This is a genomic window from Streptomyces sp. NPDC058620, from assembly GCF_042717135.1.
Taxonomy (GTDB): domain Bacteria; phylum Actinomycetota; class Actinomycetes; order Streptomycetales; family Streptomycetaceae; genus Streptomyces.
Genome location: NZ_JBHXQO010000001.1, coordinates 237,557 through 350,237, shown reverse-complemented (window position 1 = coordinate 350,237; position 112,681 = coordinate 237,557). Strand labels below are relative to the sequence as shown.

General features: G+C 70.7%; 101 protein-coding genes and 2 pseudogenes (2 of these 103 cut by a window edge). 56 read left to right on the top strand and 47 right to left on the bottom strand.

Annotation, left to right across the window (positions count from 1 at the left end; genetic code table 11):
- Positions 1 to 751, bottom strand: the 5' portion of a protein-coding gene (locus ACFWSK_RS01500) for a TcmI family type II polyketide cyclase (protein ID WP_383780400.1). Its footprint begins 374 nt before the window's first position; 751 of the gene's 1,125 nt are visible here — the first part of the coding sequence; it begins with the start codon at positions 749 to 751; its stop codon lies off the left edge, out of view.
- A gap of 262 nt (positions 752 to 1,013) precedes the next feature.
- On the opposite strand from ACFWSK_RS01500, the gene ACFWSK_RS01495 reads away from it, so the two are divergent.
- Positions 1,014 to 2,654: an FAD-dependent oxidoreductase gene (locus tag ACFWSK_RS01495; protein ID WP_383780398.1), complete on the top strand. Its 1,641-nt coding sequence runs from the start codon at positions 1,014 to 1,016 to the stop codon at positions 2,652 to 2,654.
- A gap of 12 nt (positions 2,655 to 2,666) precedes the next feature.
- Here the strand turns inward: ACFWSK_RS01495 and ACFWSK_RS01490 are convergent, their stop codons facing one another.
- Positions 2,667 to 4,049: an alpha/beta fold hydrolase gene (locus ACFWSK_RS01490; protein ID WP_383780396.1), complete on the bottom strand. Its 1,383-nt coding sequence runs from the start codon at positions 4,047 to 4,049 to the stop codon at positions 2,667 to 2,669.
- Positions 4,050 to 4,316: 267 nt separating this feature from the next.
- Between ACFWSK_RS01490 and paaK the strand changes: the two genes are divergently transcribed.
- The gene (gene paaK, locus ACFWSK_RS01485; protein ID WP_383780791.1) at positions 4,317 to 5,606 is read left to right on the top strand and encodes a phenylacetate--CoA ligase PaaK; all 1,290 of its coding nucleotides are present in this window, start codon (positions 4,317 to 4,319) and stop codon (positions 5,604 to 5,606) included.
- Positions 5,607 to 5,689: 83 nt separating this feature from the next.
- On the opposite strand, the gene ACFWSK_RS01480 is transcribed toward paaK, so the two are convergent.
- From ACFWSK_RS01480 to ACFWSK_RS01470, 3 genes are all read right to left on the bottom strand, one after another.
- Complete coding sequence (locus ACFWSK_RS01480) at positions 5,690 to 6,463, bottom strand: class F sortase (protein WP_383780393.1); 774 nt, start codon at positions 6,461 to 6,463, stop codon at positions 5,690 to 5,692.
- A 166-nt stretch (positions 6,464 to 6,629) separates the two neighbouring features.
- Entirely contained in the window at positions 6,630 to 7,136 is a 507-nt protein-coding gene (locus ACFWSK_RS01475) for a sortase (protein WP_383780389.1), read from the bottom strand.
- A gap of 313 nt (positions 7,137 to 7,449) precedes the next feature.
- The gene (locus tag ACFWSK_RS01470; protein ID WP_383780387.1) at positions 7,450 to 8,949 is read right to left on the bottom strand and encodes an acyl-CoA synthetase; all 1,500 of its coding nucleotides are present in this window, start codon (positions 8,947 to 8,949) and stop codon (positions 7,450 to 7,452) included.
- Between the two features lie 151 nt (positions 8,950 to 9,100).
- On the opposite strand from ACFWSK_RS01470, the gene ACFWSK_RS01465 reads away from it, so the two are divergent.
- On the top strand, positions 9,101 to 11,512 hold the full coding sequence (locus ACFWSK_RS01465; protein ID WP_383780384.1) for a penicillin acylase family protein: 2,412 nt from the start codon (positions 9,101 to 9,103) through the stop codon (positions 11,510 to 11,512).
- 122 nt (positions 11,513 to 11,634) lie between these two features.
- Positions 11,635 to 12,873 (top strand): GDSL-type esterase/lipase family protein, encoded by a 1,239-nt coding sequence (locus tag ACFWSK_RS01460; RefSeq protein WP_383780381.1) that lies wholly within the window; start codon positions 11,635 to 11,637, stop codon positions 12,871 to 12,873.
- Positions 12,874 to 12,879: 6 nt separating this feature from the next.
- Here ACFWSK_RS01460 and ACFWSK_RS01455 read toward each other — a convergent pair whose 3' ends face one another.
- On the bottom strand, positions 12,880 to 14,430 hold the full coding sequence (locus ACFWSK_RS01455) for an acyl-CoA synthetase (protein ID WP_383780378.1): 1,551 nt from the start codon (positions 14,428 to 14,430) through the stop codon (positions 12,880 to 12,882).
- Complete coding sequence (locus ACFWSK_RS01450) at positions 14,427 to 15,536, bottom strand: nitronate monooxygenase (protein ID WP_383780376.1); 1,110 nt, start codon at positions 15,534 to 15,536, stop codon at positions 14,427 to 14,429. The genes ACFWSK_RS01455 and ACFWSK_RS01450 overlap by 4 nt, the downstream gene beginning before the upstream one ends.
- A gap of 197 nt (positions 15,537 to 15,733) precedes the next feature.
- On the opposite strand from ACFWSK_RS01450, the gene ACFWSK_RS01445 reads away from it, so the two are divergent.
- Positions 15,734 to 17,626, top strand: coding sequence for a serine hydrolase (locus tag ACFWSK_RS01445; protein ID WP_383780373.1), 1,893 nt, complete (start codon positions 15,734 to 15,736; stop codon positions 17,624 to 17,626).
- A gap of 104 nt (positions 17,627 to 17,730) precedes the next feature.
- Here the strand turns inward: ACFWSK_RS01445 and ACFWSK_RS01440 are convergent, their stop codons facing one another.
- Positions 17,731 to 18,804 carry a LacI family DNA-binding transcriptional regulator gene (locus tag ACFWSK_RS01440; RefSeq protein ID WP_383780370.1) on the bottom strand — a complete coding sequence of 358 codons (1,074 nt, stop codon included), beginning with the start codon at positions 18,802 to 18,804 and terminating at the stop codon, positions 17,731 to 17,733.
- A 225-nt stretch (positions 18,805 to 19,029) separates the two neighbouring features.
- Here ACFWSK_RS01440 and ACFWSK_RS01435 point away from each other — a divergent pair, with 225 nt between their 5' ends.
- The 11 genes from ACFWSK_RS01435 to ACFWSK_RS01385 all read left to right on the top strand — a co-directional run bounded on the left by ACFWSK_RS01435 (position 19,030) and on the right by ACFWSK_RS01385 (position 33,030).
- The gene (locus tag ACFWSK_RS01435; RefSeq protein WP_383780367.1) at positions 19,030 to 20,295 is read left to right on the top strand and encodes an ABC transporter substrate-binding protein; all 1,266 of its coding nucleotides are present in this window, start codon (positions 19,030 to 19,032) and stop codon (positions 20,293 to 20,295) included.
- Between the two features lie 141 nt (positions 20,296 to 20,436).
- Positions 20,437 to 21,273 carry a carbohydrate ABC transporter permease gene (locus ACFWSK_RS01430; RefSeq protein WP_383780365.1) on the top strand — a complete coding sequence of 279 codons (837 nt, stop codon included), beginning with the start codon at positions 20,437 to 20,439 and terminating at the stop codon, positions 21,271 to 21,273.
- The gene (locus tag ACFWSK_RS01425) at positions 21,260 to 22,177 is read left to right on the top strand and encodes a carbohydrate ABC transporter permease (RefSeq protein WP_383780362.1); all 918 of its coding nucleotides are present in this window, start codon (positions 21,260 to 21,262) and stop codon (positions 22,175 to 22,177) included. The genes ACFWSK_RS01430 and ACFWSK_RS01425 overlap by 14 nt, the downstream gene beginning before the upstream one ends.
- Positions 22,178 to 22,230: 53 nt before the next feature.
- Entirely contained in the window at positions 22,231 to 22,995 is a 765-nt protein-coding gene (locus ACFWSK_RS01420; protein ID WP_383780360.1) for an SDR family NAD(P)-dependent oxidoreductase, read from the top strand.
- Positions 22,983 to 24,818 (top strand): heparinase II/III family protein, encoded by a 1,836-nt coding sequence (locus ACFWSK_RS01415; RefSeq protein WP_383780357.1) that lies wholly within the window; start codon positions 22,983 to 22,985, stop codon positions 24,816 to 24,818. Before ACFWSK_RS01420 ends, ACFWSK_RS01415 begins: the two co-directional genes overlap by 13 nt.
- A 3-nt stretch (positions 24,819 to 24,821) precedes the next feature.
- On the top strand, positions 24,822 to 26,807 hold the full coding sequence (locus ACFWSK_RS01410) for a hypothetical protein (protein WP_383780354.1): 1,986 nt from the start codon (positions 24,822 to 24,824) through the stop codon (positions 26,805 to 26,807).
- 4 nt (positions 26,808 to 26,811) lie between these two features.
- Positions 26,812 to 27,414, top strand: a complete 603-nt coding sequence (locus tag ACFWSK_RS01405; RefSeq protein ID WP_383780352.1) for a DUF624 domain-containing protein — start codon at positions 26,812 to 26,814, stop codon at positions 27,412 to 27,414.
- A complete protein-coding gene (locus ACFWSK_RS01400) occupies positions 27,411 to 28,493 on the top strand; it encodes a DUF1565 domain-containing protein (protein WP_383780349.1) in 1,083 nt (360 codons plus the stop codon). The genes ACFWSK_RS01405 and ACFWSK_RS01400 overlap by 4 nt, the downstream gene beginning before the upstream one ends.
- A 47-nt stretch (positions 28,494 to 28,540) precedes the next feature.
- Complete coding sequence (locus ACFWSK_RS01395) at positions 28,541 to 29,644, top strand: SGNH/GDSL hydrolase family protein (RefSeq protein WP_383780346.1); 1,104 nt, start codon at positions 28,541 to 28,543, stop codon at positions 29,642 to 29,644.
- Between the two features lie 10 nt (positions 29,645 to 29,654).
- Positions 29,655 to 32,051 carry a polysaccharide lyase 8 family protein gene (locus ACFWSK_RS01390; protein ID WP_383780344.1) on the top strand — a complete coding sequence of 799 codons (2,397 nt, stop codon included), beginning with the start codon at positions 29,655 to 29,657 and terminating at the stop codon, positions 32,049 to 32,051.
- Positions 32,052 to 32,055: 4 nt separating this feature from the next.
- A complete protein-coding gene (locus tag ACFWSK_RS01385; protein WP_383780341.1) occupies positions 32,056 to 33,030 on the top strand; it encodes an acetylxylan esterase in 975 nt (324 codons plus the stop codon).
- 10 nt (positions 33,031 to 33,040) lie between these two features.
- Here ACFWSK_RS01385 and ACFWSK_RS01380 read toward each other — a convergent pair whose 3' ends face one another.
- The 3 genes from ACFWSK_RS01380 to ACFWSK_RS01370 are packed head-to-tail and all read right to left on the bottom strand — an operon-like array spanning position 33,041 to position 37,817.
- A complete protein-coding gene (locus tag ACFWSK_RS01380; RefSeq protein WP_383780338.1) occupies positions 33,041 to 34,600 on the bottom strand; it encodes a phytoene desaturase family protein in 1,560 nt (519 codons plus the stop codon).
- A 50-nt stretch (positions 34,601 to 34,650) separates the two neighbouring features.
- A complete protein-coding gene (locus ACFWSK_RS01375; protein ID WP_383780335.1) occupies positions 34,651 to 36,903 on the bottom strand; it encodes a tetratricopeptide repeat protein in 2,253 nt (750 codons plus the stop codon).
- A complete protein-coding gene (locus ACFWSK_RS01370) occupies positions 36,885 to 37,817 on the bottom strand; it encodes an oxygenase MpaB family protein (protein ID WP_383780332.1) in 933 nt (310 codons plus the stop codon). Before ACFWSK_RS01370 ends, ACFWSK_RS01375 begins: the two co-directional genes overlap by 19 nt.
- A 158-nt stretch (positions 37,818 to 37,975) precedes the next feature.
- Between ACFWSK_RS01370 and ACFWSK_RS01365 the strand changes: the two genes are divergently transcribed.
- Positions 37,976 to 38,176 (top strand): hypothetical protein, encoded by a 201-nt coding sequence (locus ACFWSK_RS01365; protein WP_383780329.1) that lies wholly within the window; start codon positions 37,976 to 37,978, stop codon positions 38,174 to 38,176.
- Here the strand turns inward: ACFWSK_RS01365 and ACFWSK_RS01360 are convergent.
- Positions 38,164 to 38,430 carry a hypothetical protein gene (locus tag ACFWSK_RS01360; protein WP_383780326.1) on the bottom strand — a complete coding sequence of 89 codons (267 nt, stop codon included), beginning with the start codon at positions 38,428 to 38,430 and terminating at the stop codon, positions 38,164 to 38,166. The genes ACFWSK_RS01365 and ACFWSK_RS01360 overlap by 13 nt on opposite strands.
- 419 nt (positions 38,431 to 38,849) lie before the next feature.
- Between ACFWSK_RS01360 and ACFWSK_RS01355 the strand changes: the two genes are divergently transcribed.
- The 3 genes from ACFWSK_RS01355 to ACFWSK_RS01345 all read left to right on the top strand — a co-directional run bounded on the left by ACFWSK_RS01355 (position 38,850) and on the right by ACFWSK_RS01345 (position 41,241).
- On the top strand, positions 38,850 to 39,386 hold the full coding sequence (locus tag ACFWSK_RS01355; protein ID WP_383780323.1) for an MmpS family transport accessory protein: 537 nt from the start codon (positions 38,850 to 38,852) through the stop codon (positions 39,384 to 39,386).
- A gap of 331 nt (positions 39,387 to 39,717) precedes the next feature.
- Positions 39,718 to 40,239: a hypothetical protein gene (locus tag ACFWSK_RS01350; RefSeq protein WP_383780319.1), complete on the top strand. Its 522-nt coding sequence runs from the start codon at positions 39,718 to 39,720 to the stop codon at positions 40,237 to 40,239.
- Between the two features lie 27 nt (positions 40,240 to 40,266).
- Positions 40,267 to 41,241, top strand: coding sequence for a hypothetical protein (locus ACFWSK_RS01345; protein ID WP_383780317.1), 975 nt, complete (start codon positions 40,267 to 40,269; stop codon positions 41,239 to 41,241).
- A gap of 96 nt (positions 41,242 to 41,337) precedes the next feature.
- On the opposite strand, the gene ACFWSK_RS01340 is transcribed toward ACFWSK_RS01345, so the two are convergent.
- Positions 41,338 to 42,519, bottom strand: coding sequence for a 4-hydroxybenzoate 3-monooxygenase (locus ACFWSK_RS01340; RefSeq protein WP_383780314.1), 1,182 nt, complete (start codon positions 42,517 to 42,519; stop codon positions 41,338 to 41,340).
- Between the two features lie 227 nt (positions 42,520 to 42,746).
- Here ACFWSK_RS01340 and ACFWSK_RS01335 point away from each other — a divergent pair, with 227 nt between their 5' ends.
- Positions 42,747 to 44,423, top strand: coding sequence for an IclR family transcriptional regulator C-terminal domain-containing protein (locus tag ACFWSK_RS01335; protein WP_383780311.1), 1,677 nt, complete (start codon positions 42,747 to 42,749; stop codon positions 44,421 to 44,423).
- 139 nt (positions 44,424 to 44,562) lie between these two features.
- Here the strand turns inward: ACFWSK_RS01335 and ACFWSK_RS01330 are convergent, their stop codons facing one another.
- The 3 genes from ACFWSK_RS01330 to ACFWSK_RS01320 form a co-directional block, all read right to left on the bottom strand.
- Positions 44,563 to 45,741 (bottom strand): acyl-CoA dehydrogenase family protein, encoded by a 1,179-nt coding sequence (locus ACFWSK_RS01330; RefSeq protein WP_383780308.1) that lies wholly within the window; start codon positions 45,739 to 45,741, stop codon positions 44,563 to 44,565.
- A gap of 100 nt (positions 45,742 to 45,841) precedes the next feature.
- Complete coding sequence (locus tag ACFWSK_RS01325; RefSeq protein ID WP_383780306.1) at positions 45,842 to 46,999, bottom strand: methyltransferase; 1,158 nt, start codon at positions 46,997 to 46,999, stop codon at positions 45,842 to 45,844.
- 116 nt (positions 47,000 to 47,115) lie between these two features.
- Positions 47,116 to 47,328, bottom strand: a complete 213-nt coding sequence (locus ACFWSK_RS01320) for a hypothetical protein (RefSeq protein WP_383780304.1) — start codon at positions 47,326 to 47,328, stop codon at positions 47,116 to 47,118.
- A gap of 294 nt (positions 47,329 to 47,622) precedes the next feature.
- Between ACFWSK_RS01320 and ACFWSK_RS01315 the strand changes: the two genes are divergently transcribed.
- Complete coding sequence (locus tag ACFWSK_RS01315) at positions 47,623 to 48,435, top strand: endonuclease I family protein (protein WP_383780301.1); 813 nt, start codon at positions 47,623 to 47,625, stop codon at positions 48,433 to 48,435.
- Positions 48,436 to 48,486: 51 nt separating this feature from the next.
- Here the strand turns inward: ACFWSK_RS01315 and glsA are convergent, their stop codons facing one another.
- Genes glsA through ACFWSK_RS01300 form a run of 3 tightly spaced genes read right to left on the bottom strand, consistent with a single transcriptional unit; the run spans position 48,487 to position 50,930 of the window.
- Entirely contained in the window at positions 48,487 to 49,839 is a 1,353-nt protein-coding gene (gene glsA / locus ACFWSK_RS01310) for a glutaminase A (protein WP_383780298.1), read from the bottom strand.
- A 12-nt stretch (positions 49,840 to 49,851) separates the two neighbouring features.
- Entirely contained in the window at positions 49,852 to 50,394 is a 543-nt protein-coding gene (locus tag ACFWSK_RS01305) for a hypothetical protein (RefSeq protein ID WP_383780295.1), read from the bottom strand.
- A gap of 41 nt (positions 50,395 to 50,435) precedes the next feature.
- Positions 50,436 to 50,930, bottom strand: a complete 495-nt coding sequence (locus ACFWSK_RS01300) for a DUF1269 domain-containing protein (RefSeq protein ID WP_383780292.1) — start codon at positions 50,928 to 50,930, stop codon at positions 50,436 to 50,438.
- A gap of 133 nt (positions 50,931 to 51,063) precedes the next feature.
- Here ACFWSK_RS01300 and ACFWSK_RS01295 point away from each other — a divergent pair, with 133 nt between their 5' ends.
- On the top strand, positions 51,064 to 52,179 hold the full coding sequence (locus ACFWSK_RS01295; protein WP_383780789.1) for a chemotaxis protein: 1,116 nt from the start codon (positions 51,064 to 51,066) through the stop codon (positions 52,177 to 52,179).
- Positions 52,180 to 52,317: 138 nt separating this feature from the next.
- Positions 52,318 to 52,722, top strand: a complete 405-nt coding sequence (locus ACFWSK_RS01290) for a hypothetical protein (protein WP_383780290.1) — start codon at positions 52,318 to 52,320, stop codon at positions 52,720 to 52,722.
- Between the two features lie 49 nt (positions 52,723 to 52,771).
- Here the strand turns inward: ACFWSK_RS01290 and ACFWSK_RS01285 are convergent, their stop codons facing one another.
- From ACFWSK_RS01285 to ACFWSK_RS01255, 7 genes are all read right to left on the bottom strand, one after another.
- The gene (locus tag ACFWSK_RS01285; RefSeq protein ID WP_383780288.1) at positions 52,772 to 55,138 is read right to left on the bottom strand and encodes a phosphoketolase; all 2,367 of its coding nucleotides are present in this window, start codon (positions 55,136 to 55,138) and stop codon (positions 52,772 to 52,774) included.
- Positions 55,139 to 55,183: 45 nt separating this feature from the next.
- Positions 55,184 to 56,587 carry an NADP-dependent succinic semialdehyde dehydrogenase gene (locus ACFWSK_RS01280; RefSeq protein ID WP_383780285.1) on the bottom strand — a complete coding sequence of 468 codons (1,404 nt, stop codon included), beginning with the start codon at positions 56,585 to 56,587 and terminating at the stop codon, positions 55,184 to 55,186.
- 152 nt (positions 56,588 to 56,739) lie between these two features.
- Positions 56,740 to 57,201, bottom strand: coding sequence for an ATP-binding protein (locus ACFWSK_RS01275; protein ID WP_383780283.1), 462 nt, complete (start codon positions 57,199 to 57,201; stop codon positions 56,740 to 56,742).
- A gap of 173 nt (positions 57,202 to 57,374) precedes the next feature.
- Positions 57,375 to 59,471, bottom strand: a complete 2,097-nt coding sequence (locus ACFWSK_RS01270) for a xanthine dehydrogenase family protein molybdopterin-binding subunit (protein ID WP_383780281.1) — start codon at positions 59,469 to 59,471, stop codon at positions 57,375 to 57,377.
- Between the two features lie 18 nt (positions 59,472 to 59,489).
- Positions 59,490 to 60,500 carry an FAD binding domain-containing protein gene (locus ACFWSK_RS01265; protein ID WP_383780278.1) on the bottom strand — a complete coding sequence of 337 codons (1,011 nt, stop codon included), beginning with the start codon at positions 60,498 to 60,500 and terminating at the stop codon, positions 59,490 to 59,492.
- On the bottom strand, positions 60,497 to 61,129 hold the full coding sequence (locus ACFWSK_RS01260) for a (2Fe-2S)-binding protein (RefSeq protein WP_383780275.1): 633 nt from the start codon (positions 61,127 to 61,129) through the stop codon (positions 60,497 to 60,499). The genes ACFWSK_RS01265 and ACFWSK_RS01260 overlap by 4 nt, the downstream gene beginning before the upstream one ends.
- 105 nt (positions 61,130 to 61,234) lie before the next feature.
- Positions 61,235 to 61,621, bottom strand: coding sequence for a hypothetical protein (locus tag ACFWSK_RS01255; protein ID WP_383780273.1), 387 nt, complete (start codon positions 61,619 to 61,621; stop codon positions 61,235 to 61,237).
- Positions 61,622 to 61,795: 174 nt separating this feature from the next.
- Between ACFWSK_RS01255 and ACFWSK_RS01250 the strand changes: the two genes are divergently transcribed.
- Positions 61,796 to 62,140 (top strand): DUF6479 family protein, encoded by a 345-nt coding sequence (locus tag ACFWSK_RS01250; protein WP_383780271.1) that lies wholly within the window; start codon positions 61,796 to 61,798, stop codon positions 62,138 to 62,140.
- A gap of 152 nt (positions 62,141 to 62,292) precedes the next feature.
- Entirely contained in the window at positions 62,293 to 63,117 is an 825-nt protein-coding gene (locus ACFWSK_RS01245; RefSeq protein ID WP_383780269.1) for a VOC family protein, read from the top strand.
- A 2-nt stretch (positions 63,118 to 63,119) separates the two neighbouring features.
- Here the strand turns inward: ACFWSK_RS01245 and ACFWSK_RS01240 are convergent, their stop codons facing one another.
- Positions 63,120 to 63,683 carry a DUF6328 family protein gene (locus tag ACFWSK_RS01240; protein WP_383780787.1) on the bottom strand — a complete coding sequence of 188 codons (564 nt, stop codon included), beginning with the start codon at positions 63,681 to 63,683 and terminating at the stop codon, positions 63,120 to 63,122.
- Between the two features lie 203 nt (positions 63,684 to 63,886).
- On the opposite strand from ACFWSK_RS01240, the gene ACFWSK_RS01235 reads away from it, so the two are divergent.
- Positions 63,887 to 64,273 (top strand): VOC family protein, encoded by a 387-nt coding sequence (locus ACFWSK_RS01235; RefSeq protein WP_383780266.1) that lies wholly within the window; start codon positions 63,887 to 63,889, stop codon positions 64,271 to 64,273.
- 71 nt (positions 64,274 to 64,344) lie between these two features.
- On the opposite strand, the gene ACFWSK_RS01230 is transcribed toward ACFWSK_RS01235, so the two are convergent.
- The 4 genes from ACFWSK_RS01230 to ACFWSK_RS01215 all read right to left on the bottom strand — a co-directional run bounded on the left by ACFWSK_RS01230 (position 64,345) and on the right by ACFWSK_RS01215 (position 67,242).
- Positions 64,345 to 64,821 (bottom strand): GNAT family N-acetyltransferase, encoded by a 477-nt coding sequence (locus ACFWSK_RS01230; protein ID WP_383780264.1) that lies wholly within the window; start codon positions 64,819 to 64,821, stop codon positions 64,345 to 64,347.
- Between the two features lie 31 nt (positions 64,822 to 64,852).
- Positions 64,853 to 65,263, bottom strand: a complete 411-nt coding sequence (locus ACFWSK_RS01225; RefSeq protein WP_383780262.1) for a DUF1992 domain-containing protein — start codon at positions 65,261 to 65,263, stop codon at positions 64,853 to 64,855.
- 86 nt (positions 65,264 to 65,349) lie between these two features.
- Complete coding sequence (locus tag ACFWSK_RS01220; protein WP_383780260.1) at positions 65,350 to 66,300, bottom strand: hypothetical protein; 951 nt, start codon at positions 66,298 to 66,300, stop codon at positions 65,350 to 65,352.
- 144 nt (positions 66,301 to 66,444) lie between these two features.
- The gene (locus ACFWSK_RS01215) at positions 66,445 to 67,242 is read right to left on the bottom strand and encodes a tyrosine-protein phosphatase (protein WP_383780784.1); all 798 of its coding nucleotides are present in this window, start codon (positions 67,240 to 67,242) and stop codon (positions 66,445 to 66,447) included.
- 309 nt (positions 67,243 to 67,551) lie between these two features.
- Between ACFWSK_RS01215 and ACFWSK_RS01210 the strand changes: the two genes are divergently transcribed.
- The 5 genes from ACFWSK_RS01210 to rho all read left to right on the top strand — a co-directional run bounded on the left by ACFWSK_RS01210 (position 67,552) and on the right by rho (position 76,437).
- Positions 67,552 to 69,408 (top strand): methylmalonyl-CoA mutase family protein, encoded by a 1,857-nt coding sequence (locus ACFWSK_RS01210; RefSeq protein ID WP_383780257.1) that lies wholly within the window; start codon positions 67,552 to 67,554, stop codon positions 69,406 to 69,408.
- Positions 69,408 to 71,648 (top strand): methylmalonyl-CoA mutase, encoded by a 2,241-nt coding sequence (gene scpA, locus ACFWSK_RS01205; protein ID WP_383780255.1) that lies wholly within the window; start codon positions 69,408 to 69,410, stop codon positions 71,646 to 71,648. The genes ACFWSK_RS01210 and scpA overlap by 1 nt, the downstream gene beginning before the upstream one ends.
- 12 nt (positions 71,649 to 71,660) lie before the next feature.
- Positions 71,661 to 72,683 carry a methylmalonyl Co-A mutase-associated GTPase MeaB gene (gene meaB, locus ACFWSK_RS01200; RefSeq protein WP_383780251.1) on the top strand — a complete coding sequence of 341 codons (1,023 nt, stop codon included), beginning with the start codon at positions 71,661 to 71,663 and terminating at the stop codon, positions 72,681 to 72,683.
- Positions 72,684 to 73,056: 373 nt separating this feature from the next.
- Positions 73,057 to 74,718, top strand: a complete 1,662-nt coding sequence (locus tag ACFWSK_RS01195; RefSeq protein ID WP_383780249.1) for an ABC-F family ATP-binding cassette domain-containing protein — start codon at positions 73,057 to 73,059, stop codon at positions 74,716 to 74,718.
- Positions 74,719 to 75,297: 579 nt separating this feature from the next.
- The gene (rho, locus tag ACFWSK_RS01190) at positions 75,298 to 76,437 is read left to right on the top strand and encodes a transcription termination factor Rho (RefSeq protein WP_383780247.1); all 1,140 of its coding nucleotides are present in this window, start codon (positions 75,298 to 75,300) and stop codon (positions 76,435 to 76,437) included.
- Between the two features lie 49 nt (positions 76,438 to 76,486).
- Here rho and pgm read toward each other — a convergent pair whose 3' ends face one another.
- Positions 76,487 to 78,133 carry a phosphoglucomutase (alpha-D-glucose-1,6-bisphosphate-dependent) gene (gene pgm / locus ACFWSK_RS01185; RefSeq protein WP_383780245.1) on the bottom strand — a complete coding sequence of 549 codons (1,647 nt, stop codon included), beginning with the start codon at positions 78,131 to 78,133 and terminating at the stop codon, positions 76,487 to 76,489.
- Positions 78,134 to 78,349: 216 nt separating this feature from the next.
- On the opposite strand from pgm, the gene ACFWSK_RS01180 reads away from it, so the two are divergent.
- A complete protein-coding gene (locus ACFWSK_RS01180) occupies positions 78,350 to 79,054 on the top strand; it encodes a hypothetical protein (RefSeq protein ID WP_383780242.1) in 705 nt (234 codons plus the stop codon).
- A gap of 313 nt (positions 79,055 to 79,367) precedes the next feature.
- Positions 79,368 to 79,694, top strand: coding sequence for a plasmid stabilization protein (locus ACFWSK_RS01175; protein ID WP_383780239.1), 327 nt, complete (start codon positions 79,368 to 79,370; stop codon positions 79,692 to 79,694).
- A 120-nt stretch (positions 79,695 to 79,814) separates the two neighbouring features.
- On the opposite strand, the gene ACFWSK_RS01170 is transcribed toward ACFWSK_RS01175, so the two are convergent.
- Both ACFWSK_RS01170 and ACFWSK_RS01165 read right to left on the bottom strand, forming a co-directional pair.
- A complete protein-coding gene (locus ACFWSK_RS01170) occupies positions 79,815 to 79,994 on the bottom strand; it encodes a hypothetical protein (RefSeq protein WP_383780237.1) in 180 nt (59 codons plus the stop codon).
- Positions 79,995 to 80,056: 62 nt separating this feature from the next.
- Positions 80,057 to 81,021, bottom strand: a pseudogene (locus ACFWSK_RS01165) (LLM class F420-dependent oxidoreductase).
- Between the two features lie 175 nt (positions 81,022 to 81,196).
- Between ACFWSK_RS01165 and ACFWSK_RS01160 the strand changes: the two are divergent.
- Positions 81,197 to 81,355: a CsbD family protein gene (locus tag ACFWSK_RS01160; RefSeq protein WP_383780234.1), complete on the top strand. Its 159-nt coding sequence runs from the start codon at positions 81,197 to 81,199 to the stop codon at positions 81,353 to 81,355.
- Between the two features lie 162 nt (positions 81,356 to 81,517).
- Positions 81,518 to 81,673, top strand: coding sequence for a DUF6131 family protein (locus tag ACFWSK_RS01155; RefSeq protein ID WP_383780232.1), 156 nt, complete (start codon positions 81,518 to 81,520; stop codon positions 81,671 to 81,673).
- A 187-nt stretch (positions 81,674 to 81,860) separates the two neighbouring features.
- On the opposite strand, the pseudogene ACFWSK_RS01150 reads toward ACFWSK_RS01155, so the two are convergent.
- A pseudogene (locus tag ACFWSK_RS01150) lies at positions 81,861 to 82,001 on the bottom strand (DUF2795 domain-containing protein); the annotation flags it as partial.
- A gap of 121 nt (positions 82,002 to 82,122) precedes the next feature.
- Complete coding sequence (locus ACFWSK_RS01145) at positions 82,123 to 82,539, bottom strand: CBS domain-containing protein (protein WP_383780229.1); 417 nt, start codon at positions 82,537 to 82,539, stop codon at positions 82,123 to 82,125.
- 897 nt (positions 82,540 to 83,436) lie between these two features.
- Here ACFWSK_RS01145 and ACFWSK_RS01140 point away from each other — a divergent pair.
- On the top strand, positions 83,437 to 84,264 hold the full coding sequence (locus tag ACFWSK_RS01140; RefSeq protein ID WP_383780225.1) for an alpha/beta fold hydrolase: 828 nt from the start codon (positions 83,437 to 83,439) through the stop codon (positions 84,262 to 84,264).
- Positions 84,265 to 84,300: 36 nt separating this feature from the next.
- Here ACFWSK_RS01140 and ACFWSK_RS01135 read toward each other — a convergent pair whose 3' ends face one another.
- Positions 84,301 to 84,558 carry an oxygenase MpaB family protein gene (locus ACFWSK_RS01135; RefSeq protein ID WP_383780222.1) on the bottom strand — a complete coding sequence of 86 codons (258 nt, stop codon included), beginning with the start codon at positions 84,556 to 84,558 and terminating at the stop codon, positions 84,301 to 84,303.
- Between the two features lie 296 nt (positions 84,559 to 84,854).
- Positions 84,855 to 85,067 carry a DUF4287 domain-containing protein gene (locus ACFWSK_RS01130; protein WP_383780219.1) on the bottom strand — a complete coding sequence of 71 codons (213 nt, stop codon included), beginning with the start codon at positions 85,065 to 85,067 and terminating at the stop codon, positions 84,855 to 84,857.
- 158 nt (positions 85,068 to 85,225) lie between these two features.
- Between ACFWSK_RS01130 and ACFWSK_RS01125 the strand changes: the two genes are divergently transcribed.
- Positions 85,226 to 85,846 carry a TetR/AcrR family transcriptional regulator gene (locus ACFWSK_RS01125; RefSeq protein ID WP_383780217.1) on the top strand — a complete coding sequence of 207 codons (621 nt, stop codon included), beginning with the start codon at positions 85,226 to 85,228 and terminating at the stop codon, positions 85,844 to 85,846.
- A 136-nt stretch (positions 85,847 to 85,982) separates the two neighbouring features.
- Here the strand turns inward: ACFWSK_RS01125 and ACFWSK_RS01120 are convergent, their stop codons facing one another.
- Together ACFWSK_RS01120 and ACFWSK_RS01115 are read right to left on the bottom strand one after the other, a co-directional pair.
- Complete coding sequence (locus ACFWSK_RS01120; RefSeq protein WP_383780215.1) at positions 85,983 to 86,609, bottom strand: peptidase inhibitor family I36 protein; 627 nt, start codon at positions 86,607 to 86,609, stop codon at positions 85,983 to 85,985.
- A 70-nt stretch (positions 86,610 to 86,679) separates the two neighbouring features.
- The gene (locus ACFWSK_RS01115; RefSeq protein ID WP_383780213.1) at positions 86,680 to 87,681 is read right to left on the bottom strand and encodes a helix-turn-helix domain-containing protein; all 1,002 of its coding nucleotides are present in this window, start codon (positions 87,679 to 87,681) and stop codon (positions 86,680 to 86,682) included.
- A gap of 278 nt (positions 87,682 to 87,959) precedes the next feature.
- Here ACFWSK_RS01115 and ACFWSK_RS01110 point away from each other — a divergent pair, with 278 nt between their 5' ends.
- From ACFWSK_RS01110 to ACFWSK_RS01095, 4 genes are read left to right on the top strand one after another with little or no spacing between them, the layout of a single operon-like run.
- A complete protein-coding gene (locus tag ACFWSK_RS01110) occupies positions 87,960 to 89,135 on the top strand; it encodes a polyprenyl synthetase family protein (RefSeq protein ID WP_383780211.1) in 1,176 nt (391 codons plus the stop codon).
- Positions 89,123 to 90,676, top strand: a complete 1,554-nt coding sequence (gene crtI, locus ACFWSK_RS01105) for a phytoene desaturase family protein (RefSeq protein WP_383780207.1) — start codon at positions 89,123 to 89,125, stop codon at positions 90,674 to 90,676. The genes ACFWSK_RS01110 and crtI overlap by 13 nt, the downstream gene beginning before the upstream one ends.
- Positions 90,673 to 91,668 (top strand): phytoene/squalene synthase family protein, encoded by a 996-nt coding sequence (locus ACFWSK_RS01100; RefSeq protein ID WP_383780205.1) that lies wholly within the window; start codon positions 90,673 to 90,675, stop codon positions 91,666 to 91,668. The genes crtI and ACFWSK_RS01100 overlap by 4 nt, the downstream gene beginning before the upstream one ends.
- Entirely contained in the window at positions 91,665 to 92,669 is a 1,005-nt protein-coding gene (locus tag ACFWSK_RS01095; RefSeq protein ID WP_383780202.1) for a DUF5914 domain-containing protein, read from the top strand. The genes ACFWSK_RS01100 and ACFWSK_RS01095 overlap by 4 nt, the downstream gene beginning before the upstream one ends.
- A 124-nt stretch (positions 92,670 to 92,793) precedes the next feature.
- Here ACFWSK_RS01095 and ACFWSK_RS01090 read toward each other — a convergent pair whose 3' ends face one another.
- From ACFWSK_RS01090 to ACFWSK_RS01080, 3 genes are read right to left on the bottom strand one after another with little or no spacing between them, the layout of a single operon-like run.
- Entirely contained in the window at positions 92,794 to 94,353 is a 1,560-nt protein-coding gene (locus tag ACFWSK_RS01090; RefSeq protein ID WP_383780199.1) for an FAD-dependent oxidoreductase, read from the bottom strand.
- Positions 94,350 to 95,084 (bottom strand): class I SAM-dependent methyltransferase, encoded by a 735-nt coding sequence (locus ACFWSK_RS01085; protein WP_383780196.1) that lies wholly within the window; start codon positions 95,082 to 95,084, stop codon positions 94,350 to 94,352. The genes ACFWSK_RS01090 and ACFWSK_RS01085 overlap by 4 nt, the downstream gene beginning before the upstream one ends.
- Positions 95,084 to 96,298, bottom strand: a complete 1,215-nt coding sequence (locus ACFWSK_RS01080; protein WP_383780193.1) for a lycopene cyclase family protein — start codon at positions 96,296 to 96,298, stop codon at positions 95,084 to 95,086. Before ACFWSK_RS01080 ends, ACFWSK_RS01085 begins: the two co-directional genes overlap by 1 nt.
- A 390-nt stretch (positions 96,299 to 96,688) precedes the next feature.
- On the opposite strand from ACFWSK_RS01080, the gene ACFWSK_RS01075 reads away from it, so the two are divergent.
- The 7 genes from ACFWSK_RS01075 (at position 96,689) to ACFWSK_RS01045 (ending at position 104,725) form a co-directional block, all read left to right on the top strand.
- Positions 96,689 to 97,198, top strand: coding sequence for a MarR family winged helix-turn-helix transcriptional regulator (locus ACFWSK_RS01075; protein WP_383780191.1), 510 nt, complete (start codon positions 96,689 to 96,691; stop codon positions 97,196 to 97,198).
- A gap of 149 nt (positions 97,199 to 97,347) precedes the next feature.
- Positions 97,348 to 99,480: an MMPL family transporter gene (locus ACFWSK_RS01070; protein WP_383780188.1), complete on the top strand. Its 2,133-nt coding sequence runs from the start codon at positions 97,348 to 97,350 to the stop codon at positions 99,478 to 99,480.
- A 92-nt stretch (positions 99,481 to 99,572) separates the two neighbouring features.
- Positions 99,573 to 100,061: an MSMEG_6728 family protein gene (locus ACFWSK_RS01065; protein ID WP_383780186.1), complete on the top strand. Its 489-nt coding sequence runs from the start codon at positions 99,573 to 99,575 to the stop codon at positions 100,059 to 100,061.
- A gap of 149 nt (positions 100,062 to 100,210) precedes the next feature.
- Positions 100,211 to 101,719 (top strand): right-handed parallel beta-helix repeat-containing protein, encoded by a 1,509-nt coding sequence (locus ACFWSK_RS01060; RefSeq protein WP_383780184.1) that lies wholly within the window; start codon positions 100,211 to 100,213, stop codon positions 101,717 to 101,719.
- Positions 101,720 to 101,998: 279 nt separating this feature from the next.
- Entirely contained in the window at positions 101,999 to 102,226 is a 228-nt protein-coding gene (locus ACFWSK_RS01055) for a hypothetical protein (protein WP_383780182.1), read from the top strand.
- A gap of 242 nt (positions 102,227 to 102,468) precedes the next feature.
- Positions 102,469 to 104,223: an ABC transporter ATP-binding protein gene (locus ACFWSK_RS01050; RefSeq protein WP_383780780.1), complete on the top strand. Its 1,755-nt coding sequence runs from the start codon at positions 102,469 to 102,471 to the stop codon at positions 104,221 to 104,223.
- 322 nt (positions 104,224 to 104,545) lie between these two features.
- The gene (locus tag ACFWSK_RS01045) at positions 104,546 to 104,725 is read left to right on the top strand and encodes a hypothetical protein (protein WP_383780180.1); all 180 of its coding nucleotides are present in this window, start codon (positions 104,546 to 104,548) and stop codon (positions 104,723 to 104,725) included.
- 139 nt (positions 104,726 to 104,864) lie between these two features.
- Here the strand turns inward: ACFWSK_RS01045 and ACFWSK_RS01040 are convergent, their stop codons facing one another.
- Both ACFWSK_RS01040 and ACFWSK_RS01035 read right to left on the bottom strand, forming a co-directional pair.
- Positions 104,865 to 105,305 carry a VOC family protein gene (locus ACFWSK_RS01040; RefSeq protein WP_383780178.1) on the bottom strand — a complete coding sequence of 147 codons (441 nt, stop codon included), beginning with the start codon at positions 105,303 to 105,305 and terminating at the stop codon, positions 104,865 to 104,867.
- 135 nt (positions 105,306 to 105,440) lie between these two features.
- A complete protein-coding gene (locus tag ACFWSK_RS01035) occupies positions 105,441 to 105,899 on the bottom strand; it encodes a hypothetical protein (RefSeq protein ID WP_383780175.1) in 459 nt (152 codons plus the stop codon).
- A 229-nt stretch (positions 105,900 to 106,128) separates the two neighbouring features.
- Between ACFWSK_RS01035 and ACFWSK_RS01030 the strand changes: the two genes are divergently transcribed.
- Complete coding sequence (locus ACFWSK_RS01030) at positions 106,129 to 106,452, top strand: hypothetical protein (RefSeq protein ID WP_383780172.1); 324 nt, start codon at positions 106,129 to 106,131, stop codon at positions 106,450 to 106,452.
- A gap of 201 nt (positions 106,453 to 106,653) precedes the next feature.
- On the top strand, positions 106,654 to 107,028 hold the full coding sequence (locus ACFWSK_RS01025) for a hypothetical protein (protein WP_383780169.1): 375 nt from the start codon (positions 106,654 to 106,656) through the stop codon (positions 107,026 to 107,028).
- 23 nt (positions 107,029 to 107,051) lie between these two features.
- Here the strand turns inward: ACFWSK_RS01025 and ACFWSK_RS01020 are convergent, their stop codons facing one another.
- Complete coding sequence (locus ACFWSK_RS01020; protein ID WP_383780166.1) at positions 107,052 to 107,966, bottom strand: adenosine kinase; 915 nt, start codon at positions 107,964 to 107,966, stop codon at positions 107,052 to 107,054.
- A gap of 343 nt (positions 107,967 to 108,309) precedes the next feature.
- Positions 108,310 to 108,825 carry a GNAT family N-acetyltransferase gene (locus tag ACFWSK_RS01015; RefSeq protein WP_383780163.1) on the bottom strand — a complete coding sequence of 172 codons (516 nt, stop codon included), beginning with the start codon at positions 108,823 to 108,825 and terminating at the stop codon, positions 108,310 to 108,312.
- Between the two features lie 675 nt (positions 108,826 to 109,500).
- Here ACFWSK_RS01015 and ACFWSK_RS01010 point away from each other — a divergent pair.
- The 5 genes from ACFWSK_RS01010 to ACFWSK_RS00990 form a co-directional block, all read left to right on the top strand.
- Positions 109,501 to 109,995 carry a hemerythrin domain-containing protein gene (locus tag ACFWSK_RS01010; protein ID WP_383780160.1) on the top strand — a complete coding sequence of 165 codons (495 nt, stop codon included), beginning with the start codon at positions 109,501 to 109,503 and terminating at the stop codon, positions 109,993 to 109,995.
- A gap of 394 nt (positions 109,996 to 110,389) precedes the next feature.
- A complete protein-coding gene (locus tag ACFWSK_RS01005) occupies positions 110,390 to 110,830 on the top strand; it encodes an STAS domain-containing protein (RefSeq protein ID WP_383780157.1) in 441 nt (146 codons plus the stop codon).
- Positions 110,831 to 110,862: 32 nt separating this feature from the next.
- Positions 110,863 to 111,519 carry a response regulator gene (locus ACFWSK_RS01000; protein ID WP_383780154.1) on the top strand — a complete coding sequence of 219 codons (657 nt, stop codon included), beginning with the start codon at positions 110,863 to 110,865 and terminating at the stop codon, positions 111,517 to 111,519.
- Entirely contained in the window at positions 111,516 to 112,637 is a 1,122-nt protein-coding gene (locus ACFWSK_RS00995) for a PAS domain S-box protein (protein WP_383780151.1), read from the top strand. Before ACFWSK_RS01000 ends, ACFWSK_RS00995 begins: the two co-directional genes overlap by 4 nt.
- Positions 112,634 to 112,681 carry the 5' end (the start) of a response regulator transcription factor gene (locus ACFWSK_RS00990; protein WP_383780148.1) on the top strand. Its footprint extends 354 nt past the window's final position, so 48 of the gene's 402 nt are visible here — the first part of the coding sequence; the start codon lies at positions 112,634 to 112,636; the stop codon falls past the right edge of the window. The genes ACFWSK_RS00995 and ACFWSK_RS00990 overlap by 4 nt, the downstream gene beginning before the upstream one ends.

Genomic DNA, 112,681 nt, shown 5'->3' with positions numbered 1-112,681 from the left:
CGGCCGCCACGTGGTGCACGGTCGGGAGCGCGGCCCGGGTGAAGAACATCCGGGCGGAGTCGGGATCGGAGAGGTCCCGGTCCTGTTCCAGGTACGGGTTGATGGCTTCCTCTACGGCCCTGACCTCGGGCTGCCGGGAGACGTGCCGCAGTGCTGCCAGGAGGTCGCCCTCGACCTCCACGGCCCGCACGACACGGTTGCCGTGCATGAAGAGAGAAGTGCGGCGCAGTCGGGTGTTCTCGTCGACCCGCGCCTTCGGGGGGTCGTAGTCGGCGAGGATCTTCGCGACGGCCTCCTCGCTGCCCGGCTTGACGGTGAAGGTGAGGGCGTGGCGCACCACACCGTCACCCAGTCGGGGGGCGGACTGGAGGCCGCCCTTGGCCGGCCCGGGCGCTTCCTCGGTGGTGGGACCGGTCTCCCGCAGGACGCTGAAGCGAAGGGACCGCGTGTCCCGTACGCACCCGTGCAGCGGCTGGACGGTCTGGACGTGCTCCTCGCTGTTCACCCAGGCGAGGAAGGGCGGCGCGCTCTCCCATTCGCTGGTGATGAGCCACTGCGAGGGGTTCTCGATGGACTGGCACAGCTGGTCGCTGATGTGCCCGGGGACGGACGCCACCTGGTTGCGCAGGTGCTCGTACGCCTCCAGGAACTGCTTCTGGGCGCCGTCGTAGAGATCCAGCAGCAGAACGACCCGGAGCCTGGAGCCGTCGAAGGCGGACTGCGAGATCCGTTCCGAGAGGGTTGATGTCATTTTTCGCTCTCCTTCGAGACGGTGCTGTGGCCACGTCCGGTGGCACTTCGTCAACCGTCGTTTCCAGTGGAGCCGGAGAGGGACTCCGGCCGATGCGTACTGCCCGCCTCGCACATCACGGGCAACGCTCCCTATATGTGATCGTGGGGCGCTGGTACGGGTGGCGCCAGAAATATGTACCGTTCAGGTGAGTCGACGTCCGAAACGCTCGCACAAGGGCATGGACACTGCATCCGCAGAGCGTCCGAGCTGGAGCAACTGAATGAACGAAAACGAGAACGTCGACCTCCGGGTACCGGTCCTCATCGTGGGCGGCTCCCTGGTGGGCCTGTCCGCCTCACTCTTCCTGGGCAGGCTCGGCATCGAGCACCTGCTCGTCGAGAAGCACGCGGCCACCTCGACCCACCCGAGGGGGCGGGGCAACAACGTGCGCACCATGGAGCTGTTCCGTACCGCCGGTGCGGAGCCTCGGATCCGGGGCGCCGCTTCGGTCCTCGCGGCCAACCACGGCATCCTGCAGGCCGGGTCGCTCACCGGCGACGACCAGGAGTGGCTGTTCAAGGAAATCGACCCCGGCGGCGCACTCGCGCGCTTCAGCCCCACCGGCTGGTGCCTGTGCAGCCAGAACGATCTGGAACCGGTGCTGGTGACCCACGCCCGTGAGCAGGGGGGCGACCTGCGGTTCTCCACCGAGCTGCTCTCCTTCGACGCGGACGGGACAGGAGTCACCGCGCTGGTGAAGAACCGGGAGTCCGGGGTACACACCACCGTGCGCGCGGACTACCTCATCGCGGCCGACGGGCCTCGCAGCCCGGTACGGGAGCAGCTGCGCATCGGCCGGTCGGGGCCCGGCGACCTCTTCCACAACGTGAGCATCACCTTCCGGTCCCGGCAGCTCGCCGCGGTGGTGGGCGACCGGCGCTTCATCGTGTGCTACCTGACCAACCCGGAGGCGGAGGGTGCGCTGCTGCCGGTGGACAACGAGGAGCAGTGGGTGTTTCACGCACCCTGGCAGCCCGACCGGGGCGAGACGCTGGAGGACTTCACCGACGAGCGGTGCGCGGAGCACATCCGCACGGCGACCGGCGCACCCGGTCTCGACGTCGAGATCACCGGAAAGGCCCCGTGGCACGCTGCGGAACGAGTCGCGGACCGATACGCGTCAGGCAGGGTCTTCCTCGCCGGGGACTCGGCCCACGAGATGTCCCCGACCGGCGCGTTCGGCTCCAACACCGGCATTCAGGACGCACACAACCTGACCTGGAAGCTCGCCGCCGTGCTCAACGGTGCGGCAGGCCCCGGGCTGCTCGAGACGTACGAGGCGGAGCGCCTGCCGGTGGCGAGGGCGACGAGCGCACGCGCCTCGGCCCGGTCCGGAGAGCACAGCCACCCGGGCTACGCGCCCGCACCGGGCGCGGGCGGCGGGAGGAAGGGCGGAATGCTCACGGTGGCGCTGGGATACCGCTACGTCCGGGGCGCCGTGGTGGGCGTCGACCCCGCACTGCCCGTCGTACCCGAGGGAATGGAGCTGACGGGCGAACCGGGTACCCGGGCACCGCACCTGTGGGTCCTTCAGTCCGGCGAGCGGAAGTCCACCCTGGATCTCTACGAACAGTCCTTCGTCCTGCTCTGCGACGCGAAGGATGCGGCGTGGCGCCCGGCGGCGGCACGCGTCGCCGACCGGCTGTCGGTGCGCCTCGACGCCTTCGGTGTCGGTACCGGACCGGGCTTCGACCTTGAGCCCGAGAACGGGGCCGACTGGGCCGAGGCGCACGGCACGACGGCGGACGGAGCCGTACTGGTACGTCCCGACGGCTTCGTGGCCTGGCGGGCGACGGGGTCCGTGGCGGACCCGGAGGCGACGCTGCACGAGGTCATGACCTCCGTGCTGAGCCGGGCCTGACCTGATGAAGTCTCACGCCATGCCGAACGACCTCAGCGCCGCGAGGAATTCGTCCGGCCGGGCGGTGTGGACGAGATGTCCCGCGTCGATGGTGACGAACCGGCCGCCGGGTATCTGCTCGGCCATCCTGGCAAGGTGGTCCTGGACGATGTGACTGCGGGGACCACCGCCGATGACGAGCGTCGGGGCGGTGATCTCGCCGAGGCGTTCGCGCCCCACCGGATCGGGGGCGTTCAGCTGGGCATCGATGGCCGGCACGACCGGCCAGTCGAAGTCGATTTCCCCGTCGGGCCGTTCGACGAGCGGGCGGGGCGGGTCCAGTGGATGGAGTGGCGGTGCGTCCTCGACGACGAGCCTGCCGATCAGTCCCGGTTCCTGCTCCGCGAGCAGATAGGCGGCGACACCGCCCATCGAATGGCCGACGACCGTGGCACCGGACAGATTGCGGGCTTCCAGGAACGCGTGCAGGTCGTCGCGGAACAGCTCGAAGGAGTAGCGGCCGGTCCATTCGCTGAGGCCGTGTCCGCGGAAGTCGAAGGCGTACACCCGGTGGTCGGCGGCGAGCCGCTCGGCGATGACCGTCCAGTCCCGGCTGCTGCCGCAGCGCCCGTGAGCGAGAACGACGGGCGGTGCCGTCGGCTCGCCCCAGGCGCGGTACGCGATCCGTATCCCGCCGGCCTGCACGTTGTCGACCCGGGGGTCGAGGAAGGCGCGGACTGTCCGGGCGAAGGCACCGGGGTCGTCGAGCCACGGGAAGTGCCCCGCACCCCGCTGCACGACGAACTCACCGTGCGGGAAGAGGGCCGCGAGCTCCGCGGCGCGGTCCGGGGTCGGGCTCCCGTCGTACTCCCCCGCGAGGACCAGTACCGGCGCTTGCAGCCTGCGCAGAGCGTCGACTGTGGCTGCGGGACCGAAGGAGCCTTCCTGGTGAGGGAGCGACCGCGCCTCGGCGTCCCGGGGCTCATGGCTGCGCAGCCCGGAGGCATCGAGCCGGTCCTCGTCGGTGACTGCGATGCCGACGGCGCGGGTGCCGGGTGTGACGAGGGTGAGCGTGAGCAGCCGATGCGGGTAGCGGGCGGCATAGAGCGCCGCCAGGTCCGCGGACGCTGAGTGGCCCAGCAGATCGATCCGTTCCAGGCCGAGGTGTTCGCGCAGCGCCTCGACGTCCTCGACGAGCCGGTCGCAGCGGTACGTCGCCGGGTCGTCCGGGGCCGCGGAGTCGCCGGAGCCGCGCAGATCGGGCAGCACCAGCCGACGCGCTGCGGAGAGTCCGCCGAGGTCCCCGGGACAGCTGCCGGTCCGCATCGGACCGTCGGGCAGGCAGATCAGCGGCTCGCCCTCCCCCACGAGCCGGTAGGCGAGTTCGGTCCCGTCGTACGCGTGGAAGATCGGCATGCGTGCCATCCAAACAGGGCGGGCGGCCGGTCGCGGCTGTCCGGTGGGCCTCTGCGGACGGAATCCGCGGCTTCGGCACGCCTGTACAGGCACGTCTGCTCTTAGCGAATCAGGTGGGGGAGAGCGAGCCGGGGGGGCGTGGCCGTGGTGACCACTCCGGTCCCCGAACCGCTTCTCCCCCTTGCCAGGCACCCGGCATCCTGCATTACTGCTCCCAGAAAGATCGACCGAATGATCGGTCGCCTGTTCGAGGAGAGGAACATCCGCATGACGGCTCTGCTGGACGCGGCGGAACGACTCGGCCGCGAGGAGCTGGAGACGCTGCAGCTGGAGCGGCTGCGGGCCACGCTCCGCCATGCGTACGAGAACGTCGCGTTCTACCGTGCTGCCTTCGACAAGGCCGGTCTGCGGCCCGAGGACTGCCGCACGCTCGCCGATCTCGCCCGGTTCCCGTTCACGGCCAAGGCCGATCTGCGCGACAACTACCCCTTCGGCATGTTCGCCGTGCCGGAGGACCAGGTGCGACGGATCCACGCGTCCAGCGGGACCACGGGCCGGCCCACCGTTGTCGGGTACACCGCCCGGGATCTGGACACCTGGGCCGACGTGGTCGCCCGGTCCATCCGGGCCGCCGGAGGCCGTCCCGGCCAGAAGGTGCACGTGGCATACGGGTACGGGCTGTTCACCGGCGGTCTCGGGGCGCACTACGGGGCGGAGCGGCTCGGCTGCACGGTCATCCCCGCATCCGGCGGCCTGACGGCACGCCAGGTGCAGCTGATCCAGGACTTCCGGCCCGAGATCATCATGATCACGCCGTCGTACATGCTGACGCTCCTCGACGAGTTCGAGCGCCAGGGAGTCGATCCGCGTTCGACGTCGCTGAAGGTCGGCATCTTCGGCGCCGAGCCGTGGACCGAGGCGATGCGCCGGGAGATCGAGGAGCGGTTCGCGATCGACGCGGTCGACATATACGGACTGTCCGAGGTGATGGGCCCGGGTGTCGCACAGGAGTGCGTGGAGACCAAGGACGGACTGCACGTCTGGGAGGACCACTTCTACCCGGAGGTGGTTGATCCGTTCACCGGCGAGGTCCTGCCCGACGGGGAAGAGGGCGAGCTCGTCTTCACCTCCCTCACCAAGGAGGCCATGCCGGTGATCCGGTACCGGACCCGGGATCTGACGCGGCTGCTGCCGGGTACGGCCCGGGTCTTCCGCAGGATGGAGAAGGTCACCGGGCGCAGCGACGACATGCTGATCCTCCGCGGGGTGAACCTCTTCCCGACCCAGATCGAGGAGATCGTGCTGCGTACGCCTGGAGTGGCCCCCCACTTCCAGCTGCGGCTGACGCGTCAGGGGCGGCTGGACGCACTGACGGTACGCGCGGAGGCCCGGGCCGATGCCACGCCGCAGGAGCGGGCTGCCGCCGCGCAGTCCATCGCGGCGGCCGTGAAGGACGGGATCGGAGTGTCGGTCGGGGTCGAGATCCTGGATCCGGAATCGCTGGAGAGGTCGGTCGGCAAGATCAGGCGGATCGCCGACCTGAGAGATGCCTCCTGACCCCTCGCGTGAACCCTGGCTCCGGGCCCGGTGCGCCATCTGGCCGGCGCGGTGATCCGGGAGAAGCGCCGCCCCGGCAGGGCCTAGGACGCCGGCCGCTTCACCGCGGTCAGCGTCGCGTAGACCACGACGTTGCTCTCGTAACCGGTCTTCTTGGTGTAACCGCCGCCGCAGGTGATCACCCGCAGTTCCGGCCGGGGGGAAGGGCCGTAGACCTTCTTGTCCGGGAAATCCTTCTTGGCGTAGACCTCCACGGCGTAGACCGTGAACACTGCGGTGCTCAGGTCTGCTCGGACGAGGTCGATGGTGGCGCCCTTGGTGAGGGACCCGAGGGCGTGGAAGACGCCTGGGCCGACGCGCGTGTCCACATGCCCTGCGACGAGGGCCGTCCCTACCGCGCCGGGAGCAGTGCCCGCGCCGTACCAGCCGGCAAGAACGGGGTTGTCGGCCGGTGGGGGCTGCAGCGCCCCTGCCGCGTCGAGCTCCAGCTCGGTCAAGAGGGCATCCACGCGGATGGCGGGGATCCGGATCCGCACCGGATCCGACGCGGGCAGCGGCTGGACGGCGGGGGGCGCGGCCAGGACGGTGCGGGGCGGAGCGGGAACCGCGGGAGCGGTGAACAACTGGGCGACCGAAGACCGCGCCGGCTGGATGGCAGGGGGCGCGACCGAGGCGCTACGGCCCGGAGCGGGTTCCGCGGGAGCGGTGAATGCCTGGGCCGCCGAAGGCTGCGGTGGCTTGTCGTCGCGTGTCCCACTGACCACCAGCGCGGTACCCGCCAGCAGTGCCACGGCCAGATGCTTGGCCGAAGGGGTGAACGAGTGGGGGGACGTGCTGGTCGTGCGCCCTTTTTCCATCGCGTGTGAGCCTCTGCTTCGCAGCGGGTGGGGTGGCGGGGGCCTGGGGTACGTCGATTGGTTCGGGCCCAGGCTCGCGGGTCCGGGCACGAACCGGGCGCCGGACCCTCGCGGCCCCCGGACGGATACGGCGTCCGGGGGCCGGTGCGGAGGGAAGCGGCGCCCGTCAGGTCCGGATGCCGCTCATGCGACGGCGCACCCTGATCACGCCCCCGGCGGCGGCTCCGACGATCAGTACACCGCCCACGGCCAGCTGGGTGCCCTTGTCCGAGGCGGCCCCGAAACCGGCAGCGACCGCACCGGTCGGGACCCGGTCGGTGATCTTGTAGGTATACGTCATCTTGATCCGCGGCGGGCACTTGACGATGACGGTGTCGACGCCCGGCTCGGCCCCTTCCGGGATCTCGAACGTGCCGACGAGCTCACCCTTGCGGTCGCCCGCGAAGAGGTGGAATGCGCCTGCCACCTCCGACGTGCCCTTGCCGTAGGTCTCGGAGCCACAGGCCCTGGTTGAGACGGTGACCGTGGACCCCGGGGAGCCATTCCCCGAGCGGATGTGAATGCCTGAGTCACTGGCGGGGCTGCCGACGGCGACAGCCGCCGGGGCCGACAGACCGAGGGCACCGATGACCAGGCCGATGCCGATACCCGCACCAACTCGTGTGTTGCGCATGAGGTTCCTCCAACGGGTGCAGGGGCCGGCCTGTCTGCGCGGCGCCTCTGCTGCTCTCCGCTTCCGAGGCAACCGACAGCCCGTCACATCCGCAACATGACATGACGCCGCACATGTCACTCCGTCAGGCGCAGCGGCTCCTTGTTTACGCAGGTCACCGGGGCGCGGACCGCCGCAGGGCAGGACTCACCGGAGGAGCGGCGAACGGGCTAGCCGCGCGGGTGCCGACGGCTCGGAGGACGGCCCGGAGGACGGCCTGGAGGACGGCCCGGTCTCTCGCCGGAACGAGCGTCCGGACCGACGCGCGACTGGGCTACGCGAACCGGTCGCGCAGTTCACGTTTGAGAATCTTCCCGCTGGCGTTGCGCGGGAGTTCGTCCACGAACAAGACCCTCTTCGGGGCCTTGAAGTGGGCGAGCTTCTCGCGGGCGTGCGCGATCAGTTCGCTCTCGGTGGCTTCGCCGCGCAGAACGACGACGGCGGTGACGGCCTCGATCCAGCGGTCGTCCGGCAGTCCGACGACCGCTGCCTCGGCCACGGCGGGATGGGTGTAGAGCGCGTCCTCGACCTGCCGGGAGGCGACCAGCACCCCGCCGGAGTTGATGACGTCCTTCACCCGGTCGACGACCGTGTAGAAGCCCTCCGCATCGCGCACCGCCAGGTCCCCGGAGTGGAACCAGCCGTCGCGGAACGCCTCCGCGGTCTCCTCCGGTTTGTCCCAGTAGCCCTGGCACAGCTGCGGGGAGCGGTAGACGACCTCCCCGGCCGTCCCGTCCGGTACCTCCTTGCCGTCCTCGTCGACCACACGCGCCTCGACGAAGAGCACCGGGCGGCCGCAGGAGTCCATCCGTCCATCGTGCTCGTCGGGGCCGAGGACGGTGGCGAGCGGGCCGATCTCGCTCTGACCGAAGCAGTTGTAGAAGGCGAGGTCCGGCAGCCGTTCCCTGAGCCGTTCCAGGACGGGCACCGGCATGACCGAGGCGCCGTAGTACGCCTTGCGGAGCGCGCCGAGGTCGCGGGTGGCGAAGTCCGGACGGTTGGCGAGGCCGATCCAGACGGTGGGCGGGGCGAAGAGGCTGTCCGCCTGTCCGGCCTCGACCAGGTCGAAGATCCGGCCCGCGTCCGGGGCGTCGAGGATGGTGTTCTCGGCGCCGACCGCGAGGTACGGCAGCAGGAACACGTGCATCTGGGCCGAGTGATAGAGCGGCAGCGAGTGCACCGGCCGGTCCGTCGCGGCGAATTGGAGGGCGGTGACGGCGCTGACGTACTCGTGGACGAGCGCGCCGTGCGTCATCATCGCGCCCTTGGGCAGCGCGGTGGTGCCGGAGGTGTACAGCAGTTGGACCAGGTCGTCGGCGGCGGGCTCGCGCTCCGGGGTGAACGGGCGGGGATCGCTCAGACGGTCCAGGAGCGAGTCCGGTGCGTCGCGGAGCGCGCGTACGGGACGGGCCGCCGGGAGCCGCTCGGCGAGGGCGGGGTCGGTCAGGACCAGCGAGCTGCCGGACTGGTCGAGGATGTACGCCAGGTCGTCACCGGTGAGGTTCTGGTTGACGGGGACGTGCACGAGCCCGGCCCGCGCACAGGCGAGGTAACCGATCAGATAGACGTCGGAGTTGTGCGCGTAGGCGGCGACCCGGTCGCCGGGGCGCAGCCCGTGTTCACCGGTCAGGACGGCGGCGGCGGTGCTGATCGCCGCGTCCAGTGCCGCGTAGGTCCAGCTCCGGTCCGCGTACCGCACCGCGGTCCGTTCGGGGGTGCGCCGTGCGCTGCGGGTCACGACGCCGTCGACTGTGCTGCTGCGTACACCTGTCATGGCGTGATCCTGAGCGGCCCCGTGCCCGTGGTCAAGTACCCGGGATACCGACCAGACGGTTGACAGGTACATGGGTGTGCTGGCTGAGTGGCGCGTGGCCGCCCGACCACCCGGGCCGTCGCCTTTCTCACCCGCACAGTTGGGAGGACCCTTGCACCTCCGTAATCGTCTGAGACTCCTCGCGGTCTCCGGTCTCGCCCTGTTGACCGTCTCGGCGTCGCTGCCACCGGCCGCCGCCGGCACCTCGCAGAGCCGGCACCCCTCGGGTGGCGGACTGTCCGCCGTCATCCGCTACACCGAGTACGGCATCCCGCACATCGTGGCGAAGGACTACGCGAATCTGGGCTTCGGTACCGGCTGGGCACAGGCGGCGGACCAGGTGTGCGTCCTGGCCGACGGGTTCCTCACGGTGCGCGGCGAGCGGTCGGAGCGGTTCGGCGCGGACGCGGCGCCCGACGGCTCGCTCTCCTCCGCGACGAAGAACCTCTCCAGCGATCTGTACTTCCGCGGGGTGCGGGAGAGCGGCACCGTGGAGAAGCTCCTGAAGCTGCCCGCTCCGCAGGGGCCGAGCCGTGACGCGAAGGAGATGATGCGCGGCTGGGCGGCCGGGTACAACGCGTGGATCGCGCAGAACCGGATCACCGATCCGGCCTGCCGGGGGGCCTCGTGGGTACGTCCCGTCACCCAGCTCGACGTCGCCGCACGCGGTTACGCCCTGTCGGTGCTCGGCGGGCAGGGGCGTGGCATCGACGGGATAACGGCGGCCGGGCCCCCGGCCTCCGCCCCGGCGGCCCGCGGAGTGTCACCGGCTGACGCTGCCGAGGCGGCGCAGCGTCTGCTGTCCACGCAGAACGCGGACATGGGCTCCAACGCGGTGGCGTTCAACGGCGCGACGACCGCGAACGGACGCGGGCTGCTGCTGGGCAATCCGCACTACCCGTGGCAGGGCGGGCGCAGGTTCTGGCAGTCCCAGCAGACCATCCCCGGCGAGCTGAACGTGGCCGGTGCCTCGCTGCTGGGCTCGGCGACCATGTCGATCGGGCACAACGCGAACATCGCGTGGAGCCACACCGTCGCGACGGGTGTGACGCTCAATCTGCATCAGCTGACCCTCGATCCGGCGGACCCGGCCGTCTACCTCGTGGACGGCAAGCCGGAGCGGATGACGAAGCGCACGGTCACGGCGCCCGTGAAGGACGGCGCCCCGGTGACCCGCACCCAGTGGTGGACCCGGTACGGCCCGGTCGTCACCGCGCTGGGTCCCGGGCTGCCGCTGCCGTGGACGGCGACGGCCGCGTACGCGCTGAACGACCCCAACGCGACGAACCTGCGCGCGTCCGACACGGCGCTCGGCTTCAGCAGGGCGCGCAGCACCGCCGGGATCGAGTCCGCGTTGCGCCGTACGCAGGGCCTGCCCTGGGTGAACACGGTCGCCGCCGACTCCTCGGGGCACTCGTTCTTCTCCCAGTCGCAGGTGCTGCCGCGCATCACCGACGACCTGGCACAGCGCTGCTCCACCGCACTGGGCAGGGCCACCTACCCCTCGTCGGGGCTCGCGGTGCTGGACGGGTCGCGGAGCGAGTGCGCGCTCGGTTCCGACCCGGACGCGGTGCAGCCCGGCATCTTCGGCCCGGGCCGCATGCCGACGCTGAAGGACACCTCGTACGTCGAGAACTCCAACGACAGCGCCTGGCTGACCCACGCCGGGCAGCCGCTGACCGGCTACGAGCGGGTCTTCGGGACGATCGGCACGCCGCGGTCCATGCGGACCCGCGGGGCGGTCGAGGACGTGGCGGCCCTGGCCGGGAAGGGGCGGCTGACCGTCGCGGACCTCCAGGACCAGCAGTTCGCCAACCGGGCGCCCGCCGGTGACCTGGTGGCCGCCGACGTCGCGGACGCCTGTGCGGCTCTGCCGGGCGGGGTGGCGACGGGCAGCGACGGTACGTCCGTCGACGTCTCGGCGGCCTGCCCCGTGCTGCGGGACTGGGACCGGAGCGTGGACACCGACAGCCGGGGCGCGTTGCTCTTCGACCGCTTCTGGCGCAAGGCGACGGCCGTGCCCGCGGCGCAGCTCTGGAAGGTGCCCTTCTCCGCCGGTGACCCGGTCCGTACACCCCACACCCTCAACACATCGGCTCCGGGCGTCACCGCGGCGCTCGCCGACACGGTGAAGGAACTGCGGGCCTCCGGAATCGCGCTGGACGCGCCGCTGGGCGGGCATCAGTTCGTCGTACGGAACGGGAAGCGCGTCCCCGTCGGCGGCGGTACGGAGTCGCTGGGCATCTGGAACAAGACCGAGCCCGTGTGGAACGCGGCGGCCGGCGGCTACACCGAGGTGTCGGCCGGCTCCAGCTACATACAGGCGGTCGGCTGGGACGGCAGCGCGTGCCCGGTGGCGCGCACCCTGCTCACGTACTCCCAGTCCTCGAACGCCCGGTCGCCGCACTACAGCGACCAGACGGAGCTGTTCTCGGGCGAGCGCTGGGTGACGTCCCGCTTCTGCGAGAAGGACATCGCCCGCTCGCCCGGCCTGCGGGTGGTGCGGGTGCGCGAGGGCCGGTAGCGGTTCGCCTTTCGCGTGGGGCCCGCCCGGCACCGAACCGCCGGGCGGGCCCGGTCCGGTACTTGCGCAGGAGAGCCGCGAAATCGATTGCGGATCGGATCTCCGGTTGTCAGCCTGGGATCATGAGCGCTCAGCACGACGACCCCGCCCCGGGCCCCCTTCCGCACGGGGGAACCGGGTGGATCACCACGCCCGTCACCGCCGGCCTCGTGCGCGGTGCGCTCGATCTGGAGCACACCGAGCAGGGTGTGCTGCCGCACCGGCTGCCCGCACGGGCCCGCGCGCAGTTCGCCGACGGCCTGCTGGCCATGGCGGAGTCGCAGCCCTCCGGCGTACGGGTGGTGTTCCGCACCCGGGCGACCGCCGTCGAACTGGACACGCTGCGCACCAAGATGGGCTACGAGGGCGCACCGCCCCGCCCTGACGGGGTGTACGACCTGCTCGTCGACGGCCGCCCGGCCGGCCGGGCCCATACGACCGGCGGCAACGCCCTGATGGTGGACATGGCGACGGGGGCTGCGGAATCCCGGCCCGGCCCGGTCGGCACCGTCCGGTTCTCCGGTCTGCCCGACCGGCTCAAGGACATCGAGATCTGGCTCCCCTGGAACGAGATCACCCACCTGGTGGCCCTGCGCACCGATGCCCCCGTCGAGGCCCTGCCGGATCGCGGCCGCAAGGTGTGGCTGCACCACGGCAGTTCGATCAGCCACGGCTCCGACGCCGCGAGCCCCACCACGACCTGGCCCGCGCTGGCCGCGCTGCGGGGCGGGGTGGAACTGATCAACCTCGGACTGAGTGGCAACGCCCTGCTCGACCCGTTCACCGCACGCGCCATGCGGGACACTCCGGCAGATCTGATCAGCGTGAAGATCGGCATCAACCTGGTCAACACCGACCTGATGCGTCTGCGGGCCTTCACTCCGGCGGTCCACGGTTTCCTCGACACCATCCGCGAGGGCCATCCCACCGTCCCCCTGCTGGTCATCTCACCCATCCTGTGTCCGATGCACGAGGACACCCCCGGCCCCTGTGCTCCCGACCTCACCAACCTCGACTCGGGGACGCTCCGGTTCGTGGCGGCGGGCGACCCGGCGGAACGGGCCGCCGGGAAGCTGACGCTCAACGTCGTCCGGGACGAGCTGGCCCGCATCGTGGAGCAGCGGGCGGCCGACGACCCGCGTCTGCACTACCTCGACGGCCGAGACCTCTACGGCGCCGCCGACTACGCCGAACTGCCGCTGCCCGACGAGCTCCACCCGGACGCGGCGACGCACCGCCGCATCGGTGAACGTTTCGCCGCACTGGCCTTCGCGGACGGCGGGCCGCTGACCGTCCAGGGCGTGGGTCCGCAGGCGGACTGACGGGGTTCACATGGCGCGTGTGTGCCCCTCCCAGTACGGCTCGCGCAGGCGTCGCTTGTAGAGCTTCCCGTTGGGGTCGCGGGGCATCGCCGCGATGAAGTCGACACTCTTGGGGCGTTTGTACCCGGCGAGCCGTTCTGCGCAGTGGCTGAGGATCTCGGCGGCGAGTCCGGCGCCGGGTTCCCGCCCTTGCGCCGGTTCGACGACTGCCTTGACCTCCTCGCCCCAGTCGGCGTGCGGGATACCGAAGGCCGCCGCGTCGGCGACGGCCGGGTGGGTGAGGAGGGCGGCCTCGATCTCGGCCGGGTAGATGTTGACACCACCAGAGATGATCATGTCGATCTTGCGGTCGCGGAGGAAGAGGTAACCGTCCTCGTCGAGGATGCCGAGGTCGCCGACGGTGAAGAAGTCTCCGATGCGGTTCTTCGCGGTCTTGGTCTCGTCCTTGTGGTAGCTGAAGCCTCCGGTACTCATCTTCATGTAGACGGTGCCGAGTTGACCGGCGGCGAGACGGTTGCCCTCGTCGTCGAAGACGGCGAGCTCGCTGATGGGCCAGGCCCTTCCCACGGTGCCGGGCTTCTTCAGCCACTCCTCCGCCGTGGCGAACGCGCCACCGCCCTCGCTCGCCGCGTAGTACTCCTCGACACAGCGGCCCCACCAGTCGATCATGGCGCGCTTTACGTGGTCGGGGCAGGGCGCCGCCCCGTGGATGGCGTGCCGCATGGCCGAGACGTCGTACCGCTCCCGCACCTCGGCAGGCAGGGCGAGCAGCCGGTGGAACTGGGTCGGGACCATGTGGGTGTGCGTGCAGCGGTGCGTGGCGATGGCGCGCAGCATCTCCTCCGGGGCCCACTTGTCCATCAGGACGAGCGGGTGCCCGATGTGCAGGGAAGCGCCCGCGAACTGGAGTACGGCCGTGTGGTAGAGCGGTGAGCAGACCAGGTGGACATTGTCGTCGAAGGGCCTGATGCCGAAGATGGCGAGGAATCCGCCGAGATGGCTCTCCTCGGGGAGTCTGCCGGAGAGCGGCCTGCGGATGCCGCGCGGGCGGCCCGTGGTGCCCGAGGTGTAGTTCATGACCCAGCCCAGGGTGCGGTCATCGGGCGGGGTGTCAGGCTGTCCGCCGAGCAGTTCCTCGTACGGGCGGAATCCGTCGGGCCCGCCGACGGCGAAGCGGTGGCTCGCGGGGAGTCCGGCCTCGTCCGCGGCGGCGGTCGCGGCGGCGGCGAAGCGCTCGTGGGCGATGAGGACCTTCGCGCCGGAGTCGGAGACGATCCAGGCGATCTCCGCGCCGACGAGGTGGTGGTTGACGGGCACGAGGTAGAGACCGGCCTGGGTGGCGGCCAGGTAGGCGGTGAAGAACTCGGCGCCGTTGGGCAGGACCACGGCGAACGCGTCCCCCCTGCGCAGCCCGGCCGCACGCAGCCCGTGGACCATGCGGTTGGCCGCGGCGTGCAGGCGGCCCGCCGTCCACCGCTCTCCGTCGGGTGCGATGAGGATCGTACGGCCGGGGTCGGCGGTGGCCTGGGCCCAGAAGCCGTTGGGGGGCTGGTTCACGTGGCGCTCCGTCCGGCGATGCGGTTGATGCGGTCCACGGCACGTTCGAAACCGCGGGTCAGGTCGTCGAAGACGGCCTGCACACTCCGTTCGGAGTTCATCGATCCGACGATCTGGCCGACCGGTGTGCCGAGCAGTGACCCGATCTCGTACTTCTGGATTCTCGACACGGCGTCGGCGACCAGGAGGCCCTGGAGCGGCATGGGCAGGGTGCCGGGTCCTGCCTCGTCGTCCCAGGCGTCGGTCCATTCGGTACGCAACTGGCGTGCGGGTTTCCCGGTGAGGGCGCGGGAGCGGACGGTGTCGCCGGAGCCCGCCGCGAGGAGTTTGCGCGTCAGTGCGCGGGAGTGCAGGTCGGCCTCCTCGGTGGTGAGCCAGAGGGAGCCGAGCCAGACGCCCTGGGCGCCCAGGGCGAGTCCGGCGGCCATCTGTTCGCCGCTGCCGATGCCTCCGGCGGCGAGTACGGGGAGGGGGCCGACGGCGTCGACGACCTCGGGGACCAGCACCATGGAGGCGATCTCGCCGGTGTGGCCGCCCGCCTCGTATCCCTGGGCGACGACGATGTCGATGCCCGCCTCGGCGTGCCGGCGGGCGTGCTTGGCGCTTCCGGCGAGTGCGGCGACGAGGACGTCGTGGTCGTGGGCGCGTGCGATGACGTCGGCGGGCGGTGAGCCGAGGGCATTGGCGAGGAGTTTGATCGGGTGGCCGAAGGCCACGTCGAGCTGGTTGCGGGCCACTTCCTCCATCCAGCCGGTGATGCGCCAGCCGGACGCCTCGCCCTCGGGCAGTTCGGGGACCCCGTGTTTGGCCAGGGTCTCCTGGACGAAGCGGCGGTGCCCCTCGGGGATCATCGCTTCGACGTCCGCCTCCGTCACCCCCTCCACCTTCCTGGCCGGCATGACGACGTCGAGGCCGTACGGCTTGCCGTCCACATGGGCCGCCATCCAGTCGAGGTCGCGCGCCAGGTCGTCGGGGGCGGTGTAGCGCACTGCTCCGAGTACGCCCAGTCCGCCCGCTCTGGTGATGGCCGCGGCCACTGCGGGGAACGGCGTGAAGCCGAAGATGGCGTGCTCGATCCCGAGGTTCCTGCTCAGCTCCGTCTCCATGGGCGGCAGGATGCCGCAGCCGGGCGGGCGAGGGAAGAGGTTTTCTGACGCCTTGTCAGATTCTTTGTTCCGTCAGGGGCGTACGGGGCGCCGGAGGTGACAGTAATCTCTGCGGCGGCAGGAAGTTTCATTGCCGGACAGGATTTCGAAAGTAACTTTCGCGCACGTGCTTCTACAGGGTGGGAGAGGGGTTCCGGATGACCGAGAACGCGAGGGACGCGAAGAGCGCGACGGACGCGACGGGCGCGGGAATCAGCCGTCGGAGGCTGAGCGGCGGGATACTGGCACTGGGCGGCGCGCTCGCCCTCGCCCCGATTCCCTTCGCGGGGACGGCGGTAGGCGCGCAGCGGAACGCGGGAGCGTCCGGGGCGCAGGTGTCGGGCACAGGGTCGGAGGCCGGTACGGGCATGGGATCAGGTTCGGGCCGGCCGACGTTGCGCCGTGGCTCCGCCGAGCGCGCCGGACTGCTCCAAGGGCCACTGGACCAGCTCGTCGCCGATGCCGAGAGGTATCTCGCCGACTCCCCCAAGCACCCCTGGTACGCGGGCGCGGTGCTGCTCGCGGGGCGGGGCGGCACGGTGGCGCTGCACCGGCCGATCGGCAAGGCGGTGCGCTACGCGGCGTACGACGAGAAGACCGACAGCGGGGTGGAGTTCCCCGCGGACCAGCAGATCGCGATGGCCGAGGACACGGTCTTCGACCTGGCGTCGGTCTCGAAGCTGTTCACCTCGATCCTGGCGGTGCAGCAGATCGAGCGGGGCGCGCTGGAGCTGGAAGCGACCGTCGCCTCGTACCTTCCCGACTTCGCGGGCGGCGGCAAGCAGGACATCACGATCCGTCAGCTGCTCACACACACCTCGGGATTCCGTGCCTGGATTCCGCTGTACAAGGAGCCGACCCGGGAAGGCAAGCTGGGGCTGCTGTGGAAGGAGGCGCCGGCCAGCGCGCCGGGTACCGCGTACCTGTACTCCGACCTCAATCTGATCTCGCTGCAACTGGTGCTGGAGAAGATCACCGGTCGCGCCCTGGATGTCCTGCTCCGCGAAGAGATCACCGCTCCGCTCGGGATGCACCGCACCCGGTACAACCCGCCCGCGTCCTGGAAGCCGAAGATCGCCGCGACCGAGGATGCCCGGCTGCCCTGGTCGGGCCTGGAGCGCGGCCTCGTATGGGGCGAGGTCCACGACGAGAACGCGTTCAGCCTGGACGGGATCGCGGGCCACGCCGGCGTCTTCTCATGCGCCTGGGACCTCGCCGTTCTCGCCCGGACGCTGCTCAACGGCGGTGTCTACGGCAGGTCCCGCATCCTCAGCGAGGACTCGGTGGAGCTGCTGTTCACCGACTTCAACACCGCGTTCCCCGGCGATGAGCACGGTCTCGGCTTCGAGCTGTACCAGCACTGGTACATGGGCGCGATGGCGACGCCGCGCAGCGCCGGGCACACCGGATTCACGGGGACCAGCCTCGTCCTGGACCCGACGACGGACTCCTTCCTGATCGTCCTCGGCAACTCGGTCCACCCCGTGCGCGGCTGGCGGTCGGGCAGTGCGCCGCGGGTGGCGACCGCGAACCAGATGGCGAGGGCCGTCGCCGTCCCTCCCGCGACGGGGCGCACGGCCTGGTTCTCGGGGATGGCGAGCACCACGACCGCCACGCTGTCGCTGCCCGCGCTGCGCCCGGTTTCGGACCGGTCCCGGCTGAGCTGCGCGCTGTGGTGGGACACCGAGCCCGGGTCCGACGGGATGTACCTGGAGGCATCGGCGGACGCGGGCGTGAGCTGGCAGCCGGTTCCGTTCACGACGCTGCGCACGGACGACGCGCGGGACACGCGTCCCGTACCGCACCCCACGGGTTCCGCGTCCGGCTGGTCGGGCCGGGTCTGGCACCGTCTCGACGCGGACCTGTCGGCCTGGCGCGGGACGGAGGTCCGGCTGCGCTGGCGGTACAGCACGGACCGGTTGTACGTGGGACGCGGTGTGTACGTGGACTCCATCCGCGTCGAGGACGGTGACCGCGCACTGTTCAACGAGGCCCGGCCCAGCGATGCGCGGCGGATCGAGGCGGTGGGCTGGACGGTGTCGGCGGACTGAGGGCGGCGTCCGGGGCGCGGCCAAACCCGTCGAGGGGTCCCCATGCCTTCAGGGCTATGGGTATGGGGGAGACCGAGGAGAGCGGCGCCGGGCGGGCCCGCGCCTCAGGCCACCGGCTCGGGCGTGGGGGCCGGCACCTCCACCCGGGCCGTCGACTCCCGTACCACCAGGCGGGGGCGGATCAGCAGGGAGCGCCCGGCGACCGGCGCCGAGTCGATCCGGGCGCGCAGCTGCTGGAACGTCTCCGCGGCCATCTCCGGCAGCGGCTGACGGACGGTGGTGAGCGGCGGTTCGAAGAGGTCGGCGAGCAGGATGTCGTCGAAACCCACGACCGAAACGTCCTGCCCCGCGGTGCGCCCCGCGTCCTTGGCGCCCCGGCAGATGCCGATCGCGCACATGTCGTTGATCGCGACGAACGCGGTGGGCGGACGCGGCCCGGACAGCAGCTCCCGGGCCGCGTTGCGCCCCAGCTCGGCGGCGTCCTTGTCGCCGAACTCGGTCGTCTCGGCGCCCGGCCAGACGATCGCGTCGGCCGGGTCGAGACCCGCCGACTCAAGGGCCGCCCGGAATCCGCGCAGGCGCTCACGGCGGTTGACGCTGTTTACCGAGCCCGAGACGAACGCCAGCCTGCGGTGGCCGAGTTCGATGAGATGACGCGTCGCGAGCTCGGCGCCCATCGCGTTGTCCACGCTGATGCTGGCCAGCGACGCCGGGTCGCCCGCCTGCGCCGTGCGGTCGAAGGCGACCATCTTCAGACCCCGGCTGAGCAGGGGCGCCATATGGTCCAGCGAGGGCAGCGAGGAGCAGAGCACCACTCCGCTCACTCCGTCCGCGAGCAGCTCCTCGCCGTACTTGAGTTCACGGGCCGGGTCGCGCTCACTGTTGCAGAGCAGCACGTGATACCCCTCGGCGAGCGCGATGGCCTCCAACTCGCGGGCGAGGGAGCCCCAGAAGGGGTTCGCGACGGACGGCACGATGAGGCCGATGACCTTGATCCGGCCGGTGCGCAGCATCCGCGCGGCCCGGTTCGGCCGGTAGCTGAGCCGTTCAATGGCCTGTTCGACGCGGGCCAGGGTGGCCGCTTGCATACGGTCGGTTCGCCCGTTGAGGACGTTGGAGACCGTACTGGCCGACACCCCTGCCGCCGCCGCGACCTCATGAATCGTTACCCCGCTCATGCCACCTCCGGTTCGGAACGCCGCTACGAGTCTAGTGTACCGATTTACTGAATGCACTCCACCGGTACACCCGTTAACATCCCTGAAAATTCTTGTGCATCAGCTGTTGACGTCACTCTCACGGCGTTCCTAGCATCAGTGCATCGATTTACCAGCGCTTCCCAGCCATACCTGGGGTGACATGACTGGATCGATCCACAGCCTCCACCTCAAAAGGGGTGTCTCATGGAACTCAACAGACGGTCACTGCTCGCTGTCATCGGCGCGGGTACCGCCGCCGCCCTCACGGGCTGCGGCACCGGCTCCACCGCGTCCGGCTCGGCCGACGGACCGGCCGAGGGCGAGATCACGCTGCTCACCCCGATCTTCGAAGGCTCCGACGGCAAGACCCTGCTGGAGCAGAAGATCCTCGGCGGGTTCCGGAAGAAGTATCCGGACGTCAAGGTGAACGTGGACTACACCACGTACGCCCAGCTCAACGAGAAGATCACCACCGGTCTCGCGGGCGGGCTGCTGCCAGACGTGCTGATGATGGGGGTCGGCTGGATACCCCCTTTCGCGGCCAAGAAGGCGATCGCCGAGCTGCCGGAGAAGCTGGCCACCGCGCACGACTACGAGGAGCGGGTACTGGACCCCTCGCGTCACGACGGCAGGCTGTACGCCCTGCCGGTCGTCCTCGACACCCGCATCGTGGTCTACCGCAAGGACCACTTCGCCGAGGCCGGCATCAAGAAGACCCCGGCCACCTGGGCGGAACTGCGCGCCGTGGCGAAGCAGTTGACGACGGGCGACAGGATCGGCTTCGACCCGTTCTCCATCGACCTGCGCCAGTGCTGGGAGACCTTCCTCTTCGCCAACGGCGGTCGGCTGTTCAGCGAGGACGGCAAGAAGGTGCTGTTCACCGACTCCCGCGGGGTCGAGGCGCTGCAGTTCTTCAAGGACCTGGTCAAGGACGGTTCGGCCGACTACGCGAAGAAGACGGACGCCGGCTCGCCCTCCAACGTCCAGACCGGCAAGGCGTCGATGATGATGTCGACCAGCGCCCTGTGGAAGCAGGTCACGGACCAGAACCCCGAGCTGATCGAGGACGACAAGCTGGGTGCGTTCGTCCTCACCAACCGCAGGCCCGCGATGCTCCAGGGCGGCACGCTCGTCTCCCGCTCCGCGAGCTCCAGGCACCCGGCGGCGGCCCTCGCACTCGTCGAGTACCTCGCCTCACCCGAGTCGATCCTCGGCGCGGCCGAGCAGCGCGGTTCGGTGCCCGGCCTGCGGGACCTGAACGACACCGGCTACGTGAAGGAGAACCAGTTCGTCGATCTCTCGCTGCGGAGCCTGGAGCACGCCGTCTCCGAGGGCGGCACCGCGGCCTGGATGGAGATCCGCGAAAAGATCAAGCCGACGCTGGAGCCCGCGATCGTGGGCAACCAGTCGGCGAAGGACGCCATCGCGGAGCTCGGCCGCCTCGCCGAGGCCGCGATCGGCCGGATGTAAGGACCCGTAACCGTGGGAGCGACATCCGTGGTGAAGGCACGGCCCGCGCGGCCGCCTTCACTCCCTGAGAAAGCGGCGCCGAAGCGCACCGGCCGGGCCCCCACGGGCCCGGGACGGCGCCGGCGCCGGGCAGGCATGCTCATGGTGGCGCCCGCGCTGCTGCACGCCTCGTTGTGGATCGGTCTGCCGGTCGTGGCCTCGGTGGCCCTGGCCTTCACGAAGTACGACGTGCTGACGGCGCCGCAGTTCGTGGGTCTGGACAACTTCCGGGACATGCTGGACGACGCGGTCTTCCGCAAGTCCGTCGTCAACACCATCATCTACACCTTCTTCACCGTGCCGTTCGGCATGCTGCTGGGTCTGCTGCTGGCCCTGGCCCTGCACACCGGTCTGAAGGCCCGCGGCATCTTCCGTACCGCGGTGTTCCTGCCGCAGGTCACGGCGACCGTCGCGATCGCCCTCGTCTGGCTGTGGATCTACAACCCGGGCAACGGGCTGCTCAACGCGCTGCTGGCGTTCCTCGGCATCGACGGTCCGGCCTGGCTCAACTCGACGACCTGGGCGATGCCCTCGGTGATCCTGGTCGGCATCTGGCAGGGCATCGGCATGAAGATGCTCATCTATCTGGCCGCGCTGCAGTCCCTGCCGAAGGAGCTGTACGAAGCCGCGGCGGTGGACGGCGCGTCCAAGGTGCGGCAGTTCTTCTCGATCACGCTGCCGCTGCTGAAGCCCGCCACGTTCTTCGTGCTCATCACGTCGATGATCAGCGCGTTCCAGTCGTTCGACCAGATCTACATCCTCACCGACGGCGGACCCGCCAACAGCACCACGATGATGACGTATGAGATCTACAAGTCCGCCTTCCGGGAGTTCCGCGTCGGTTACGCCTGCGCGCAGTCACTGGTGCTGTTCGTACTGCTGATGGGCTTCACCCTGGTGAACCGGCGGATCATGGGAGGCACCCGTGGCCACAGCTGAGCTGCACAAGCCGGCACCCGCGACGAACCCGCGGCGGCGGCGCGCACCCGTGTCCGCCGGACGGATCGCGCTCTACGTGACGCTGTCCGTGATCTCCCTGCTGATGGTGGTGCCGTTCGTCTGGATGGTGCTGACCTCGCTCAAGACGCCGGTGGAGATCGCCTCGCAGGATGCCGGACTGCTGCCGGAGCACTGGGAGTTCGGGAACTACCTCGACGCGCTGAAGGCGGCTCCGTTCGCCACGTACGCCCGCAACAGCTTCGTCATCGCGATCAGCCACACGGTGCTCAACGTGCTGGTGGCGTCGATGGCGGGATACGCGCTGGCGCGGATCAAGTTCCGCGGCAGCGAGGTGATCTTCCTCCTCTTCATCGCGGCGCTGATGATCCCGACGTACACGAAGGTGCTGCCGGAGTTCCTGATCGTCCGCTTCATGCCACTGGCCGGTGGCAACGACATCCTCGGCCAGGGCGGCAGCGGGTGGCTGGACACCTGGTGGGCGCTCATCATCCCGGGCGCCGTCACCCCGTTCGCGGTCTTCCTCTTCCGGCAGTTCTACCTGGACCTGCCGGTGGAGCTGGAGGAGGCGGCGCGGCTCGACGGGCTCGGTGAGTTCCGGATCTACGCCCGGATCATGACGCCGCAGGTCAAGCCCGCGCTCACCACGGTGGCGCTGCTGACCTTCGAGTCCTCGTGGAACAACTTCCTGTGGCCGCTGCTGGTGACCCGCACCGACAGTCTGCGGGTGATCCAGGTGGGGCTCTCCGTCTTCAAGACGGAGAACGGCACCCAATGGCACTTCCTGATGGCCGGCACCACGCTGGCCACCCTCCCCATGGTCGTGCTCTTCCTCATCGGCCAGCGCTATTTCGTGCAGGGCTTCGCAACCGCCGGTCTCAAGTGACCGGTGCCGGTCCCCCTGTGACCGGCTATCGAATGATCGAAAGGGCTTCACCCATGTCTGCTGATCTCAACGGTTCCCGCGCACTGGTGACGGGGGCGGGCCACGGCATCGGCCGGGCCATCGCCGTCGCCCTTGCCGAGGCCGGCGCCGATGTCGCCGTCCACTACCACTCCTCCGCCGACGAGGCCGCGCAGACTGTCTCCGCGATCGAGGCACGTGGCCGCAGGGCGAAGGCGCTCAAGGCCGATGTGACGGTGACCTCGGACGTGGACCGTCTCGTCGAGGAGGCGGCCGGCTTCCTCGGCGGCCTGGACGTCCTCGTCTGCAACGCGGGTCATCTGATCGGCCGCGCGAAGATCTCCGAGATGACCGACGACCACTTCGAGCAGGTCGTCTCCGTCAACCTGACGTCGGCGTTCCGTACCGTACGGGCCGCTCTCCCCCATCTGACGAAGTCGTCCGCGGGCCGCATCATCACGATGTCCTCGCTGGCCGCGCACAACGGCGGCGGCCCCGGCTCGGTCGCGTACGCGGCCGCCAAGGCAGGCGTACGCGGCTTCACCAAGGGCCTGGCCAAGGAACTGGCCGGCACGGGCATCACGGTCAACGCCGTCGCGCCCGGCTTCATCAAGGGCACCGCCTTCCACGACACGTTCACCGCGCCCGAGGCCCAGCAGTCCATGGAGGCCGGCATCCCGGTCGGCCGGGCGGGGACCCCCGAGGACGTCGCCTCGGCGGTCGTCCACCTGGCCTCCCCCACGTCCGGCTTCCTCACCGCCACCACGGTCGACATCGACGGTGGCGTATGGCCGCGTTGAGGCGCATCGCGCGCGAGCGGGGCGGCTGGTGGCACGCGTACGTCTGCCCCGCGCACGGCGTGGAGCTCGACCACGGTGATCTGCTCGCCGGGGTCTTCCCGGACGGCGGTGCGCGGTGCGCGCACGGCTGCCGGGTGGACGACGAGGCGGTGCGGGGTGCCTGGCTGGTGCTGTCGCACCAGGCGTGGGCGCGGCACCTGCGGGTGCTCGCCCACCGGGGCGAGCGCGCGGAGACGGTCGCGCGGCTCGTGGAGTACGCCGGTCTGTACGCGGAGCTCGCCACCGAGCGGCACGGCGAGGCGCAGACCTGGATGCTGCGGGGCCGGCTCTTCCATCAGGCGCTGACGGACGCCATCTGGGCGGTGAACATCGGGCACACGGTGATGACGCTCGCTGAGAAGGGCACGGACGAACTGCACGCGGTCCTTCCGCTGCTTGACGAGCTGGAGCGGGCGGCGCTGGACGCCCGCGCCGTGCTGACGGGTCAGGGGCAGCTCGCGTCCAACTACACGGCGTGGCTCAACGCGGCGGGTGGCGCGGCGAGCCGGGCGGCCGCGGCCGTGCGCGGCCGGGACTGGGACGGCGGCGAGCGGTGGCTGGCGGGCGAGCACGGCCTGTACGCGCATCTGCGGGTCGCGGTGGCCGAGGACGGCTGGGAGTGGGAGGGCAGCACGTACTACCACGGGTTCGTGCTGCGGGCCGCGCTGCTGGCGCTGCGCTCCACCGACCCCTCGGACATACCGTCCGACGTGCTGGACGTGCTGGCCGGGATGACGGATGTACTGGCGACGATCGCCACGCCGGGCGGCATCCTGCCCGCGCTCCACGACGGGCCGTATCTGCGCGGCCCGCTCGCTCTTGAGTGGCTCGAACTGGTTTCACTCGCCCAGCAGTTGGCGCCATCGGCCGCGTTGGACGCGGTGGCGGCGCGGGCCAGGACGGAGCTCGGTCCGGCGGACGACGGGCTGGACGGCGAGCTGGGCGGCTGGTTCGCGGGCCCGCCGCTTCCCGAGCGTGCGGTGCCCGGCCCGGTCACGGTGTTCCCGTCCGCGGGATACGGGGTGCTGCGCGGCGCGGGCGTCCACGCCCTGCTGGACTTCGGCCCGCACGGCGGTTCGCACGGGCATCGCGACAAGCTGTCGCTGTACCTGTACGGGGACAACACCCCGTGGCAGCCCGATCCCGGTCAGGTGCCCTACGCCCACGCCGAGTTCCGCGAGCTGTACGCCTCGGCCGCCGCCCATCCGGCGTTCCGGGTCGACGGCGGTGAACAGGCCGAGTGCACGGGCACACTGCTCGCCTGGGACGACGGCCCGGGTGGAGACTCGGGCGGCGCCCCGGGCGACAGCTCGTGTGCCGGCTCGGTGACCGCCGAGGTGACAGCGGCGTACGAGGGAGTACGCGCGGTCCGGCGCGTCGCGCTCGGCTCCTGCTATCTGGTGGACCTGCTGACGGTCACGGGACCGGAGCCCCGCCGCATCACGGCGCAGCTGCGCCCCGGCACCGCGCTGGACGTCCAGGTCCAGGCCGCGGGGCCCCTGCGCACGACCTGGTACGGCGAGGAGACCCTGCACGGCTGGCACACGCACACGAGCGGGGTGCCGGTCCGTCCGGTGACGGCACCGGGCCCCGGGCCTGCCGACGACCCCCAGCGGACGCGCACCCGGGTCGACTTCACCGCCGACGCCGATCGGGTCGTCTTCGCCTCGGTCTACCAGGCGGCGTCCGCCGGTCCTGCGGTGAGCGCGGTACGTCTGCTCGGCGAGGAGCTGACGGTGGAACTGGCCGACGGCTCATCGGCACGATTCCGGACGGAGGGCTGATCCTTGCTGCTGTCGGCGACCCCGCCACCCGGACCGCGCCCCGCGCAGGAGACCCGGCTGTACGAGGAGGCGGCCCGTCACCGCGGGCTCACCCCTCCCCGTACCCATCCCCTGGCCAGCATCACGTGGCTGGGTCCCGCGGCCTCGAACCCGGCGCTTGCCTACCGGGTCGGGGGCGACCGGGCCCATCTGGCCGAGAGCATCCGCTGGATCGAGGCTGCGGTCCGGCTGCCGCACTGGGGCAAGGCCCACATGCCGGACCACGACCTGGACGCGGGCTGGCTGCTGCACCACCTGTCGCTCGTCCACAGGTGGATCGGCGACGACCTGCCGGACGGGCTGAGGGCGCTGCTGCGGTACAAGCTGCTGCTCCAGGGGCGGCGGATGTACGAGTTCGCGGTGGCGAGCGAGGGCCGCTGGTGGTCGTCGTCGTACTGGCAGAACCACAACTGGATCTGTTACGCGGGCCTGGCGACCGCCGGCTACGTACTGGGCAAGGAGGAGTGGACCGAGCGCGCCAAGGACAATCTGGGCCGGGTCCTGGACCTGATGCCCGAGGACGGCTCGCACGCCGAGGGCGTCGTGTACTGGCGCTACGGGGTCCCGTTCCTGGCGGCCCATCTGGATCTCCTCCAGGAGGCCGAGGGCATCGACTGGTGGGGTCGGGGCGGGTTCCTCTCCCGTACCTTCCGCTACCGGCTGCACCAGACGGCTCCGGGCTTCGCGTTCAACATCGACCACGGTGACTGCCACGACCGGCGCAGCGGTCACAGTGCCGGGCTCTACTACCGTCTGGCCTCGCAGTACGGCATCGCGGAGGCCCAGTGGATGGGTGAGCTGGCCTCGGGCGAACTGCTGTGGCAGGAAGCGTCCGAGAGCGGTGTGCGGCCGGGAATCCTGCCGGAGGCGTATCTGGAGTACCTCTGGTACGACCCGGCGGTGCCGGCCGCGCGTCCTACGGAGACCCGGGCCTTCTTCCCGGATCTGGGGCTGCTGGCGGCCAGGACCGGCTGGGACGAGGACGCCACCCTCGTGTCGTTCAAGGCGAGTCCCGGTGGTGGGCACAGGGCGTGGGAGACTGCGGAGAAACACCGTGCGGAGCTGGGCTGGGAGACCCTGAACCAGGGGCACCACCACCCGGATTCGGGCTCGTTCGTGCTGGTCTCGCAGGGTGCGTTCCTCGCGGTGGACGAGGGATACAGCAACCACAAGCGGGCCGCCCACCACAATCTGCTCCTGGTCGACGGCCAGGGGTACGCCGACGAGGACCGCTACCACGTCTACAAGGACATCCCGTTCGAACGGCAGGCCCGGCAGCGCGACGTACTGGTGGACGCCGAGGGCGGGTGGGCGCACTCCACCGCCGAGATCGCGGCGATGTACGACGCCGGTCTGGGGGTCCGGCGTCTCGACCGGTCCCTGGTGTTCACCCCGGCCGGGCGGCTGGTGCTGCTCGATCTCGCCGAGGCGGACGAGGAACGGGAGTGGACGTTCCTGCTCCAGACCGACCGGCCGACCGAGGCGCGGCCCGACGGCACCCGGCTGATCCGCACGGGCACGGCCGTGGCCCGGGTCCGCCAGTTCGCGCCGCCCGGCGGGACGGTCGCCTCCGAGGTCACGCAGGTGGAGGCCAACCCGACGTCCAGTACGCCGGAGCTGCGCCTCACCCGCACGCTGCACACCCTGCGCTCGACGACCGCCAGGTCATCGGTCGTTCACTTCCTCACCACGATCACGCCCGGCGCGTCGTGCCGGGCCGAGCAGGCCGGCTGCGTGGAGGGTCACGGTGTCACCTTCGCGGACGGGGAGGAGACCGTGCTGCTGTCCCCCGTCGCACGCCGCATCCGCACCGGGACCGTCGATGCCGACGCCGCCGCCGTGCTCCTCTCCGCCACCGGTGCCCCCTACGTCGTGCGGGCCACGCGGCTGGAGCTGAGCGGCCGGGTGCTCCTCGACGTCCCGGAGCCGTACACCGGAAAGGTCGGCTGAAACCATGCAGGCAACTCTCTCGTCGGGCTGGCCGACGCTGCTGCGGCGGCTGGAGTTCGTGGCATACCCGGCCGCCGCCGGGGCCGCGTTCGCCGTGCTGTCGCTGGGGGTGGTCACCTGGCTGCCCGCGCTCGCCGCGATGGGCCACGCCCTCCAGCGGTGGCGCGAGGAGGGGGACAGCCGCTGTTTCGTCAACGCGTTCTCCGCGTTCCCCCGGTACTGGCGGGGGCTGTGGCGGCACGGTCTGCTGTCCACCGTCGCGGCGGCCGTCCTCGTGGCCAACATCGCGTACCTGCTGGGCCGTTCCGAGCCCTGGACGTTCGTGGTGCTCGCCGCTCAGGCCGGCATCGCGGCCGCCTTCGTCATCCATCATGTGGCGCTCGCCGCCCAGGCCGGCCGGACTCCGGACGGCTCGGTCCGCTCCTGGTCGCAGGGAGCGCTCGCGCTGGGCTTCGGGTCCGCGGCCCGTGGCACCGCTCTGCTCGGCGCGGTGATCTCCGCCGTGCTGCTCTCGCTCGTCGTACCGCTGGGGCCCCTGCTTCTCGGCCCCAGCATCCCCGTACTGCTCGCTCTGTCCTTCGCAGATTCCAGGAGGCACACCCCATGAGGCATCACTCGTTCACCGTGCTCGCCACCGCGCTGGCCGCCGGCTTCGCGCCGCTCGCCCTCCCCGTCACCTCCGTAGCGGCCGAGGCCGCGACGGCGTACTACGTCGCTCCGACCGGCAGTGACGCCAACGCGGGTACGTCGGCGGGCGCCCCGTTCGCCACGATCCAGAAGGCCATCGACGTCGCCCCGACGGGTGCGGTGGTGAACCTCGCGGCAGGCACGTACCGGCAGGACGTGGTGACCAAGCGCGCCGGCGTGACGCTCACCGGACCGTCGAACGCGATCGTGAAGGGTGCGGGCGGGGCCCGGATCATCCAGGTACAGCACGACTCCACGACGCTGAGCGGCTTCACCGTGGACGGGCTGCACGGCTCGTCCACCGATGTGGCGGGCTACCGCCTCAAGCTCATTTATGTCATGAGCACGACCCAAGGCAACGGGGTGGGCGCACTCCACATCACCGGCATGACCCTCAGGAACGCCGCCGACGAATGCCTCCGGCTGCGCTACCTCGTCACCGGGGCAGAGGTGAACGACAACACCATCACCAACTGCGGGGTGGCCGACTTCAAGTTCGGTGGGGGCGGCAAGAACGGTGAGGGCATCTACCTCGGTACGGCCCCCGAACAGCAGGGTGCGAACGGCGCCCCGGACGCGGCGGCCGACGTCAGCCGGAACAACCGCATCCACCACAACACCATCGACACGCAGGGCAACGAGTGCGTCGACGTGAAGGAGAACTCGACCAACAACTACGTCGAGTACAACGACTGCGCAGGCCAGAAGGACGCCAGCTCGGGCGGGCTCGACGCGCGCGGCAGCGGCAACATCTTCCGCTACAACACCGTGCACGACAACGTCGGAGCGGGCATCCGGCTCGGCGGAGACACCGCCACCGACGGCATCGACACCAGCGTCTACGGCAACACCATCACCAGGAACGCGGGCGGCGGCATCAAGTTCATGCGCACCCCGCAGGGCCCGGTGTGCACCAACACGATGAGCGGCAACACCGGGGGCGACGCCGTCGGGACGTACGCGAGCGAGTACGACCCGACCGGTGCGTGCCCGCAGTGAGCGGCCGGAGGCCCGCGAGACGCGGGATCCTGACGGCGGCGGCGGGGATGGCCGGTGTGGCGGCGGTGGCCGTGGCCGCTCCGGGTGCCCGGGCGGCGGGGCGTACCGGCGCGGCCGGTTCGCGCTGGACCACGTCCTGGGCGACGGCGCAGACCGCCCCCACGCCGAGCGACACCGTGGCGAGCGCGGGGCTGACCGACGGCGTCCACACGGCCGTGGTCCGGTTGTCCGCGGGCGGGCGGGTGCGCCTGCGGTACGGGAACGCGTTCGGCGCCGTGCCGATCCTCGTCGGTCCGGTGACCGCGGGCGGCCGCCCGGTGACGTTCGACGGCCGGCCGCGGGCATGGCTGGCCCCGGGTGCCTCGCTGACCAGCGACGCCGTCGAGGGGCTGCGGGTCGCCGAAGGGGCGCGGCTGTCAGTGGAGACGCGGCTGCCGGGCCCCACCGGTCCGCTGTCCTTCCACCGCAACACGCATGCCTCGCACACGGTCGACGGGGTGCGCACCACGTCCGTGTTCCTGCTGACGGGTGTCGAGACGACGGGCGCCGAGGGTCCGGTCCTCGCCGTGCTCGGCGACTCCATCGCCGAGGGTGTCGGCACCCCGGACGACGCCGATCTGCGCTGGCCCGACCAGTTGGCCGGGCGGCTTCCCGGTTCGGCCGTCGCCAACCTCGGGATCAGCGGCAACCGGCTGCTGCTGAACGACGCCCGGTTCGGGCCCGGCGGACAGGCCCGCTTCGACCGGGACGTCCTCTCGCTGCCCGGGCTGCGGACCGTCCTCGTCCACCTCGGGGTCAACGACCTCCAGCAGCCGCCCAGCCAGACCGACCCGGCGCTCTTCCTGGCCGGCTACCGGCAACTGGTGCTGCGTGCCCGCAACGCCGGGCTGCGGATCGTCGGCGCCACCATCGCCCCCTTCGAGGGATGGGTCCGCTGGACGCCGGAGCTCGACACGGTCCGGCAGCAGGTCAACCGCACGGTGCGCACGGGCCGGGTCTTCGACGCCGTCGCGGACTTCGACGCCGCCCTGCTTGATCCCGCGCGGCCCTCGCAGCTGCTGCCCGCGTACGACAGCGGTGACGGCCTGCATCCCAACTCCTCCGGTCATACCGCGCTCGCCGCGGCCGTCGACCGCCGACACCTCCTGTGAGGGCCACACCATGAATCCAGGCACCACCCGGCGCACCGTCCTGGCCACGGCTGCCGCGCTCGGCGCGGCCGCCGCCCTGCCCGTCTCCCTCGGCGCGGGCACCGCGCACGCCGCCGCCGGGGACGCCGCCGCGCTGCGCGGCCGCTGGCACACCCTGCTCACCGGCGGTCCCGCGCTGGACCTGTCCGACGCACGGATCGCCGCGGCCGTGGCCCGGATCGGCAGGTCGGCGACCACCGCGGCGAAGGGCCTCGACCCGGCCGCCGCCGACGGGCTGTTCCCCGACCTGACCAGCACCACGCTCTCCAACCACGTCACGACGTCGTTCAAACGGCTCGCCACGATCGCGACCGCGTGGGCCGTCCCCGGCACCCCGCAGTACGGCGACACGGCCCTGCGCGATCTGCTGCTCGGCGGCATCGACTGGATGCTGACGAACCGTTACGGCCCCGGCCACACCCGCTTCGACAACGACTGGGACTGGGAAATCGGCTCGGCCCTCGCCCTCAACGACGCCACGGTGCTCCTGTACGACACCCTCGGCGCGGACCGGCTGGACCAGGTAACGACGGCCGTGCGCCACTACACACCCGACCCCAACCTGTGGCGCGCCGACCGGCAGATCGCGACCGGCGCCAACCGGGTGTGGATCTCCACCGTCGTCGCCGTCAACGCGGTGCTGCGCGACGACGGCGCGTCGCTGGCCCGGGTCAGGGACGCTCTTTCGGACGTCGAGGGTTCGGGCGCCAACAGCGTCCTGGCCTTCAACGACGCGAGCGCGGCGGCGCAGGGCACGGGCGAGGGCTTCTACTCCGACGGCTCGTTCCTCCAGCACTACAAGCACCCCTACACGGGCGGATACGGCAAGGAGCTGCTGAACAACCTCTCGCGACTGCTCAATCTGCTGGCCGGTACGGCGTGGACGGTCACCGACCCCGATCTCGACAACGTACGCATCTGGGTGGACGAGGGCTTCGACCCGCTGCTCGCCCGGGGCGACGTGCTGGCATCGGTGTGCGGACGCGAGATCGCCCGCCCAAGCAAGCAGGGCCACGCCTCCGCGCAGACCGTCATCGAGGCGGTGCTGCGGCTGATCCCGGGCTTCCCCGGGGAGACCGCCGAGCGCTTCACCTCCCTGGTCAAGCAGTGGATCGCCGAGGACACCTACCGCGACTTCCTCGCGGTCACCGACCTCGCCTCGCTGGTCGCCGCCCGGCAGGTCATCGGCTCGGCCGTCCCCGCGCGCGGCCCGCTCGTCGCGCACAAGCAGCACCCCCGGATGGACAAGGCGGCGCACCACCGCCCCTCGTTCGCGCTCGGCATCTCCGCGTACTCCAGCCGGATCTACAACTACGAGTCGATCCAGAACGAGAACCTGCACGGCTGGCACCTCTCCGACGGGATGGTGCTGCTCCACACGGACGACCTCGGGCACTACAGCGAGGACTACTGGCCGACCGTCGACCCGACGCGGCTGCCCGGCACCACCGTCATCGCGGGCCGGCCCGCGAACGCGGCCGGACAGCGCACCACCAGCACGGCGGACTGGACGGGCGGCACGGCACTGCCCGGGACGACACTCGGCGCGTACGGCATGGACCTGCGGGCGTACGGAAGTTCGCTGCGGGCCCTGAAGAGCTGGTTCTGTCTGGACGACGTGATCGCGTGCGTGGGCTCCGGCATCACCGCGGACGCCGGCACGGCCGAGACGGTCGTCGAGAACCGCAAGCTGCGCGACCCTGCGGCGGCACTGCTCGTCAACGGCATGGCGGCGCCGTCCGGTGCGGGCTGGTCGGCGCAGCTGGACAAGGTTCGCTGGCTGCACGTCGCCGGGACCGGGGGCTACGTCTTCCCCGAGCCCGCCACGCTCCGGGGGCTCCGCGAGGACCGCACGGCGACCTGGCGGGAGATCAACCTCAAGTACGGCACGGACACCCCGGTCACTCGCCCCTATCTGACGCTGTGGCAGGACCATGGTCCCGCACCGTCCGGCGCGGGCTACTTCTGGCTCCAGGCGCCGGCCGCCTCCGCCGAGCGCACCCGGCTGTGGTCGGCCGCTCCGCCGGTGAGGCTGGTGGCGCGCTCCGGCGCCGTGCACGCGGTGCGCCGCTGCGCGGACGGGCTCCTCGCCGCCAACTTCTGGGCCGCCGGCTCGGCTCAGGAGCTCAGGGCCGACGGCCCGGCGTCCGTTCTGGTGCGCCCGGAGGGGAAGACCGTGACGGTGTCCCTGTCCGATCCGACGCAGCTGCGGACGTCCGTCTCCGTCGAGCTGGCCGTCCGTGGTCTCACCCTCGTCTCCGCGGACCGGGGCGTGAGCGCCGTGCGCGTCCCGGACGGCATCCGGATCACGGCCGACACCGCCGGACGGCACGGCGCGACACTCGACCTCACCCTGAAGAGGAGCTAGACCCTTGCTGTTCGACATGCCCCTGGAACGGCTGCGCGAGTACCGGCCGGAGCCGGAGGAACCGGCCGACTTCGACGCCTTCTGGGAGAAGACCCTCGCCGAGACGGCCCGGCACGACCTGGACGCCGAGTTCGTCCCGTACGACGCCGGGTTCGCGACCGTCGACGTCTTCGACGTGACGTTCCGCGGCTGGGGCGGCCAGCCGGTGAAGGCGTGGCTGATGCTGCCGCGCGTGCGCACGGGGCCGCTGCCCGCCGTCGTGCAGTACATCGGCTACAACGGTGGCCGTGGGATCCCGTACTCGTGGCTGACCTGGAGCGCACTGGGCTACGCCCACCTGATCATGGACAACCGGGGGCAGGGCGGCGGCGGCAAGAACACCGCCGACACCCCCGACATCCACCCCGAGGGGCACGGTTCGTCCTCCCCCGGCTTCCTCACCCGGGGGATCGAGGACCCGTACCAGCACTACTACCGCCGGCTCATCACCGACGCGGTACGGGCCGTGGACGCGGCGAAGGCCCATGAGGCCGTCGACGCCTCACGGGTGGCGGTCCTGGGCGGCAGCCAGGGCGGCGGGCTGGTGCTCGCCGTCGCCGGGCTGCGGGACGACGTCGCGGCGGCCGTCGCGGACGTACCGTTCCTCTGCCATTTCCGGCGCGGTTCGCAGATCACGGACGCTGGACCGTACTGGGAGGTCGCCCGCTGGCTCTCGGGGCACCGCTTCCGGGTCGAGGAGGCGATGGAGACCCTGTCGTACTTCGACGGCGTCAACTTCGCGGCGCGGGCGACCGCGCCCGCATGGTTCTCCGTCGGGCTGATGGACAAGATCTGCCCGTCCTCGACCGTGTTCGCCGCCTACCACCGCTATGCGGGTCCCGCCGAGATCGAGGTGTTCGCGTACAACGGGCACGAGGGCGGGGCGGAGTACGACCTGCCGCGCAAGATGGCGGCCCTGCGCGGCGTGTTCGGTCAGTAGCGGGTGACGGTCACCGGCCCAGCGCCGCCATCGCGGCGTTGTGGCCGGGGACCCCGCTGACCCCGCCGCCTCGCACCGCGCCCGCCCCGCAGAGCAGCACATTGGCGTGCGCGGTCTCGACTCCCCAGCGGCCGGTGGATTCCGTCGCATGGGGGAAGGCCAGGTCCCGGTGGAAGATGTGGCCGCCGGGCAGCCGCAGGTCCCGTTCGAGGTCGAGCGGGGTCTTCGCCTCGATGCAGGGCGCCCCGTTCCCGTCGAGGGCGAGGCAGTCGGCGATCGGCTCGTCCAGGTGGGCGTCGAGCTCGGCGAGGGTGGCCTTGAGGAGCTCGGCCCGTGCCGCGTCGTTGTCGGCGGCGAAGAGCCGGGCGGGGGTGTGCAGACCGAAGAGCGTGAGCGTCTGGTAGCCGCTCGCCGCAAGGCCGGGGGCGAGGATCGACGGGTCGGTCAGCGAGTGGCAGTAGATCTCGGACGGCGGCGCGGCGGGCAGCCGCCCTTGCGTGGCGTCCCGGTAGGCGTCGGCGAGCTGCCCGTAGCCCTCGGCGATGTGGAACGTTCCGGCGAACGCGCGCCTCGGGTCGACGGTGTGGTCGCGCAGGCGCGGCAGCCGGGTGAGCAGCATGTTGACCTTCAGCTGCGCCCCCTCCGCCGGGGCGGGCGGCTCCTCGCCGAGGAGTGCGGCGAGGGCCTGCGGTGAGGCGTTGACGAGAACCCGCCGGGCGCCGATCACCTGCTGTGCGCCGGACGAGCCGACGGTGACCTCGGCGTGCGTCCCATCGGTCTCGATCCGGGTCACCTCGTGCAGCGGCCGGATCTCGGCGCCCGCTTCCCGGGCGGCGTGGGCGAGCGCGTCGGTCAGCGCGCCCATGCCGCCCACCGGTACGTCCCAGTCCCCGTTGCCGCCGCCGATCACGTGGTAGAGGAAGCACCGGTTCTGGACCAGCGACGGGTCGTGCGCGTCGGCGAAGGTGCCGATCAGGGCGTCCGTGAGCACCACTCCGCGTACGAGGTCATCGGAGAAGTTCTCCTCGACCGCGACACCGATGGGCTCCTCGAACAGCATCCGCCAGGCGTCCGGGTCGTCGATCCGGGCGCGAAGCACGTCCCGGGCGGGAAGCGGTTCGGTGAGCGTCGGGAACACGCGTTCGGCGACCCGGCCCGTCATGGCGTAGAAGCGCTGCCACGCCTCGTACTCCCGGTCTCCGCCGGTGAGCGCGGCGAAGGAGTCCCGGGTGCCGTCACCGCCGACGAGCAGCCCGGTGGCCCTGCCGTCGCGTACGGCCGGGGTGTACGAGGAGACGGTCCGCTTGCGTACGGCGAAGTCGAGGCCCAGGTCCTGGACGATCTTCCGGGGCAGCAGGGAGACGAGGTACGAGTACCGGGACAGGCGGGCGTCGACCCCGGCGAAGGGGCGGGTCGAGACGGCCGCTCCCCCGGTCGTCCCGAGGCGTTCCAGGACGAGGACGGACCGGCCGGCGCGGGCGAGGTAGGCGGCGGCGACCAGACCGTTGTGGCCACCGCCCACGATCACGGCGTCGTAGCGGTGCTGCGCGGGGGCGTCTTGTTCGGGCATGCACCTTCGTAGCACGGGACGATCGGCCCTGACCAGAGGTGGCCGGGCCGTCAGGCTCGCGGCGCCCCACGCTGCCGGCGCAGAGCGGCGACCTGCCGGTACAGCTCGACGGCTTCGGTGCCGCGGCCCAGTTGTTCCAGACAGTGCGCCTCGTCGTTGCGGCTGGCGAGTGCGTCCGGGTGGTCGGCGCCCAGCACCCGCGTCCGGGCCTCGGCGACCTGACGGTAGACGGTGAGCGCCTCGGCCCAGCTGCCGAGCCAGCCGAGGCCGACCGCGATCTCGCGTCGGCTGACGAGTGTGTCGGGATGGTCGGGGCCGAGAGTCCGTTCCCGGATCGCGCACACGTCACGCGCTTCGACGAGGGCCTCCTCCCAGCGGGCCATCCGTCCCAGGTTGACGCCGAGCCCGTGGCGGGCGCGCAGGGTCTCAGCGTCGGCCTGCCCGCTGACGCGGGTGCGGTCGTCGACGAGCGCGCGGTACAGCTCCAGCGCCTCCGCGCTGCGCCCCAGCCGGCCGAGACTGATGCCGACCTCGTAGCGGGCGGATAGGGTCTCCGGATGGTCCGGGCCCAGCGACACCGCGCGGGCCTGCGCGACCTCACGGTACGTGCGCAGGGCCTCCTCCCAGCGCCCCAGCCTGCCCAGGGTGTACGCCACTTCGTACAGGGTGACGAGCGTGTCGGGGTGGGTCGCGCCGAGCAGCCGGGTGCGGGCGTCCGCGACCTCGTGTGCCATCCGGTACGAGTCCTCCAGGCGTCCGAGCCTGCTCAGGTTGAACGCGAGGTTGTGGCGGCAGCGCAGGGTGTCCGGGTGGTCGCGGCCCATGGTGCGTTCGCGGGACGCGAGCACGGCGGCGTACACCTGGTGGGCTTCGAAGTGCCGGCCGAGCCGGCCCAGGACGTACGCCGTCTCCTGCCGGGCGGCGAGGGTCTCCGGATGGTCGGGACCCAGGGTGCGTTCGCGGCCGTCGGCGACTCTGCCGAACTCCCGCAGGGCGTCCGCGGCGCGGCCCGTGCGGCTGAGGGTGAACCCGACCTCGTAGCGGCTGGCGAGCGTGTCGGGGTGGTCGGGGCCAAGTGCGTGTTCGCGTTCGGCGGCGACCGCGCGGTGCACCTCTCCGGCCTCCTCCCAGTGGCCGAGGCGGCCCAGGTTGAGGCCGGCGCTGTGGCGGTTGGCGAGGGTGGAGAGCAGTTCGGGCGAGGGGGTGGGCCGTTCGCCTCGTACGGCGGGGAAGCCGCCGGGCAGGGGGCGCAGGTCGGTGCCTGTCGTCCACTCGCCGGTCAGGCCCGCCGAGTGGTCGGGCAGCGGGAAGCCGGCCCCCACCGTGCCGGTCGCCTTGTGACCCGTCGTCATGTCGCGGGTCCAGGAGGGGAGCCTCGGCGGGCGGGTGGAGGGATGCTCGACGAGGACGGGGGGTGCGAGGCGGACGTGACCGGACGGCAGTGGCTGTTCGCCGGTCCGTCCGTGGAGGATGCGGCGGCGCAGGTCGCCCGCGTCGGTGGGGCGTTCTCCCGGAGTCTTGGCCAGCAGGTCCAGGACGACCCGGTCGAAGAACCCGGGGAGCTCCGCGCGGTGGCTGCGCAGCGGCTCGGGCTGGGTGTCCCGGTGTCCGACGAGGACGGCCCAGGCATCGTCCAGGTCGAACGGGGGTACGCCGGTGGCGATCTCGTACAGCACGCAGCCCAGCGAGTAGAGGTCGCTGCGGTGGTCGATGTCGCCGCCGCTGATCTGCTCGGGCGACATGTAGTGCGGGGTGCCCATGGCGATGCCGGTGCCCGTGAGGCGTGAGGTGAAGCCGATGTCGTGGCCGAGCCGCGCTATGCCGAAGTCGCAGATCTTCACCGTGCCGTCGGCGAGGCGCATGATGTTGGCGGGCTTGAGGTCCCGGTGCACGATGCCCTGCTGATGGGTGTAGCCGAGGGCGTCGGCGACCTGCTCGGCGATGTCGACGACGTCCGGGACGGGCAGTGGGTGCTGTTTGTTGTCCTCAAGGAGCTGGCTGAGGTTGCGCCCGTCAAGGAGTTCCATCACGAGGTAGAGGACGCCTTCGTACTCACCGAAGTCGTGGACGACGGTGACACCGCGGTGCTGGAGCGCGGCGGCGACGCGGGCCTCGCGGCGGAAGCGCTCCCGCAGAATCCTGGTGAAGGACTGGTCGTGCTGGGGGCCCAGGGGTTTGAGGCATTTGACGGCCACCTGGCGGCCGAGCGATTCGTCGCGGGCCCGCCACACCTCGCCCATGCCCCCGCGCCCGATGACATCGAGCAGCCGGTAACGGCTCTGGATCAGCCTGGTCTCCGCCATCGTGTGCTGTCGCCCCCGTCGCTTCGCCTACCCCGCAACCTCCCCGGCCCGTCCAGTATGGCGGCCTGTCTGCGGAGTTTGTACGGGGCGGGGCGGCTGTCCGGACCGAGCCGGGCCATGGCTTTCAGAATGTGCTGCGGCGGCAGCTGCCAGCGCAGACGGGCGGGAACGCGGCGCAGCGCGGTACCGGTCACCCGCAGGCGGCGGTCGACGGTGTGCGGGGAGGGCGCCGGTCTGCCGTACAACTCGTGGGCGTACGGGGGCAGTGACTGGTAGGCGAGTGCCGCGACGCGCCGCCAGAGCAGTGCGCGCGCCGGGACCAGCAGGGCCGGGACCGGCGGGCTGCGCAGGAAGTCGTCCACCTCGGAGGCTTCCGCTCCGGCGGCGAGTTCGGGCCTTACCCGTTCGAAGTAGGCGGCCAGCTGTGCGGTGGTGGCGGGGACGTCGGCGGGGTCGAGTCCGACGAGGCGTGCGCTCGCGCGGTTCTCGGCGACGTAGCGGTCGGCCTGGGCATCGGTGAGCGGGAAGCCCGAGCGGCGCTGGACCTGGAGGTAGGAGTCGACTTCGGCACAGTGCACCCACAGGAGCAGTGCCGGTTCGTCGACGCCGTAGACCTCGCCGGTCGCCGGGTCCTTCGCCTTGAGCATGCGGTGAATTCTGCGGACCCGGGCACCGGCCTTCTCGGCCGCCTCCGTGGTGCCGTAGGTGAGGGTGCCGACGAAGCTCGCGGTCCGCATGAGCCTGCCCCAGGCGTCGTTCCGGAAGTCCGAGTTCTGGATGACACCGCGCACGGCGCGCGGATGCAGGGCCTGGAGGTAGAGGGCGCGCACTCCGGCGACCCACATCATCGGGTCGCCGTGCATCTGCCAGGTGACCGATTCGGGGCCGAAGAGCCCCGGATCCGCGTCCTTCATCGGCTCGCACCTTCCGCTCGGCGGACCGGCCATGGTACGGCGCATCGCGCGTACAGGGGAGGCGGAATCACAGCGTCCGGTTCATTGACACCCATCCGTGGTGACCCGACACCCTTGCCAGCCACCATGTGAATTGATTTTCACCAGACGAACAACGCATGCACCAGGAATCCGGCGCGGTCGTCGGCCCCTGGCTGGTCGGCGCACTGGCCACGAACGGCTCGGAGACGCAAGGCGTCTCGCCGACGCCGCTGGAGCCGAGAAGGGGCCGCCTCCCCGAGAATCCGCCGCCCGGGAGGTGGCCCCTCCTGGTGTGCGGATCGATGAACAGCGACCTTCGGCTCGATTACCTCAGATGAAGTTTGAGCTGATGGTTGCGTTCTGTGTGCTCGACCACGACTCCGGTGACCGGATCACCCACCTCGGGCCAGATCACCGTTGAACCATCGACGCCGCCGTGGTGCATTCCCGCCACATCCGCGAAAGCCTCACTCAGTTGCAAACCCTCCACCGAAATGAAGATCCCGAAGGGCGCGACCTCTTTGACGGTGCCGTCGACAGTGGACCCGTAGGGGAACTCCCGCTTGGTGGCGACCCATTCGTCCTCTGTCATCTATGCCACAATCTCTCGTACGAGTTCAGCTGACCGAACATTGCGGCAGGGATCGGCACTTCTACTTCGTCGCTGTCGGATCGATGACGACCGGGTACTGCCGTGCTGTAGCCGGCGAGGCCCCCCTGCCGGTCGCGCTCAAGTCCGACCTGAGCGGCCCACCTCCAGGCATGTCGACCAGACCACCCCTCACATGGGAAACGTGGCCTCGCCGGAGACCTGTCGATCAAGGTCGAACGCTGTCTAACCGATTCCTCGAACCCTGGTCAAGGGAGTTCATAATTCGGGTATTTGACTCCACGTAAGGAAGATCCCAGGAGAACGCGTGCCCCAATTTGCCCGTTTCTTCCGCACCCTGGCCTGCGTGGATTCTGATGGTGTATAACCCAGGCGAACTCGCTTCGACCGAAAGCGTGGCCATGCCCACACCGCAGGAACCAACCGACCCGGACCACCCGGAAGAGTCGGACCACCCGGAACAGCCCGAAACCCCGGAAACAGCCGAGAAGGCGCCCCGGAGCCCCGACCGCCGCGGCATCGCCGTCGCCGCGGCCCTACTGCTCGCCTGCGGCGCACTCCTCACCTACGGAATCCTCGACACCGGCAGCGAACAGGCCGACAGGCAATCCACGGTGCCCACCGCCGCCGTCACCTACGAAGTACTCGGCGAAGGCACAGCCGACATCTCCTACCGCGGAGACGGCACGGGCGACCGCGCACACGTCGTCAAGAACGCCGAACTGCCCTGGAAGAAGACGGTGGACGTGCCGCTCGGCACCTCGCCCGTCATCAACATCACCCTCGGCGAGCAGGGCGGCGAAGCCAGCTGCACACTCGCCGTCCGCGGCAAGCACGTCCAGCGCGCCACCGCGTCAGGGTCCTTCGGACGCACCACCTGCACCAGCGAACTGCTGCCCGCCGAAGCGGCCTCCGGAGTCTCTGACGCAGCCAGGTGACACGTGCATACCAGGGCATCTCCCGGCCACCGGTGCGGCTGCTCAAGCAGCCCTCCTTCGTGGCTGCCCAGCGCGGTCGGGCGAAACACTTACGGGGCGGAAGCAACAAAGCCGTTCGGCACCATGACCGGTCGCACCGAGCGGCGCATCAGCCTGCCGTGCGCGCCCCGTTCGTTCACCACACTCCCCTGACCTGAGCGGCGCTTGCCGCGCAGTACGGGCACCTACCGCCAAGTCAGCCGCTGCGGACGGCATTTCAAGAGCCGCGACGGCTTCCCTTGAGCGGAATGAAAGATCCCGGTCCACTCATGACCAAAGATGGAGGAAGGGTATGCGCAGCATGAAGAACACGTCGGTGCGCTCCAGGATCAGCGCGGCCGCCACCGCGATCGCCGCCTGTGTGGGGCTGCTGGTCAGCGCCACACCGGCTCACGCGGCCACCTACACGACCACGAGCAACTGCAACGTCCCGTGGATCACCTGCTCCGAGGGTGACCTGTGGCTGCTGTACAACTCCAAGGAGTACGCCCTCAGCAACGGCTACTACGTGACCAGTTGGGCCATGTTCTACGGGAACGTCTCCGACTACTACGGGACCAGCCAGTACCAGGGCTCCACCCTGACGACGTACCGCTATGTCTTCAACGGTAACGGCAACGGCGCCTGGGAGTACATGAAGAACAACGCCGCCTCCGTACAGAACTGCGGCGACGACAACTACCGCGTGTACTACAACTCCGGCTACGGCGGCACCTCGCAGTACTTCGCCCACCGGCAGCCCTACAGCGACTGCGTCCTGACCAACCTCATCTCGGCGCTCAAGAACAACAACGCCTCCCAGCACTTCGCCTGACCGAATCCCAAGGAGCCACCCATGAACATGACCAAGCGATCCGCCGCCGCCGCTGTCACGGCCGCTGCCATCGGCCTGCTCACGGCCTGCGGTGCGAGCACGGGCGACGGCCAGGACACGGCGACCGCGCCGGTCGCGGAGAACAGACCGATCGTGGACAAGGCCAACTGGCCCAAGGCCACCCCGGAGCGCGGCCTCGCCAAGGGACTCTCGCTCCCCCTGGAGGACTACATGCAGTCCTACGAGGACACCGTCACCCTCGACAAGGCCACCCGTAAGCTCCAGGAAAAGTGCATGGCCGACTACGGCATTGCCCTACAGCTCCCCGTGGCCGGATCCACACCTCCGCCGAACGACAACGACGCCAACATGGAGCGCCGCTACGGCCTCACCGACCGGGTCGCCGCCGCCCAGTACGGTTACGGGCTGCCCGACGCCCTCACCCATCAGGTCCGCCAGAAGATGCCCGACCTGACCGAGGAGCAGGTCGAGGTGCTGACCGGCCACGGCAAGCCCACCAGAACCAGCCCCGCCGCCGCGCCGGTCGCGAAGCCCGCCCCCGCCACCTACAAGGGCAAGGCCATCCACAAGGGCGGCTGTGTGGGCTGGAGCGACGACCGGGTCGGTCAGTCCACCATCGACTTCCAGCTCGTCTCCGAGCTCAATGGGCAGAGCCTCACGCAGTCGATGGAAACCCCGGCGGTCAAGCAGGCGGCCGCGGCCTGGTCGCAGTGTATGAAGGGCAAGGGCTACGACGTCGCCACCCCGTACGAGGCCGCCGACATCGTGCCGCACGCCGAGAGCGGGGCGTCGAAGGAGGAGATCGCCGTCGCCCTGGCGGAGATCGACTGCAAGGAGGAGACCGGCCTCGTGGCGATCTGGTTCAAGGAGGACTCCGCCATCCAGACCAAGCAGCTCGCCGCGCACAGGAGCGAGCTCGCCGGCGCGCGGGACCGGCACGGCAAGGCCCTGGCTGCGGCGAACAAGTCCCTGGCGGGCTGACGCCGTGCACGGGCCGCACCTCGGCCCGTGCCCGCTGCGGCTGACGTGCTGCCCGGGACGGCGGTCCACGGCGGTACGTCGTCCGCCACCGCGGAGTCAGTCGAGCGGGAGGCCGGTGTAGTTCTCGGCCAGCTCGGCTGCCGCGTGCGGTGACGCGGCGATCCTGTCGAGCTGGGAGAACTGCAACCTGGTGTCGAAGCCGGACTGCGCGGGGTCTGTGTGGAGGGTCGTGGTCATGAAGTACGAGAAGTGCTCGGCCCTCCATACGCGGCGCAGGCAGGTGTCGGAGTACGCGTCGAGAAGCTCCACCGAGCCACTGCTCCGCCACTGGCCGAAGGCACGCGCCAGGACGATGACGTCCGCTGCTGCGAGGTTGAGCCCCTTGGCGCCGGTGGGCGGCACGATGTGGGCGGCGTCCCCGGCCAGGAACACCCGGCCGTACCGCATCGGCTCGGTCACCGAACTACGCATGGGGAGCACCGACTTGGCGGTGACGGGCCCCCGCTTCAGCCGCCACTCGGGGTCAGCGTCGAGGGCGAAGCGGGCGTCCAGTTCGTCCCAGATCCGTTCGTCGGACCAGTCGGCGGGATCGGTGCCGTTCGGCACCTGGAGGTAGAGGCGGCTGACCTGCGGGGAGCGCATGCTGGCCAGGGCGAAGCCGCGGTCCGAGTGGGCGTAGATCAACTCGTCGTGGACGGGCGGGGCTTCGGCCAGGATGCCCAGCCAGGAGTACGGGTAGGTCCGCTCGTACGTCGCGCGGACCTGCTCCGGCACCGCGTTGCGCGCCACCCCGTGGAAGCCGTCGCAGCCGACGACGTAGTCGCAGGTCAGCGTCTGCTCCCGTCCTTCATGGGTGTACCGGATCACCGGCTGGCCGGCGTCGGCGCCCTCCACCGCGTGAACCTCCGCTCCGAAGAACAGCGGTCCCCCCTCGGCCAGTTGCAGGGCGATGAGGTCCTTGACGACCTCGGTCTGGGCGTACACCCACACCCGGCGCCCCCCGGCCAGGGAGGGGAAGTCCACGCGGTGGGCCCGTCGGCCGTAGCGCAGCTCGATGCCGTCGTGGACGATCCCCTCGCGGTCCAGTCGCTCCCCCGCACCGGCCGCGCGCAGGGCGTCCACGGTGGCCTGCTCCAGGATTCCGGCGCGCTGGCGCTGCTCGACGTAGGAGCGGTCGCGGGACTCCAGGACCACACTGTCGATGCCCGCGCGGTGCAGCAGACGGGCGAGCAGCAGGCCCGAAGGGCCGCCGCCGATGATTCCGACGGTGGTGCGCATGAGTTCTCCTCGTCGCGGACTTCTGGTGGTTCGCGGAAGTGATGCAAGGCGATGTTCGCAGGGTGAAATTTCTTTCACGAAAGCGTAGGCTGAGTCTGCTCGCAGCCGGTTTACGTGTCAACGGTTCCGCCCTCCCCGCTTCGGGGGACTGCGGCCACGAGGGCAGCGGTACGCCTCACCTGTGGCTGTTCATTACGGTGGCCCCCAACGCCCGCGACGGAGAGACCATGCCCCCGACACACACCACGCCGCCCACCGAAGCCGTCACGCCCCTGGTCCGGGGGGTGACGGTCCTGCGCCGGCTGACCGAGGCGGACGGCTCGCTGAGCCTCAGCGAGCTTGAGCGCGCGACCGGTCTGGCGCGCTCCACGGTCGACAGGGTCACCGCGACCCTCGCCCGGATGGGGTACGTACGCCTCGACGGCCGCGACGCCTTCCTCGCGCCCCGGCTCATGGAGCTCGGCAACGCGTATCTGTCGGCGCTGCGCCTGCCGGCCCTGCTCGGCACGCATGCGGACGCCCTCGCGGACACGCTCGACGAGTCGGTGTCCCTCGCGGTCGCCGACGGGGACGGCATCCGCTTCATCCACCAGGCGACCCGCCGCCGCGCCATGTCCCTGAGCTTCCGCATCGGCGACCTGCTGCCCGCCGAACGCACCGCGCCCGGACCGCTGTTCGCCACCGCGTGGGACGAGCAGGACTGGGCCCGCTGGCAGGTGCGGCGGGACGCCGATCCCATGGACCGGTGCTTCCTCGCGGTGCCGCCCCGCGAGGACCCGGCGGCCGGTCAGGATCTCGCACTCCGCGCCGGACTCGCCCGTGAGCAGGGCTGGTTCCTCGACGACCAGCTGATCGAACCGGGCCTGGTCGCTCTCGCCGTCCCGGTACGCGGCACGGACGGCCGGATCGCCTGCGTGGCCAGCGTGGTGAGCCACACCAGCCGGCACAGCGCCGAGTCGCTGCGCGAGACCGTCCTGCCCCGGCTGCGTGCGACCACCGGCGCGATGGAACGCGAGCTGGCCTCCGCGCCCCGCCCGACGGACGAAGCCCCCGCGGCCTCCTCCACCCCGCCGGCACCCTCCGGACTCGCCTCCTGGACAGGCGAGTCCAAGCGCCAGATCGGCCGGGAGTTCATCGAATCCCTGGCCCGCGGGCTGACCGTCCTGACCGCCTTCGGCGAGGACCGGGACGAGCTGACCCTTTCCGCGGTCGCCGAGGCCACCGGCCTCGCCAGGGCCACGGCCCGCCGCGCCCTCATCACCCTGGAGCACCTGGGCTGTGTGACCGCGCGGGACCGGTCCTTCCGCCTCACACCTCAGGTCCTGGCCCTCGGATTCCCGCCGCTCTCGCGCACGACACTGTCCTCCATCGCCCTGCCGCACCTCGCCGCGCTCACCCGCCGGGTCCACGACTCGGCGTCGCTGGCCGTGCTCGCCGGGGACGAGGTCCAGTACACGGCACGCGTCGCCACCAGCCGCATCATGAACGTCAACATCACCGTCGGCACCCGCCTGCCCGCCTACCCCGCCTCCCTGGGCCGCGTCCTGCTGGCCGGTCTTCCCGCGCCGGCACGTACGGCATGGCTGGCCCAGGCCGAACCGGAGGCGCTCACCGCGCACACCGTGACCGGGCGCACGGAACTCGCGGCCGTCCTGGAGCGAGCGGAGCACGACGGATACTCCCTGGTCGACGAGGAGCTGGAGGAGGGCCTGCGCGCCATCGCCGTTCCCGTCCGCGACGGAGCGGGCCAGGTGGTGGCGGCCGTCAACGTCGCCATGCACAGCAGTCGGCGTACGCCCCAGGAATGCCTCACCGACGTCCTCCCGGAACTCCGCTCCACGGTGGCCGCCATCGAGGCCGAGCTGCACGTCACGGGCCGCTTCACCCGGGTCCCGGTCGCCTGAGCCGATGCCGGCTCGCACGGCTGGACCCTCCCGTAAGGAGGCTCGATGCCCTACGGGAAAGGCTCGGGCCCCTCTGCAGAGCGTGCTGCCCGCCGGAGGCATTCACCACCGCGGCCACCCGCGTGGGTTCAGGCCCCGGTCACCGCCTGACCCGTGGCATCCCCAGGCCGAGCCAGGAGATGATCTCCCGCTGGATCTCGTTGTTGCCGCCGCCGAAGGTGAAGATGACGGCCGACCGGTAGCCGCGTTCGAGTTCCCCGTGCAGGACCGCGCCCGCCGAGCCTTCCTTGAGCGGGCCCGCCGAGCCGACGATCTCCATGAGCCAGGCGTAGGCGTCCCGGCGCGCCTCGGAGCCGTAGACCTTGACGGCCGATGCGTCGTGCGGGGTGAGGGTGGAGTGCTGGAGCGCCGACACCATCTGCCAGTTGAGGAGCTTCATGGCGTCGAGGCGGGTGTGCGTGCGGGCCAGCCGGGAGCGGACCCAGCCGAGGTCGATGACGCGGCGGCCGTCCGTCAGCTTCGTCTCCGCGGCCCAGCGCTGGACGTTGTGGAGCGCGCGTACCGCCATGGTGCCGTGCGCTGCGAGCGTCACGCGTTCGTGGTTGAGCTGGTTGGTGATGAGCCGCCAGCCGTTGTTCTCCTCGCCGACGCGGTGGGAGACGGGGACTCGGATGTTCTCGTAGTAGCTGGCGGTGGTGTCGTGCGAGGCGAGGGTGTTGATGATCGTGCAGGAGTAGCCGGGGGCGCTCGTCGGCACGAGCAGCATGGTGATGCCCTTGTGGGGCGGGGCGTCCGGATCGGTGCGCGCGGCGAGCCACACCCAGTCGGCGGTGTCGCCGTTGGTGGTCCAGATCTTCTGTCCGTCGACGACGTACTCGTCGCCGTCGCGCACGGCGCGTGTGCTGAGGGCCGCGAGGTCGGTGCCCGCCTCGGGTTCGCTGTAGCCGATCGCGAAGTCGATCTCACCCGCGAGGATCTTCGGCAGGAAGTCCGCCTTCTGTTCCTCGGTGCCGAACTGCATGATCGTGGGCCCGACGGTGTTGAGGGCCATCAGCGGCAGGGGTACGCCGGCCTGGGCGGCCTCGTCGAAGAAGATGAACTGTTCCATCGGGGAGAGCCCGCGCCCGCCGTACTCCTGCGGCCAGCCCACGCCGAGCCAGCCGTCGGTGCCCAGGCGGCGGACCGTCTCCCGGTAGAAGCGCTTCTGGGCGGCGGGCTCGGCGTACCGCGCGTACGCGTCGTCGGGCACGAGCGCGGCGAAGTAGGTGCGCAGCTCCGCGCGCAACCGCTGCTGCTCAGGCGTGTATTCGAGGTGCACGGCCCCTCCAGGTGTCTCGCGGTCGCGTCGCCCGTGTGCGGCGGCGCACACAGTAGAACGTGTTGCAAGAATCCGGAAGGGCCGTGGAGCCCGACGGCTGTCAGCGCTTGACGGCGCGCAGGACCACGAACTTCGGGTCCCCCGCGATGGTGGTGCAGTTGCCGAAGATCCGGCGCAGCAGGACGTGGTAGCTGAGGTGCCGGTTGCCGACGACCCACAGCTCGCCGCCCTGCCGCAGCGCGGTTCGGGCCCCGACGAACATGTTCCGCGCCGTGGCGTCGGTGGTCGCCTGGTGGGAGTGGAACGGCGGATTGTTGAGGACGAGGTCCGCACTCCCCCGCTCCACGCCGGTCAGCCCGTCGCCGACGAGGAACTCGGCCTCGGCGTCCGGACCGGCGTTGTCCCGGAAGGTCGCTTCGGCGGAGGCGACCGCCAGGTACGACTCGTCGACGAAGGTGACCGTGGCCTCGGGGTTGGCCAGGGCGGCCGCTGTTCCGAGGACACCGTTTCCGCAGCCCAGGTCGACGACCCGGTCCGGGCCGGTCCGCTTCGGCAGGTGGTTCAGCAGGAAACGGGTGCCGACGTCGAGCCGCTCGGCGCAGAAGATGCCGGCGTGGTTGGTGACCGTCCGGCCGGAGGCGATTCCGACGTCGCCGGGCAGGTCGTAGCGGTACGGCCAGGGGCTGGGGGTACGGATGAGCTCCGGGTCCGGGGTGCAGAAGATCAGCCGGGCCTTCTTCACCGCGAGGGACGTGCGGGTCGGCCCGATGATCCGCTCGAAGAGCTTGAGCGTGGAGGTGTGGATCTCCTTGACCATGCCGGTCGCCAATACGACGGTGCCGGCATGGACGGCGGGCGCCAGGCGGTGCAGTTGGTCCTCCAGGAGCGCGAGGCTCTTGGGCACCCGCACCAGCAGGACGTCGATGCGCTCCGGTGGCGCGTCGAGGGCCGACAGGAGCCGCACGGAGTCCACGTCGGCGCCGCTCCGGGCGAGGTTCGCCAGAGTGGCCTGCTGCGCGAGGTAGGAGTCGGTGATCTGTACGGGGGCGTGGTCCGCGAGCACGGTGGTCAGGGCGCCCCAGCGGTCACCCACCACCACAACGGTGCCGGACAGGTCGACCGGCGCGGCGTCATCGATCCCCTCCAGCTGCCGCAGCAGGTACTCATCGGCGGCGTCCCACGCACGGAACGGGTCGCGGGGGTTCTCGGGGAAACGGGCGAGATCGAATCCGCCCTGTGACGTCGTCAAACGATTCATTGTGCACTCAGGCTAACCGAGTGACCGGGGAGCGCCCCACACGCTCCCCGCCCACGACGGTGACTCCGCCCTCCGGAACCCGGCACGCGTACGCCTGCCAGGCCCTGGGACGCCGTCTACGGAAGCCGCTTGTCGATGGCCGACCGGCCTTCCTCGGCGATCCTGCCGCGCGCCCACTTCAGATTCTCGGGAGTCAGGTCCCGCCCGGAGGCGAGGACCAGATCCTCGGCGCTCGGATGGTCGCTCCCGCCGGTGTGCAGCAGGCGGTCGGGGGTCACCCCTCGGACCTCCGGCACGGTCACAGATACGGATTCGGACTCTTCGCTCATGCCGCCTCCTCGTCCTTTTGCGGCAATTCTCGCGCCGCGCGGGCGTCACCGCATTCCGGTGTCCCGGAGGCCGTCCACAGCGGGCGCCCGGGGCCTGGGAAGAGGGGTTCGGACCATTTACCTGACCGCGTCCCGGATCGCCACTTGACCTGCACATGATAGGTACGCAGCGTTCACACCTGCGCCACGGTGCGTGTGGAAGGCTCCCGCCTGAACAGCCTTCGCACGACCACCGCGAGCGCGCCCCACAGAAGCGGATTCGCGGTGCCCCCGTTTCCGGAGAGGACACCCCACATGTCCGTTCGTCCCCGTGTCTACGCGCGTCCACTGTTGGCCGCCCTGGCATCGGTCGCGGTGCTCGTCGGCACCGCGGCCGCCGCACCGGCCGGCCCGGCGCCGGCCCCCACGGCCGCCGACGCCCTCGACGACACGTATTACCAGGCCGCCCTCGGCAAGAGCGGCGCCGCACTGGAAGCCGCCCTGCACGACATCATCAGCAGCCAGACCGAGCTCAGCTACAGCCAGGTCTGGGACGCGCTCAAGAACACCGACCAGGACCCCGCCAACTCCTCGAACGTGATCCTCCTCTACACCGGCCGCTCACAGTCGAAGAACGACAACGGCGGTGAGGCGGACCAGTGGAACCGCGAGCACGTCTGGGCCAAGTCGCACGGTGACTTCGGCACCGCGACCGGCCCCGGCACCGACATCCACCATCTGCGCCCCGAGGACGTCTCGGTCAACTCCACCCGGGGCAACAAGGACTTCGACAACGGCGGCAGCCAACTGGGCGAGGCGCCGGGCAACTACACCGACAGCGACTCCTTCGAGCCCCGTGACGCCGTCAAGGGCGATGTCGCCCGCATGATCCTCTACATGGCGGTGCGCTACGAGGGCGACGGCTCCTTCGCGGACCTCGAACCGAACGAGAACGTGAACAACGGCTCGTCCCCGTACATCGGCAGGCTCTCCGTGCTGAAGCAGTGGAGCCAGGAGGACCCGCCGGACAGTTTCGAGCAGCGCCGCAACGACGTCATCTTCGACGAGTACCAGCACAACAGGAACCCGTTCATAGACCACCCCGAGTGGGTCGAGGCCATCTGGTAACCGGATCGCGGCCGCCGGTCCCGGAACGGGCCGGCGGCCCGCCGCGGCTGGTCAGTCGTGCTCCGCGAGCACCCGTGCGCACCGTTCGACGGCCTCCTCGCGGGAGGCGAAGCGCGGCAGGTCCTGGCCGGTCCGCTCCCGGGTGAGACCGGGCGGTCCGAGGCGGCCCGCGGGGTCGACCACGGCCGCGCTGCGGCCGTCGCGGGCCAGCCGGGCCAGGCCCGCGTGCAGCATGGCGAGGGCCACGCTGTCGATATTGGTCACCTCGCGCAGATCGAGCACGACCGATCCGGTCCGCTCCGGGCCCGACTCGTCGAGCGCGAACAGCACCCGCTCCGCGGCGGTGAAGTCGAGCGCGCCCTGCGCGGCGACGACGCCGACCCGTTCACGCAGGGCCCGTTCACGCCCTCCGGCCGGGGCGGTGGGCAGGTCGTCGGCGGTGGTGGCGAGCGTGACGGTCGATCCGGGGAGCGCCGGATTGTTCATGAGGTGGAGCCCGAACCGCCGCGAGAGCGCGACGAGCGCCGCGTGTCCGCGGACCGAGGTGCCGGTCGCGTCCAGCGGCGGGCTGTAGGCGGCGAGTCCGAAGCGCGCCGGTCCGGCGGCGATCAGACCACCCGAGACCCCGCTCTTGGCCGGCAGGCCGACCCGGAGCAGCCAGTCGCCCGACGCGTTGTACATCCCGCAGGTGGCCATCACCGCGAGGACCTGGGCCGCGACGGCCGCCGTGACGACGGTCTCGCCGGTGACCGGGTTGACGCCGCCGTGCGCGAGGGTCGCCGCCATCGTGGCGAGGTCGACGGCGGTGACCCGTACCGCGCACTGCCTGAAGTACGTCTCCACCGCCGTCACCGGGTCGTAGGGAAGCGTGCCCGCGCTGCGGATCAGATAGGCGAGGGCCCGGTTCCGGTCCCCGGTCGCGGCCTCGGATGCGTACACCTCCTCGTCCACGTCCAGTTCCCGCCCGGCGAACCGGCCGAGGAAACCCAGGATCCGGTCGAACGCCGCCTCGTCCGGGGTGCAGGGGATCAGCGCGGTGGTGACGATGGCACCGGCGTTGACCATGGCGTTGGCGGGCCGGCCGGTGCCCGGCTCCAGGCTGATCGCGTTGAACGCCTCACCACTGGGTTCGGCGTTCACCCAGCGGCCCACCTCGTCCAGACCGAGTACGGAGAGGGCGAGGGCGTAGACGAAGGGTTTGGAGACGGACTGCAGGCTGAAGGGGACGTCCGCCTCACCGGTGCTGTAGCGGTGACCGTCCATGCTGACGAGGGCGAGCCCGAAGGCGTCCGGATCGGCCCGGGCCAGTTGGGGGATGTAGTCGGCTGGACGGCCCTCCCGGACCCCGGCGAACCGGTCGTGCAGTTCTCCCAGTGCGTCGGTCACCGCGTCGGCGGCGCTCACCCGGACCGGACCTCAGCCGCGCTCGGCCTGGGCGATCCGGGGGAACGTCGTGACGCCCGCGGCCTTGCTGCTGTTGGCCTGCTTGCTGACGGTACGACCGGGCGGCGCGTCCTCGAAGCCGAGGACGACGGAGTCGAGGACCTCGCCGTCGGCGTCGACGAACTCCACGCGCACGGCGTAGAACGCTTCCTGCCCGGTGGAATTGGTGACCCGGACGAGAGCGCTGCGGAAGTCCTCGCCCTCGGTGACCGGCCGCCCGGTCACCGACACGTCCTTGACGGCGTTGCCCCGCCCGTCGGCGCCTTCGAGCACCTTGGTGGCCTCGGCCCTGACCCGTTCGAGGTCGGCGGAGACGGACGCCTCCTTGCTGCGCTGGGTACGCGGGCTCTCCGAGGCGAGGGGGGAAGCGGCCGGCTCCGGGCTGAGCGTCCGGACGTTGCTGGACGTGCCCTCGGAAGTGGTGTCGCTGTCGCAGGCGGCGGTCCCGGCACCGAGCACCGCGGCGAGTACGGCGGGGAACAGGAGGCGGGTGACGCGGGGTCGGTTCGGTTTCACGGACGCTCCGTCTTCGGTGGAGGGGGTGAGCGTGGAGGGGGTCATTCCGCGTCGTCGCCGAAGATGTCGCGGAGCTTGGCCTCGCGCTCGGTGTCCAGGTTGCTGTGGAGAAGTTCGGCGCCGCCGCCGGGGAGCGCGTCACTGATCCGGTCGGGCACCTCGTCCCGGGTGAGCAGGAAGAGCGCCGACGTACCGGGGGTCACCTTCTCCTTGACCTCGGCGATGAACTCGTCGTCGATGCCGATGTCGGCGAGCTTGCCGCCCAGCGCACCGGCAGCGGCGCCGATGGCCGCGCCGAGGAGGGGCATCAGGAAGATGAGCCCGAAGAGCATGCCCCAGAACGTCCCGCTCAGCGCGCCGGTGCCCACGAGGTTGTGCAGCTGCTTGGTCCTGGGCTTCGGCCGGTCCTCCGGCCAGCTCACCACGGCGGCGTCCAGGATCTTGATCAGCCCCTCCTTCTGGAGTGACTTCAGTGTCGTCTCGACGTTCTCCGCGGCGTCCGCCGACTGGAACTTCCACACGGTCAGCGTGGACATCGCATATACCTCCGAGTCATCAAACGGCCAACTCGCTCATATTAGGATCAAACGATATGAATTGACTCGTTGAATGACCCGTTCCGCCGGGAGCGGATGCCTGCACCTCGGACACGAACCCTGGGAGGGAACGATGGATACGGACGCCCTGACCGCCGGCCTGTTGAAGGACCTGCGGGCGACGAGGCCCTATCCGGCCCTGTCCCTGACGATGCCGACCCACCGCCGCGCGCCCGACAACGCCCAGGACGCCGTACGGCTGCGCAACCTGGTGGCGGAGGCGTCGAGCCGGCTGGAGGCCGATCCGGACGTGACGCGCGAGGCCCGGACCGCCATCAGGGAGCAGCTGGACCGGGCGGTCGCCGAGGTCGACCCGCGCCGGGCCCTGGACGCCCTCGTCGTGCTCGCCACCGCCGACGAGTACCAGATCTGGCAACTGCCCCGTACCGCACCCGAACGCGTGATCCTCAGCGACACCTACCTCACCCGGAACCTGGTCGCGGCCAAGGCCCAGGCGCGGCCGTACTGGGCACTGACCGTGTCCGCCGAGCACGCCTTTCTCTGGAGCGGCACGACGGACGCGGTGCACCAGGAGCAGAGGTCCGGATTCCCGCTGACGGCTCCGCAGGAGGCGCCGAACCCGCAGCGCGAGGAGCGGATCGGGGACACGCCCAGCACCTTCAGCAACGAGGACACGCGCCAGTTCCTGCGCACCGTGAACGAGCGGCTGCGCACTCTGCTGGCCGCCGACCCCCGCCCCTTGTATCTCGTCGGGCTCGCTCCCGCGCTCGCCCTGCTGGACGAGGCGGGAGAGGCGTCCAGGTCCGCGGTCGGCCGGGTCGCCAAGGGGGCACCGGCCGACACCACGCCGGCCGAACTCCTCAAGGAGATCCGCCCGGCACTCGAAAGCCACCGGGAGCGCACCGCGCAGGAGATCGAGGGCAGGCTCGACGCCGCTCGTGGCAGCCGCTCGTTCGCCGGCGGTCTGGACGAGGTGTGGGCCGCGGTACGGGAGGGGCGGGCCGGTCTGGTCGCCGTGGAGGAGCATTTCCAGCGGACGGTCCAGGTCACGGACGAGCACTTGGAGCCGGTGGCCCCCGGGACCGTAGGGACGGCGGACGGCCAGGTCCGCGAGGACATCGTCGACGAGCTCGTCGAGGCGGCTCTGGACAGCGGTTCCGAAGTGGTGTTCCTCGCGGACGACGCCCTCTCAGAGCACGGACGGATCGCGGCGGCGCTGCGGTACTGAGCACGGGGAAACGGGGAACGCGGGGTCATGCCGACCATGACCCCGCGTGTCCCTGTCGGGTGATTATGCGATTTATGCCTAGGTTTGACGCTCCATAGCCGATCCCCTCGATGGGCTTCGTACGAAGGAGAGTCATTCATGGTTCGCTACAGGTGCGTTTCGGCGGCCGTCGTGACAGCGGTGGCCGTACTCGCGGGTGCGGGCGGGGCCGCTGCCTCGTCCGGTGTTCCCGCTCCACCCGTCCAGCCGAGCGCCGGGAAGCAGGCGGCGCTTCCCGCGCTCAGCGCGGAGACGACCGTGCGCAGCGTACTGGCCTGGCAGGAATTCCGGGTCCACGGACCGGCCCAACACCTCCCGGCGGGCACCAAGGTCACCCTTCAGCAGAAGCAGGGCAAGCGGTGGGTGTCCCTGCCCGCCTCGATGAACACCAACCGCGACCACACCTACAGCCTGCGCGTGCTGCTCGGCGTCAAGGGCGAGAACGCGCTGAGGACCGTCGGTGGCGGTGCGGTCTCGCCCGTCGTGCATGTGACCGTGCGCTGAGCGGCCCGCCCGCCCCCGGGGAACGCCCTGCCGCGGGCCCGGGGCGGCATCAGCCGTCCCAGGTCCAGTCCTCGACCTCCGGCAGGTCCGTGCCGTGTTCACGAATCCAGGCGTGGTGGCGCGTGCGCGCGTCCGCCATCGCCTGGCGTACGGCGACGGCACGGACCCCGAGACCGGGCACCCGGTCGATGACGTCCATGACCAGCCTGAAACGGTCGAGATCGTTGCGGACCAGCATGTCGAACGGTGTGGTGGTCGTGCCCTCCTCCTTGTATCCCCGTACATGCAGATGCGGGTGGCCGGTTCGGTGGTACGCCAGCCGGTGCACCAGCCACGGATAGCCGTGGTAAGCGAAGATCACGGGCTTGTCGGTGGTGAACAGGGCGTCGTACTCGGAGTCGGGCATCCCGTGCGGATGCTCCCCCTGCGGCAGCAGCCTCGTCATGTCGACGACGTTGACCACCCGCACGGCCAGTTCCGGAAGGTGCCTGCGGAGCAGGCTCGCCGCGGCCAGTGCTTCCAGGGTGGGTACGTCTCCGGCGCAGGCGAGCACCGCATCGGGTTCCCGGCTGCCGTCCTCCGTACCGGCCCACTCCCAGGCCCCTGCCCCGCGTGCGCAATGGGCCCGGGCCTCGTCGAGGGTCAGCCAGTCGAAGCCCGGTTGTTTGCCCGCCACGATCACGTTGACGTAGTCCCTGCTGCGCAGGGCGTGGTCCGCGACGGACAGCAGGGTGTTGGCGTCCGGCGGCAGGTAGACGCGGACGACCTCAGGGCTCTTGCTGAGGATGTGGTCGACGAATCCGGGGTCCTGGTGGGAGAAACCGTTGTGGTCCTGGCGCCATACGTGTGAGGTGAGCAGGTAGTTCAGTGAGGCGATGGGCCGGCGCCAGCCGAGCCGGCGTGAGGTGCGCAGCCATTTGATGTGCTGGTTGACCATCGAGTCGACGATGTGGGCGAACGCCTCGTAACACGAGAACAGCCCGTGCCGCCCGGTCAGGAGGTAACCCTCCAGCCAGCCCTGGCAGAGGTGCTCGGAGAGCACTTCCATGACGCGGCCGTCGCGGGCGAGGTGTTCGTCGACCGGGAGGACCTGCGCCTGCCACGCCTTGCCGGTGGCCTCGTAGAGGGCGTCGAGCCGGTTGGACGCGGTCTCGTCGGGACCGACGACCCGGAAGTCCCGGCGCTCGGCGGTGGCCGCCATGACTCCTTCGAGCAGCCCGCCCAGGACGGTGGTGGGCTCGTGGAGGGTGGCGCCGGGCCTGTCCACCGGAACGGCGTAGTCGTCGAGGGGCGGGACCGGCAGGGCCCGCAGGAGCAGACCGCCGTTCGCGTACGGGGTCGCGCCGAGCCTGAGACCGCCCTCGGGCACGCAGTCGAGGACCTGTGCGGTCGGGCGCCCCGAGCCGCCGAAGAGCTCCTCGGGCCCGTACGAACGCATCCACGCCTCCAGCTGGCGCAGGTGCTCGGGGTTGTCGCGCACCCCGGGCAGCGGGACCTGGTGGGCGCGCCAGGTCCCCTCGACCGGCAGCCCGTCGACCTCCGCCGGGCCGGTCCAGCCCTTGGGGGTGCGCAGGACGATCATCGGCCACCGGGGGCGCTCGGTCGCGCCCCCGGTGCGCGCGGCCCGCTGGAAGGCGTGGATGCGGTCCACGGCGAGGTCCATCGCGGCGGCGAGCTCGCGGTGGACGGCGGCGGGTTCGTCGCCGCTGACGTACAGCGGATCATGACCGCAGCCGCGCAGCAGCGCGTCGAGTTCGCTCTCCGGGATGCGGGCGAGGACCGTCGGGTTGGCGATCTTGTATCCGTTGAGGTGCAGGATCGGCAGGACCGCCCCGTCGTGCACCGGGTCGAGGAACTTGTTGGAGTGCCAGGACGCGGCGAGCGGCCCCGTCTCCGCCTCCCCGTCGCCGATGACGCACGCGACCAGCAGCTCCGGGTGGTCGAAGGCGGCGCCGTAGGCGTGCGTGAGGGCGTAACCGAGTTCGCCGCCCTCGTGGATGGAGCCCGGGGTCTCCGGCGCGACGTGGCTGGGCACACCGCCGGGGAAGGAGAACTGCTTGAACAGGATTTCCATGCCCTCGGCGTCCCGGGTCACATCGGGATACGTCTCGGTATAGCTGCCGTCCAGCCAGGAGTTGGCGAGGACCGCGGGTCCGCCGTGGCCCGGACCCCAGACGCAGAGTGTCTGCTGCTTGCGGGCCTTGATGATCCGGTTGAGGTGGGTGTACACGAGGTTCAGTCCGGGCGAGGTACCCCAGTGGCCGAGGAGGCGGGGCTTGATGTGCTCCGGCGCGAGTGGGTGTTCCAGCAGAGGGTTGGCCATCAGGTAGATCTGGCCGACGGCGAGGTAGTTGGCGGCGCGCCAGTGCGCGTCGAGTGCCGCGAGTTCGTGGTCGGACAGAGGGGCGTCGCTCATCGGGTGACTCCTCGGCAGGGTGCGGGCAGGATCGTCAGCACCCCGTCAGGCGCCGTACCAGACGGTCGTGGCGTTGCAGAACTCGCGGATGCCGTGGCCGGAGAGCTCACGCCCGTAGCCGGAGCGCTTGACTCCGCCGAACGGCAGCGCGGGGTGCGAGGCCGTCATGCCGTTGAAGAAGACACCGCCCGCCTCCAGGTCGCGTACGCAGCGGTCCATCTCGTCGGTGTCCTGCGTCCACACGTTGGAGCTCAGCCCGAACGGCGTGTCGTTGGCGAGCGCCACGGCCTCGTCCAGGTCGGCGGCGCGGTAGAGCGTGGCCACCGGGCCGAACGTCTCCTCCCGGTGGATGCGCATCTCGGGCGTGATGCCGGACAGGACCGTCGGGGTGTAGAACCAGCCGGCGTCCAGCCCGCCACCCAGCCCCTCGGGCCGGGCGCCGCCGCACAGCGCGGTGGCGCCCCGCCGTACCGCGTCGTCGACGAGTTCCTCCAGGTCGGCGCGGCCGCGCTCGCTGGCGAGCGGTCCGATGTCGGTGCTCTCCCGCGCCGGGTCCCCGACGGTCAGTGCGCGCATGCCCTCGGTGAACCGCTCGGCGAACACGTCGTACACGTCGGTGTGGACGATGAAGCGCTTGGCCGCGATGCAGGACTGCCCGTTGTTCTGCACGCGGGCCGTCACAGCGGTCGCCGCCGCCTTGCCGATGTCCGCGGAGGGCAGCACCACGTACGGATCGCTGCCGCCCAGTTCCATGACCGTCTTCTTCACCTCGTCCCCCGCGATCGACGCGACGGACCGGCCGGCGGGCTCGCTGCCGGTAAGCGTCGCGGCGGCGACCCGGGGGTCGCGCAGGATCGCCTCGATGGCCTTCGAACCCACGAGCAGGGTCTGGAAGCAGCCCTCGGGGAATCCGGCCCTGCGGAACAGGTCCTCCAGGTAGAGGGCGGTCTGCGGGACGTTCGACGCGTGCTTGAGCAGGCCGACGTTGCCCGCCATGAGGGCGGGGGCCGCGAAGCGTACGACCTGCCAGAGCGGGAAGTTCCACGGCATGACGGCGAGGACGACGCCCAGCGGGCGGTAGCGGACGTAGGCCCTGGAGGCACCGGCGTCACGCACATCGGCGTCGGCCGGGTCCTCGTCCGCGAGCAGCCGCTCGGCGTTGGCCGCGTACCAGCGCATGGCCTTGGCGCACTTGGCGGCCTCCGCTCGGGCGGCCTTGACCGGCTTGCCCATCTCGGTGGTCATGGTGCGGGCGATCTCCTCCTGGTCCTCGTCCAGGAGGTCGGCGGCGCGGTTGAGCAGCCGGGCCCGCGTGTCGAAGCCGGTGGTCCGGTACGCGCGGAACGCACTGTCGGCGGTGGCGAGCCGTCGCTCGGTCTCCTCCGGCCCCAGCGCGTCGAATGACGTGAGTGTCTCGCCGTTCGCGGGGTTGACCGTCGCGATGGGCATGGCAGTGGCCTCCTTGCGTAAGTACTTCGACCGTGCAGCGCCGCGCTCCGCCGCGCAAACGCGTCCCCCCGGACACACGTACCCGGCCGGCGCGGATCATGCGTGCAACGTGCACACGGTCCGCACCGGCCGGGTCGTCACCGGCAGCGCTGTCATACGAGGACGGGGACCGGCAGTTCCCGCGCTTCGCGTACCCCCGGCAGCGGCGGGTGCGGCACCAGTTCGGTGCTCCGAGGCGCCTGGGCGTAGCGGGTGAACCAGACGACCTTGCCCTCGTTGGTCCTGCAGGTGCCCCAGCTGTCGCTCAGGGCCATGACGCGGCTGAGGCCGCCGCCACCGCCACTGAGCAGCCTGGGCATCTCACTGCCGTTGTCGGACACGGACACCGTGAGGTGCCGGCCGGTCCAGCGGAGTTCGACGACGGCCTTGTTGTCGTCGCCGACATGCCGGTGGACGTTCGTCAGAAGCTCCTCGGCGGCCCGGCACACCGGCCGGACGTGCAGTTCGAGACTCCAGTGACGAAGGTGTGCGGCGACGATGCGCCGCAGCTGGGAAACGCGTTCTGCCGAAACGTGCAGTTCGACCTGATAGCTCCGGTCGAGTGGAACGGTCATCGTCGAGGCTCCTCACCGCGAGGCCCACATGCTTCACCTTGTCGAACCAACGACCCCCGAATACGAAGCGTGAGCAGTCATCACTTCTGGGTCACTCATTAGGGTGACCCGGAGGAGCCGATACCGCAACAAATGGGCGTTTTCAGCAGGTCAGCGCGGCCGAACGGGCGCGTTCACGCCAGGTACGGCAGAAGCTTGTCGGGGGTGAGCGGCAGTGCGCGCAGCCGGGCGCCGGTGGCGTGGCGCACGGCGTTCCCGATGGCGGCGGCGGTACCGACGATGCCGATCTCCCCGATGCCCTTGCTCCCCATGGGGTTGAGGTGCGGATCGTCCTCCTCGATCCAGTGGGCGCTGATGTCGGGGACGTCGGCGCAGACCGGCACGTGGTAGGAGGCCAGGTCGCTCTCGACGAAGTCGCCGAAGACCGGGTCCATGGTGCTGCCCTCGGTCAGGGCCATGCCCAGGCCCATGACCATGCCGCCGATGAACTGGGAGCGTGCGGTGCGGGCGTTGAGGATGCGCCCGGCGGCGTAGACGCCGAGCAGGCGCCGCACGCGCACCTCACCCGTGAGGGAGTCGACCGCGACTTCGGCGAACTGCGCGCCGAACGCGTGCCGTGCGTACGGCGGCTCCTGCGCCGTCTCCTGCTCGGTGTCGGCGGTGACGGTGATCCCGTCGTCCGGGACCGGCCCGGTGTGCTCGCGCAGCCGGTCCGCCAGGACCTCGGCCGCCTTGTGCACGGCCCACCCCCAGGAGGCCGTACCGGAGGACCCTCCGGCCAGTGGGGCACTGGGCAGGTCGCTGCTCCCGATCTCGACGGTCACGTTCTCCACGGGGGTATCCAGCGCCGCGGCGGCGATCTGGGCGAGGACGGTGCGGGCGCCCGTCCCGATGTCGGTGGCGTTGGTCCGGATGCGGTAGGAGCCGTCGGGTGCCGCGTGGGCCGATGCGGTGGAAGGGCTGACGAGAACGGGGTACGTCGCCGAGGCCACCCCGGTGCCGATCAGTAGCGGCCCCTCCTGCCGGACCGCGGGCCGCCGGTCGCGCCGGTACCAGCCGAACCGTTCGGCGCCGTCCCGCAGACAGGCCGCGAGGTTGCGGCTGCTGAACGGCCGCCCGCTGTCCGGCTCCGCCGCCGGTTCGTTGCGCAGGCGCAGCTCGACGGGGTCCATGCCCAGGGCGCAGGCCAGTTCGTCCATGGCCGACTCCAGCGCGTACATCCCCGACGCCTCCCCCGGTGCGCGCATCCAGGACGGACTGGGCACGTCGAGAGCGGCCACGCGGTGCACGGTGCGGCTGTGGGGCGAGGTGTACATGGTGCGAGCGGGTACGGCGGCCTGCTCGACGAACTCCTTGACGGTGGAGGTGTGGGTAATGATCTCGTGGGCCAGCGCGGTGATCACACCGTCGTCGTCGGCGCCGAGCCGTACGCGTTGCACGGTGGGCGCCCGGTGGCCCACCACGGCGGCCAACTGCTGCCTTGGCATGGCGAGTTCGACCACCTGCCCGGTATACATCGCGGCCATGGCCGCCAGCACTGCCTGGGGGCGCGGCGTTCCCTTCGAGCCGAATCCTCCGCCGACGTGCTCGGAAACGACGGTGACCTGCGCGGTCCGGAGCCCGAACGCCTGGGCGAGGCTGTCGCGTACCTTCGTGGCGCCCTGACTGGAGTCGTGCACGGTCAGACGGTCGTCGCTCCACCGTGCGGTGGAGGCGTGCGGCTCCATGGGGTGGTTGTGGAGGGCTTCGAGGGTGTACGTCGCGTCGATACGGACGGGGGCCGCGGCGTACGCACCGTCGAAGTCCCCGCGTTCGCGGACGGCGGGGTGGCCGCCGTTCGCCTCCTCGGGTGTGTAGAGCCCCGGGTGGTCGTCCGTGAGGACGACGTCGTGCTCGCCGGTCTCGTACTCGATCCGCACCGCCCGGGCCCCGGCGCGGGCGGCTTCGAGCGAGTCGGCTAGCACGAGCGCCACGGGCCAGCCGCGGTGCGGGACACGGTCGTTCGGGAGGACCGCGAGGATCGGGTCGTCCGGCTCCTTCAGTCGCGGGGCGTTGTCGTGGGTGAGGACGGTGTGCACGCCGGGGAGGGAGAGTGCGTCGGCGGTCCGGATCGCGGTAATCCGTCCGCGGGCGATGGTGGCGGGGACGGGCCACGCCCGCAGACAGCCGGGCGGTGCGTGCTCGGCGGCGTAGCGCGCGGAGCCGGTGACCTTGTCCCGGGCCTCGCGGCGGACGACCGGCGCGCCCGTGGACTGGTGGGCGTGGCTCATAGGTGAGTCCTCGGTTCCTCAGATGCGGGGTGTGCCGGGCGATACGGCCCGGGCGGTGAGCTCGGTGAGCGCGCCGACGGCCAGGTTCCGGGCGAGGGCCACCTTGAAGGCGTTGCCGCGCAGGGGCTGCGCCGCGTCGAGTTCGGCGCGTGCCGCCCGTACGAAGGTGTCCCGCGTGGCGGGTGCGCCCCGCAGGACCTCCTCGGCCGCGCGGGCGCGCCACGCCTGGTGGGCCAGGCCCCCGAAAGCGAGCGCCGCGTGTTCGATGCGCCCGTCGCGCACGTCCAGCACGACGGCGACGGAGGCCAGGGCGAAGGCGTACGAGGCGCGGTCGCGGGCTTTGCGGTAGAGCGAGACGGCGTGGTCCGGGCCGGGCGGCAGCGCCACTTCGGTGATCAGCTCGCCCGGCCGGATCGTGGTGTCCTGGTCCGGGTTCTCGCCGGGCAGCCGGTGGAAGCCGGTGACGGGTACGGTCCGCTCGCCCTCGGGGCCGTGCAGCCGGACCGTGGCGTCGTGGGCGGCGAGCGCGACGGCCATGTCCGAGGGGCCGACGGCGACGCACTGGTCGGAGTACCCGAGGACGGCCAGGTCGCGGTGGGAACTCCCCCGTGCCGAGCAGCCGGCGCCCGGCGTCCGCTTGTTGCACGGCTTGGAGAGGTCCTGGAAGTACGGGCAGCGGGTGCGCTGGAGCAGGTTCCCGCCGGTGGTGGCGGCGTTCCGCAGCTGCCCGGACGCTCCGGCGAGAAGGGCCTGCGACACCGCGGGGTAGCGGGTGCGTACGGCGGGATGCGCGGCCAGGTCGCTGTTGCGTACCGTCGCGCCGATCCGTACGCCGCCTTCGGGGGTGCTGGTCACCCGGTCCAGGGGCAGCCGGCTGACATCGATGAGCAGATCGGGGGTCTCGACGCCGAGCTTCATGAGGTCGACGAGGTTGGTGCCGCCGCCGAGGAAGCGGGCCCCTGGGTGGCCGGCACCCGCGCGGACGGCCTCCGCGACGGAGGCGGGGCGCAGGTAGGCGAAGGGTTTCACGGCGTCACGTCCTCGATGGCCTCGACGATGCGGGGGTAGGCGCCGCAGCGGCAGAGATTGCCGCTCATCCGTTCCCGGATCTCGTCCCGGCCCAGGGAGGCGGGCGGGACTCCGGCGGCCTCGTCCGGGGCGGCGAGGGAGCCGTACGGGGCGGCCAGGGAATCGTGCGGGGTGGCCAGGGAGTCGTGCGGGGTGGCATGGGACGGGAATCCGTCGGCCGCTTCACCCAGCATGCCGACGGCCGAGCAGATCTGGCCCGGGGTGCAGTATCCGCACTGGAGGGCGTCCCGTTCCAGGAACGCCTGCTGTACGGGGTGCAGGCCGTCCCCGTCGGCCAGCCCTTCGACTGTGGTGACGTGGGCACCGTCGTGGGCCACGGCCAGCAGGAGGCAGCTGTTGACCCGCCGCCCGTCGACGATCACGGTGCACGCACCGCACTGGCCGTGGTCGCAGCCCTTCTTGGCGCCGGTGAGACCGAGGTGCTGGCGCAGCGCGTCCAGGACCGTGGTGCGGTGATCGAGCGTCAGCGTCCGCGCGGCCCCGTTGATGTGCAGGGTGAGTGTCGACCGGTCGTGGTGGGCGGCCCTGACCTGGCCGGTACCGCCCTCCCCGGGACTGGTGGGGTCCATGCGCGAGCACCTTCCGGGTCCGAGGCTTTTGCCCTGGTTCCTACCAGATGTGCGGGGTGCTGCGCGGGACCGGGGCCGGCCGGTCGGGACCTGACGCCGTATGGACTACCGGTTGGCCAGCTTCAGCCGCACCTCCTCCTCCTGGTCACCGGCGGCCGTTCCGACCATCCGTACGGCGAACGACTCGGCGAGGTGCCGACGGAAACGGTCGACCGCCCAGTAACCGCCCTGCACGTCCACGAGCACCGGCGCGCTCAGCGGCGCGGGTGCGTCCGCGGCCCTGGTCTCACTGACATCGACGGTCGCGAACCACACGGTCGGGCGCGTCTGCGACGCCTCCTCGGGCTCGTCCTCCGCCGGCCGGTCGGAGGCGAAGGAGTGCCGCAACACGTCGAAGACGGTCCGCGCGTCCTCCTTCGCACATCCCGTGACCGCTACCACTACGTCCCGGCTTTCCTGATGGCCGGGGGACTGCTCTGCCGTGCTGTTCACCGTGGTTCCTTCCGGTCGGGCCTGGCGGCTCTCCCCTCCAGGCTCACCCCGCAGCCGGACGACTGCGACACGAAGGGGACGTGTGTGCGAAACACCTTTCCCCGCAGATCGTCACAAAACATGAATTAACCCTGATACCCGACTGTACGTAAGTCTTCGGGGTATGCGGCAATCATGGATGTATCGAACGAAGCGCAGAGTCTTCTCGCCGCAACCCTCGCCGAGGACGGTGGCCCCTTCGGCATCGTCCTGCCGATCATCGGGGTCGCCCTGGTGTGCATGCTCATCGGCGCCTTCTGGCTGGGCAAGCGCCGCCGGGACCAGGAGTCGCCGCCGCCGAGCCCCGAGGAGCAGCCGCTGAGGCCGGAGCACCGGACCCACATCGAGGAGAGTGGGAAGCACGGCGCGGACGAATTCCCCGCGGACGGCCATCGCCTCTCCCCCCACGAGCTCAGCGACCGGGGCAACGCAGCGATCCCGCCCGAGACCGAGACCGACCCGCCCCGCGACGGCCGCTGATCCGCCCCCGGCGCACAGCCCCGCCGGGGCGGCCGCTCCTGGCCGCCCCGGCGGGGTCGCGTGTTGCGGGAGTGCGCTCCTGCGATGAGGCTTGTTCTGGCCCCGCGGCACCGAGGAAGTCATGCCGCAGAACCGACGAAGGCAGTGGGACCATGACCGCAAGCGAACCGGGGACGAGCTCGACCGCCGCGCCCCTGACCGGGCCCGCCGCCCCCTGCTGGGTCAATCTGATGACCCGCGATCTTGATGCCGCGCAGTATTTCTACGGGGCCGTGCTGGGCTGGACGTTCCGGCCGGGCCGGCTGGGCCAGGAGTTCTCCGTGGCGCGCCGCGACAACATGCCGGTCGCCGGGATCGTGGCGGGTGCTTCGGCCTACCAGGTGGCGGTGGCGTGGATTCCGTACTTCGCCGTCGGGGACGCCGACGTGGCCGCCGCCCGCATCCGTGAGCGCAGCGGAACGGTCGCCGTGGGCCCGCTGTCGCTCGGCAAGGGACGCGGGGCCCTCGCCTCCGACCGGGACGGCGCCGTGTTCGGCATCTGGGAGCGGACGGAGTCCAGCACCTCTCCCCCGGCCCCCGACGGCCATTCCCACGCCTGGCTCCGGCTGCGGACGAGAAACGCCTTCGACGCCGCGATCTTCTACGGCGAGGTGCTCGACTGGGCCAGCGGGAACCCCGGCTGCTGCGAGGTGGCCTACGTGAAGGACGAGGTCATCGTGCGGTGCGAGGGACGGCCCCTCGCCCGGATCAGCTCCGGCGCGGTCGAATCGGCGCCGGACCCCTTGGTCCGCCCGCACTGGCAGGTCCAGTTCCCCGTGGCCGACGTGGAGACGACCGTGACCTCCGCGGTGGAGCACGGAGGGGACCTGGTCGAGCGGCGTCCGGTCCCCCACGGTCGCGAAGCGACCCTGCGGGACCCCGACGGCGGGCTCTTCACCGTCACGGACGTCCGCACCCCGGACATCTCCGAGGACTGAGCTCACCGGTCCCGGCCGGACCGCTCCGCGAGCCCTTCGCCCTCCTGAGGCTGCGGATCGGCGCTCCGGGCCCGGGCCCGGAGCGGGATCACGAACCAGCACACGAAGAACCACAGCGCCATGGCTCCCACGAGCCACAGAGCCAGGGAATTGTGCAGCGCCACCCTCATGATGAGCAGCAGGGCGGAGCACATCGTGCAGAACAGCAGCCCGAGTCCCATGACGGTCGCCCGCGAGGCCCACATGACCGTCTGCGGCTTCACCCGCCGCCCGGTCAGCAGCCGGTGGTACGACACCGGCCCTATCAGTGCGGCCACCGTCGCGGAGCCCAGCAGTACGGTCACCACATAGATCCCGCGGTCGATGTCCGAAAGCGTGGTGAACCGGGGCTGGAAGACCACGGCGAGCAGAAAGCCGAACAGGATCTGCACGCCGGTCTGAGCGACCCGCAATTCCTGAAGCAGCTCGGTCCACCGCCGGTCCGCCCGCTCCTCCTCGGTCTCCGCACGGCCGTTGTCAAGCAGCCGGCCGCTGTCGCGGCGCTCACTGACCCCGCCGCTCGATATCGATGCCACGAAATGCCTCCGTTTCTGGGGCCATGCTTTCCATGGCGGCATCCAACCGCCCACGCACCACATGGCATATCGCCTTGTGCCCTCGACGGCACGGAATCATTCACCTAAGATTTTCCGCACGGCATCGCGCGTCGGTCACCGGCCGGGTGAGGCGTGGAGGTAGCCCGTGAGATGCCCGCTGGAGGCATTCCACAGTGTCGGTCAAGCTGAACCACACCATCGTTCATTGCCGGAACAATCGGGAGTCCGCCGAGTTCCTGGCGCACATACTGGGCCTGGAGGCCGGCGAGCAGTGGGGCCCCTTCGTCCCGCTCCTGCTCGCGAACGACATCACTCTGGACTTCGCGACCATTCCCGCCGAGTCGATCACCCCGCAGCACTACGCCTTCCTGATCTCGGAGGCGGAGTTCGACGTGGCCTTCGCCCGCATCGAGGAGCTGGGAATCCCGTACTACGCGGATCCTCATCAGAAGATTCCTGGCGAGATCAACCGCAACGACGGCGGACGGGGTGTGTACTTCCCCGATCCGAGCGGTCACGGCATGGAGATCCTGACGGTCCCCTACGGCGGCTGGTCGTAGTCATCCGGGGAGCCCGGCCGGGTCCTGTCACGGGACCCGGCCGGGCACCTTCGCGTATCGGCGGGAGCAGGTCAGCCGATGCCGAGCAGCAGCTCGGGCCGGTCCCACATCACCGCGGGCGGGCTGGCCAGGACGGTACCGACCGGTTCGGCTCCCATGCCGCGGTAGAAACCCTCGGCCGGCGGGTGGGAGACGATGCGCACGCCGGTCACCCCGGCACGCCTCGCCTCCTCCTTCAGGTGACCGATGAGCCTGCGCCCGATGCCGAGCCCCTGCGCCTGGTCACCGACGAACATCAGGTCGAGCTCGGGGGGCGAGATGATCAGCGCGTAGAACCCCAGCACCTGACCGGTGACGGTGTCGGCGGCCACGAACACCTGGTGCGTCTCGATGTAGTCGGGGCCGATCCGGTAGCCCTCGACCATGGGGGCGTACGGGCCCTCGTATGCGCGGGAGGTCCTGACCAGCCGCGTCAGCCGCTTGGCGTCGCGGGCGGTCGCCCGCCTGATCGCCACGGTTGCGCCGGGCTCCGTAGCAGTTGATCTCATAGAGCGAGTATTACGCACGGGGGCACGCCCTTCAGTCCCGCTTCCGCTCCCGCGCCTCGCGCCACTCCTGAACGGTGGCCTCGACATCGAAGGGCTTCAGGTTCAGCGGCGGACCTTCCGGTGGCATCAGGAGCGCCTTGTTGATCTTCTCGTTCACCTCCGCGAGGACCCGTCGCACCTCGGCCTCGGTCCTGGCCAGGGCCACCGACTCGACGACGTCCTCCGCCTCCTTGCGCAACGCCAGCGCCGGCGGAAGGACCGAAAGGCCCTCGCGCTGCATCTTCGCCTTGATCCACCAGGTCTCGTCGTACGGTCGCTCGAGGCCGGGGAGCGGCTTGCCAAAGCCGGGCAACTGGGAGACGTCACCGCGTTCTTCGGCTTCACGGATCTGTTTGTCCACCCACGACTCGAAACTGACGCCCGGCGGCTTGCGCTCGGTCACCGTTGACCCCTTTCAGGATTCCCGACTTCTGCTCCCGGCCTTCGCGTTCCGCTCGTTCACGATACCCGGAGGCGGTACCCGGGCGGTCAGTGATCCGCTGCGGCCACCTCGACGGTGAACGACGCGGTGCGGACCTTGCCTTCGTGCCGGAAGTCGAGGAAGAGCCGGTAGGTGCCCGCACTGGGCGCCGTCGCGGTGAACGAGACCTCCGGGCCTGGACCGCCGTCGTTCGGGTGGACGTGCAGGTAGGCCAGGTCGCCGGAGCGCAGGGCCAAAAGGTGCCCGTAGGCGCCGAGGTAGGGCTGGAGGTCGGCGACGGGCCTGCCGTCCTTGCTGACGGTCAGCGTGAGTTCACCGGCCCTGCCGGCGCGCAGTCCGCCGTCGAGTGCGACCTGATAGCCGTCGACTTCCGCGGCGGCTCGGACGGGCGGCATCGCAGCGGGGCGGAAGGCCCCGGCCACGGCGAGATCGGCGCCGAGCGTGTGGTTCGTACTCCGCTCGCCTGCGGGGGTGAAGTCGGCGAAGGCGCGGTACCCACCGGCTGCGGGCAGTTCGACAGCAGTCGACCAGGTGCCGTCGGCCTCCCGCACCGGGTGCAGATGGCGGTAGGTGGTGAGGTCGCGCGAGGCCAGGATGAAGTGGAGTTCCTTGCCGTGCTCGCGGCGGAAGCCGGTGACGTTGTCGCCGTGCTCGTCCTTGATGGCGAACCGGATCTCGCTCCGGTCACCGGCCGTCACCGTCGGCGTTTCGAGCGCCAGGGTGTATCCGCCCTCGGAGATCTCCAGACCCCCTGCGGTCCTGCCCTTCTCCGCCGCCCCGGCTTCCTCCTGGTGGCCGTCTCCCCCGGCCTTCTCCTGGTGGCCTCCGTGCCCGCCTCCCCCGGCCTTCTCCTGCTTCTCCTGCGCGGCGTGCGACGGGCCCGCATGCTGCGACGCGGTGTCGAACACGGGGTCGACGCCCTTGCCGATGCCGTACGCGGTGCCGAACGTGGCGGCGAGCGCGGCAGCGAAGGCGGTGATCCTCAGTCCGGTGTTCATGGCGGTCTCCCCAGAAGGTGACGGGTCTGCTTCCGACACCCAACATACCCCCTGGGGGTATGGAGTCAAGCCGGATGCGCCGTCTTTCCCACCCCGCCTCCGACGAGACCGGGACCGGGACGGGTGGTGCGGTGCGCACGGGGGTCAGGCGGGCACGGCGAGTTCGGCGCGCAGCCGCTCCACCACCGGCTCGGGCAGCCGCAGACCGTCCCGTATGTAGCCGCCGAGCCCGCCCCACCGTTCGTCCACGGCGTCCAGCGCCGCGTCCAGGTAGCGGGGGCGGACCTCCACGACCGCCGAGGCGATGTCCGGGGAGCCTCCCGCGTCCAGGAAGCCCTGTACGTACGGCGCGAAGGCGGCCCGTACGGCCGGGTTCACGGCCAGGAACTCCGCCCGGACCGCCTCCCTCGACGCACCGGCGATCAGCAGCAGGAGTGCGGTGGCCCAGCCGGTGCGGTCCTTGCCCGCCGTGCAGTGGAAGAGAACCGGCCTGGCACGCGGATCGGCCGCCGTCTCCAGAAACGCGCGATAGGCGGCAGCGGCGCCCGGCGACAGCACCATCTGCCGGTAGGTCTCCGCGAACAGTTCCTCGGCCTTTCCGCCGCCGAGCACCTTCTCGGCCCCGTCCGGATCGGACAGCAGGGCCTTGAGCCGGGCGGGGGCGACGCCCGGCTTGTCCCTGAGCACATCGGCGACGAAGAGCCGGGCACCCGAGGGCAGCCGGTCCGGGGCCCACTGCCGCTCGTCGGCGGTACGCAGGTCGACGACGGTACGGATGCCGAGCGCGGCCACCGCCACGTCGCGTTCGGTGTCGAGGCCGCTCAGCTGCCCGGAGCGCAGCAGGATGCCCTGCCGCATCCTGCGGTCGCGCGCGAGGGCGATGCCACCCAGGTCGCGCAGATTGAAGACGGTGGCGGCCGGGACGGCCCGGGCGGTCTGCATGATCATCTGCCTCTTTCCCGACGAACCGCACAAGCCAGGATCAACGTCGCATGCAGTGCGAACTTCGACGAAGGTGAGCGCCGCAACCCGTCTCCGAAGTCCGGCACTCCTGGTCATTCAGTCATACACAGGGTGACTTCCACATAATAGGCACCGCACGCCCGTTTTCCCTCGCCGAACGCGGCGGCCGGGTCATGCCCCGCCGCCCCGGATACGCCACGGTCCGTAAAGGATCAAGTACGACCCTGAGAGGGCAAGGTCACAGCCGGTCCCCCGCTGCGGCCCAAATAGCTGCCCTAGCATCTGAGCATGACGGTCCTGCCTGCTGACGGGCTTCCTCTGGCCGCCGAGTTCTCTGACCCTTCCCACGAACAGTGGCAGCGCCTTGTCGAAGGCGTGCTCCGTAAGTCGGGCAAGGAAGTCACGGGCACGGCCGCCGAAGAAGCACTGTCCACCGCACTGGAGGACGGGCTCACCACCCGGCCCCTCTACACCTCGAACGACAGCTCGCCCGCTGCCGGCCTTCCCGGCTTCGCGCCCTTCACCAGGGGTGGCAGGGCCGAAGGGAACACCGCCGGCGGCTGGGACGTGCGCCCGCACCACACCCTGACGGACCCCGCGCGCCTGAACGAGGCCGTGCTCGCCGATCTGGAGAACGGTGCGACGTCCCTGTGGCTGACCGTGGGCGGGCCCGCCGGGATTCCGGCCGCCGGCCTCGCCCGGGCCCTGGACGGCGTCCTGCTCGACCTGGCCCCCGTGGCACTCGACGCCGGCGGTGAATTCGAGCCCGCCGTACGGGAGTTGCTGCGGCTCAACGAGGAGCAGGGCGTACCGAAGGAGGCCGTGCGCGGCAGTCTCGGCGCGGACCCGCTGGGCCACGCGGCCCGTACCGGCACCGAGCCGGACTTCGACGCCGCCGTCCGCTGGGCGCGGGTCTGTGACGCCGAATACCCCGGCCTGCGGGCGCTGACCGTGGACGCGTTGCCGTACCACGAGGCCGGCGGTTCGGCCGCTGAGGAGCTGGGCTTCTCGCTGGCGACCGGGGTCGCCTGTCTCCGGGAACTGACGGGGGCGGGACTGTCCGTCGAGGCGGCCTGTGCCCAGCTGGAGTTCCGGTTCGCGGCCACCGCCGACCAGTTCCTGACCATCGCCAAACTCCGCGCCGCACGGCTGCTCTGGGCGCGGGTCGCCGAGGTGAGCGGGTCAGTGGACGCCGGGGCTCAGCGGCAGCACGCGGTGACCTCGTCGGTCATGATGACGCGCCGCGACCCCTGGGTGAACATGCTGCGGACCACGCTGGCGTGCCTCGGGGCGGGTGTCGGCGGAGCGGATTCCGTGACCGTGCTGCCGTTCGACCATGCGCTGGGTCTTCCGGACGCCTTCGCGCGGCGCATCGCGCGCAACACCTCGACGATCCTGATGGAGGAGTCGCACCTGGCGCGGGTCATCGACCCGGCGGGCGGCTCCTGGTACGTGGAGCGGCTCACCGCAGAACTGGCCGCTGCCGCCTGGGAGTTCTTCCAGGAGATCGAGCGGGCCGGTGGTCAGGCCGCCGCTCTGCGCTCCGGCATGGCCGGTGAGCGGCTCGCCGCCACCTGGGCGGCCCGCAGCAGGAATCTGGCGCGCCGCAAGGAGCCGGTGACCGGCGTCAGCGAGTTCCCGAATCTCGCGGAGCCCCCCGTGGAGCGCGAACCGGCGCCCGCCGCCGCCTCGGGCGGAGGTCTGCCCAAGGTCCGCAGGGACGAGGCGTTCGAGGCGCTGCGTACCCGGTCCGATGCCCATGTGACGGCGTCGGGCGCGCGTCCCACGGTGTTCCTCGCCGCGCTGGGTCCGGCCGCGACGCACACGGCGCGGGCGTCGTTCGCCTCGAACCTGTTCCGGGCCGGTGGCATCGAGCCCGTCCACGACCCCGTTTCGGTGGACGCCTCGACGGTCGCCGCCGCCTTCGCCGCCAGTGGTGCGACGGTGGCCTGCCTCTGTTCCAGTGACGCGCTCTACGCCGAGCAGGCCGACTCGGTCGCCGCCGCCCTGAAGGCGGCCGGTGCCGGGCAGGTGCTCCTCGCGGGCCGGCCCGGTGAGTACGCCGGTGTCGACGGTCATGTCTTCGCCGGCTGCGATGTGGTCGCCGTCCTCTCCTCCGTACTCGACCGCATGGGAGTGGCGTGATGCAGAACCCCGGAACCACACCCGGTACCGCTGCGGGGAATCCGATCCCCGACTTCTCCGAGGTCCCGCTCGGCACGGCCGTCGCCCCTGAGGCGTCCGCCGACCGCTGGCGCGGAGCGGTGAAGGAGGCGACCGGCCTGTCCGACGAGGGTCTCCTCTGGGAGACGCCGGAGGGCATCGCCGTCAAACCGCTGTACACGGACGAGGACCTGGAGGGTCTCGACTTCCTCGGGACGTACCCGGGCATCGCCCCGTATCTGCGCGGCCCCTACCCGACGATGTACGTCAATCAGCCGTGGACCATCCGGCAGTACGCGGGCTTCTCCACGGCCGAGGAGTCCAACGCCTTCTACCGGCGCAACCTCGCGGCCGGTCAGAAGGGGCTCTCGGTCGCCTTCGACCTGCCCACCCACCGCGGCTACGACAGCGACCACCCCCGGGTGACGGGCGATGTCGGCATGGCGGGCGTGGCCATCGACTCGATCTACGACATGCGCCAGCTCTTCGACGGCATCCCGCTGGACAAGATGTCGGTGTCGATGACGATGAACGGTGCGGTACTGCCCGTACTGGCGCTGTACATCGTGGCCGCCGAGGAACAGGGCGTACCGCCGGAGAAGCTCGCCGGGACCATTCAGAACGACATCCTCAAGGAGTTCATGGTCCGCAACACCTACATCTACCCGCCGGGTCCCTCGATGCGGATCATCTCCGACATCTTCGCGTTCACCTCGCAGAAGATGCCCCGGTACAACTCGATCTCCATCTCCGGCTATCACATCCAGGAGGCCGGTGCGACGGCCGATCTGGAGCTGGCGTACACGCTGGCCGACGGGGTGGAGTATCTGCGGGCCGGGCGTGAGGCGGGCCTGGACGTCGACGCGTTCGCTCCGCGCCTGTCGTTCTTCTGGGCGATCGGCATGAACTTCTTCATGGAGATCGCGAAGCTGCGGGCGGCACGGCTGCTGTGGGCGAAGCTGGTCGGGGAGTTCGAGCCGAAGAACGCCAAGTCCCTCTCGCTGCGCACCCATTCGCAGACCTCCGGGTGGTCGCTGACCGCGCAGGACGTGTTCAACAACGTCACCAGGACCTGTGTGGAGGCGATGGCCGCCACCCAGGGGCACACCCAGTCGCTGCACACCAACGCACTGGACGAGGCGCTGGCCCTGCCGACGGACTTCTCGGCACGGATCGCCCGTAACACGCAGTTGCTGCTCCAGCAGGAGTCGGGCACCTGCCGGGTCATCGACCCGTGGGGCGGCAGCGCGTACGTGGAGAAGCTCACGCACGATCTGGCACAGCGGGCCTGGCAGCACATCGAGGAGGTCGAGGCCGCGGGCGGTATGGCCAAGGCCATCGACGCCGGTATCCCCAAGCTCCGGATCGAGGAGGCCGCGGCCCGTACGCAGGCGCGGATCGACGCCGGTCGCCAGCCGGTCATCGGGGTCAACAAGTACCGGGTGGAGACCGACGAGAAGATCGACGTGCTCAAGGTCGACAACTCGTCCGTGCGCACCCAGCAGATCGAGAAGCTGCGGCGGCTGCGCGAGGAGCGCGACGAGACGGCGTGCCAGGAGGCGCTGCGGGCGCTGACGGCCGCGGCCGGACGCGAACCCGGTCCGGATCTGGACGGGAACCTGCTGGCGCTGGCGGTCGACGCGGCCCGGGCGATGGCCACCGTCGGCGAGATCTCGGACGCACTGGAGAAGGTGTACGGCAGGCACGCGGGCCAGATCCGTACGATCTCCGGGGTGTACCGCAAAGAGGCAGGAGAGTCCCCCGCAGTGGACCGCACCCGCACGCTGGTCGACGCGTTCGAGGAGGCGGAGGGCCGTCGTCCGCGCATTCTCGTCGCGAAGATGGGCCAGGACGGACATGACCGCGGCCAGAAGGTGATCGCCACGGCCTTCGCCGACCTGGGCTTCGATGTCGACGTCGGCCCGCTCTTCCAGACGCCGGGCGAGGTGGCACGGCAGGCGGTCGAGGCGGACGTCCACGTCGTGGGTGTCTCCTCGCTGGCCGCCGGGCATCTCACGCTCGTTCCGGCGCTCCGCGAGGAACTGGCGGCCGAGGGTCGCGAGGACATCATGATCGTGGTCGGCGGGGTGATTCCGCCGCAGGACATCGAGGCGTTGCACGAGGCCGGGGCCACGGCCGTCTTCCCGCCCGGGACGGTGATCCCGGACGCGGCCCACGACCTGGTCACGCGGCTGGGTGCCGCGCTCGGCCACGAGCTGTGAGCCGCTGACCGCATGCCTGTGACCATCGACATCGACAGGTACGTGGAGGGGGTGCTCGACGGGAAGCGGGCGTACATCGCGCGCGCCATCACTCTCGTCGAGTCGACCCGCCCCCAACACCGGGTCCTGGCCCAGCAGTTGCTGAGCAGGCTGCTGCCGCATGCGGGGCAGGCCCGGCGCATCGGCATCAGCGGGGTGCCCGGCGTGGGGAAGTCCACGTTCATCGACGCGCTCGGCACCATGCTCACGGGCCTCGGGCACCGGGTCGCGGTGCTGGCCGTCGACCCCTCGTCCACCAGGACCGGCGGTTCCATCCTGGGCGACAAGACCAGGATGGAACGGCTGGCCGTGGACGGCCGGGCCTTCGTGCGTCCCTCCCCGAGTGCGGGGACGCTCGGCGGGGTGGCCAAGGCGACCCGCGAATCCATCGTGGTGATGGAGGCGGCGGGCTTCGACGTCGTGCTCGTGGAGACGGTCGGGGTCGGGCAGTCGGAGACGGCGGTCGCCAATATGGTCGACACGTTCCTTCTGCTGACCCTCGCCCGGACCGGCGACCAGCTCCAGGGCATCAAGAAGGGCGTCCTCGAGCTGGCGGACGTCATCGCGGTCAACAAGGCCGACGGCCCGCACGAGCGCGACGCCCGGTCGGCGGCGCGCGAACTGGCGGGCGCACTGCGGCTGATGCACCCGGCGGACGCCGCATGGACTCCCCCGGTGCTCACGTGCAGCGCCCGCGAGTCGAGCGGCCTCGACACACTGTGGGAGCGGCTGGAACAGCACCGCACCCTGCTCGACTCCACGGGCCGGCTGACGGCGAAGCGTCGGGATCAGCAGGTCGACTGGACGTGGGCGATGGTCCGCGACGAGCTGCTGGACAGCCTGCGCAACCACTCCGAGGTGCGGGCCCTCTCCCCTGCCCTCGAACAGCGGGTACGGGAAGGGGAGTTGACGGCCACGCTCGCCGCCGAACAGATTCTCGGCGCGTTCCGCGGCGGTGCGTCGGAGCCCGGGGACCGCGCGGGACCGACCGGCTGACGTCTCATGGCCGGCCTCCCGTGGGAGGCCGGCCACGTGGGAGGCCGGCCACAGCTCCGTATCTGCACGCAGCACTGAAATGCCGTGCGCGGACTCCGGTGCCTCCGGTACAGTTTTCACGTCCTGTTGTCTCCGATTGAGGTGGACGTTGCGCATCTGAGGTTCGCGATCATCGCGCCGTACGGCAGTCGCCGTACGCCCGTCACGCTGTAGCCGGCTTCCTGCCGCCCGTGACCCTGCGCGGATGCGACCTCGGTGCATGGGCCGTCCCCCGTTTTCCCGGAGGCCCTAGCCCCGTCCTTCCCGGTTCGGTCGCCGCGTGGTGCTCGCATACGACGCCCCCATCCCTGCGTTTGCGACTGCGAGAGTCCTCATGACCCACCCCATCGCGCCCAGCACCGCCGTAACCTGCTCCGCCCTGTCGTTCCGCTGGCCGGACGGCACTCCCGTCTTCGAAGGTCTCTCCCTCGGTTTCGGCCGGGGCAGCACCGGTCTGGTCGGCGCCAACGGTTCGGGCAAATCCACTCTGCTGCGACTGCTGGCCGGCCGGCTTCATCCCTCCCAGGGCTCGGTGAGCGTGACCGGCAGCGTCGCCCACCTTCCACAGAACATCACCCTCGACACGTCTCTGCGCGTCGACCAGGCCCTCGGCGTGGCCGTGCGGCGCGCCGCGCTGCGTGCCATCGAGGCGGGAGACGTCGACGAGAAGCACTTCGAGACGGTCGGTGACGACTGGGACGTCGAGGAGCGGGCCCTGGCGACGCTGGGCTCGCTCGGCCTCGCCGAGGTCGGGCTCGACCGCACCGTGGGCGAGCTGTCGGGCGGGGAGACGGTGCTGCTGCGCCTGGCCGCGCTGCTGCTGGAGCGCCCCGAGGTCCTGCTCCTCGACGAGCCGACCAACAACCTCGACCTGTTCGCGCGCCGCCGGCTCTACGACGCCGTCGGCTCCTGGCGCTCCGGTGTGCTGGTCGTCGTCAGTCACGACCGCGAGCTGCTGGAGCGCGTGGACCGGATCGCCGAGCTGCGGTCCGGTGCGGTGAGCTGGTACGGGGGCGGCTGGTCCGTCTACGAGGAGACTCTCGCCACCCAGCAGGAGGCGGCCGGGCGCATGCTGCGGGCCGCCGAGGCCGATGTGCGTCGCCAGAAGCGCGAACTGGAGGAGACCCGGATCAAAGTGGCCCGCCGCGAGCGGCACAGCAAGAAGATGGACGCCCAGCGCAGGGCTCCGCGCATCGTCGCGGGCGAGCGCAAACGGTCCGCGCAGGAGTCGGCGGACAAGCTCCGCGGTGTGCAGGAGGACCGGCTAGGCGAGGCGCGCGAGCGGCGTGAAGAGGCCGCGGACGCGATCCGCGCCGACGCCGAGATCCGTGTGAGCCTTCCGCACACCGCCGTACCCGCGGGCCGTACCGTCCTGAGCCTGCGCGGACTGCGCCCCGGATACGGCAGGCTGCGGGAGGGCAACCTGCAGGTGCAGGGTCCCGAACGCATCGCGCTGGTCGGGCGCAACGGCGCCGGCAAGACCACGCTGCTGCGCATCCTCACCGGGGAACTCGCCGCGCTGTCGGGTGAGGCCAGGACGCACGTACCCCTGCGGTTCCTCCCACAGCGGCTCGACGTGCTCGACGAGGAACTGAGCGTCGCCGCGAACGTGGCACGGATGGCTCCCGGCGTCACCGACAACCACATCCGCGCCCAGCTCGCCCGCTTCTCGTTCAAGGGTGCGCGCGCGGAACAGCCGGCGGGGACGCTCTCGGGCGGCGAACGTTTCCGCGCCGCGCTGGCGGCGACGATGCTCGCCGCACCAGCCCCGCAGCTGCTGATGCTGGACGAGCCGACCAACAATCTGGACGTGGCCAGCGTCCGACAGCTGACGAGCGCGCTCGATTCCTACGAGGGTGCGCTCCTGATCGCCAGTCACGATCTGCCGTTCCTGGATTCGGTCGGCATCACCCGCTGGCTGCTGCTCGGGGAGGAACTCCGGGAGAGCACGGGCGACGAGGTCCGAGAACTGCTCGCATCGCCGGAGGCCGGCTGACGAACGGGGAAGCCGAGCGGCGGGGGCGCCTGGCGAGGGCGCGAAATAGAGGAGACCTTCGCGAGCCGGAGGCCGGTAGTGGGGCCGTCGCAGAACGCGCACACGAACTGCTCGGCTTCCCTCCCGATGCCCGCGTTCCCCTCGTCAACTGCGCCGGCTTCGGGATGTACCACGCGGTCAACCCGGCGGTTGTCGATTCCATCGAGCGGGGCATCGTGTCCTCCGGGTCCCAGGCCCCCGAACTCCTCGCAGAGGAAGGCAACTTCGTCATCGACTTCCCGGCCACGCAGGACGTGTGGTCCCGGACCGGTGACGCGACGCGGCAGGAACACCTTTCTTCACCGGCCGCTTACAGCCGGACGTGCTACATTGCGCATGGCACATGTGTACGCCCCTTCTTCCGGGCGCCGGTGCTGTTTTCGTTCCACTCGCTGTTGCGCCCGTCCTTTCACGACCGGCGATCCAGCTTCTCCCCTCTCCGTCCGGCCCGGGCTCTCCTTCCCGTGTACGGGGCGTGATTTCGCCGCCCCGCCGTTCGCCGGACCCTCATTTCGCCCTGTCCGCGAAAGGACCCCTCTCATGACCAGCACACTCGAACGCCCCGTCACCCAGCAAGACCAGCCCGTCCGCACCGCCGGTGTCCTCGACACCGCGCAGAGCGGACACGGGGTCCTGCGCACCGACGGCGGCCACCCCTCCCCCGGCGACATCCAGGTGTCGTCCTCCCTGATCCGCCGGCACGGCCTGCGCAGAGGCGATGTCGTCGAAGGCACCTGCGACAGGCCCCGCGTCCTGAGCCGGGTCGAGCGCGTCAACGGCCGTGAGCCGGAGGCTCTCCGGGCCCGGCCGCACTTCCGTGACCTCACCCCGCTGCACCCCCGGGAGCGGCTGCGTCTGGAGACCGCTACGGGCGGCCCCGCGATGAGGCTCGTCGACCTGATCGCGCCGATCGGGAAGGGGCAGCGCGGACTGATCGTCGCGCCGCCCCGCACCGGCAAGACCGTGCTCCTGCAGCAACTCGCGGCAGCCGTAGCCACGAACCACCCCGAGTGCCATCTGATGGTGGTCCTCCTCGACGAACGTCCGGAAGAGGTGACGGACATGCGCCGCTCGGTACGGGGCGAGGTGTACGCATCGACCTTCGACCGGCCCGCGAAGGAGCACGTCGCTCTCGCCGAACTGGCCGTCGAGCGCGCCAAGCGCCTCGTCGAGCAGGGCCGGGACGTGGTGATCCTCCTCGACTCCCTCACCCGGCTCTGCCGGGCCCACAACAACGCGGCGGGCGCCGGCGGGCGGACGCTGAGCGGCGGTGTCGACGCGGCGGCTCTCACCGGCCCCAAGCAGATCTTCGGCGCGGCACGCCTGGCCGAGGAGGGCGGTTCGCTGACCATCCTGGCGACCGCACTCGTGGAAACCGGTTCCCGGGCCGACGACTACTTCTTCGAAGAGCTCAAGAGCACCGGCAACATGGAACTCCGGCTGGACCGCTCGCTCGCGGAGAAGCGGGTCTTCCCGGCCGTCGACATCGCCCCGTCCGGCACCCGGCGCGAGGAACTACTGCTGCCCGCGACAGAGTTGGCGACCGTACGGGGGCTGCGCCGCGCCCTCCGGTCCAGGGACGGACAGACCACCCTGGAGGCCGTGCTCGCTAAGATCCGCAGCACCCCGGACAACGCGACGTTTCTCCGGCAGGTGCACCACACCCTTCCCGGCGCCTGAGCCGCACAGGGGCGCGCCGCGGCACCGTACGGCACCGCGGCGCACGCGGTCATCCCTCGGCGTTCAGCGCGGCGGAGACCAGCGCTCGGGCCTCGTCCTGGACCTCGGCCAGGTGCTCCGGCCCCTGGAAGCTCTCCGCGTAGACCTTGTAGACGTCCTCGGTCCCGGAGGGGCGGGCGGCGAACCAGGCACTGTCGGTGCAGACCTTGAGGCCGCCGATGGCCGCACCGTTCCCGGGGGCCTCGGTGAGGACGGCCGTGATGGGTTCACCGGCCAGGGTGTCCGCGGTGACCTGCTCCGGCGAGAGCCCGGCCAGGACCGCCTTCTCCTCACGGGTCGCCGGGGCGTCGACGCGGGCGTACGCGGGGTCGCCGAACCGTGCCGTGAGCTCGTTGTAGTGCTGGGACGGGGTCGACCCCGTGACGGCGGTGATCTCGGAGGCCAGCAGGGCGAGGAGGATGCCGTCCTTGTCCGTGGTCCACACGCGGCCGTCGCGGCGCAGGAACGACGCACCGGCCGACTCCTCGCCGCCGAAGCCCAGGCTTCCGTCGTAGAGACCGTCGACGAACCACTTGAAGCCCACTGGCACCTCCGTCAACGGGCGGCCGAGGTCGGCGGCGACCCGGTCGATCATGGACGAGGAGACCAGGGTCTTGCCGATGCCCGTACCCGCGGGCCAGCCGTCGCGGTGGGAGTACAGGTACCGGATGGCGACGGCGAGGTAGTGGTTGGGGTTCATCAGCCCGCCGTCGGGGGTGACGATGCCGTGCCGGTCCGCGTCGGCGTCGTTCCCGGTGGCGATGGAGTAGGCGTCGCGTTGCGCGATGAGCGACGCCATGGCGTACGGGGAGGAACAGTCCATGCGGATCTTCCCGTCCCAGTCCAGCGTCATGAAGCGCCAGGTGGGGTCGGCAAGGGGGTTGACCACCGTGAGGTCGATGCGGTGGCGTTCGGCGATGCGTCCCCAGTAGTCGACGGACGCGCCACCGAGCGGGTCGGCGCCGATGCGGACACCGGCGTCGCGGACGGCATCCAGGTCGAGGACGGCCGGCAGGTCGTCCACGTACGCCGTGAGGAAGTCATGACGTCCGGTCGTGTCGGCGGCCAGCGCGCGGGCGTACGGAACGCGGCGGACCTCCTTCAGTCCGCCCTCGATGAGCGCGTTGGCACGGTCCTGGATCCATGAGGTGGCGTCCGACCCGGCCGGGCCGCCGTGCGGCGGGTTGTACTTGAAGCCGCCGTCACCCGGCGGGTTGTGCGAAGGGGTCACCACGATTCCGTCGGCGAGGCCGCCGGACCGGTCACGGTTGTACGTCAGGATGGCGTGCGAGACCGCCGGGGTCGGGGTGTAACCGTCGTCGGAGTCGATCAGGACGGTGGCGCCGTTGGCGGCCAGGACCTCCAGGGCGGTGACCCGGGCGGGCTCGGACAGCGCGTGCGTGTCGGCGCCGAGGTAGAGCGGCCCGTCGGTGCCCTGGCGTGCCCGGTAGTCGCAGATGGCCTGTGTGGTGGCGGCGATGTGGTCGTCGTTGAAGGCCGCCGCCGTCGCACTGCCCCGGTGCCCCGAGGTGCCGAAGGCGACTCGCTGGCCGGCCTCGGCCGGGTCGGGATGGACGGCGTAATAGGCCGTCACCAGCCGTGCCACGTCCACCAGATCTCCTGGCTGTGCCGGCTGCCCGGCCCGTTCGTGAACCATCTGATCTCCTCGTTCTCGGCCCGGCCGGCTCCCGCTGCCGGTGCTGCGGTGAAGGCCGGCCGACAGGTGTCCTGCCTGATTCTGCACTCCGGCCCGGCCGCCTCCCGCCGGGCGTGGCCGAAATGCCCAAGCTCGCGGGTCTTGACCGGTCCCGGATGCCGCCCGACAGTGGGGTACGGCCTCGGCCGTCCGGGACAGGGGTGGGGGCGGGGGCTCATGCAGCTCATCGACGTGTCCGGCTACGCGGTGCGCTCTGCCGTGATCATGATGCGGCGCAAGGACACACCGCTGAAGTTCATGCTCTTCCCGATGGTCCATGTGGCGTCACCGGCGTTCTACGCCCAGGTGAAGGACCGGCTCGCGGAGTGCGACCTGATCGTGCTCGAAGGAATCACGGGGAAGTCGCGGCGGGCTTCCATGCTGCTGCTGGCCTACCGGTTCGCGCCCCTCAGACGCCGCAACGGCCTGGTGGAGCAGACCGCGGCGAACGTGCTGCCGCCAGGAGTTCCCGTACTCTCCCCGGACGTCAGCGCCGTCGAGGCGATGGACGAGCTGCGGAGACTTCCGCGCCGGCTGTACTGGCCGCTGCTCTGCCTGGCCCCGGTCATGGGCCTCGTCTTCGCACTGCGCGGACCCCGCGCCTTCCTCGACCCCGATCTGACGGTGGAGGACCTGCCATCGACGGCACGCGCGGAGATGCTGGCGGACGACGGACTGGAGCACGCACTGCTCCACCGACGGGACGAGCGACTGCTCACCGCGCTGGCGGGCATTCACACCGAGCGGTGGCAGGAACCGATCACCGTGGCCGTCGTCTACGGCGCGGGGCACATGCCCGCGGTGGTCCGCGGCCTGCTGGACACCTACGGCTACCGCCCGCGCGACGGCGAGTGGTTCACGGTCTGCCTACCTGATCCCTGAGCCGCCCGGGACGGGGCCGCCGCGCCGGCAGCGGCGAACTTGCTCCACCACTGGCACGTATGACCGGTATCTGCGTTCACCTCGACCGTCTTCACGACGGGGATCTCGTCGCAGGCGAGCTTGCTCGCGTCCCACACGGAGCCGGGCAACGCGGGTCCACTGCTCACCGGGGCGCATAGCCCGCTGGGCGTACCCCTGTCGCGGTTGGCGAGTTTCAGACGTCGACTAGTGGTAACCGGGTTCTGTGACGGCACCGCATGGCCGTGTCGCCCGGTCCGCGTACCAACGAGCAGAACCTCTACGAGGAGACGTCATGCCTGCAGGTTCCAGCCGCAAACGCGAGCGCCAGTACGAGCACGTGAAGGAGAGCGCCGAGAAGCGCGGGGTGTCCGAGGGGCGTGCGAAGGAGATCGCCGCGCGCACGGTCAACAAGGAGCGTGCTCGCGCGGGCGAGGCGAAGACCTCCAGCAAGACCTCGACCCGTGACCCGAAGTCCGCGTCGCAGCGCGGCGGTCAGCGGTCGCACAGCGGGGCTCAGGGTCCCACAAAGGACCAGTTGTACGAAGAGGCGAAGAAGAAGAACGTCGAGGGCCGTTCGACCATGAACAAGGAGCAGCTCCTCAAGGCCGTCGGCCGCTGAACAGCGGCCGGTGGCAGCGGCGGACGCGGGGCCCACGCCCATGTGTCCCCGCGCCGCTGCCGCCCTCCGTGCCTTGCGGGGCCTCGCGGTGTCCTGAGGGTGTGAATCCGGGGCTGCGTCTCAGGAGCCGGGGCCGTGACGGGACCCCCGCGCCTGCGCTTCCGCGGTCCGCCCGGCGGCCTGGTACCGCTGTCCCTCCGCCTTGAGGCGTTCGTCCCCGAGAGCAGCTCCGTCCGCCCTCATCTTGGCGCCCCTCGCCCTCATGACCTTGGCTCGGATGAGCTCTGTGTGCCTTCCCATGGTCTGCTTGTTCCTCCCTGGGCCTGGGTTGAGCCGGATTATGTGGCGTCGCGCGGGCGCGCTCAGAGCTCGCGCAGCGCGGGCAGCAGCTTCTGTTCCGCCCAGCGGATGAACGGCTGCTGGTGCGCGCCGCCGATCTGCACCAGCGCGATCTCCGTGAAGCCCGCCTCGGCGTAGGGCCGGACCGCATCGACGAACTCGCCGACGTCGTCACCGCACGGCACGGACTTCTCGACATCCTCCTGCCGGACGTACGCGGTGGCCTGGTCGAACGCGGACGGACCTGGAAGCTCGGAGTTCACCTTCCAGCCTCCCACCGACCAGCGGAACTGGTCGTGCGCCCGCTCGACGGCCGCCCTGCGGTCCTCGTCGTAGCAGACGGGGAGCTGGCCGACGCTGGGCTTTCCCGAGCCGCCGTGCCGGTCGAATGCGGTCAGCAGCTCCTGCTTGGGTTCCGTGGCGATGACGAGGTCGGCCAGCTTGCCCGCGATCTCGCAGGAGCGGCCCCCCGATACGGCGACGCCGACGGGCACGCGGGTGTCGGGCAGATCCCAGAGTTTGGCGTTGTCCACGTCGAAGTGGGTGCCGCTGTGGCTGACGTACCCGCCGTCGAAGAGCGCTCCGATGATCTCCACAGCTTCTTCCAGCATGTCCAGGCGGACGTGCGCCGCCGGCCAGCCGGCACCGACGACATGCTCGTTGAGGTTCTCGCCCGAACCCAGGCCGAGCCGGAACCGGCCTTCCGAGAGCAGCTGCAGTGTGGCCGCCTTCTGCGCCACCACGGCGGGGTGGTAGCGGACGGTCGGGCAGGTCACGTACGTCATCAGCGGGATCGTGGACGTCGCCTGCGCCGCCGCACCCAGCACGCTCCACGCGTACGGGGCGTGGCCCTGCGCGTCGAGCAAGGGAAGTAGTGGTCAGAGGTGACGGAGAAGTCGAATCCCGCTCGCTCCGCCGCCACCACATCGTCGACGAGGGCCCGCGGGCCGGTCTGCTCGGTCATCATCGTGTATCCGAATTGCGCCATATGGTAGGCGTTTCCGGTATCCCACAGTTAAAACCCACACACGCTCCGCCTTCCGCGGCGCCGGGGAGGGAAGACCTGGCACGGCACCGCCCACGCCGCGCGACGATGTTCGGTCCGCCCTACTTTGGGTACGAGGGGAATTCGTTCCGCATTCGTTCACCGAAGGAGAGTTCTGATGGCCGAAGGAAGCGGCAAGGACAAGCTCGTCGGCAAGGCGAAGGAAGCCATGGGCAAGATGACGGGCAACCGTCGCAAGGAAACCGAAGGCAAGATGGAGCAGACCGAGGGCAAGGCCAAGAGGAAGCTGCGGGGCCGCCACGACCGTCCGCTGTAATCACCACTCGCCCGGCTGGGCGCGCCCCGTCATTCCGTTCGGCAGCAGTTCGGCACCGACCTTTCAGTCGGTGCCGAACTGCTGCCGAACGTAAGAGGCAGTTGCCGCTGCGCCGTACCGGGGCCAAACTGGGATCACAGCTAAGCGAGAAGGGAGCAAATCGTGATCTTGCTCGGAGTTATTCTTCTCGTCATCGGGCTCATCGCCGGTCTCTCCATTCTGTGGACGATCGGCATCGTGCTCGTGGTGATCGGAATTGTCCTGTGGATTCTCGGATCGATGGGGCACGCCGTAGCCGGACGAAAGCACTACTGGTAGCGCCGCCGACAGGACGGCGGCGCAATCCGGCGTATGCGGTATGCCTGCGCCGAACCGCCCAGGAAGCCGGTGGTCCGACTGCCGGGTCGGCAGATCGGGTCGGGCTTCCTGTTTCGAAGAACTTCCCGGAGCGGTCAGGCACGTTGGGCGCGAGGAGGCATCCAAGCGCTCCGACGATCTCACCGGCATTCGCATACCGGTCATCCGCGGGAAGTTCTCGCACCAGATCCATCAGCGCATCCGGAGCGTGTACCGATGAAGGGGACCCCAGCAGCGCGCCCCGGTCCGCGGGGAAGACCGCACGACTGAGATGACGCGCAAGATCCACCCTCACCTCTTCGGCCCCGGCCTCCGCCCTGGCCCGCTCCCGGTCCTCACCGGGTGGCGGTACCGGGCCGCCGGGGCCGACGCGCAGAACGTCGTCGGCAGGGGGTGCGCACACGCCCGGTTCAGTCGGCCGACAGGGCTTCGAGCAGGTCCCCCACCGCCGGATCGGGCAGGGAGCGTGCGACGTCTGCCTGCGAGACCATCCCGACGAGGGTGTGGCCGTCGATGACGGGCAGGCGGCGCACCTTGCGCGAACTCATCGTGCGAAGGATCTCCGATGCGTCGTCGTCCGCGCCGATGGTGACGGCCTCGCCCTGGGCGAGCTCCCCGGCGGTGGTTTCCGCGGGGTCCTTGTCGGCCGCCAGGACCTTGATCACGATGTCGCGGTCGGTGAGCACCCCTCGCAGCCGCTCGTCCGGTCCGCAGATGGGCAGGGCACCGACGCCGAGCTCCGCCATCTTGTGTGCCGCCACCAGGACGGAGTCGTTCGCACCGATGCACGTGACGTCGGGCGTCATGATGTCCCGAGCAGTAGCCATGAGGAACACGCCCTTCTTCTGTCTGCCTTCTGGTTGCGTGTCTGCCTTTCGGGACCGCCGACAGACCCCGAGCGGGTGTCGTCCCTGTCGGCTCGGGTCACCGGGCCGACAGGAATCGGCGCGGCGGCTGGGAGTGGTCTCATCGGTGATCGATGTGTCGGCATACACGCTTGCCCACGGCCCGGGCCGTTCGTACAGGGGTCAGGTGCCTGGGTACCCCCGTCTCCGGCGCCTATTCGAGATCGGAACCCGGAGATTGTGGACGGAGCGGCCCGGCCTGCCGACCGCCGAGCCGCTCCCGTTCTTCCGCTCGTACGCGCGACCGTCAGCCCCCGGTAGCGGCCGGAGGGCGGTTCGATGCGCTGGATCCTCCTGCTGCCGCTTCCGGTCCGGCGGCTGACGACGGCCGTCGCCGCCCGGTAGTTGTCCCATTCCCGGGCCCCCGGTACCCGCGAGCTCGACCCGCCCTGTCAGGCGGTCCCGTGACCCCGACGTACGCTTCGCCGCCGCGGTCACGGGACGTACCAACCTCGTCGTCTACGTGCTCTGCCACGCGCACCGATGACCTGTACACGTCATAACGCTCCCCACGGAACCCCGGGGCCACCCTGGCGCCCCCGCCTGATCCGTACGCTTCCGCCTCACCCGTACGGCCCCGCGCACGGACAGCGGCGTCGGTGCCGTCGTGCGAACCCAGCGGGCCCCGGCCGCGGCGCCGGGCCCTGGCACGCTCACGGCTCGCGTTGCGCGGGGGCGCGGCGTACGCACGATGGAGGCGGGGAGTACGCCGTGCCGCACCGGCTCCGGCGAGTCCCAGCCCCCGGGGCGCGGCGCGTCCGGGCCCCGGCACGATGTCGCGAACCGCCCCTCCGCCGGGGCGAAGGCCGAGAGGAAGCCATGCCCATCTGCACGACGCGAGACGGTGTCGAGATCTTCTACAAGGACTGGGGGCAGGGCCGTCCCGTGGTCTTCATCCATGGCTGGCCGCTGAACGGCGACGCCTGGCAGGACCAGCTGAAGGCGGTCGCCGACGCCGGCTTCCGCGGCATCGCGCACGACCGGCGCGGCCACGGCCGCTCCACCCCGGTGTACACCGGCTACGACTTCGACACCTTCGCGGACGATCTCAACGATCTCCTCACGCAGCTCGACCTCCGCGACGTCACCCTCGTCGCCCACTCCATGGGCGGCGGCGAACTCGCCCGGTACATCGGCCGCCACGGGACCGGTCGCATCAAGTCCGCCGTGCTTCTGTCGGCGATCACGCCGCTGATGCTCCAGGGCCCGGACAACCCCGCGGGTGTGCCGCAGTCCGTCTTCGACGACATCAAGAAGGGCATCCTCACCGAGCGTTCCCAGTTCTGGAAGGACACCTCGGTCGGGTTCTTCTCCGCCGACCGCGACGGCAGCAGGGCGACCCGGGGGAACCATGACGCGTTCTGGTACATGGCCATGGCGCAGACCATCGAGGGCGGCGTCGACTGCGTGGACGCGTTCGGTACGACCGACTTCCACGAGGATCTCAGGAAGTTCGACGTGCCGACCCTGATCGTGCACGGTGACGACGACCAGATCGTCCCGATCGACGCCACGGGCCGCAAGTCCGCCGAGATCATCCCTGGCGCGACTCTCAAGGTCTACGAGGGCGGCTCGCACGGCATCGCGCTCGTTCCCGGCGACAAGGAGAAGTTCAACAAGGACCTGCTGGCCTTCCTCAAGGGCTGAGCCCGGCGGGAGAACCGGGCCCGGCGACGGACCCGGTCATGGCCGCCCCAGGAGCTGGGCGCCGGCCGTGGTGTCCGCGCGGGCCGTGACGTACTCGGTGAGTTCCACGCGCCGCCAGGGATGGGCCCGGTAGGTGGAGAACCGCGCGACGCCGGCCGCCACCGCCGGGTCGGCGTTCTGCAGGACCAGGAGGCGCCACGCCACCAGGGCGATGCTCCGTTCGCCGAGAGTGCGGCGGAAGAGGCTGTCGTCGGTCGCGGTTGCGGTGGTGGCGGCCCTCCGGCATCGGTGCACCACATGACATGTGATCAGGTGTGGTGGAGAGCTTGACCAACCCGCAGCTGCTGATGCCTGGCTCGATTTCAGCAGCCAAACCACCCGTACGGTGCGATCGCCGCTTTCGTCAGCCCGTACGGACGAACGGCCGTTTCGCGTCGACAGGGCGTGGTGGAAGTTCTCGTCGCCGAAGACGGGCAGTTCCGTGCGTCCGGCCGCGCGGCCGGACGCGCATCAGGCCGGGCGTCCGGCCGGGCGCACTCCGCGTCGCCGCCCGAGGCGCCCGCCTCCCGCCCCCAGCGACTACGGACGCTTCACTTGCCGTTGTCCTCGGCGAGGGTGTGCGCGACGAGAGCGTTGGCGTGGCCGTGCCCCAGGCCGTGCTCGGCCTTGAGCCAGGACACGAGCTCCATGTGCCTGGTCAGGGGCGAGGAGCGGATCAGCTCCTTCCACTCCGCGATCGGGCGGCCGTGCTTGCTCTCGATCGAGGGGAAATAGCTGGCGGGGCCCTTCACCGGCTCAGTCATGTCGTGATGTCCCATCCGTCCGCGTGGTTGTCCGGGACGGTCACACCGTCGCGCCGACCCGGCAGAGAACTGGACGGTGTGGTACCGCCCCGGCTCCGACCGGTAGAGTACCCACGCGGAAACTGGACTGTCCAGTACCGACAGGCGGCGGAGGCGGTATGGAAGCGAACGAGCAGGGCCGGTCGGCGCGGAAGCACCAGGCGATCATGGAGGCCGCCACCGGCGCCTTCATGGAGAAGGGCTACTCCGGCACCAGCATGGACGACGTCGCGAGGCTGGCCGCGGTGTCCAAGCAGACCGTCTACAAGCACTTCAAGGACAAGGAGAAGCTCTTCGCGGAGATCGTTCTGGCCACCACCGAGCGCGTCGACGCCATGGTCGACCTGGTGGCCGGCCTTCCCGCCGACGCGGACGCCCTGGAAGAGAACCTCACCCGGCTCGCCCGCCAGTTCCTCTCCGCCCTCACCCAACCCCAGGTGCTCCGGCTGCGACGCCTGATCATCGCCAACGCCGACGCGTTCCCCGCGCTGGGCGCGGCCTGGTACGAACAGGGCTTCGAGCGCGTACTGGCCACCCTGGCAGCCACTTTCGGGCGCCTGGCGGACGACGGACTGCTCCGGGTCGACGAACCGCTCCTGGCCGCCCACCACTTCTCCGGTCTCCTGCTGTGGATTCCGGTGAACGAGGCCATGTTCCGCGGCAGTCCTCAGCACACCGAGGCCGAACTCGACCACTACGCCGCAGCGGGTGTCCGCGTGTTCCTCGCCGCGTACCGCTGACCGGCACCGTCCACCGGCCCCACCGGCCGGATGCAGCCGCCGTTCTCCGGCAGGCTGCACCTCACCTCTCCATGACCGCGCTCCGCGTGCTACGTGCCCCCAGCACTCTCAGCAAGGGCCGGGGTGAACGCGGGGCTCAGCAGGGGCTCAGCCAGTACACCCAGCTCCAGTCCGCGTACCGGTCCTCGCTGTAGCCGCCGGGCGAGGTCCAGCGGAGGATCTGACTGGAGTCGTAGAACTTCGCCGTCAGGGCCGCCCGCTGATTGTTGATCCACGACCCGGTCCCGCTCCAGTAGATGCGATAGGGGGAGTCGCAGGTGAACAGGGCGATCTTGGTCCCGGTGAAATCGGGTCCGGAGAAGGCGCACACGTACGTGTAGGGGCAGGAAGCCGCGGCAACGGCGCCGCCCGCCGCGTCGAGATCGCGAGCGCTCCTCTCCCCCGGAAGGGGCAGCGTCACCTCGGCCTGCGGCAGCAGGATCTTGTTCGCCGCCACCTGGGTCCCACCCCACTCGGCCAGGCGGGCATCGACCTTCGCCTGGAGGGACGCGGCCTCGGCTCCGCTCAGCCCGGCACCTCTCGCCTGGGCCGAGAAGTCCGGGGCAGCGACGCCGCTCGTACCCCGTGCGCTCTCGGTCACGGCCGCGGCGCCTGCTGTCCCCGCCGTGGCCACACACGCGGCGAGCGTCAGCATCAGGGCGATGACGACCCGTCCCACCCCGGTCGATCCGCGAAAACGCCGCTCAGTCCGGTTCCGGTTCACGAAAGTACTCCTCTGGTTGGCTTTCCCCCATGGGGCCGACGCCAACTCTGCTGCGGACCGCACCCCTTGGTCATTGGCCGAGCGTGCAACGACCGTTCGCAACGAGTGCACCGCGCCGGTACTCGCCCGGGGCCATCCCGTAGGAGGAACGGAACATCCGGCTGAACGTCGCCGCGTTGCCCAGCCCCCAGCGCGCGGCGATGTCATGGACCGGCACGTTGCGGAGCCGCGGGTCGGTGAGGTCGGTGGCACAGTTCTCCAGCCGTTGCCTCCGTATGGCGGCGGCCACGGTGTCCTGGCGCTGCCGGAAGAGGTGATGCAGCAGCCGGACCGAGATGTGGTGCCGGGCCGCGATCACGCCGGGCGCGAGCGCCGGATCGGTGAGGTTGTCCCGTACGAAGACGTCGATCCGGGCCAGCAGGAGCTCGTGCCGCGTCTCCGGCGACAGACACTCCTCGGCATCGAGGTGGTGGGCGAGGAATCCACTGGCCAGGCCGAGCACCGTATCGCCCAGGCGCAACCGGCTCCGTTCGTCGAGCACGGCCGCCTCCGCCGACAGCGAACCGAGAAAGTCCGCCAGCAGGGCGCCGACCCCGGTCCGGGCTTGCAGGCCATGCGCGAGCAGCCGGGCGACCCTGGCCTCGGGCAGCGGTACGAGCGCGCGCGGCATGTGGAGAATGAGCGCACGCGAAACCCCGGCGTCGGGCCCGCCCGTCGCCTCGCCGCGATAGGGCCGGGACGAGGTCCACAGGGTGATGTCCCCGGCACGGAGCCGGGTCGTATGACGCTCCTGCGAGAAGCCCATCACCCCTTCAAGAATCAGAGTGAGTTCGTACACCTCGGGATCGTCCCGCCTGATCAGCCCTGCCGTGCGCTCCGACCGCAGCGCGGGAAACGAGATCTTCGTCAGCTGGAGCCGCCCCAGATCGAGCGAGCCGAGGCTCGCGACGAAGTCCGCGGCGAAGTCGCTGGTGATCGAAGTGGGCTCCACCCCACGCCAGACGGCGTCCCGCCACCACTCGAACCGCTGCTCCCGCGGTAACAGCGCCGTGTCGAACTCCGTGAACGCCATCAGTTCGTCCCCCCACCCGAGCGGCACACAGTTGCCTCGTACACGGTGGCCCGTCGGGCGCGCGGCACACAACGCCGCCCCGTCGGCCCGCGGCCTCCGTGGCCGAGAAGGGCCTCCGTCCCCACCGCGTCACCCCCTCCGACGGCCCCGCGGTCCAGGGCTGTCGGAGTGAACCCTGCCCGGCGGTGCCCCCCGCCGGGCAGGCATAAGCGCATCCGTGATCCGGCCGACGGCCGAAGCACGTGCACGCGTGGAACGAAGACCGAAGGGGGTTGTCCATGCTTGATACGCGGACGGCGCGGGCAGGCGCCGCCGATGGTGCCGGCCCCGGCGAGGCCCCGTACGGTGCGGGCGACGCCGCCGCTGCCGTCAACGGCGTTCTCGCCGAGCACCTCGCCGCGAGGCTCGTCGAGGCCGGCGAGGTGGACGGCCTGTTCGCCCAGGAGGTGGCGGGCAGGGTCGCCGAGTTCGTCGAGCGAGGGGGAAAACGTCTCCGGACGGCCTTCCTGTGGTGCGGGTGGCGGGCCGCGGGCGGAAGCGGGTCGTCGAGGACCGTGTTCCGTGTCGCGGCGGCGCTGGAGCTCCTCCAGGCGTGTGCGCTCGTACACGACGACCTCATGGACGGGTCTCCCGTGCGGCGAGGCGCACCAGCGGTGCACACCGACTTCGCAGGGGCGCACCGAGCCGGGCGCATGAAGGGTTCACCGGATGCCTACGGCACGGCCGCCGCCGTACTGACGGGCGATCTCGCGCTGGCGTGGGCCGACGACCTGCTCACCGACACGGCGCTCGGCTCGCCGCACGGACGGCAGCTGCACCGTGAGTGGCAGGCGATGCGGACGGAGATGGTGGCCGGCCAGTACCGGGACATCCACGCCCAGGCCGTGGGCTCGTCGGGGATGGACGAGGCCGTGACCGTCGCCACGCTGAAGAGTGCGCTCTACACCGTCGCGCGGCCGCTGGCGTTGGGCGCGTCCCTGGCCGGCGCCGCCCCGGGCGCGCTCGACGCGCTGCGCTCCGCCGGCCGGTGTGCGGGGCTCGCCTTCCAGCTCCGTGACGATCTGCTGGGGGCCTTCGGGAACCCCGCGGTCACGGGCAAGCCCGCCGGCGAGGACCTGCGCGGCCGGAAACTGACGTATCTCCTCGCGGTGGCGACCGAGCTCGCCGCCGCCGCCCACGACGAGGACGCCGTCGACGCGCTGAGGCCCGACGCCGCTGGACCAGGCACCGCCGCCCGCTCCGACGAGGCGATCGGCCGGATGCGCGCGGCGCTGGAGCGCACGGGCGCACGGGCGGTCGTGGAAGCCCGGATCGCCGAGCTGGCCGCCATGAGTGTGAGTCAGTTCGGCGCCACGGGCGCCGATCAACACGTGCGCCGGGAGTTCGCCTCGCTGGTCGAACGCGCGGTGGGCACGGCGCCGGAGCAGGACGGGGAGAGCGTGTGGAAACCGTAGCGGGTCCGACGGACCATGTCGTCGTGGTCGGTGCAGGGTTGTCCGGACTCGCCGCGGCCCTGCACCTCCTGGGGGCCGGCCGGCGGGTGACGGTCGTCGAGCGGGACGCGGTGCCCGGCGGTCGGGCGGGCCGGGTGGAGCTGGGCGGATACCGCGTCGACACGGGGCCCACCGTTCTGACGATGCCGCATCTGGCGGACGATGCCTTCGCGGCCGTCGGCGACAGCCTGCACCGGCGCATGGAACTCATCCCGCTCGATCCTGCCTACCGCGCCCGCTTCGCGGATGGCTCGACACTGGACGTCCACACGGACGGTGACGCCATGGAGGCGGAGGTGCGGCGCTTCGCCGGGCCCTCCGAGGCTGCCGGGTACCGCAGGCTCCGGTCCTGGCTGGAGCGGCTGTACCTGGCGCAGATGCGCCGGTTCATCGATACGAACTTCGACTCGCCCTTCCGACTGCTCCACCCCGACCTGGCCCGGCTGGCGGCACTCGGCGGCTTCGGACGGCTGGACCCCGGGATCAGCAGGTTCCTTTCGGACGCCCGGCTGCGGAGGGTCTTCTCCTTCCAGGCGCTGTACGCGGGGGTGGCGCCGGCCCGGGCCCTCGCCGCGTACGCCGTCATCGCCTACATGGACACGGTGGCGGGCGTCTGGTTCCCCCGGGGCGGTATGCACGCGCTGCCCCGGGCCATGGCGGACGCGGCCGGCGACGCGGGTGCGGCGTTCCGGTGGTCGGCCGAGGTGACCGAACTGGAGCGTTCCGCCGGACGCGTACGCGCCGTGCACCTCTCGACGGGTGAACGGATCGCCTGCGACGCGGTCGTCCTCACGCCCGACCTGCCGGTCGCGCACCGCCTCCTGGGACGCGCTCCCCGGCGCCCGGTACGGCTGAGCCACTCCCCCTCCGCGGTGATCCTCCACGCCGGTACGGACCGCACCTGGCCCGAACTGGCGCACCACACGCTCTCCTTCGGGTCCGCCTGGGAGGGGACGTTCGACGAGCTGACCCGCACCGGACAGCTGATGAGCGACCCCTCGCTGCTGATCACCCGGCCGACGACGCACGATCCGGGACTCGCGCCGGAGGGCAAGCACCTGCACTACGTCCTGGCCCCGTGCCCCAACACCACGACCGGGCCTCCCGCCGCCTCGTGGCACGACCTGGGGCCGCGGTACCGCGACAGTCTGGTGGCCGAGCTCGAACGCCGCGGGCTGCACGGATTCGGGGCGTCCATCGACCGCGAACTACTGGTCACACCGGTGGACTGGACCGCCCAGGGGCATGCGGCGGGCACACCGTTCTCCGTGTCCCACGCCTTCGCCCAGACGGGGCCCTTCCGGCCGCGGAACCTCGTACGCGGCTGGGACAACGTCGTCCTCGCCGGATGCGGGACGACGCCGGGAGTGGGTGTCCCCACGGTCCTCATCAGCGGGAAACTCGCCGCCGCGCGCATCACCGGCCTCAACCGGCCGGCGCGTCTGCACGCGGCCCCCTCGCCACGGACCGTCGTACCGTCCTCGAAAGGCGCCCGCCGATGACCCGACGTGAACTGGACGCAGCCGGCATCACCGAGCCCGGACTGCGCGCCGCCTATACCCGGTGCAGACAGCTCAACTCCCGCCACGGCAGGACGTACTTCCTGGCCACACGTCTACTGCCGGTCGAACGCCGCTGCGCGGTCCACTCCCTGTACGGCTTCGCCCGCTGGGCGGACGACATCGTCGACGACCTCGACCGGCGCGAGACGCCCACGGAACGCGACCGGCTGCTGCTTCTGCTGGAGAGCGACCTCACGCACGCGCTGCGCACGGGCGGCGGGGAGGAGCCGGTGGTGCGGGCCGTGGCGGACACCGCTGAGCGGTACGCCATCGAGCCGGGGCTGTTCGCCGATTTCCTGGCCTCCATGCGCAGCGACCTGAACGTCACCGACTATGCGACGTACGCGGATCTGCGGGCCTACATGCACGGTTCGGCGGCCGTGATCGGGCTCCAGATGCTGCCCGTCCTGGGCACGGTGACGGCCGTCGAGGAGGCGGCACCGCACGCGGCGGCGCTCGGTGTGGCGTTCCAGCTGACCAACTTCCTGCGGGACGTGGGCGAGGACCTGGACCGGGGGCGCGTCTATCTGCCGGCGGACCTGCTCGCCGCCCACGGGGTGGACCGGCCCCTGCTGGAGTGGAGCCGTCGCACCGGTCGCCGTGATCCGCGCATCCGCGCCGCCTTCGTGGCCGCGGACGCGATGACAAGGGACGTGTACCGCTCGGCCGAGCCGGGCATCGGCATGCTCGATCCGCGGGTGCGGCCCTGTATCGGTACGGCGTACACGCTGTACGGGGGCATTCTGGACGCCATCGCCGACGACGACTACGCCGTGCTGCACCACCGGTCGGTGGTCCCGCGCCGGCGCCGGGCGCGTACGGCCGCCGTCGGGCTCCTGCGCATCATGAGCGCGCGGTTCCGCGCCCCGGCGCCGGACCCGGTGACGCCCGCGCACGGCACCGTGCCCCAGAGGGAAGGACTCGTCCGATGAACGACCCAGGAAGCCGGGCGGGCTGGACCTCGCCGCTGCGCGTGCGCAGGGGGGCGGGGTGGGAGGCGCAGGCGCCGACGTGGCAGGAGGCGAAGCCCTCCGTGATCTCCGCCGCCCTCAAGCGGGCCGCCGCGAGGCCGTCGGGGAACTGGTTCGTCGTCGGCTCCTCCCGGGGCATCGTCCGCGGCCGCCCCTACGGCCGCACCGTGAGCGGCGTGGAGGTCGTGCTGTGGCGCGCGGATACGGGTGAGGTACGGGCCGGGCCCGGTGCCTGCCCGCACCTGGGGGCTCCGCTGCGCGAGGGCAGAGTGGTGTGCGGGACGCTCGTGTGCCGCTGGCACGGCCTGGCTCTGGAAGGCGGCCCGTTCGCGGGCTGGGAGCCGTTGCCCGTTCACGACGACGGGGTGCTGGTGTGGGTACGTCTCGACCAGGCGGGCGGCGAGGAGCCGCTGGAGCGCCCGGTCCTGCCGGTGCGGCCCTCACCGGGAGACGCGGTGGACTCGGTCTTCACGGCGGTGGGCCGGTGCGAGCCGGAGGACGTGGTGGCGAACCGGCTCGATCCCTGGCACGGGTCCTGGTTCCATCCGTACTCGTTCGTCGATCTGCGGGTGGTGGACACGCCCCGGGGCGGCCTCGACGACGGGTTCACCGTCGAGGTGTCGTTCCGGGTCGCCGGCCGGCTGGTGGTGCCCGTACGGGCCGTGTTCACCGCACCGGAGCCGCGCACGGTCGTCATGCACATCACCGAGGGCGAAGGGGCGTCCTCGGTCGTGGAGACGCACGCCACTCCCCTGACGCCCAGGGGACACGCACGGCCGCGGACCGCGGTGACCGAAGCGGTCGTCGCCGCCTCGGACCGGCGCGGTTTCGCCCTGGCGCGGGCCACCGCACCGGTCCTGCGACCGCTCATGCGCCGGGCGGCCGGTCGCCTGTGGCGCGACGACCTCGCCTACGCCGAGCGCCGCTGGTCGCTGCGCAGCACCGGCCGCTTCCCCGGCTGAGACGCGGCGCCGCCGGCTGAGACCGCGTCGAGTCCCCGGAGGCTGCGCGGAGTCGTCCGAGACCGCGGAGCCGGCGGACTCGGCCGACCGGGGTGAACCCGGCCGGCACCGGCCCGTTGCGGTGTCAGCCGGGTCCGGTCAGACCGGCGACCGCCCGCAGGATCGCGGAACGGCCCGCTCGGGGCACCGTCCAGAGAACCTGCCCGCGCACACCCCACCCGGCGAGCAGGGCGTTGGCGGCGAGGAAGCCCGTGGTCGCGGCGCGTTCCATCAGTGCGACCGGCAGCGGGCACCGGACCGTGTCGCCCGCTGTCATCACCTGCGGGTGCGGAGTACGTACGGAGGGCCGGTGCGCGTGGCCGCCGACGGGGAACAGAGGGCAGTCGGCCCGCCATTCGTGGCGGTCGTCGACGATCCGGGCGTCGCGTGTCTCCGGGTACACCGTGTACAGGTGGGTGATCAGCGATTCCTGGACCTCCTTCCGCTCGCGCCGGGGGTCGACGGCGTAGGCGTGCAGTTCCACCACCGACCCGCCCGTCCGCCGCGCCCAGCGAGCCGCTTCGCCCTCCCACCGGTCCAGGACGCTGATGTTGTCCAGGCCCTCGTAGCCGCTGGTGCCGAGGAAGCCGGGGCGGTCCGCGCGCACCGGCCGGTCGAGCCAGAGCCGTGAGACGAGGAACGGCGGGGCGGTGCGCAGCCGGGCGATGTCGTCGCGCCAGGCGGTGGTGCCCAACCGGGGTGACGTCGCCACGACACGCCGCAGTCCGGCCACGTCGAGGGCGAGGACCGCCGCCTCGTGGAGCTCGGTTCCGCCGTCCGTCTCCACTTCGACTCCGCCGCCGTCGACCGGCCGGACGCCGTGGACGGCGGTGCCGGTGCGCACATCGGCTCCGAGCCGTTCCAGGTACCCGCCCAGCGGCTCCCACAGGGCCTGGGGGAACGGTTCGCGCGGTACGTCGAAGAGCAGGCCCTCGGACGAGCCGAGGAAGTAGATGTGGAACATCAGCAGCAGTTCGGCGGCGGACAGTTCGCGCGGGTCCGCGAAGAAGCTGCGGGAGAAGACCTCGAACGCCAGATGGTGGGCCGCCTCGGGGAATCCGATCCCGTGCAGGAAGTCCTGGGCGCTGACGCCGTCGAACCGCTCGTAGACCCCGGGCACCCGCACGTCGAGGAGGGGCAGCGCGGCCCGCGGGTCCATGGCGGCCAGGTCGCGCCAGCCGAAGGTGGGGCTGAGAGCGACGAATCCGAGGGCGCTCCAGGGCGGTGTCCTGGGGACGCGGGCGAAGCTGTCGGTGAGACCGCCGCTGTGCCGCAGGGGGTAGTCGGGCAGCGGTACGAGCCCTGTGAGTCCGGGGTCCGTACGGCGCAGCAGGCCGCGCAGGTTGTAGTACTGCCGGAAGAAGGCGTGGAAGCCGCGGCTCATGGTCGCCTCGGAGCCGTCCGCGAGGCGGGTGCGCCATCCGGTCAGCCGGCCGCCCAGCGACTCCTCGCGCTCGTAGAGCGTGACCCGTACACCGCGTTCGGCGAGGGCCGTCGCCGCGGCCAGGCCGGCGATGCCACCGCCGATCACGGCGGTGCGTGGCGCCTCGCCGGTGAAACGGTCCCGTCCGGGGGCGGGCAGGATGACCTCGGCCCTGCGGTCCCGGCCGCGGCGGGTGGTGCCGGGGCGCTGCGGGGCCCTCATGGGGCCACCGGCTTCGCGGGCCGTGGGCCGGTTCCGGCGAGGAAGGTGTGGACGATGCCGGTCTGCCATCCGGCGACCGGGAGGGTGCGTACACCGGCGAATCCGGCCCGGGTGAGCCGGGCGGCGAAGGCGGGGGCCGTGTCGAACGCGAGGACGCTGCGCCGCAGATGGTGGTAGAGCCGCCGGTCGCCGGTGAGCGTGCCCGCGGGGATGATCATTCCTCGGCACACCGCCTCCCACAGCGCGCGGTGGACCGGGGAGCCGCTGAGGCTGTACTCGTGCACCGAGAGGCGTCCGCCCGTCGTCAGCAGAGCGCGGACGTCGGCGAGCACGGCGTCCTGGTGGGTGACATTGCGGAACAGGTAGGCGGCGAAGACCGCGTCGTAGGACTGCGCGTCCTCGGCCGCGAGGAGTTCCTCGGCGGTCAGGTGGAGGAAGCGCACGGTGCCGGGCCATGGCTTGGCGAGCGCGCGTTCCAGCATGCCCGCAGAGGCGTCCACGGCCGTGATGTGCGCGTGCGGGGCGGCCCGGAGCAGCGCCCGGGTCGACGCGCCGGTGCCGCAGCCGAGGTCCAGGACGCGCAGGCCGTTCCCACCGTCGGGCAGCCGGAGCCGGCGGGCTGAGCGGTGCAGGTCGGTGTGGTGGCCGGGGTTGACGGCCGCGATCTGGTCGTAGGTGTGCGCGGCATGGTCGAAGGCGGCGGTGAGGTCGTGGTCCTGTAGCAGCGTCATCAGCGGCTCTCTCCGGATCGGGTGGGGGCGCGGCGGGGCAGGAAGGGAAGTTCGGCAGCGGTGCGGAGCATGGGGAGGACCGGGGTGCGCAGACCGATGCCGAACTCCTCCCACGGCGTGCCGGCACCGTCCAGGAAGCGCAGCAGCCGTTCCATCGGGACGCGGTGGAAGAGGTCGGTGAAGAACCGCGGGCCGTCGATGCGTCCGGTGTCGAGCGCCCGCAGGAGGACCGCGTCCATGGCGAGCGCGCGTCGGCCGTGGGGGCGCGGCACGGTCTCCCCGCCGTCGCGCACGGCGGCGGCGATGGCGCGGCTCTGGCGCTGTACGGCGGCGAAGGTGTAGCCGGTGGCGGGGCGGGTGGCGCCTCCGGCCGCACCGATACGGAAGACGGCGTGCCCGGTCCGGCGCGGGAAGCGGGCGTCGGTCATGGGGATGACGCCCTGCTCCGCGGATTCGACGGTGAGCGGCCCCAGGCGCAGTACGTCGTCGGTGTACTGCCGCAGGGCGCTCTCGTACGCGGCGGTCGTCAGCGGGGTGCGGGAGAACTGGGTGTACTCCACCAGCGCGCGCCGGGAGGTGAGGGGCAGGACGTAGCCGAAGGCGAGGCCGTGGGCGGGCTGCGGTACCCGGAAGTCCATGAGGTCCGCGACGCCGGGGTCGAAGCGCGGGGAGTCCGTGCGGACGAACCAGCCGCGGAAGTGCTGGAGGAGGAGGGTACGGGCCGGTGGCAGCCGGGGCAGGGGGCGGGAGTCGAAGACGTGTCTGCCGTACAGCGTCAGCGTACGTCCGTCGGCGGTGGTGCAGCGGACCTCGGCTCCGCCCGCGACGTCACGCACACTGTGGGCCGTCGCGCGCACGACGCGCGCGGCGGGACAGGCAGCGAGCCGGGAGCGGACCAGTTCCTCGAAGGGTGCGGAGCGCAGCATGCGGTAGCGCAGTGGGGCGGGGTCGGACGTGATGACCCGGCCTTCCGGGCCCCTCACCCGCAGGCGGGTCCAGGACGCGACGACGGCCTCGTCGAACTCGCCCGGCCCGTCGTCCCAGTAGCACCAGGTGCGTTCGGCCGGTCGTAGCGGGCCCTCGGGAGCCTCCACGACCGTCACCGCCGTGGTCCCCGTTCTCGTCAGCCAGTGCGCCAGGCAGAGCCCTGCCGCTCCACCGCCGACTACGACGGCGTCGGACCGTTCCCACTCCCCGGGCACGCGGCGGTTCACCGGGCCCTTCGGCCGGGGGACGGCGTTTCACCGGGGGCGGTCCTCACGGCCAGGACTCGCGTGCCGTCGATCTCCACGCCTCACTCCTGTTTCGCCGGGTCGTTGACGTTCTCGTTTCGGACGTCCGCCCGCACCCGGATGCGCCCGGCGGGAACCTGCCTTGATCGACCGCCTCCCGGGGCGAGTTCCGCGGCCACCACCGGCTGACGGCTCGTCAAGCCGACCACGATCCGGCCGCCGATGCCAGGAACCAGCGCGCACCTCGTCCTCGCGTCGCGCGTCCGTGGACCGGCAAGGGACCGGTACAGCAGGCGGCACACCGGACGGCACAGCGCACGGCTCCGACAGGAGGGCGGACCGGGAGGGGTACCAGCTCTATAGGCTGAACGCGTGGCGAGTACAGGAAAGACACGGGCGGCGGAGTCCGCCGCGAAGGCCGACGGGCAGACGAGCGGGCAGGCCGGCGGGCAGGAGCTCCACGCCTTCGCGGTGCAGCTGCGGCGCATGAACGGCGAGATCAACCGGCTCGCCCACGCCTTCGCGGCCGAGCAGGGGCTGCACGCCACGGACATCCAGGCACTGGCCGCGATCCTGGACTCGGAGACGCCGCTGACCCCGGGCCGTCTGCGCCGGCACCTCGGCCTCACGTCGGGCGCGGTCACCGCCTGCCTGGACCGGCTGGAGAGAGCGGGGCACATCCGCAGGGCGCGGGAGAGCCCGGACCGCCGCGTGGTGCATCTGCACTACCTCCCGGAGGCCAAGTCGGCGGCCCGGAGCACCTTCATGCCCCTCGCCGCCGCCACCGCACGCGCGCAGGAGCGATTCAGCGGTGAAGAGCTCACGACAGTGCTCCGCTTCCTGACCACCTTGAACGAGGAACTGGACCAGCCGCGGCAATAGCGCCGGCCGACTTTGGACGCGGTGCATCCGAACCGTCCTCACCAGGGGAATGAGAAATGGCACGCCTGACCAGGGCTGCCCAAAACTCTCTCAATGATTGAGATAGTCTCCAATCAAGAGATGTCGTCCCCATCCTCACCAGGAGTGCAATGTCCAGCTCCACACGGCTTCTGCGGTGGCTCGTCCCCGTGGTCCTCCTCGTCGCCTGGATCGGAGTCGGCGGAACGCTCGGCCCCTACGCCGGCAAGCTCGGCGAGGTCGCCACCAACGATCAGGCGGCCTTCCTTCCGCAGAACGCCGAGTCCACCCAGGTCATCGAGGCGCAGAAGGCGTTCCGTCAGGACGAGACCCTCCCGGCGATCGTCGTCTGGACCGCCGGGGACGGTGGCGACGTGAGCGCCGGGCAGCGCGCCTCGGCAACCGACGCCCTGGGTTCGCTGGAAGGACTGTCCGGCACCGTGGGCCAGGCGTCCCCGGCCGTCCCGTCCAACGACGGGCAGGCCCTTCAGGGCGTCGTCCAACTGCGCCCGGACCTCGGCGACCAACTCCCCCTCATACTGGAGAAGGTGGGCGAAGCCGCGGAGCAGGTGCCCGGCACGACGGTCCACATCGCCGGGCCGGCGGCAAGCCAGGCCGACCTGTCGGACGCCTTCGCGGGCATCGACGGCCTGCTGCTGGGCGTCGCCCTGGCCACCGTTCTGATCATCCTGCTCCTGGTCTACCGCAGCATCCTGCTGCCGCTCGTCATCATCATCGGCGCCGTCCTCGCACTCGGCCTCGCGTGCGGCGTGGTGTACGCGCTGGCCGAGCGGGACATCGTCCGCGTCGACGGGCAGGTGCAGGGCATCCTCTCCATCCTCGTGATCGGCGCCGCCACCGACTACGCGCTGCTCCTCACCGCGCGCTTCCGCGAAGAACTGGAGCGGCACGGCGACCGGGTGACGGCCATGCGGGCGGCGGTACGCGAATCCGCGGGCCCGATCGTGGCGAGTGCCGCGACCGTCGCCCTCGGTCTGATCGCTCTCCTGCTCAGCGATCTCACCAACAACCGCGCGCTGGGGCCGGTGGGTGCCATCGGCATCGTCTGCGCCGTGCTGAGTTCGCTCACGTTCCTCCCCGCCGCACTGGTTCTGCTCGGCCGCAGCGCGTACTGGCCCGCCCGCCCGAAGCCGGCCGGAGCCACCGGCGGGAACGGCGGACGAGGCGTATGGCCCCGGGTCGCCGCCCTGGTCGACCGTGCCCCGCGCAAGGTCTGGGCCGTCACGCTCGCCGGGCTGCTCGCCTGCGCGGCCTTCGCGCCGACGCTGGAATCGAAGGGGGTCCCGCTCGACGAACTCTTCGTCAACGACGCCCCCTCCGTCACCGCGCAGGCCACCCTGGGCAAGCACTTCCCCGGAGGATCGGGCAACCCGGCCGTCGTCATAGCCGCCGCAGACACGGTCGAGCAGGTGACCGCCGCGGTCGCCGGGACCGAGGGGGTGGCGACCGCGGCTCCGGTCACGGCATCCGGGCGGCCCGGTGGCGGTGCACCGCTGGTGGCCGATGGCAAGGTCCGGATCGACGCGACGCTCCAGGCACCGGCGGACAGTGACGACGCGAAGGAGACGGTCGCCCGGCTACGGGAAGCCGTACACGCGGTTCCCGGCGCCGACGCCCTGGTCGGGGGGTACACCGCCCAGCAGTACGACACCCAGCGGACCGCGGAGCGCGACCGCATGCTGATCGTTCCCGTCGTGCTGGCGATCATCCTGGTCATCCTGGTGGGACTGCTCCGTTCCCTCCTCATGCCGGTTCTGCTGGTGGCCACCGTGGCGCTGAACTTCCTGGCGACCCTGGGAGTGTCCGCGCTCGTCTTCCCGGCGGTCTTCGGCTTCTCCGGCACGGACGCCTCGGTGCCGCTCTACGGATTCGTGTTCCTGGTGGCCCTGGGCGTCGACTACAACATCTTCCTCATGTCGCGGGTCCGGGAGGAGTCGCTGAAGCACGGCACGCGCGAAGGTGTGCTGCGCGGCCTCACAGCGACGGGCGGGGTCATCACCTCGGCCGGTGTCGTGCTGGCCGCCACGTTCGCCGCGCTCGGGGTCATCCCCCTCGCGTTCCTCGTCCAGATCGCGTTCATCGTCGCCTTCGGCGTACTGCTGGACACCCTCGTCGTCAGGTCCCTCCTCGTCCCGGCGCTGGTCAGGGACATCGGCCCGAAGGCGTGGTGGCCCGGGGCCCTGAGCCGCCGCCCGGAACAGGAGCCGGCAGGAGCGCGCGAGCCGTCCTCCCCCGCGTCCTGACCCGAGACCCGAGACCCGGCTCCCTGGCCCCGCACGTGACGCGGGGCCAGGGACGGGACGCGGGGAAGCGTCCGCACGGGTAGACAGGTCACATGCAGACTTTTCTCCCCTTTCCGGACTTCACGGAATCCGCGGCCGTCCTGGACTCCAGGCGGCTCGGCAAGCAACGGGTGGAAGCACTGCAGGTGTTCCGTGGCCTGACCGTGCCCGGGTACGGCTGGCGCAGGCATCCGGCGGTCCGCATGTGGGCGGGGTACGAGGAGGCGCTGGTCCGTTACGGGCTGGACATCTGCGGTGCGTGGACGGCCGAGGGACGGGCGGACACCTGCGCCGCGACCCTGATGCGGGACTTCCTGACCCACCGGCCCGGTGCGACGGTGCGGTCGCAGGCCCGGCTCGGCACGGCGGGGGACCTTCCGCCCTGGCTCGGCACACCCGAGTTCCACCGCAGCCACCAGTCCGCACTGCTCCGCAAGGACCCGGACCACTACCGCGGCCGGTTCCCCGGAGTGCCGGACGACCTCCCGTACGTATGGCCGCCGTCGGACCGGGACCCCGAGCCGGGAGCGCACCCCCGGTGACCGCCGCAGCGGCTTACCGAACTCACTCACAGGTCGACCAATCACCCACCATTTGATCGAAATTCAATCAATCGACAAGGATGCATTGACTCGATCACTGACCGCACATACCTTCTGGCGGCATCCGAACTCCAGAAAGGTGTTGCGTCATGTCCATCGGAGTACCTCTGGGGCGTCATGTGATGGGCCGTGGGTTCATCGCTGTCGCCCTCGCCCTCACCGGCAGCATCGCCCTTGCCGACGTGCCCGCCTCCGCCGCGGGCAGCACCACGTACGTGGACTGCTCGCGGCCGGCCGCCGGTGACGGCAGCCAGACCTCGCCCTTCAACAGCATCGGCCAGGCCAACGCACGGACGTACTCCCCCGGTGACACGCTCGCCTTCGCCGGCGGCACGACCTGCACCGGCTCACTGGCCCCCAAGGGCAGCGGCACCGCCTCCGCCCCCGTCACACTCACCCGTTACGGCACCGGCACCCTGCCCGTGATCGACGGCGGCGGCGCCCCTGACGTCGTCTCGCTGACCAACCAGGACCACTGGCGGATCAGCGACCTCAAGTTGACCAACCCTGATTCCTCCCTCGCCCGTCGCACGGGTCTGCGGATCTCCGCCACCGACGGGACGGCGCACCGCGGTTTCGACATCGGCAACCTCGTCGTCGACCGCGTTGCCGGTCAGACGAGCAAGAACAGCCCGACCACCGAGGACTTCGTCCAGTCCGCCGGGATCGTCACGGGCGCGAGCGGCACGAACTCGACCCTCAACGACGTACACGTCCACCACAACCAGATCAGCAACACCGGTGGTGGGGGCCTCAAGATCCGCGTCGGCGCCATGGCGGTCAAGGGTTCCGGGGTACTGATCGAGCACAACGTCATCAAGGACGTCGGCGGCGACGGCATCATCGCCAGCTACGCCGACGCGCCCATGATCCAGTACAACAACGCCTCCGGCGTCGGCAACGGCGTGTACCCCTTCTCCGGCGGCAACTTCGCCGGCATATGGGTGCTCGGCGACCACAACCCGACCATCCAGAAGAACGCCGTGTACGGCATCACGCGGATGTCCGTGGCCGACAGCCAGGCTTTCGACTGCGACTGGGGCAACACCGGCACCTGCACGATCCAGTACAACTTCAGCCGCGACAACATCGGCGGCTTCTTCCTCGACTGCGACGGGTGCGGCACCATCGGCGGCGCTCGGCAGGTCATCCGCTACAACATCTCCGAGAACGACTGCCGCATGAGCAGCGTCAGCGCCGGCCGGTCCGCGCTGCACATGTACAACAACGTCTTCTACTGCGTGGACAGGAAGTTCAGCATCACGCTCCCCGACGAGAGCGTCGTCGAGAACAACATCTGGGTGGGCACCACCGAATCCCGGCTGCCCACGGGCCCCGGGATCTCCTGGCTGTGGAACGTCTTCCAGGGCGTGCCGAGGCCGACCGCCAACGGCATCGTGGGCGACCCGCACTTCGTGAACCCCGGCACTGGCGGCGACACGATTCACTCCGTCGACGGCTACAAGCTGCGGTCCACGTCCCCCGCCCTGAGCAACGGCTCCGTGATCAGCGGCAACGGAGGCCGCGACTACTGGGCGAACCCGGTGTCCACGACCACGAAGCCGCACCGAGGCGCGTACGGCGGTCCGGGGCTGTAGCACGCGCGAGCGGTCGGGATCGCCGACAGGTTCCGTTCCGACGTGGCAGGGTGCCCCGACTCGTAGCTGCGCCGGCAGACAGAGCCCCCGTTGGTGGCCGGGCATCGGCACGCTGCCTTGCGGTCGCCGGGGCGCGAGACCGATGTCGTACGGAGCACGGACGCGTGGGCGATCGTCCTGGTGGTGACGGGCCGCTGGCTGATCACCGCCTAGGTCTTCGAGCCCGGCGGGGAGATCACCGCACCGGAACGTCGGCAGGCGCTTCTGTACGAGCGAACCGTGCCGGCCGTCGACCTGCGCCGACCCTGGCCGCTGTGGCTCGGCCTGGCGACAGGTGTGGCCGCTCTGACCTGCTGTGCCGTGCAGGGCTTCGCGCACGAGGGCCGGTTGCCTGTGCTGCCCGCGCTGAGCCTGACTGTGGGCACGACGCTGGTGATGGCCAACCGACGGACCACGACGCGTCGCACCTCCGATGAACCCAGGAAGCTGGTCATCAAGGGCCGGTAGCCCGACGGCGTCGTATGCCCGGTTGCAGCCGCCGACAGCGGCCGGGCTGACGCGTTTGCGGCGTTGCCGTGGCCGAGAAAAACGCGTGGACCACCCCGACGCCCGCGCGGGACACTGCGATTCCTGGTCTCCCGCACTCGCGCGGACAGGTCGCCGCCGAGCGCACCGGGGGGGCTCGACGACCACACAGGGTGGGAGTGGGATTGCCTGAAGCGCGTGAGGAATCGCCGGGCAAGGGATCAGTGCTCCTGGCACTGCGGTACTACGGACGGGAGTTGGCCCGGCTGCGATGGCTGACGGCTCCCGCGATGCTGTTGCCGGCACTGGGCAACATCGGCATCCACTACATCGCGCCGCTGATCGTCGCGAAGCTCGTCGGCCACATCGCCGACGACGGCGGCACCGGCCTCGGTTCGATGACGCCCTACGTGCTCGGCTTCGCCGGAGTTCTGCTGCTCGCGGAGGCGCTGTGGCGCATCGGTCTGCACTTCCTGAACCGCCTCGACGCCCGAGGTATCGAGCACCTGTACGTGATCGGCATGGACGAGCTATTCGCCAAGGACGCCACGTTCTTCCATGACAACTTCGCCGGGTCGTTGACCAAACGGGTCCTGAGCTTCGCCTCCCGCTTCGAGGATTGCGTCGACACCCTGACCTTCTCGGTCGTGGGCAGCTTCGTGCCTTTGCTGTTCGGGTCGGTCGTGCTGTGGAGTTACGACCCGCTGCTCGTCGTAGGGCTCCTGGCGATGATCGCGCTGACCGCGCTGTGTGTGATGCCGCTCATCCGACGCCGCCAGGCATTCGTCGACCAGCGTGAGGAGGCGATCGCCCAGGTGTCGGGTCACGTCGCCGACAGCCTGATGAACATGGACACGGTCCGGGCCTTCGGCGCCGAGGAGCGCGAGGCCGCTGAGCACCGGTCCCGTGTCGCGGAGTCACGGCGGCTCACGCTGCGGTCCTGGGACTACGGCAACCTGCGCATCGACACGTTGGTCGCTCCGATGTCCGTGCTGACCAACGTCATGGGTTTGCTGCTCGCCGTCACCCTCGGTGGGGGCGGGCACGGCGTGGAGGCGGTCGTCGTCGCCTTCACGTACTACACCAACGCGACACGCATCATGTTCGAGTTCAATCAGATCTACCGCCGTCTGGAAAGCTCGATAACGGAGGCCGGTCAGTTCACCGAACTGCTGCTGACACAGCCGACGGTGCTCGACCCGGTGGCACCGGAGCCGCTGTCGGCCAAGGCCGCCGATGTCCGCTTCGAGCAGGTGACCTTCGCCCACGCGGGTGGCAAGCCGCTCTTCGAGCGCCTGGACCTCGAGGTGAGAAGCGGCGCGAAGATCGGGCTCGTCGGCCGGTCAGGCGGCGGCAAGACCACACTCAGCCGACTGCTGCTTCGCATGACGGACATCGACGGCGGCCGGATCCTGATCGGTGGCCAGGACATCAGCAAGCTGCGTCAGGCCGATCTGCGCAGTCTGTTCGCCTACGTTCCGCAGGACCCGGCGATGTTCCACCGCACCCTTCGGGACAACATCGCGTTCGCACGGCCGGGCGCCACGAACGCCGAGATCCGCCGGGCCGCCGAGGCCGCTCATGTCACGGAGTTCGCCGACGCGCTGCCGGACGGCTTCGACACCATGGTCGGCGAGCGGGGCGTCAAACTGTCCGGCGGCCAGCGACAGCGGGTCGCCCTCGCCAGGGCGATTCTGCGTGACGCGCCGATCCTGCTCCTCGACGAGGCGACCAGCGCCCTGGACTCCGAGAGCGAAGTCCTCGTCCAGAGGGCGTTGTGGCACCTGATGGAAGGGCGGACGGCTCTGGTCGTGGCGCACCGGCTCAGCACGGTCGCCACCATGGACCGGCTCGTCGTCCTGGACCGCGGACGGATCGTCGAGGAGGGCACACACCAGCAACTGCTCGCGGCGGACGGCTCCTACGCGAAGCTGTGGCAGCACCAGTCGGGCGGTTTCCTGGACGATGCACCCGCGTAGGCCGCCGTCCTCACCGGAACGCGAACCGCGTCACCGGGGGCTCCGACGGAGCCGCAGCTTGCGATCGAGTTCTGCCGACTGCCGGGTACTACATCTCGATGCCGAGCGAAGGCACGGGCAGCGCCATCTCGACGTACTGCTGTGGCCTGCGGAGCGCCAACCACCTGAAACGCCTGACGAAATCCGGGTCATCGCGGCCGGCTCCCTGTGGAATTTTCTGCAGGGAGTGGTCGATGGGTCGGGCTTCGGGTTCGCAGTCGAGTTGACGTCCTCCCCGGGATGGCGTCACGTGGCGGCGCGGGCGGCAGAGGGGAGTCGCTCGGTGAATGTGCTGATGGCACAGGAGGAGCGCCGATATCTCGTGAACTGCTGGGCCGGTGGCGTCCACATGGCCACAGGCGAAACCGAGGATCTCTCCGAGGTCGCCGGCGCGATGAACTCGTGGCTGCGGACACCCCGGACACGTCAACTCGTGGCGCAGTGGCCCTTTCTGCGGACCTGAGAGCTGGCGGAGGCCCATGAACGAGGAGACGCCGTACCGGTACGGTGGCGACAACTAACGCCTCCGACTCACGAACTTCACGGCCGTGGCCAAGCCCTACGACCGGCGTGCCCACCTCTACGGGGCCTGGCCGTTCCCTTCAGTCCTCAGCCGCGGCCGCAGCGACGCAGAACTCGTTGCCCTCCGGGTCGGCCATCACCATGTGGTGACCATCGAACACCTCAAGAACGTTGCCGCCCGCCTTGACCAGGCGTTCGGACTCCCTCGTGATCCGCGCCCACCGCTCGGCGGGACGTCCGTGTCCCGGCACGCGAACGTCGATATGAAGTCGGTTCTTCGCTGCTTTCGGCTCGGGGACCTTGAGAAGGGAGAGCCGGGGGCCGGCACCGTCAGGATCGCACAGCCACGCGCCGTCGTCTTCGGATTCGTCATCCGGGAGATCGAACTGCGCGAGCCACTCCGCGCGGGTTTCGAAGGGAGCGGGCGGCGGCTCGTCGATGTATCCCAGGGCCGTCTTCCAGAACTGGGCGAGGAGCTGCGCGTCCATGCAATCAAGGGTCAGATCGATTCTGGCTGCCATGACAAGACCCTACTGCGCACCTCTGACAAGCACGCCTGAGTCGACCCGACAGGCAGCCGCCGGCTACACGCCGTGACCCGCCGGACGCTGCCCGACCTGACCTCTGCCCGACTGCATGTGTATCGCGCCGACGCCCTACCGATCCGCCGCACCTGATGCCGATCCGCCGTTGATCGTGGCGCGTACTGGGGACGCGGCGGCCTCCTCTGCCCGAACGAACGCTCTCGCCCGTTCACGTACCGCCCGCGACCAGCCCTGCGGATCTGCATCGTAGAGGGCGCACTGTTCCTCCCAGTGGGCGAGTCCGTCGGCGACGTCATTGAGCGAAGCAACCCATTCACCCTCACCCGAAGTGCCGTGCCGGACAACGTCGGGACGGTCTGGATCGCAGCAGAGGTCGAACCCGTGCAGGTACTGCAGGCCCGTGAGGACCAACGGTTCCTCGAAGTCAGTGAACGCGCCTTCGCCCTCCACCCACCGAAATGCCCACGCATGTACGGCCTCACGCGTCACCTCACCCGAGGCCAGCGCACGCCATTGGGCAGCCACTTCCGCGCGGCCGGGCGGGAATGGCCTCGCATTCGGATCGCTCATGGACCCCACCATCCCAGCCCGTGCGAGCCAGGAGCCACCTCAATGTGTCTCGTGATCGCGGGACAGTGCCCAGAGCCTGTCTCTCCGGAGACTTCAAGGCGCGCCCTTCCTGGCGGTAGGCGCCACCTGTTCGGGGGATCAGCCCCGCGTTCTCCCTCGCGGGTGTCCAGGCCGGTGGGACTCTCGCCTGTCAGGCGAACGCGCCTGGCCGATCACGAAGGAGAGCGATATGCGCAGCTCACGTACACGCACCAAGGCCGGACTGACCACCGTGGCGCTGGTGCTGGGAAGCGGCCTGGTGGCGGCCCAGACAGGTGCCGCTCACGCCGACACCGGCCGCCCTGCCCAGGCAGCGCCGTCGGTTCCGGAGGTCGCGGCGCTGGACGTCGTCTCCGGCCTGTTCTCGAACTCGGTGGAAGTCGCTGACAACGGGGGCAAGGGCGAGGGCAGCGAGAAGGACGGCAAGGGAAAGGGGAAGGGGAAGGGCAAAGGCAAGGGGAAGGGAAAGGCGGAGGGCAAGGGCGGCAAGGGCGGTGCTGAAGACCAGGGCTGACACGCGCAGGCGTTGAGCGGGTGCCCGCTCCGCGCTCGAAGCCCCCCGCCGTACCGGCTGCGGCCTCGACCGCGGCATGAACGTGCAGCTCGTTCATGCCGCGCTCGCCGTGCACAGAACCCGAACCCGGCCTCCGGGGCGGCGCTCGGCCGCCCGTACGACCGGATCGTCGCGACCACCCGCTCCGGTAAGACGATCGAGGTGCTGCACCTGCTCGACGCGGTCGCGGGGCGCATCCCGACCCTCGCCATGACCGGCGTCACCAGCGCGCCCGTCGCCCGGCGCGCGGACGCCGTGGTCGACCTCGGCTTCGGCGACGAGGCGGCGCTCAAGCTGCGCGGGGCCGCGCGCGCCTGGACCGAGTCGTACGCCGCGATGGAGTACCGCCACGGCCCGATCAGCGTCAGCGACGAGTCGAGCCTGGTGTGGTCCTTCGGCGACCCTCCGGCCGGCCTGGAGTGCGAAGTCGTGGCGACCTGGGCCATGTTCACTGCCGACGCACGGGACGGACCCGGTCGCTTCCCTGGTCCGCGCCCAGCGCATCCGCCACTTCCCGGCCCTTCCGGCCCGGGATGACGACGTCGAATCCGGCGGGGTGGTCATCCCGCGGCCTCCCATTCGGCGACTCGGGCGAGGAGCTCGCCCCGGCCGATGGGGTCGGCCCGCGTAGCCGGAACGGTGCAGGCGTGAGCTCCTGCCACCGCTCCGTAGAGAGCGCACCGCCGGGGCGGCTCGCCGGTCAGCCGGCCGAAGAGGAATCCGGCCGCGAAGGCGTCGCCCGCACCGTTGGAGTCCACCACCAGTCCCGGGGGCGTGACGGCCGGAATGTGGCTCAGCTCCCCCTCGACCAGCAGATACGCTCCCTCGGCCCCGGCCGTCGCGACGACCATGTCGGCCCGGCCGCGCTCGATGACCTGACGCATGGTCCGTTCCGTGTCCGTCAGGGCGGTGATGGACAGGAAGACGATGTCCGCTTCGTAGGCGAAGGGCTCGTGGTAGGCGTTGACGCCATCCCAGTTGTGCAGGTCGGTCGAGACGGTCACGCCCGCCTTCCGCAGCTCGGGGAGGGCGAAAGCGCAGGGGTACGTGATGGAGACGTGGGCGTGGCGGCTCGCCGCCGCCAGGGCCCGGACCGTCGCAGGGGGCAGTCGGTCCTCCTCCCGGGAGCGGCTGTCGTCGTACAAGGACAGCCGCCGCCCGTCGGGACCGACGAGGTTGACCGCCCGCTTGGTGCCGCCGGGCAGGGGGACCTCGGTCAGCGCGATGCCCCGGTCGCGGTGGAGCGCGCGAACCAGGTCGCCCGCGTGGTCGTCACCGATCATGTCGAGGTGATGGGTCCGCAGGCCCAGAGCGCTCACTCCCAGAGCGACGAAGTCGCCGGTCTGCCCCGCCCGCGTTTCGATCCCGGGCCGCACCATGTAACTGTCGGCGTAGGGCAGCGGCAGCTCGGGGACGTACACGATCGTGTCCACGCCTGCACCTCCCAGGACGAGGACGTCGGTCTCTGTGCTCATGGGCGTACCTCTCGAACCGTGGGTGGACGAGGGCGCGGAGGCGTCGTCACCATCGCGCGGTCAAGGGGGACGGGCCGTCACCTGTGTCCACCGGCAGGCGAGTCAAGCAGGCCGTCACCACCTTGGCAATGACTTGCAGAATGATGCCGAAATCTCTTGCGAGCAGGGGGAAGCGCGAATACCGGCCTGGAGGGGGTAGTAATCGCTCACTGCCGGGTGCGTTCCCTGGTACGAGTGAGCCTCAGTGGAGTTCTACCGCGCTCCGAGGCCACGCACGCGCCTCGATAGCAACCGCTTACATCCTGTGCCGGGAGTCAACGGAACCCCCTCAGCTGCCCGGACATCACCTTCGTGTGAGGGAAGTGCCGGCATTGATGGCCCAGTGGTTGGTTTGTAGAACTCGGTCCGCGAATGTCACATTGAGTTCGTCGATGAACTGGAAGCCGAGAGATCGGCAGATGCCGTTCGAAGGGCCGTTGCTCGTTGCCGGAAATGCGTGCACGAGCCCCCAGCGGTCCTCGTCCCGTGCCTGCTTGAGCAAGGTGCGGACCGCGAGTTCGGCCAGTCCGCGTCCCTGGAATTCCGGCAGGACCATCCATCCGATCTCCGACATGGGCCCGCCCTCGGCATCGTGAGACCATATGGTCACCGTTCCTGCCACGACTTCAGGTGCGGCGGGGTCAGGGATGATCATCTTGGTCCAGTCGCGATCTTCCGCTGCTTTGAGGACGTCACGTCGGACTTTGTCCTCCATACCTTCGCGTGGCAGTGGCCCGCCGAGGTCGGCCATCATGACGGGATCGCACCGCATTCTGACGTATGCATCGACGTCATCAAGCTGGACGTTGCGCAACTGCATCGGCTTCTCCTTGCTCCTTGTGCCAGGGCTGGCAGGCAGAGGTTGTTGACCGCGCGGGGAAATTCCCGGGCGGTGGTGTGGATGAGTGTGATGGCGTCCTCGGTGAACAGCGACAGCCAGGGCGCGGACCTCAGAATCGCAATCGGAAGCAGGACGCGCCTGCCTGCTGATCGACGGCCCACCCTGGAAGCGGCGCCCCCCGTCGGCCGGACAGCTGCGGAACGCGGCACCAGCCGATGAGGGGCCGCCGTGGCAGCCTCGGCGGGGCCGGGCGACCCGACGCCCGCACGTGAGCCGCCCCGACAGTCGACGGCACTCGGATCGTGGGTACGGAAGCCCTCCCCCAGCGGCGGGCGCTCGGCGGGCCGTCCCGCCGTGGGCGACCAGTCTCCAGCCACGCCTGACTCCCGGGAGTCAGCTGACCGATTCCCTGCCCGTGCCGGCACCGATGGAGCTTCTCTCCCTCTGCCGCAACACCACCGCCACCGCCGGCCTGCGGACCCTGTCTCTGACAGTTCTGCCGGCATCACCGGGCGATCACCGTCCGATGAACGTGTGACTGATCTGTTCCACGATCGGCGGTCTCGCGCCGGTTCGGCCCCGGTATGGCCGTCCGCGCTTGTCTGCTCCTCCCGGGGGTAGCAGCGGAGCACTGGTTGAGGAAAGGAGTTTGTGGTGTCCGAAGCTCGTGACGTGGTGGCCGTGGTTCTCGAGGACCATCGCACCATGGAGGAACTGCTGCGGCGAATGCGGAGTGTCGAGGAGGACCGAGGGACGGCTCTGAGGGACTTTGCCGCACTCCTGATCGCCCACGCGGAGGCCGAGGAGGCCGAGGTGTACCCCGCGCTCAAGCGCTTCCACAACGTGGACAACGAGGAAGTCGAGCATGGCGAAGAGGAGCACCACGAAGGTAACGAGGCGCTCCTCGCCCTGATGGAAGTGGAGGAGACCGGCTCCGACGAGTGGGACGAGAAGCTGGAAGAGCTCGCAACAGCCGTGGCCCACCACATCGATGAGGAGGAGCGCACGATCCTCAACGGAGCCCGGGAGAATGTGCCGGACGAGCGCCGCGCCGAACTCGGCGCGGTCTTCCTCCGCGACCGGGCGAAGCATCTGAAGGCCGATTGCGGGAACATCGACAGCGTCCGCGCGATCGTCCGGGCGCACTGAACCTCACGGCTGTACGCGGGCACCCATCCGGACGGGCCGGATGGGTGCCGCCGACTGACGCCCCGGTCCCCGGCGGTGCTCGGCGTCGGTCCGCGGTGCCCGCGGGTCCGCGGTCCCCGCCGGGGCACCAACCGCCCCGGACGGCAGAACCCGGCCTCCCCCGACTGAAGGCCCGGGCGACTCGACTTCCCGTGCACGCTTCCCACGCTGTCCGCCGCCGTCAACCTCCGTGGGCGCGTGTTGACTTCCGCGCCTAGTGCAGATTCACTAGATCGGCACTGATGTCCTCGCACTATGAGGTAGTGATGCGGCAGCTGACAACAGGTGGCCCCTCCGCAGGAAGGGCTCGTGGGACCGTGCTGCGCAGGTACGCGCGGCACGCGAGCACGGAGAGGTGCGGGACGCCGTGACCGTTTACCCGTTCACGTCGCATGTCGTGGTTCATTCGGGCGTCGCGCGAGTGACTCTCGCCGGCGAACTCGACCTGGAGACCGCCTTCCACGTCCAGGAGGCGGTAACGGCTTGTCTGGCGAAGCAGCCTACGAACCTCTGCCTCGATCTGACCGACGTCTCCTTCTGCGACTGCGTCGGCCTGAGCGCCTTGCTCAGGGCACGGATGTCCGTTCTTCGGGCAGGCGTGGATCTTGTCGTGGAAGGAGTCGGAACCCAGTTGGCACGGCTGCTCTCCCTCATCGGAGCCGACGACATCCTCACCGAGAGGAAAGCGCCCACGAACGCGGAGCCGGCTCGCTGCGCTTCGGAAACCGCCACAACTCGCCGTGACGCAGAAACGGCGGCCACCGTGGAGTCGCCACTCGGGGACCTTCTGGCATGATCAGGCGGTCCGCCACCTGCAAGGATGCACCGATGTCTTCACCTTCCCCTGTCAGCCGACCGGTCAGAATTCTGTTGGTCGAGGACCACGACATGGTGGCCGAGGCGATATGCCTCGCCCTGGACCGCTCGCCCGATCTGCAGATCGTGGCGCGCGCCGCGTCGGTGGCGTCGGCATTGGCCGAAGCGCAGCGCTGCGAGCCGGATGTCGTACTGATGGACCGGCGCTTGCCGGATGGTGACGGGGTCGCCGCCATCGCCGATCTGCTGGCACTCGTGCCGGGCGTGCGTGTCCTGGTTCTGGCCGGGGAGGGCAGTGGGTCGGTAGCCGCGCGCGTCGCGGAGACGGGTGGAGCCGGCCTGATCCTGAAGACCCGCGGTCTGAGGGAACTGGAGGACGCGGTTCGTCGGGTGGCAGCGGGTGAGGTGGTGTACAGCCAGGACCTGCTGGGCGACGTGCTGGGACGGCTGACCGGCCGGACGCCGGGGCTGGGGGCGAACCTGACGCCGCGAGAGCGGGAAGCTCTTCATCTACTGGGGGAAGGCCGCACCACCGCGGAGATCAGCGATCAGCTGGGGGTCGCTCTCAACACGGGGCGCAACCATGTTCAGCGGGTGCTGGAAAAGCTGGGAGCGCGTTCCCAGCTGGAAGCCGTGACGATCGCGCGACGTGAAGGACTCCTGAAGTGACGCAGGAGCCAGGACAGCAGACGTGGGCGCGGAAGCAGGCGGCGCCGATGTCGGATGCGGCCTTCACACTGCTGGTTCAAGGGGTACTGGACTACGGCATCTTCATGCTCGACCCGCAGGGCTACATCATCAGTTGGAACGCAGGGGCGCAGCGGATCAAGGGATACAGTGCCGCGGACATCCTCGGACAGCACTTCTCGGTTTTCTACCCTCCTGAGGACAAGTCGTCGGGCAAGCCGCAGTGGGAGCTGGAGACCGCCGTGGCCGAAGGCAGACTGGAGGACGAGGGCTGGCGCGTCCGCAAGGACGGCTCCCGCTTCTGGGCGAACGTGGTCATCACCGCCTTGTGGGACGAGGAAGGCATACTGCAGGGATTCGGCAAGGTCACCCGTGACATGTCCGAACGGCGGGCGGCGCAGGATGCCCTCATCGAGCGACGGCGGTTGTTCGATCACCTGGTCCAGGCGCAGGAGACAGAGCGACGCCGTATCGCATGGGATGTCCACGACGACTCCATCCAGGCCATGGTCGCCGTCGGAATGCGGCTGGAATTGCTGGCGGAGCGGGTGCCGGAGTCGTACTCCGCGGACCTGCGGCGTCTCGACGCATCGGTGCGCGAAGCCATCGGCCGCCTACGCAGTCTGACCTTCCGGCTGCATCCGCCCGGGATCGACAGGCAAGGCCTCGTCGAAGCGCTTTCCAGTCACTTGGACGACGTCGTGGGCTCCTCTTGGGGGATGGCCTACTCGTTCGAACACCAGCTGAACCGAGCACCCACGCCCGAGACGGCCATCACCATCTTCCGCATCGTCCAGGAAGCATTGCTGAACGTACACAAGCACGCACGTGCGAGCAGAGTCGACCTCCGTGTCACGTCGGCCGACAGGGGCATCGTGACGCGTGTCGCGGACGACGGAACCGGCGCGCCGATGTCCCCGGACGGCACCCGCGATCATTTCGGGGTCATCGAGATGCGGGAGCGAGCCGAGACGGCAGGAGGTTGGTGGTCCATGCACAGCCACCCCGGAACGGGGACGACAGTCGAGTTCTGGGTGCCGAACCCACTTCCAACGCGGACGCCGACGCCGACGCCGACGCCGACGGACGATGCGCCGTGACCGCGGCAACACCGGACGGCTCCCCCGGCTCGCCCTTGACCGTG

Coding starts and splice junctions, on each gene's coding strand:
- ACFWSK_RS01275 (WP_383780283.1), bottom strand. CDS start 57,201: ATGACCGTTCCACTCGACCGGAGCTATCAGGTCGAACTGCACGTTTCG.
- ACFWSK_RS01070 (WP_383780188.1), top strand. CDS start 97,348: ATGTCCAGCTCCACACGGCTTCTGCGGTGGCTCGTCCCCGTGGTCCTC.
- ACFWSK_RS01345 (WP_383780317.1), top strand. CDS start 40,267: ATGACCAAGCGATCCGCCGCCGCCGCTGTCACGGCCGCTGCCATCGGC.
- ACFWSK_RS01335 (WP_383780311.1), top strand. CDS start 42,747: ATGCCCCCGACACACACCACGCCGCCCACCGAAGCCGTCACGCCCCTG.
- ACFWSK_RS01090 (WP_383780199.1), bottom strand. CDS start 94,353: ATGAGGGCCCCGCAGCGCCCCGGCACCACCCGCCGCGGCCGGGACCGC.
- ACFWSK_RS01300 (WP_383780292.1), bottom strand. CDS start 50,930: ATGTCCACGCTGACCGTGTGGAAGTTCCAGTCGGCGGACGCCGCGGAG.
- meaB (WP_383780251.1), top strand. CDS start 71,661: ATGCCTGTGACCATCGACATCGACAGGTACGTGGAGGGGGTGCTCGAC.
- ACFWSK_RS01195 (WP_383780249.1), top strand. CDS start 73,057: ATGACCCACCCCATCGCGCCCAGCACCGCCGTAACCTGCTCCGCCCTG.
- ACFWSK_RS01445 (WP_383780373.1), top strand. CDS start 15,734: ATGACCGAGAACGCGAGGGACGCGAAGAGCGCGACGGACGCGACGGGC.
- ACFWSK_RS01180 (WP_383780242.1), top strand. CDS start 78,350: ATGCAGCTCATCGACGTGTCCGGCTACGCGGTGCGCTCTGCCGTGATC.
- ACFWSK_RS01170 (WP_383780237.1), bottom strand. CDS start 79,994: ATGGGAAGGCACACAGAGCTCATCCGAGCCAAGGTCATGAGGGCGAGG.
- ACFWSK_RS01395 (WP_383780346.1), top strand. CDS start 28,541: ATGGCCGGTGTGGCGGCGGTGGCCGTGGCCGCTCCGGGTGCCCGGGCG.
- ACFWSK_RS01415 (WP_383780357.1), top strand. CDS start 22,983: ATGGCCGCGTTGAGGCGCATCGCGCGCGAGCGGGGCGGCTGGTGGCAC.
- ACFWSK_RS01295 (WP_383780789.1), top strand. CDS start 51,064: ATGGATACGGACGCCCTGACCGCCGGCCTGTTGAAGGACCTGCGGGCG.
- ACFWSK_RS01375 (WP_383780335.1), bottom strand. CDS start 36,903: ATGGCGGAGACCAGGCTGATCCAGAGCCGTTACCGGCTGCTCGATGTC.
- ACFWSK_RS01060 (WP_383780184.1), top strand. CDS start 100,211: ATGTCCATCGGAGTACCTCTGGGGCGTCATGTGATGGGCCGTGGGTTC.
- ACFWSK_RS01160 (WP_383780234.1), top strand. CDS start 81,197: ATGGCCGAAGGAAGCGGCAAGGACAAGCTCGTCGGCAAGGCGAAGGAA.
- ACFWSK_RS01230 (WP_383780264.1), bottom strand. CDS start 64,821: ATGAGATCAACTGCTACGGAGCCCGGCGCAACCGTGGCGATCAGGCGG.
- scpA (WP_383780255.1), top strand. CDS start 69,408: ATGCAGAACCCCGGAACCACACCCGGTACCGCTGCGGGGAATCCGATC.
- ACFWSK_RS01040 (WP_383780178.1), bottom strand. CDS start 105,305: ATGGCAGCCAGAATCGATCTGACCCTTGATTGCATGGACGCGCAGCTC.
- ACFWSK_RS01380 (WP_383780338.1), bottom strand. CDS start 34,600: ATGCCCGAACAAGACGCCCCCGCGCAGCACCGCTACGACGCCGTGATC.
- ACFWSK_RS01250 (WP_383780271.1), top strand. CDS start 61,796: ATGGATGTATCGAACGAAGCGCAGAGTCTTCTCGCCGCAACCCTCGCC.
- ACFWSK_RS01470 (WP_383780387.1), bottom strand. CDS start 8,949: ATGACAGGTGTACGCAGCAGCACAGTCGACGGCGTCGTGACCCGCAGC.
- ACFWSK_RS01320 (WP_383780304.1), bottom strand. CDS start 47,328: ATGAGCGAAGAGTCCGAATCCGTATCTGTGACCGTGCCGGAGGTCCGA.
- ACFWSK_RS01350 (WP_383780319.1), top strand. CDS start 39,718: ATGCGCAGCATGAAGAACACGTCGGTGCGCTCCAGGATCAGCGCGGCC.
- ACFWSK_RS01490 (WP_383780396.1), bottom strand. CDS start 4,049: ATGCCGATCTTCCACGCGTACGACGGGACCGAACTCGCCTACCGGCTC.
- ACFWSK_RS01390 (WP_383780344.1), top strand. CDS start 29,655: ATGAATCCAGGCACCACCCGGCGCACCGTCCTGGCCACGGCTGCCGCG.
- ACFWSK_RS01460 (WP_383780381.1), top strand. CDS start 11,635: ATGAGCGCTCAGCACGACGACCCCGCCCCGGGCCCCCTTCCGCACGGG.
- ACFWSK_RS01100 (WP_383780205.1), top strand. CDS start 90,673: ATGACCCGACGTGAACTGGACGCAGCCGGCATCACCGAGCCCGGACTG.
- ACFWSK_RS01015 (WP_383780163.1), bottom strand. CDS start 108,825: ATGCAGTTGCGCAACGTCCAGCTTGATGACGTCGATGCATACGTCAGA.
- ACFWSK_RS01000 (WP_383780154.1), top strand. CDS start 110,863: ATGTCTTCACCTTCCCCTGTCAGCCGACCGGTCAGAATTCTGTTGGTC.
- ACFWSK_RS01125 (WP_383780217.1), top strand. CDS start 85,226: ATGGAAGCGAACGAGCAGGGCCGGTCGGCGCGGAAGCACCAGGCGATC.
- ACFWSK_RS01065 (WP_383780186.1), top strand. CDS start 99,573: ATGCAGACTTTTCTCCCCTTTCCGGACTTCACGGAATCCGCGGCCGTC.
- paaK (WP_383780791.1), top strand. CDS start 4,317: ATGACGGCTCTGCTGGACGCGGCGGAACGACTCGGCCGCGAGGAGCTG.
- ACFWSK_RS01480 (WP_383780393.1), bottom strand. CDS start 6,463: ATGGAAAAAGGGCGCACGACCAGCACGTCCCCCCACTCGTTCACCCCT.
- ACFWSK_RS01035 (WP_383780175.1), bottom strand. CDS start 105,899: ATGAGCGATCCGAATGCGAGGCCATTCCCGCCCGGCCGCGCGGAAGTG.
- pgm (WP_383780245.1), bottom strand. CDS start 78,133: ATGGTTCACGAACGGGCCGGGCAGCCGGCACAGCCAGGAGATCTGGTG.
- ACFWSK_RS01130 (WP_383780219.1), bottom strand. CDS start 85,067: ATGACTGAGCCGGTGAAGGGCCCCGCCAGCTATTTCCCCTCGATCGAG.
- ACFWSK_RS01085 (WP_383780196.1), bottom strand. CDS start 95,084: ATGACGCTGCTACAGGACCACGACCTCACCGCCGCCTTCGACCATGCC.
- ACFWSK_RS01440 (WP_383780370.1), bottom strand. CDS start 18,804: ATGAGCGGGGTAACGATTCATGAGGTCGCGGCGGCGGCAGGGGTGTCG.
- ACFWSK_RS01290 (WP_383780290.1), top strand. CDS start 52,318: ATGGTTCGCTACAGGTGCGTTTCGGCGGCCGTCGTGACAGCGGTGGCC.
- ACFWSK_RS01340 (WP_383780314.1), bottom strand. CDS start 42,519: ATGCGCACCACCGTCGGAATCATCGGCGGCGGCCCTTCGGGCCTGCTG.
- ACFWSK_RS01400 (WP_383780349.1), top strand. CDS start 27,411: ATGAGGCATCACTCGTTCACCGTGCTCGCCACCGCGCTGGCCGCCGGC.
- ACFWSK_RS01215 (WP_383780784.1), bottom strand. CDS start 67,242: ATGCAGACCGCCCGGGCCGTCCCGGCCGCCACCGTCTTCAATCTGCGC.
- ACFWSK_RS01420 (WP_383780360.1), top strand. CDS start 22,231: ATGTCTGCTGATCTCAACGGTTCCCGCGCACTGGTGACGGGGGCGGGC.
- ACFWSK_RS01450 (WP_383780376.1), bottom strand. CDS start 15,536: ATGGAGACGGAGCTGAGCAGGAACCTCGGGATCGAGCACGCCATCTTC.
- ACFWSK_RS01365 (WP_383780329.1), top strand. CDS start 37,976: ATGCACCAGGAATCCGGCGCGGTCGTCGGCCCCTGGCTGGTCGGCGCA.
- ACFWSK_RS01245 (WP_383780269.1), top strand. CDS start 62,293: ATGACCGCAAGCGAACCGGGGACGAGCTCGACCGCCGCGCCCCTGACC.
- rho (WP_383780247.1), top strand. CDS start 75,298: ATGACCAGCACACTCGAACGCCCCGTCACCCAGCAAGACCAGCCCGTC.
- ACFWSK_RS01475 (WP_383780389.1), bottom strand. CDS start 7,136: ATGCGCAACACACGAGTTGGTGCGGGTATCGGCATCGGCCTGGTCATC.
- ACFWSK_RS01020 (WP_383780166.1), bottom strand. CDS start 107,966: ATGAGCACAGAGACCGACGTCCTCGTCCTGGGAGGTGCAGGCGTGGAC.
- ACFWSK_RS01110 (WP_383780211.1), top strand. CDS start 87,960: ATGCTTGATACGCGGACGGCGCGGGCAGGCGCCGCCGATGGTGCCGGC.
- ACFWSK_RS01145 (WP_383780229.1), bottom strand. CDS start 82,539: ATGGCTACTGCTCGGGACATCATGACGCCCGACGTCACGTGCATCGGT.
- ACFWSK_RS01115 (WP_383780213.1), bottom strand. CDS start 87,681: ATGGCGTTCACGGAGTTCGACACGGCGCTGTTACCGCGGGAGCAGCGG.
- ACFWSK_RS01315 (WP_383780301.1), top strand. CDS start 47,623: ATGTCCGTTCGTCCCCGTGTCTACGCGCGTCCACTGTTGGCCGCCCTG.
- ACFWSK_RS01430 (WP_383780365.1), top strand. CDS start 20,437: ATGGTGGCGCCCGCGCTGCTGCACGCCTCGTTGTGGATCGGTCTGCCG.
- ACFWSK_RS01360 (WP_383780326.1), bottom strand. CDS start 38,430: ATGACAGAGGACGAATGGGTCGCCACCAAGCGGGAGTTCCCCTACGGG.
- ACFWSK_RS01210 (WP_383780257.1), top strand. CDS start 67,552: ATGACGGTCCTGCCTGCTGACGGGCTTCCTCTGGCCGCCGAGTTCTCT.
- ACFWSK_RS01140 (WP_383780225.1), top strand. CDS start 83,437: ATGCCCATCTGCACGACGCGAGACGGTGTCGAGATCTTCTACAAGGAC.
- ACFWSK_RS01325 (WP_383780306.1), bottom strand. CDS start 46,999: ATGAATCGTTTGACGACGTCACAGGGCGGATTCGATCTCGCCCGTTTC.
- ACFWSK_RS01260 (WP_383780275.1), bottom strand. CDS start 61,129: ATGGACCCCACCAGTCCCGGGGAGGGCGGTACCGGCCAGGTCAGGGCC.
- ACFWSK_RS01175 (WP_383780239.1), top strand. CDS start 79,368: ATGCCTGCAGGTTCCAGCCGCAAACGCGAGCGCCAGTACGAGCACGTG.
- ACFWSK_RS01285 (WP_383780288.1), bottom strand. CDS start 55,138: ATGAGCGACGCCCCTCTGTCCGACCACGAACTCGCGGCACTCGACGCG.
- ACFWSK_RS01280 (WP_383780285.1), bottom strand. CDS start 56,587: ATGCCCATCGCGACGGTCAACCCCGCGAACGGCGAGACACTCACGTCA.
- ACFWSK_RS01435 (WP_383780367.1), top strand. CDS start 19,030: ATGGAACTCAACAGACGGTCACTGCTCGCTGTCATCGGCGCGGGTACC.
- ACFWSK_RS01095 (WP_383780202.1), top strand. CDS start 91,665: ATGAACGACCCAGGAAGCCGGGCGGGCTGGACCTCGCCGCTGCGCGTG.
- ACFWSK_RS01030 (WP_383780172.1), top strand. CDS start 106,129: ATGCGCAGCTCACGTACACGCACCAAGGCCGGACTGACCACCGTGGCG.
- ACFWSK_RS01270 (WP_383780281.1), bottom strand. CDS start 59,471: ATGAGCCACGCCCACCAGTCCACGGGCGCGCCGGTCGTCCGCCGCGAG.
- ACFWSK_RS01355 (WP_383780323.1), top strand. CDS start 38,850: ATGCCCACACCGCAGGAACCAACCGACCCGGACCACCCGGAAGAGTCG.
- ACFWSK_RS01220 (WP_383780260.1), bottom strand. CDS start 66,300: ATGAACACCGGACTGAGGATCACCGCCTTCGCTGCCGCGCTCGCCGCC.
- ACFWSK_RS01370 (WP_383780332.1), bottom strand. CDS start 37,817: ATGAAGGACGCGGATCCGGGGCTCTTCGGCCCCGAATCGGTCACCTGG.
- ACFWSK_RS01495 (WP_383780398.1), top strand. CDS start 1,014: ATGAACGAAAACGAGAACGTCGACCTCCGGGTACCGGTCCTCATCGTG.
- ACFWSK_RS01405 (WP_383780352.1), top strand. CDS start 26,812: ATGCAGGCAACTCTCTCGTCGGGCTGGCCGACGCTGCTGCGGCGGCTG.